A 115,343-nucleotide genomic window follows, 5' to 3' on the forward strand; every position below is an offset into this window, starting at 1 on the left:
GTGAGGAATCTGGCGATGTTCATGCATCCGTTCTGATTCGCCAATTAAAAGCTGCCTATTCAAATATCGAAATTAGTGGAATTGGCGGCAGACACATGCAGGAAGCTGGAGCCCAAATAATTACTGACTTAGCTCGCTTTGGTGTCACTGGACTTACAGCAGTTATCCGCAACCTTAATGTAATCCGCAAGGCTTTTTTGGCAATTAAAAAACATTTAAATCAGCAAAAGCCGGATCTACTCATTTTAGTAGATTATCCGGGTTTTAATTTAAGACTGGCAAAATATGCAAAGCAAAAACTAGGAATTAAGATTCTGTATTACATCAGCCCCCAAATTTGGGCCTGGAAAGCAAATCGCATTCATCTTATCAAAAAATGTATTGACCAAATGGCAGTTATTTTGCCTTTTGAAAAAATTATATATGAGAAAGCTCAAGTTCCAGTGAGTTTTGTTGGTCATCCTTTAGTAGAAAAAATAACATCTGTTGATGATTGCCAATCACAACGCAAAGCGTTGGGCCTTCCTCAGGAGGCAAACATTTTTGCCCTTCTTCCCGGAAGTCGTGTTAACGAAATAAAATATCATATGCCGGTGTTGCGCGACACCGCTCTAATTTTGCAGCAACGTTATCCCAATTTACACTTTGTAATTCCCATTGCAGATACAATTAATCCAGAAAAAATCAAACATTATTTTTCTAACCTAAATTTACCTGTTAGCTTTGTACAAGGCCAAGCAGTACACTGCATGGCCGCCGCAAATTTTGTTATCGTTGCATCAGGAACTGCCTCTCTTGAGTGTGCTCTATTAGAAAAACCGATGTGTATTATTTACAGATCTTCCTTTCTTTCCTATGTGTTGGCAATGAAATTTATCAAAGTCAAATTTTTTGGTCTATGCAATCTTTTAGCGAATAGAATGATTATCCCTGAGTTTTTACAATATGATTGCAATGCTCATGAATTGACCCGTTATATTGATCTTTTTTTCAATGATCCAGAGCAACCTACGAAAATGATTTCCCATTTAAATAGGGTAAAAAACTCATTGTCTTCAGAAAAATCCGATCGCTCATTATTTAATCTTGTGGCCAATGAATTGCTCGAAAAAAATGCATAGTTTTCTCTTAAAAATATAGAATATCAATTATCCTTCATGTACAATTAATTTTGCTTTCATTTTGAATGTTAGCAATTGGAATGTGTGATTTAATTAATAATAAGGAAGTTAAGATGACTGTCATTGAAACACCTGAAGCTACATTAAGCATAACGAAACAAGATCAAGGTCTGCAAGATTTGGTCTATAGTTTAGTTACTCGTTTTCTTGCCGAAAATAAAAGCAAAAACATTGATGATCTTTACGATATGATATTATCTGAAGTTGAGCCTCCATTACTTCAAGCAGTAATGGAAAAACGTCGTGGCAATCAACTGCAAGCTGCTAAGATGCTAGGCATTAGCCGCGGCACAATCAGAAAGAAACTCCAAAGATATTTTGGGACTAAATATTTTCGTTTAACTGACGAATAATAATATTTTAAAACTCAGAAATTATTTAGATTTAACAAAGGCTCGATATTCGAGCCTTTTTTTTACAATAAGCATAAATTGGCTTTTTTAAGGATAAATATGTGATGAAGAAAATAATGTATCTCACACCGTTAATAGGCCTTCTAATCACCTCATGTGTTACTGATAAACCCGATGTAATTGCAGATGACGCAGGCAATTTGCATTACACCACTCCCTATCAAGATGATACACGAGGCCGCAACATATTTCCCATGAAACGAGATGTCCAAGGCAAAAAACTCTTTATTTTTGACCCTAAAGCTGGTGCGTGGGCCGCTTATGACGCCCAAGGGAATAGAGTTATGACAGGTAGTGCTTCTGGTGGAATGGATTATTGCGATGATATTCATGAATCGTGCCGTACTGTTGTCGGAACCTATCATGTATTCAATAAAAAAGGAGCCGACTGTAAATCTAATGAGTACCCTATTGCCCGCGATGGCCATGTAGTAGGAGGCGCCAAAATGCCTTATTGCATGCATTTCCATGATGGGTATGCGATTCATGCTGCATATGAAGTGCCTAAATACAATAGCAGTCATGGCTGTATTCGTGTTTTACCTGGGGCAGCAAAATGGCTCAATGAACATTTCATTGATGTAGGAACAGCTGTATTAGTTCTTCCATATGCATAACACATGACCTATCAATCAATTCTGGAAAAGTAAGACTATCATTTTCCAGAATTTTTTAAAAAATGATACTTATTGACTCTCTAAAACACTTATATAAAATGCCCACTAAATATTTACGGAGGGAATTGGAGTATGTCGCTATCAACATTAAATCTTGAACTTTCAGTTGAACAAATAACAGATAAATACATCGAGAGGTCTAACTACTCTACTTTGCGTAACTCATGTATCTTTTTATCGCCAATTCCTTTTGTAACCAGCGAAATTAAGGTTCTACTATCTCATATTCTTCAGATTGATCAGCAGGAATCAGCTTCTAAATTAACATTAGATGCCTGTAAAAAACAACACCAATACGATTTAGATGAACAAAGACGTGATCATCAAGAGTCGGAGGATGATTCTCTTTTGGCAACTAGCTTAGAGTTTCAATTGCAACTCCTGCGTGAGAAAACAAGATCTAGAGAGGTAGAGATACAAAAGTACCAAGAGAATATTCATCACCTTCAAGTCCGCATAAAAAACATTGATGAACTTATTTTAGCTACTCGGAAGAAAGACGAAGAAACGCATCACCATCACTCCCATCCAGAGACTGTGGATCCTCTTTCAAAAACTGCTCATAGTCATTCTCATCCAGAAACAATCGAGCAACATGATGATAAACCCCATGCTCACCCGGAAGTTGCTTCGCATTTAAAAACAACTCATAACCACCCAAGTACAACACAACATGGACACCCAGAAACAGACTTAGAACAAGAGAAAAATATTCTTACAAAAGAACTAAGCTCGCTCCAAAGAGGCTTGAAGAGCGAACAATCACGTCATGAAGAGCTGATTGAAAGTCTAAATAAAATTAGCAAAAAACTTTTGGATTTAGCCGAAAAAGTAAAACAAAGACAGATACGAGCGAAAGCAAGAACAACAAGAGAAGTAGCACGTTTGGCAGATGATCCTACTTTATTGCAGCTTTCAGAAGAAAACCGTCATTCACTGAAAAAAGCTATTGAGGCAGAGCACAAAAAACTGCATCAAAAACAAGAACAATTGATGCAGCGAGCTATTGAGATAAGCTATCAAACTTATCTTACACGTCTTGAAATTTATTTGCAATCGACAACAAGTCAAAGTTACCAGGAAAATGAAGCGCTAAAGCAAATAATTCAACTCATGCATGAATACCTTTCAAGCAAAGCAGAAGAACAAAAAATAAGATTGGCACGAAATAACGCTTTTCTTGAGAAAGAAAAAATAGTAGCGGATAAGTCTCAAAAAGAAAAAAAAGTGGAACAATTTAAACAATCAAATCCGCAGCTAGCGTCACAAAATGTAAGTTTAGGCAAGGAAAGTGAACAATTAGAAATCGCTATTGCAGAACGTCGTAACTATAGGAATACTCTTCTCAAAATAGGATTACTTTTCTTTTTTTTGACGACTGGAGGGGCCGGCGCAGGAGTAGCTGCTGCAGGAGGTATTTTTGCGGTAACGCCTCTATTTATGGCTCCAGCCGCAGTGCTTGCTGTCCTTACGTTAAGTCTGTTTATTGCTGCATTGATTTACACAGTTAAAAACAGTATGGACAGCAATCAATTAAATAAAAACAAAACAATGATAAAAGATAATCGTGCAAAAATTTCCCAGCAAGATAGTGAAATAATTTCGCTTGAAAATGAAATACTTCCTCAACTAGCAAATGAAATAAGTGAGGCTGAACGTAATCTGAGCGTGCTTGATAAACGCATTGAGAGGTTACAGCAACAGGCTGAATTGAAATTAAACACGGCAAAACAAGTAACGGTGCAATATCCAAGCAGTCAGTTACCATTTATTGGGCAAGCTCAACATACCTCTCAAGCTGCATATCAAGATACAAGTACCCCGTCAGCCCCATATATGGATGAGTTTCTTGAAGGGTGTACGTTTCCCCCCTAATTAAAAATTGTAATGTGGGTGGAGTGAGGCAGAACTGCCATAAATGGCAGCTCTGCTACTTCCCTCTGCCACTATTCTTAAACTGGCAGTATAGTAGCCCGGGTGCAGCTAAATATTAAACTGCAGATGAAACCAATAATTTATTAATTCGATTTACAAAGTCTGCAGGATTATCTAATTGCCCACCCTCAGCTAAAACGGCTTGTTCAAACAGCATAGTGACCCATAATTCAAACAAATCATCATCCTGAATATCATGTAACCGTTTAATTAACTGATGTTCAGGATTTATTTCAAATACAGGTTTGCTTATAGGGACCTGCTGACCAGCAGCCTGCAAAATACGTTGCATTTCTAATCCCATATCTTGCTCATCTGCAACAACACAAGCAGGTGAATCGGTCAGCCTGTTTGTCACCATCACATCTTTAACCCGTGTATCCAAAACCTTCTTAATATGTTTTAGCAAAGGTTCAAGAGTTTTTTCTTGTTCTTTGATTTGCTCAGGTGATTCATCGCCTAACTCTACCTTTCCTTTGGAAATAGACTGCAGTTTCTTTCCTACATATTCACTTAAATAACCAACCAGCCACTCATCAACTTTGTCGCTAAGCAACAATACTTCAATTCCTTTTTTTCTAAAAATTTCTAGGTGAGGACTGTTTTTAGCCGCATTATAACTGGACGCAGTGATGTAATAAATTTTGTCCTGTCCTTCTTTCATACGACTGACGTACTCATCCAAGGTTGCTTCTTGTTTCTCGGAACCAGTTGCCGTTGTTGCAAAACGCAACAACTTGGCAATAGCTTCTTTATTGGTAAAGTCTTCAATTGGCCCTTCTTTTAAAACCAATCCAAACTCATTCCAAAACTTTTGATAGGTTTCCTTATCTTGAGCACTCATTTTTTCAAGCATGGCTAAAACACGTTTTGTACATGCAGAACGGATGCTCTCTACTTGTTTATTGTCTTGTAAAATTTCTCGCGACACATTAAGTGGTAAATCACTCGCATCAACAATACCTTTTACAAAACGCAAATAACGAGGTAAAAACTGAGTTGCATCGTCCATAATAAAAACACGTTTAACATAAAGCTTTAAGCCATGTTTGACTTCATGTTGCCATAAATCAAATGGCGCATGTGCGGGAATATAAAGCAAAGAAATATAATCATGCTTTCCTTCAACATGGTTATGCGACCAAATGAGCGGATCTTGGAAGTCATGAGAAATATGCTTATAAAGCTGTTTGTACTCTTCATCAGAAATATCTGATTTTTGCATTGTCCATAAGGCTGTTGCCTTATTTACCGTTTCATATTCGTTTGATTCTTTATCTCCATCCTGAGAAATTTTCTTCATAACAATTGGCCAGCAAATATGATCTGAATATTTACTGATAATACTACGCAGACGCCAATTGCTGAGAAACTCATCATTCTCATCTTTGATATGTAAGGTGATTTCAGTACCACGAGTTGCTTTATTTTCAGAACCAATGGTAAATTCTCCTTCGCCATTGGATTCCCAAATAATTCCTTCTTCGGGTTTCACTCCCGCTCGTCGGCTTTTAACAGTTACCTTATCGGCAACAATAAATGCTGAGTAAAAGCCCACACCAAATTGTCCGATTAATTGAGAGTCTTTTGCACTTTCCCCAGTTAAATGGCTCATGAATTCTTTGGTGCCCGATTTCGCGATTGTACCTAAATTGTCAACAGCCTCATCCCAACTTAAACCAATACCATTATCTTTAATCGTAATTGTTTTTAACTTCTCATTAACATCAATAGTAATTCTTAAATCAGAATCATTTTCATACAGCGAGCCGTTTGATAAAGCTAAGAATCTTAATTTATCCAAGGCATCAGAAGCATTGGAGATTAACTCGCGTAAAAATATTTCCTTGTTGCTATAAAGTGAATGCACTACCAAATGCAACATTTGCTTTACTTCTGTTTGAAAGCCCATGGTTTGTTGCTTACTTGACATTTACCTAATCTCCTATGACACATTTTCTTAATGATGTATGTCATATAGGGTTTGAATTGATAAATTTCAAGGGGTAAAGAATGAAATTTGCTATTAAATCTCTTTAAAAACTCGCTGCAGAGATAAATGCTATGACTAGTTTTTTAACTATCTGTCATGAACTCTGATCTTGTTACTTTCCTAAGTTCATCTTTTTCTTCTTCTTTGATAGTTTGTGCTTCGTTGGTGCTAAAAAAGCCAAGTCTGTGTATTGTGCCTCGATGGTTTTCTTCCGGACTAAGATCTGTCGTTTCTTCCTCTTCTATTTGTAACTGAGATTGCTGCAGAATAACTGCATGACCATGTTGAAACGATTCACCGTTATCCTTTAGAGAGAGTGTATCCGGTTCTTCTGTGATAGATTCAGGTAAGTTGAATCGTTTTCTTTTTCTTTCCAGTGAAAAATTCTGCATTAGATACAAGCCAGTAGAGGGGGTGGAATTGTCTCTGGGTGGTTCAAAGTATTTTAAAGGAGTCACGACATCAGATGCCATGTCATCATGCTTTTGTTTCTTTGCTTTGGAAAGCGTATTGAGGGCCTCTTGATAAGATTCCTGCCGATTTAGTAATTGATTAATATAATCTTCTGCGTAAGACCAATGTTCTTTTGAAAATGATTTTTTAGCAATCATTTCCAGGTCTTCCCTCGTGAGTTCCGCTATCCGACAAAGTGTTGTAATCAATTCAGTTCTATTGCTAAATAAAAGTTTTGCTACTGGGGCTTTAAGTTTTTTATTCTCATGGTCGATAAGACTTGATAAATAATGCCATGAATCCTCCTGGTCTTCATTAATTTCCTCAGAAATATAGGAAATTAATAAATTTTCCAATCGATCAGCCAAATTAGTGTAGGTATTCTCAAATACCGAAGAATGAAAGCTGCAGCCTGGATCAAGACGTACAGCAATAAATTCATCTCCTATGTTTACAAACCCAAAATTATCATCAGCCCAATCAATTTCCCCTAAAAAATGGCAAGCCACCATGATAGCGGTTAGCTGACGAATTTTTACCGATAAGATAGGTTTCTCGACACTCTCTGGCCAATTAAAAAATATCTCGCCTTTGGAGTCAATTCTAATAACCCGAACCCAATCTTCATAACGCTCTAACTCATTAGAAATGCGGTAGTATTTACCTTTTTCTTTATTTTTGGCTAAATAATAGTCTGGTTGAGGTTCGCCCAAAATAAACTTTAGGAGATTTCCCGAAAAAACTGCTAATTCGGCTGCTAGAAGAGGATCGGATGACCTTTCTAATTGATTATTGGAGGAGTATCTAAATGGCCTCCCTTCATGTTCACAACACAGGAATTCTGTTTTGTTAAAAACCATAGAATTGTGCATGCAGGTAAGCCTCACAGCTGCTTCGGGTGCTTTCGACTTATCCATAGACTCAACAGGAGTCTGACTCGTTTCAAATTTTAAATCCATAGCAAGATTAGATCAATATGTATATGAGCTAAATTATACAACTCTATTCTTAAAGTAATCTTAAGATGAGGTCCGATGTGCACACCAACCAGAAAATATTAGAGATGAATGATTCATCTTATGGGTTTGTTTATTCTTATCATTTAATTCTTTTGCAGTAGAATCGAAAAAAAAGTCTATTTAAGCTACTCGTAATCAAACCCCGGCATCGTTAAGGTCCCGCCGGAATGGATAATTAATACATTACCTTTCAATTGTTCAGTTTTGATGTATTTCCTTGACTCATAAAATAGCTTTGCTGCATAAATGGGATCAGCCAAAATCCCCTCTTCTCGTGCCAAACGTTTTATTTCATTTTTAATGGTTTGATTCACTGAGCCAAAAGCCTTGGCCGTAGTAGGGTAAAAACAAAGAAAATTCTGGGGAATTAGTTCAATCCATTGCTTTAGTTTATTTCGAAACGTTAGCTCATCATCAGCCAATAACAATACATAAACCCGGGCAGAATGACTTAATCGGTTCAAACCTTTAATAAGTCCAGCTGCAGAAAATCCTGTTCCCGAGTCAATAAAAATGTGTTGAAACGTAAATCCCAATGAATGCTCATTTAAAATAATATCATCAGCAAGGGTTAACGCACCGTTCATTGCTTGCGGAACACTTGCTCCTTCTTGTAAAACAAATCCAGGCTCCTTTAATGTCAGCAGGTAATTATTTGCCAATTCATTAACCTTCGACCAATCGTTACGAGCAACCCAGACAATTTCCTGCTCCTTAAGAAATAAACGACTTAATTTATAATTCCCGTGCAGCTCCAATTGCCAAGGCTGTATCAAGAAAGCTGTTACTTTCAGCTTAAATTCGCGCGCTAATTGTAATGCAGCAAGTAAATTGTTGGATTGGGATCCTGCAATAATAATTAAGTGCCGAATTTCTTGCTCAATCAAAAAAGGGAAAAGGCTAGCATATTTACGTAATTTTGAACCACTGATACCACAGCCTAACTCATCATCTCTTTTAACATAACAACTTACTTCTTGATCAGGAAATTGATTTAAACAATGTACACGACTGGATAAATTCCACATAGATTAAATATTTTGTAGCCTGGGTGCAGCGCAGCGGAACCTAGGGAAATAAATTGTATAGATAAACCCGGGTTTCGCTGCGCTGCACCCAGGCTACAAATCATTTTGTCACATTAATGAGCATCTCTTACGAAATCAAGATGGCTATCAGTTGAAGTTGATTCATGAAACTTATAACCCAACTCATTAAATTGCTTCAAGTGTTCTAAATCATCAAATTGATTTTGCATGAGAAATCTGGCCATTGTCCCTCGTGCTTTTTTAGCATGAATACCAATCATCTTTAGCTGATCATTTTTTCTTTCATAAAAATTGATTGTAATAATTGGATAATTCAATCTCTTTTCATCTACAGCTTTAAAATATTCACTTGATGCCAGATTAATCAATACTGGATTTTCCTGCGCTACTAACTGTTGATTTAGCGCATTCGTTATTGTTTCTTGCCAAAAACCATACAAATTCTTCCCTGCAGGATTCTGTAAACGAACGCCCATTTCAAGCCTATAAGGTTGGATATTGTCCAAAGGTTTTAACATACCATAAAGCCCAGACAAAATTCGCAAGTGATTTTGCGAATAGTCAATCGTCTTTTGCTCCCAGCTTGCAGCTTTTAAACCTTGGTAAACATCTCCCTGAAATAAAAGTAGAGCAGGATATGCGTGTGATGATGCTTTATTGTCCAAACAAAAATCTTGATAACGTTTATAATTTAATTCAGCCAAATCCTTGGACAAATCCATTAAAGCAGCTATGTCAGCAACTGATTTAGTTTTCATCAGTTTAACTAGAGTGTTGGTTTTATCAACAAACATAGGATTGGATGTCGTTCCGGGATAGGGCTTGGAACTATTTAATAATTTTTTAGCTGGTGATAATAAAATAAGCATAATCAATCCATAGAAATTTAACGTGCGGTACCTGAAACCATACCAACCCGTGGTCTAAAGACATAAATCGTTATGGGATCACTCGTTTCAATTACATTTCCATCCGCATCGACAATTTGCACGGCCAAAGTATGCGATCCCCTATACATACCTTTTATTTCAAACATTGGAGTTGTTTGCGGTTCCCCAAGCACGCCATTATCATAAATCAATTGTAACTTATCTACCGAGCGCAAATCAGGTTCTACTTCTGCAGTCACCATAACAAAACCTTGATTATTACGAATCGTTGCCCCGGTTTGGGGTTCGGCAATTGCTATTTTAGTGTAGGAATGCTTGAACTTTATCGCATCATCTTGATTTATTTGTTCAGGTTTTTGTGTTGGAGTTTGCGGAGTCGAAGGAGTTGGTGATGAAAAACTTTGTGTCTCGGGAATTATCACAGTTTTCGCTCTCTGGCGCGGAGTATCACTGAAATGAACATTTCCTTGACTATCAGTCCACTTGTAAATTTGCGTCGCATAGGATGCAACGCAAATTACCATTATCAATGGTAGAGAGACAAAAAATTTACTCATCACCATTATTCCTATAGGCTGTAATACAACTCAAACTCATAAGGATGGGTCAAGCTTCTAATCTTACTTATTTCTTCTTCCTTCATGCTAATGTAATTATTAATGAAATCCTGTGTAAATACATCGCCTTGTAATAAGAAATCATGATCCATTTTCAGATTTTCCATAGCTTGCTCCAAAGAAGCACATACTGTAGGTACATCTACAAGTTCTTCTGGTGGTAAATCATAGAGATCTTTATCCATAGCTTGACCTGGATGAATTTTCTTTTGGATACCATCCAGCCCTGCCATCATCATAGCAGCAAATGCCAGATAGGGATTCGCAGTAGGATCAGGGAAACGAACTTCGATACGACGCGCCTTAGGATTATTCACATGAGGAATACGAATTGCAGCAGAGCGGTTTCTTGCAGAATAAGCTAATAGAACCGGAGCTTCAAAACCAGGAACTAAACGTTTATAACTGTTGGTTGATGGGTTAGTAAACGCGTTTAAAGCACGTGCATGCTTAATTATTCCACCTATATAATAAAGTGCCATTTCGGAAAGACCGCCATATTGATCGCCAGAAAACAGGTTCACACCGTCTTTGGCTAATGATTGATGGCAATGCATACCGCTTCCATTATCCCCAACTAAAGGTTTGGGCATAAAAGTAGCTGTTTTACCGTAATTATGCGCAACATTATGAACTACATATTTTAAAACCTGTAATTCATCTGCCTTCTTGGTCAATGTATTAAATCGAGTAGCAATTTCACATTGGTTTGCTGTAGCTACTTCATGATGATGTGCTTCAACAACAGTTCCTAATGATTCAAGGATCAAGCTCATTGCAGAACGCATATCATGAGAAGAGTCTACTGGAGGAACGGGGAAATAACCACCTTTTATCGCTGGGCGATGTCCAATATTACCCCCTTCTAACTCTTTTCCTGAATACCACTGTGCCTCTTCTGAATCAATTTTATAGAAAGCACCGCCAATGGTTGTTTCCCATTGCACGCTATCAAAGACAAAAAACTCAGGCTCGGGGCCAAAATACGCTGTATCTGCAATACCAGTAGATTGCAAGTAAGCTTCAGCGCGTAACGCCAATGATCGGGGACAACGTTCATATCCCATCATGGTTTTTGGATCTACTACATTACATCGAATAAATAGAGTGTTGTCTTGAAAGAACGGGTCAAGTTTCATGGTTTCCAAGTCAGGCATCAAAGCCAAATCAGATTGGTGAATTTTTTGCCAACCCTTAAAAGAAGATCCATCAATCATTTTTCCATTTTCAATAAAATCATTATCCACTGATGAAATTGGAATGGTTATATGTTGCTCTTTACCACGTATGTCCGTAAACCGCAGGTCAACTAATTTGGCGTCAAGTTCCTTAATCGCCTCAAGTACTGTATTTTTGCTCATTATTGCTCTCCAGGATAGTCTGGTTGTATAGTGTACCTTAAGTGACTTATTAAACCCAATAGATTAAACTCTATGTTTTAACATAAACCATAAAAAATATGGGTGCATACCAATATCAGGCGCTGCAAAAAAATGGCAATGCGACCAAAGGGGTACTGGAAGCTGATTCTGAGCGTCATGCTCGCCAACTTTTGCGTGATCAGGGATTAATTCCGACTCAAGTTCGTGTATTGACCCAACAACGTACAGGAAGTCATGCCAAAAGCAAAATTTCTGCAGCAGATCTTGCCCTGTTTACACGTCAATTAGCCACATTGCTTGCTGCCGGGATTCCAGTTGAAGAATCATTACGTGGAGTGAGTGAGCAAACAGAAAAAGACAAAGTCAGAGAGCTCATTATAGGTGTGCGTGCAAAAGTACTTGAAGGTTATGGATTAGCACAGGCCATGGCTCAATTCCCATCCGCATTTCCTGAGTTATATCGTGCTACTGTTGGTTCAGGGGAACAAACTGGCCGCCTTGATGTGGTTTTAGAAAAACTCGCGGATTATACTGAAAACCAGCAGCAAACAAGACAAAAAGTTCAGCAAGCGCTGATTTATCCGCTTATTATGATTATTGTTTCAATCGCAATTATTAGTTTTTTGCTGAGTTTTGTTGTTCCCAAAATTATTGAAGTATTTACCAGCGGGGGACAAACCCTGCCCGAAATGACTCTATTATTAATTAATATAAGTCACTTCGTTAAAGATTATGGCCTTTATACCTTAATCGCACTTATCCTAATAATTTTTGCCTTTAAGAAAAGTTTAAACAATGAAAAGATTAAAACTGCTTGGCATCGTCTGTTATTAAGGCTTCCTATAATTTCGTATTTGGTAAAAACAGTTAATGTTTCGCGTTATATACATACTTTTGGTATACTTTTCGCAGCAGGAGTAAGTGTTCTAGAAACAATGCGTGTTGCAGCAAGTCTAGTAACCAATGTCGTTATGCGGCAAGCTTTTGATACTGCTACAATAAAAGTTAGGGAAGGATGTGGTATTAATGAGGCTTTAAAAGAAACGGGTTATATTAGTCCGATGGCAATTCATTTAATTGGTAGCGGTGAAAAAAGTGGCCAATTGTCAAACATGATGGAACGCGCCGCCGCTCACCTGGATAATGAAGTCAAACGGCTAATTGATACATCATTAACTTTATTGGAACCTATGGTGATCTTGTTGATGGGTGCAATCGTTTTGTTTATTGTCTTAGCTACTTTATTACCTATTTTTTCAATGGAGCAGTTAATTACTTAAAAGGCCAAACGCGTAGCAGGTGATCGCTTCATGTTATCCAATCTAGTTTAAGTCGGAGTAAAAATGAATAGACAAAAAGGATTCTCATTAATTGAAATCATGGTAGTAGTCGTTATATTAGGCATTCTCGCCTCTATTGTTGTACCTAAAATTATGGGGCGTCCTGATGAGGCACGAAAAGTTAAAGCCAAACAAGATGTGCTTGCCATACAAAACGCATTGGATTTATATAAACTAGACAATGGTAATTATCCCACTACAGATCAAGGCTTGATGGCTCTCGTTGAGAAACCTACATCAAATCCGGTACCCGACAATTGGAAACAATATCTTAAGTCACTTCCCACGGATCCATGGGGCAGAGATTACCTTTATTTAAATCCTGGTCAACACGGTGATGTTGATGTATTCACCTACGGTGCTGAAGGACAACCCGGAGGTACAGGTATTAATGCCGAAATTGGTAACTGGGATGAGAAAAAATAATAGGCTTCTTCAGAAACTCGCTACAGAGAGAGAAGCACGAGGAGACATGGAGCACAGAACTGCTTCATACATGCAATATAAAGACTCAAGCACCGAATCGACACAGCAATTCTCCTCTGTAGCTAAAGTTCCCAAGAGGTCTAATCAAGGTTTTACCCTGATTGAAATCTTGATTGTTTTGGTGATTATAGGCATAACCTTTGGTTTTGCCTTACTTGCCTTTGGTGATTTTGGTGAAAGTCGGCGTATTTTATTTTCTGCTGAACAATTAGTTAATACGCTTCGTCTCGCCCAACAGCAAGCTATTTTGGGAACCAATACTCTGGGACTGCGTATTGATAACAATGGATATCAAGTGTTTCAACTGTACAACAACGCTCAATGGAAACCTATTTCCGATAAAGGAGTGTTTAAAATGACTTATTTCCCCCAAGATACACGTATTATTTTGAAAACAAGTAATTCAACTCCAGCGGGAGTCCCTCCTGTTATTATTTTTGCCTCTGGAGATATGACCCCATTTACTTTGAGTTTTGGTAGCAAGCAAGATAACAATTTAGCCTTGCTCATCGGCAAACGCAATGGAGAACTCCAATTTAACGTGGTAAACACTAAATAAATGTGAGGAGACATGAAGCGCAAAACCGCAATGCACATGCCAGTGTGTGAGGATTCAAACTCTGAAGTAGAGTTTCAAAAGAGATCTGATGAGTCGGGATTCACTCTAATCGAGGTTCTATTAGCGCTTTCCATAATAGCAATCGCATTAACTGCTTTGCTAAAAGCGATATCACAAAATGTAGAAACTACCCGACGTATAAAAGAAAAAACAATAAGTCATTGGATTGCCATGCAAGGTGTAGCGATGATTCAGCTCAATTTACTCCAGATTAATCAAAGTCAGGAAACAACCCAAGATACAACCATGTTGAATGAGCACTGGTACTGGAGAGCGAAAGTAAGTACCACGCCACTTAAAAATATCCAAAAAATAGTTATTTCAGTCAGTCCAGAAAAAATAGGGCCTTTTAGAGAGGAACTGCAAGCCTTCAGGTATACTCCATGAAAAAAAATGTAACACCTGAAAAACTTAATGGCTTTACTTTGATTGAAATTCTAATTGCACTTGCCGTATTTGCTATTCTAGCAACAATTACTAGCTCCGTATTATATAATGCATTTACAACACGCACACGAGTTAATGAGCAAAGTGAACGTCTCAACGAATTGCAACTTGCTCTAAGTCTCATACAACAAGATACACGTCAAACTGTAGAGCGCCCTATTCGTAGTAATGAGATGCGCTTATTACCCGCTTTTATAGGACAAACAAATTATGTGGAATTCACCCGGGATGGTAATATAAATCCTGGCAGTATTGAAAAACGCAGTACTCTAAAACGAGTTGCATACGTTTGCCAACAAGGTACTTTAATTCGTAGAACCTGGAATAGTCTCGACATAATCAATCAAAAAAACTATGAAGATAAGCTCTTGCTGAATCGCCTTACTAACTGTCATTTTGGTTATTTAAATCAAAATTTACAAATACTTCCTGAATGGAGAGAACAGGCTATAACCTTAAACCAGCGTAAAGAACCATTCCCCAAAGCCATACAATTTAATATGACTTTGCAGGATCAAGGGGAAATAAATTTACTTTTTATTCTGCCAGGTGCGCTTTATGTTTCTAATTAAAACCATAAAAGGAAGCGCTTTACTTACTGCACTTTTTATTATGACTTTGGTTGCAATTGTAGCCACAGCCATGAGTACCAAAGTGCAATTAGATATATACCGTACAAAACTTATACTCACTCACGATAAGATTTATCTTGCCTCACAGGCAGTTACTTTTTGGGCACTTAGTGAGCTAAACAATACAAAAAATAAATTTGCCAAGGCCGATACCCAAGGAATTGTAAGCATGTTTCCTCATGACATGGAAAATATTTACAGCACCGTTACCTTAAGAGGCGCACTTTATGATCTGCAAGCTCAATACAATGTTAATAACTTGGAAAATAAAAAAGCCATGTTAGGATTTATAAATCTTATGGGGGTAGCCTTACCACAAGTTCCTGAAGCAGAAAGAGTTAAGCTCACTCTTGCAATTAATGATTGGCTCTCTCCTTATGATCTGGCGCGTGGTAAAGACAATTACCTATCTTATTATATGAGCCAAAAACCGCCTTATTATCCGAGCCATCAACTGATGAGCAGCAAATCTGAGTTGCGTCTGGTCAAAGACGTGACTGCGTCTCTTTATTTAGCATTAGAGCCTTTAATTACAACCTTACCAGAGTCTACACCAATTAATATCAATACAGCACCAATAAAAGTCCTCAAGTCACTAAGCAGTTCAATGAAAGAGGCTCAGCTCAATGAATTAATCAAGGAAAGAAAAGAAAATGGAATTAAAGACCTAAATAAAGTTTCTGAAATACTCAAAAAGCTGAATATAGCTAATGACCAAATAACTATAGAGAGTACTTACTTTCTCAGTGTCGCATATGTCACCAGCGAGAATCTTAATTTAATTGTGTACACAGTGTTTAAACGAAGTCGTGATAAAAATCAAAAAATCTCAGTCAATCTTATAAGGCAAAGCTTCAATATTTTCTAATCTGAAAGAATACTGTTATTCATTGTTTTCTGATTGAACATCAGTCTTTTGCAGTATTTCTTTTGATAACTCATCACCTGCTTTAATATCCGCATCTGAGAGTTTATTTTTTAACATTTTAAGTTCTCTGATTGCTTCATCGTTTTGATTCTGAGCTGCAATCTTAAACAATGCATATGCCTTAATCCAATCTTTCTCTACTCCAAGTCCTGCAAGATACATATAACCTAACTTCGCTTGCCCTGCTGGATTTCCTTGTAAAGCAGACTTAGTAAACCAATACACAGCTTGTTCATAATCTTTTCCAATACCCGTTCCTGTAAGTAGTAGCTGGCCTAATTCAGCTTGTGCCTCAGGTAATCCGCTTTGCGCTGCGGCTTGATACCAATAAGCTGCCTTTTGTGGGTTTGCTTCGACTCCATATCCCTTAAGGTAATAATAAGCCAAATAAGCTTGTGCTTTGACATGACCTTGATTCGCTGCTTGAGAAAACCAGTAAAATGCTAATTTGTCATCTTGAGCAATACCCTCTTGTTGCCCTGTATATAATAGACCTAAGCTATACTCTGCTCGAACATCACCCTGATCTGCCGCTTTTTGATACCAATAGAAGGCTTTATTGACATCTTTTTTAGTTCCTTCTCCCATAATATACGCATAAGCGACGTTTACTTGTGCCTTGCTGTATCCTTTTTTTGCAGATTTTTCGAACCATTCAAATGCAGTTTTTTTGTTCGCTTTAACACCGTCACCGGACGCATACATTAAACCAATATTTCTTTCTGCAATTGCATTACCCTGTTTTGCTGATTTCATATACCATTTAAAAGCCTCAGGGAAATTTTGCTTAACCCCTTGCCCTAAATCATACATAAACCCCAGGCTTAGTTGTGCTAAGGCATTATTTTTATCTGCTGCTTTTTGATACCAACTCATTGCTTCGGTATAATTTTTATTTACTCCTTCTCCATATTGAAACATACGACCAAGCAAATACATCGCATCAACATTTCCATCTCTCGCTGATTTCGTTAGATAAGGATAAGCAGTGGTATAATCTCCATTTTCATATGCAGCGAAACCAACAATCTCATCACCTGCAAAAGCAGTATTCACTACCAGCAATGCTGCTAAAATCACCCTGCGCATGCCGACTCCAATTCGATCCTCTTACCTAAAGCGTAGAATAAAGAATCAACAAAGCAAGTGCACCGTCTTGATTAAGAACATGATATTCTTTGCAATATTCAGTATAAAAAACGATATCAAGTGATTCTTACGCTATCTGTTAATCGGAATACTTGCTGGATGTATTACGTTTTTACCGATTTTCTTGACTAGTACTTTATCAATCGACGACGTGAATCGATATAAACACTCAGTGAATTATCCCCCTACTTTTTTCCTGTCTTATTGGGTATTTGTATTTTGGCCTTAGTTCTAGATTGTGTTATTTGGCACTTTAAACTTATATGATTTGGTCTAACAACAGATCCCTGCTGAGCAGAGATCTGCTTTTTCTTTATTTCCCAGCAACCATCATTTTTCCGATTAATACTGAGCCACAGCGTGTTGCAATATTTGGATTAATATCATTACCCACTGCAAGAATGTTTTTAAACATATCTTTTAAATTTCCCGCAATTGTAATCTCATCAACAGGATATTGGATCACACCATCTTCAACCCAATAACCACTGGCACCTCGCGAATAATCACCGGTTACAATATTTACTCCTTGACCCATTAATTCTGTAACTAATAATCCCTTGCCCATAGTTTTTAATAAACTAGTAAGATCACCTGCTGTAGGATCAATTGTTAAATTATGAACTCCATCAGCATTAGCAGTTGTTTTTAATCCCATCCTCCGTGCAGAATAACTACCCAGTACATATTGTTTCACATAACCCTTTTCAACAAGAAGATTTGGACGAGTTGGAACCCCCTCACTATCAAATGGTGAACTTCCCAAGGCACCTAACAAATGAGGCTGTTCATAAATGCGAATAAACTCCGGAAAAACTTGTTGACCTATAGAATCCAACAAAAAAGTATTTTTTCTATAAAGATTTGAACCGCTAATTGCACTAATAAAAGTTGAAAATAAGCCACTAGAAATTCGTGATGAAAAAATAACCGGTGTTGCTTGTGTAGCAATTTGTTGTGCACCTAAACGACTTATAGCACGATCAACAACATTTTTAGCAATTATATGGAGATCTACCAAATCCTGTGGGTTACGAACTGTTGTATAATCGTAATCCCGTTGCATTTCCTCACCATCCTTCGCAATCAAAGAACAACTTAAGCCATGGCGTGTACTGTGAATAAATCCAGATCCCCCATGTGTATTAGCAAATCCATGGTGCGATTCATATGTAGATACATTTACTCCATCTGAGTTAGTAATTCGTTTATCCAGTGATAATGCATAATTCTCACATTTCAAAGCCATCTCTATCGCTTGCTGAGGACTTACCTCCCATGAATGAAATAAATCAAGATCGGGATGATTTGTAGACATTAACTCTTTATCAGCCAAGCCGAAGCATGGATCTTCTGCACTTACTCTTGCTATATCACAGGCAGCTTTAACCATAGCTTCCAAAGCAGCAGGCGAGGTGTCAGTACTGCTTGCACCGCCTTTACGTTGGCCAATATAAACAGTCAAACCAACACCTTTATCTTCACTAAATGCAACCGTTTCAACTTCGCCCATGCGCACATCAACCGAAAACCCCTTATCGTTATTCACTGCCACCATGGCATCGGTCGCACCTTCTTTTTTTGCAAGTTCAAGCACCTCATTCATAAGACGAGTTAAATCTGTTGTTGACTTATGTACTTCACTATTGTTATGTTGCGTTTTAATTTGCATAAGAGATTCCGTGGTATTGAATGATGTACATAAGGATACAATAACATGTCTTCACAAACCAATGATTATCCTGCAAACAAATCATATTTGTTCCGATTATTATGTGTGCTTTGTCTTATATTCGTCTCTCATTATTCCTATGCTGAGGGATATTGGCGAAAATTGAGCCCTGGTATTGAGTATCAAGATCTTGCTGGAGGAATACTTTCACCCTGGGCACATATTTATGTATTTCGTATTGACCTCAATAAAAATAAACTCGCCTTGGTTAATGCAAAAAAATTATCGCTAAAAAATGCCTCTGCGGATCAATTTGCTGAGCACAGTAAAGCACTTTTAAGTATTAATGGAGGTTTTTTTGATCATGAATTTAACCCTCTTGGGCTTAGAATTAATAATAAAAAATTGATTAATCCTTTAAAACGAATTAGCTGGTGGGGAATTTTTTATATAAAAAATAATCAAGCATATATTTCCAGCTTAAAACATTTTAATCACGATAGTGATATTGATTTCGCCATTCAAAGTGGGCCTCGGCTGTTAATTAAACGAAAAATTCCATCTCTTAAGCCAGGGATTGCCGACCGTTCTGCCCTAGGAATCACTGAAGACGGAAAAATAATTATTCTCGTTTCAACTAATGCAGCAATGACGACCAACAAGCTTGCTCAGTTACTCAGATCGCCTCCTCTATCCTGTGTTGATGCAATCAATCTGGACGGAGGCAGCTCAAGTCAACTGTATGCACATATTGGTTCGTTCCTATTAAATGTCCATGGATTTTCTAATGTCAGTGATGCCGTTATCGTGAAAAAAAGAGTAACTCAGTAAAAGGACTACCAAGCCCAAGCTGAACCTTCTCATAAAACAATTGTGAATAAACCCACAACTTATCCACAAAATACTCCCATATTATTCTCTTGACCATCATGCAAAAACACATTATCTTGTTACTAATGACCCAATACGACCCAATATATTGGGTTTTCTGCTATAATCTAAGTAATAGTGAATAAATTTAACTCGACTGTTAATAACAATAAAAACTGCGTGGAGGAAAAATGTCCGCAATTCTTGATCCGGTAAATGATGTACCGCAAACCAGTCAACTGGAATTGACCGCTAATGCCCCTGGTTTATTAAAAACCATTAAGCGCAATGGTAAAGTAGTAAATTATGATGATACGAAAATTAAAGTCGCAATTACTAAAGCATTCATTGCTGATGAGGGCGGTACAGCCTCCACTTCAGATCGTATTCATCAACAGATTGAAGAACTTACCCGTCAAATAACTCAAGTGTTTAAACGCCGTTTACCTAGTGGCGGTGCAGTTCATATTGAAGACATTCAGGATCAAGTAGAGTTAGCGCTTATGCGCAGTGGTCACTACAAGGTTGCTCGTGCTTATGTATTGTATCGAGAAGAACACCGCAAAGCCCGCGAAAATGAACTAAAACAACAAGCCGGTGATAATAAAATCCTGTTAATTACTATGCCTGATGGCGAGTTAAAACCATTAGATACCGAACGCATGAACACGATTGTTCATGAAGCATGCCGTAATTTGGATCATGTTCAAGCAGAACCTGTTATTAAAGATGCGATGCGTAATCTTTACAATCAAGCGAAATTTGAAGACGTACATAAAGCACTAATTATGGCTGCACGTACATTGGTTGAAAAAGAACCGAACTATACTTACGTCAGTGCTCGTTTGTTGTTAGATAGTTTACGTAGGGAAGCATTGAATAAATTAGAAATTCAAGAAGATGCAACCTTTGATGAAATGAGCCAACTCTATCCTGCTTACTTCAAAGTATATGTCGCTCATGGCATCAAACAGGGAATATTGGATGTCAAAATGGCCGATTTTGATTTGGAAAAACTTGGCAAAGCACTATTACCTGAACGTGATATGAAGTTTAGCTATTTGAGCTTACAAACCTTATATGATCGTTACTTCATTCATGAGCATGGTGCACGATATGAGCTGCCACAGGCATTTTTCATGCGTGTTGCCATGGGTCTAGCCTTACGCGAAAAAGATAAAGATGAAAAAGCCATTGAGTTTTATCAATTGCTGTCTTCATTTGATTATATGTCATCAACACCTACTCTGTTTAATTCAGGTACTGTTAGGCCTCAATTATCCAGTTGCTATTTAACCACTGTCCCAGATCATTTGGATGGTATTTACAGTGCGATTAAAGATAACGCACTGCTCTCAAAATACGCTGGAGGTTTAGGTAACGACTGGACTCCAGTGCGTGCTATGGGTTCACACATTAAAGGTACCAATGGAAAGTCACAAGGTGTAGTGCCCTTTTTGAATGTTGCTGACGCCACCGCAGTTGCAGTAAACCAGGGAGGTAAACGTAAAGGGGCTGTGTGTGCTTACCTGGAATGTTGGCATAAAGACGTCGAAGAATTCCTCGAGTTAAGAAAAAATACTGGCGATGATCGACGCCGTACACACGATATGAATACTGCATTATGGATACCTGATTTATTTATGGTTCGTGTACGTGAAAATGGGGATTGGACTTTATTCTCACCTGATGAAGTGCCTGATTTACATGATCAATATGGCAAAGCATTTGCAACGCTCTATCGTGAGTACGAAGAAAAAGCACGACAAGGCCTCATCAGAAACACCAAAACACTCTCTGCGGTCAAACTGTGGCGTAAAATGTTATCTATGCTTTTTGAAACTGGCCACCCTTGGATGACATTTAAAGATCCATGTAATTTGCGTTCACCACAACAACATGCTGGTGTAGTTCATAGCTCTAACTTGTGTACTGAAATTACACTTAACACTTCAGAAGAGGAAATTGCTGTATGTAATCTGGGTAGTGTTAATCTTCCTGCACACATCAAAAAAGGCAAACTGGATACTGAAAAATTAAAACGTACTATTAGAACTGCAATTCGTATGTTGGATAACGTGATTGATATTAACTATTATTCCGTACCTCAAGCGCGTAACTCGAACTTGAAACACAGACCTATTGGTCTAGGCCTCATGGGCTTCCAGGATGCATTATATGAGTTAAAAATTGATTATGCTTCTCAAGAAGCAGTTGAATTTGCTGACTCATCCATGGAATTAATCAGCTATTATGCAATTGAAGCTTCTTGTGATTTGGCTAAAGAACGAGGCAGTTATTCCAGCTATGAAGGTTCTTTGTGGAGTAAAGGCATACTGCCAATTGATTCAATTAATCTGTTACAGCAAGCACGTGATAAATACCTGGAACAAGATCGTTCACAACGCTTGGACTGGGAAAGCTTACGTATCAAAGTCCGTACACAAGGAATGCGTAACTCCAATGTGATGGCAATAGCACCTACCGCGACTATTTCTAACATTTGTGGTGTCGCACAATCTATTGAACCTACGTACCAAAACTTGTATGTCAAATCCAATTTGTCAGGCGAATTTACTGTGATTAATCCCTATTTGGTAGCTGATTTGAAAACATTGAATCTTTGGGATGAAGTAATGGTCAATGATTTGAAATACTTTAATGGTAGCGTTCAACCTATCAGCCGCATTCCTGCTGAATTGAAAAAACGTTATGCAACTTCTTTTGAAATTGACCCAATTTGGTTGGTGGATGCAGCTTCTCGTCGTCAAAAATGGATCGATCAAGCACAATCACTTAATATCTATATGGCTCAGCCATCGGGTAAAAAATTGGATCAACTCTACATGCATGCATGGACACGTGGATTAAAAACCACTTATTACTTACGCAGTTTAGGCGCATCCAATGCTGAAAAATCTACGGTGACTGATGGGGCGCTCAATGCAGTTAAAATAATAGCTGAGGAGCCTAAGGTATGTTCCATACTCGATCCAGACTGCGAAGCGTGCCAATAATCAGGAGAATTTAAATGTCAGAAATCATACAACAACACGATATAATTCATCCTGGTGCAACAGGATATGAGCCTCTTGAAATGGGGGCTGCGCGCATTCACGTTGATGATAAACGCATCATTAACTGCCGTGCTGACTTAAACCAACTGGTTCCCTTTAAATATAAGTGGGCTTGGGACAAGTATTTAACCGCTTGTGCAAACCATTGGATGCCCAATGAAATCAATATGAGTGCTGACGTAGCACTCTGGAAAGATCCTATGGGGCTTACAGAAGCCGAGCGTTTGATTATCAAACGTAATTTAGGATTTTTCTCAACGGCAGATTCATTGGTTGCCAATAATCTAGTACTTGCTGTTTATCGGCATATTACGAATCCTGAATGCAGACAATACTTGTTACGTCAGGCGTTTGAAGAAGCATTGCATACTCATGCTTATCAATACGTCATTGAGAGTTTGGGGCTTGATGAAGCAGAAGTCTTTAATATGTATCGTGAAATCCCGTCTGTAGCAACTAAAGCTGCCTGGGCATTACCTTTTACTCAAAGCCTAGGGGATGAGACATTCCATACAGGTACTGTAGAAAATGATCAGCGTTTATTGCGTGATTTAATTGCCTTCTATGTTATCTTTGAAGGAATCTTTTTCTATGTTGGGTTTACGCAAATTCTCTCTATGGGACGTCGAAATAAAATGGTAGGAACTTCCGAGCAATTCCAATACATTTTACGTGATGAATCCATGCATATGAACTTTGGTATTGATGTCATCAACCAAATTAAAATTGAGAATCCGCATTTGTGGACACCTGAATTTAAAGAAGAAATGATTCAACTCATCCGCCAAGGCGTAGAACTGGAGTATCAATATGCTAAAGATACTATGCCGCAAGGTATTTTGGGAATGAACGCAGAAATGTTTGAAGAGTACCTGCACTTCATAGCTAACCGTCGTTTAAACCAAATCGGCTTGCCAGAGCAGTATCCTGGTGCTGAAAATCCATTCCCGTGGATGAGTGAAATGATGGATTTGAAAAAAGAGAAAAACTTCTTTGAAACTCGTGTCATTGAATATCAAGCTGGTGGCACTCTAAGCTGGGATGATGAATAACTCTCAATTACTACGCCCGCGGCTTGTCCCTGAGAGATCCACACAAAATTTAACTCCAACTCCCTACATACCGCGCTTTATGCGCGGTGTATCCAGAGGATGTTTATTGAGGCACAAAAGGTTCTGATTAGGAGGGACATTGTGCATAAAGCGCGGTACGTAGAATGTTGAGCATATTTCATTTAAAAACAAAAACTTACATTCAAGTTTCGCGTGGATCGCTCAAGGCTTGTCCGTGGGATCCAGTTTTATTGCAAACTCCCTAGATCCCGCGGACAAACTACAGAAAGTAGAAAGAAAAGATAATGAAAAACTAATGCCCCCTGGTTATCCTTAGCCGGTTATTAATCAATTCACTTATCTAAATTATCTTCTTTTTAAATTCATCAATTGTCTTTTTGCTATATTTTCAAACAATCGCATTTCCCAAAAAATATAAATTTTTCAACAAGTAAAAATAAAGATGACATTTTTCTTCCCTATAGTAGAATCTTAAAGCAGTCGAAATTCAGTTTCGACCATTGATATTAATAAATAAAAAATTTATTAATCTGGTACAACACACAGGAGGTGACGTATGACCAAGAAGAAACAGGAAGATGATACCAATTATACTTTTTTACTTAGATGTATGACAGCACTAACTGCTGCTGCAGTAGTCACTGCAGGAGTTATTGCCGCGGTAACGCTAAACTCTGCAGCTGCAGCAGCCACGGCTGCGGTAGCTACGAAAACCCTGCTTGCATCGGCTCTTATTTTTACACCGATACTTCCAATTGCACTCGTTGCTATCGGACTTGTTTTTGTAGTACCTTTTTTATTTGCTTGTAACAATAATACATATACTACTGTAAGAACTACCGCTACTCCTGGTTACAGCAGTTATGGTTTTTACTCTCCCGTTTATACCGCTGATCCTTATTATCATGGACACTATGATACTGGCAGTACAGTATACGTAAATAATGATCACTCACATGGACATCCTAGCTCCCACGGAACAGTACATACTCATGATAACAGTCATATGCATGAACATGGCGGCAGTCATCGACATGGCCACTTTTAATTAAACCACTTCCCCCATTTTTGGGGGAAAAATATCCAGAGATCTTTGATTATACATCCTTATTTTTTATATCAATTCATATCAATGTGATTAAAAACCCTTTCTATATAAATGTGCTATATTTATCAAGTATCTTTAACTTTGAACGAAGATAAAGACTTTATGGAAAAATGAACAAGGAGGATGCACAAATGACAAAAACACTACTCACAGCTGCTTTACTCCTAACAGTCACTACTGCAGCTTTAGCTGATAACGTTATCGTAACAGAAACCAAGTCTTGGAAAAGCGTCCCTATCACTGTAGATACAAGTGCTCATACTTATACTACCGTTGAAGGACCAGTACCTACCGGTGACTTTTATTATACCTATCCTGGCTACCGTTGTTTAAAAGAGAAAAGAGATATTGCTGGCGTCGATGCACTGATATTCCACGCCGGTGTTGGCGGCGGTAGCGAAATCTATTGTTATCCAGAGTAAACTCAAAGATCATGCTGAATAATATTATAACCTGGGTTCCGATTCACAGCCCCCCAGGTTATAAATACCACTCCAATGTACCCAAGATCGTTTTTAATCTAGTTTGACTGAGTCAATTGCATTAATTTCTGTTTCGCAATTTCTCTTGCTTGTTTCCCCGTTAAATAGTCAGGTGTGGCATCATCTTCAATATATTGAGCAAACAAAACAGTACGTGGACCCTTCTCTATCCAGCCTACAAACCATCCAAGTTGCTTGTCCATATTACGCGAACCATCTGCTTTGAATGGATTACCTGATCCTGTTTTTCCATACAGTTTCCAATCCCCTGGCAAGTTTTCAACAAATAGAAGATCATGAGTCATTTGCATGGAAAAATGGCTCACAGGCAGTTTGTTTTGAGTCAGTTTCGATAAAAACTCGACCTGTTCTTGCGGTGAAATCTGCAATGAACCCGAAAGCCAGGCACGAGCTAATCCGTTATTCATACCCTTATCACCGGAAACATCCTGATTTCCATAATTAAGAACCTGAATATAATGCTTAAATTGCTCCATTCCTAATTTTTGGGTAATCAGCTGACTGTACCAAACGCAACTGTGTTGTATCCAGGTGGTTGGATTATGGGGCTGTTTCCAAACGTCTAACCAATCATTATATCCCTCTTTGAAAGACCATTCAGGATGAGTTTTATCAGTGAGTATCCCCTTATCAAACCCCATCAAACTGATTGCAATTTTAAAAGTGGAACAAGGCGAATGACGCTCGGTACATTTCCCTTCTTGTTTTAACATCGCACCGTTCTCTTTAGCAATAAAACAATTATTATTTGCCCAAGCAATAGTATTTGCTGAAAGCGCAGTAATTAAAAAAACAACCCATTTTTTCATTTTATAAAACCATCCCATTGACTTGACTATCCCAAAGCATTTTGAAATAACTTTGTTCATTATTTACTAGCTCATTAAACGTACCCTCTTCAATAATCATCCCACCTTCCATTACTACAATTCGATCCATATGCCGGATGGTTGACAGTCGATGAGCAATAGCAATAACCGTAGCATTGTTTTGCTCCAACATGGCATTAATCGATTGTTGTATTTCTTGCTCAGAAAGCGTATCCAGACTTGAGGTTGCCTCATCAAGAATAACAATCGCTGCATTTTTTAAAAATGCTCGTGCAATGGCAATGCGTTGACGCTGACCTCCTGAAAGTTTCACACCACGCTCACCAACCAGTGTATTATACTTTTCAGGCAATGATTCAATAAACTCATCTATATTCGCCATCGCCGCTGCACGTTTAATTTCCTCCAGTGTTGCATTTTCTTTTGCATAACCAATATTCTCCCCAATAGAGCGATGGAAAAGCATAATGTCTTGGGGAATAAGGGCTATTTGCTGGCGTAAAGAATCCGAAGTAATCTCTAAAATGGGCTTATCGTCAATTAAAATTTGTCCTGCAGTTGGCCTGAAATTTTTTAACAGTAAGGAAACTAATGTCGATTTACCTGCGCCCGAATGCCCAACCAAACCAATTTTCTCACCAGGTTTAATAAGCAGATTAAGATTTTTAAATACAGCAGTACCTGCACTATAAGAAAAAGAGAGCTGCTGGAATTCAATCTTGCCCTTGGTAATCTGATATTCTTGTGCATTGGGTTTATCTACCTCTTCATGAGGCATCGATAAAATACTGAACGATGATTTGAAATCCCCCATTTCTTTTAAAAAAGTACAAAGACTACTCATAAGCGTCCATAAATCAAAAGAAATAGTAATGGCAGTCAGCATCACAAACAGGAAATCCCCTGTAGAAATCTTTCCGTGGGTACGCAGATAAATCATAAATATAAAAACGGCAATCAACATAAACCAGTAAAGTACCGAGCCGATCATATTAAATTTAAAGTCATACCGATAAAGCGCAATTTGACGAGGCACAAAATCATCAGACATTAGCTGATTCACACGACGATGTTCAGCACGTCGTTTAGCAAAATAAAACAGAGAAAAAATATTGGTAATATTATCCGAAAAACTGCCTATGACTTGATGTTTGCTCTCTGCCATATTATTAGAAAGTTGATTCAGTTTGACTGCCATCGGTAACATAATTGCCACAACAAGCACACACCAGGCAAGCATGAAACAAAACACACTGAAATTGACAATCAACAAAACAAAAACAGAAACAACAACCACACAAAAATGTTTTCCTACAATATGATGGATATTAGCAAAAACACTATCATAACCATCTAAAAGGCCTTTTAACTTACTAATCACCGTCCCACTTGGCGTATTTTGAAAATAGTTATAGGAATGATGTTGTACATAGTCGTAAGCAGAGGACAGTAATCTTTGTCGCGCATACGGTTCAGCCTTCCACTCTGCAAAATCACTAATTCGCCAAACAACATCCAACACTATTTGTGCGGTGATAAATAAGGCAATAGGAAACACTAGCTGGTGATATGAAGCAATTGTTTCACTGGAAAACACATCAACCAGTAGTTTAAAAGAATAATTATTGGCAAAAATATAAAATGCAGTGAACACTGGTGCCTGAAGCATTAAGACATACCACCAACGATAAGGCTTAATGACCTGCCACAAAAAATTCCACGCTGAATGAAATGGATATTTTAAATCTGACGCGCTCATCACACTGCTCAAAATAAAAGGTCAACGAAGTATACCACAATGAAGCTGCAAAATGTTTATAATTAGCTCATTTTTCATAAGAATTGAAAAATGAAAACCTTGTATTTACCGCCATGGAAGTTGTTATTTTCCCATGATAACGGTAGACTTACGACGTCAATCAAAGTCCCGGTGGCACAGCTGGATAGCGCAGCCCCCTCCTAAGGGGCAGGTCGGAGGTTCAAATCCTCTCCGGGACGCCAGTGAATTTTCAATTTTCTAAAATATAAAGTACAGTAAATAGGGTCTTTCCCAATTACGGGGGCACTCACCAGTTAACAACACAGCACCCTAACACGGGTTCTATAATTTTCAAAGTTACGAAAGCCATAAGCTCTTCTTTGTATCAACTTCATCTTTCTATGAAACCCTTCTGTAATGCCATTAGACTTCCTAAAACGCCACATACGTACTATCTCTTCTTTCCATTGGCCGAATGTTTTTCCGAGAGCTGCCAAAGCTTTAAATGGACTACTTTTCAGGTCATCAAGCATATTTAAAAACTGCGGAATCATTTTTTTACACCAATCTTTATTCATGGACCTGTGTAGGAGTAAAGAATGAACTTGTTGCTGGAACTGATATATAGCGTTTATAGCTGGATTGTCTTCAAGAAATGCATCACGCTTAATCCTTCTTTGAGGAGTCAATCTATCAGGTCGTGTACGCAGTAAAGCTAATATACCCCGATTACTTTTTACTTCGCTCGATAGCTCGCGGTAAGTCATCATACATTGATGTTGAAGCAAGCGAATGACATGAAATCGATCTGCTACTATTTTTGCATTAGGAAAATGTTTTTTAACAATGGAGCGGTACGTACTACTTAAATCCATACAGACTACTTTGACTCGTTCTTTTCCGACCAAGGAAGCCAGGTAACTGGAAAGGTCTGTTTCACTTCGCCCTTTAACAATATCAAAAATTTTATGCTTTTTGAGGTCACAGAGCGTTGTTGCAAATCCCTGTTTTCGGCTAAAGAAATGTTCATCAATACCAAGCACCACTGGGCATGGTGTATTCATGAGTTCTCTTGCTTGCTCCTGATAATGGCGATGATACCAACGCTCAATGGTGGCTTTTCCTTTATTAAATTGCTGGGCAAGGTCTTTTTGAGAAATACCACGAGTATGATCATGAAACACAGCGGCTTGTAAACGCCATGTCGAACGCTGATGTTTATTAATACCCGGGAATTGTTGATTACCGTATCGTTTGCACATATTGCAATAGAGTTTATACGCTTTAAAACGCAATAAAGTGCGACGATTACCAATTAACTCATGAGCTACCGTGCGTATATATGAGGACTTCTTACGAACCATTTTACTATGGCAATGCGCACAACGAGGTAACCGATGATAAGAAATGTCCAATATAAGTGGTTGATAACCACTCACTTTTTCTATGGTAAAACCAGGTAAATTTAAGATAAGATTATGCTTGGGCACTTTAATCTCCAATTTGATCGCGAAATCAATTAGTTAGTCTAGACTAACTTGATTAAAGTGCCCCTTATTTGGGGTAGAGCCAAATACCCAATAATCAAAAAACACTTGCTTTTCCAAAATAATCAAGATGAGGAACAACAATGGCAGCATCTTCTACTAATGTGATTCAAGCAATTCTGCAAGCTCAGTATACCGATAAGATCGAGCAGGCACTTGCTTGCTTACGCCAAGCGCAACCACCGCTTGATACACCAGAAAATATTACCCTACTGACTCAACAGGCGCCATATGCCGATAAAATCGCCCAAGCGCTTTGGCGCTTAAGCAAAACGCAGCCGCGGCTTGATACGCAAGAAAACTTTATCCTTCTAATTCAACAGGCTCAATATGCCGACAAGCTCGCCGAAGGAGTTGAATGCTTATGCTGGGAGCCACGGCTTGATACGCAAGCTAACTTTATCATCTTAATCCAACAGGCTCAGTACGCCGATAAGATCTCGCGGGCGCTTTTGTACTTAAGCCAAGCGATGCCACGGCTTGATATGCAAGAAAACTTTATCCTACTCAGCCAGCATGCTCCATATGCCGATAAGCTCGCGCCAGTACTTTTGAAATTATGTCAAGCAGTACCACGGCTTGATACACAAGAGAACTTCAATACGTTAGTTCAATATCGGGAGTTTCTACAAGAAATTTTGAATGCCGACATCGTGAATCAACAAGCGTTTGATGAAGTCATACAAAATATTAATACGCTTACCCAAAGTCAAAAAGTAGCTTTTTCCTGTGGCAGTCATTCAAGATTGGGTGCAAACAGTTCTTTGAGACTCTTCTTTAACGAGTCACTTTCAGATCCCCAAAATCTTGCTCCGATGATATTTGAATTTTTACCTAAAGCACATTAAGGATAATCTTTGACTCTTCATGATGTCGCATTGGAATAAACAACTAAGGCAAGGAAGCAATATATTGAATTCACTGCCCAGAAAAATCGCTACCTTTCAGGATAAAAATGATTTCTTTTATTCTAACTTAACTACTTTAGCCATTCGTATTAATTTATTGATCTTAATTTCCAGGGAACTACATTCTGTAACAAGTAAACTAAGCATTAAAGATAATAGATTTTCATCCTTTTGAGGCATTAAATCAGGAGCAGCAACTAAATTGCGCGTATGCTTCAAGTAAGAGAGATTTTCTTTTAACTGTATCATAGCGTTACTTAAAAAAATAAAGTGTTCCCTATCCTTTTCATTGAGTATCACTCCCTTATAAAGAATCAAAGCAATTATTGAGGCATAGTAACGGAAAATATGCCGGAAAGATTGTAAAATATCAGCCGCAACTTGGGTAAATCCAGAGTCTTTGCCGATTTCAACCCGTGTCTCACTAATTAGTGTTTGAAAATGAGGGATAAGCGCTAAGATGTTGGATTCGCACTGAGTTAACCGTTCAGGCAAGTCTGTTGTTGAATCATCTATGTTTGCAAGGTATATAGATAAAGTGGCATATTCGGCTAGAAATTCTTGCATTTCTAAAATGAGCATTTTTGTGGCTCGGCTTGGGAAGAAAAATCGCAGGGTAAAGAAGCCTATTAATATACCAATAATCACATTGGTAGGGCGTATAAACACATACGAAAAGTTATTATAATTAATGAGGCAAATAGCCAGGGTTACACAACCCAAGATTCCAATATAACTTTTTTTGGTTCCTAAAAATAAATAGGTATATAAAAAAATCCCTACCACAAATCCAATAAGATTCATAAGATAATTATTATGGAAAAGAAAAATAATAATAAGGCTATATAATGCACTACTAATCGTCGCAAACGCTCGCATGGAACAACGAGTCAAGGAAGCGCCAATAGTATGTTGTTCAAACAAAATAATGAATAAAGAAATATAGACCCAAGTTGGCTCAACAAGAGTAAAATATGTTGTAATGATAAAACTAATGATCGTACCAATGGCCATACGTGCAGCCATTATTGTTTTTTGGCGTGTCATTTCTATAGGGAAATTATACCTGGATAATGACATAACACGTCGCTCCAATGGGCAGAGGATAATGTTTGGGGTCATAATCAGTGATTTTAATCTGTACAGGAAAACGCTGAGGCAAAAGTATCCAATTATTCGTATCATTGGTTACAGTTTGTAGCTGAGTCTTGGGGTTGGTAATTTGTCGATTAGCAGCCCAAGCACCAGATACCACTGTTCCGTGGTATAATTTTGTGCCAAAGTACATTCGAGGAATAATGTAGACTTTATTGCCGGTCTTTACCATACGTAAATCCAGCTCAGTAAAATTGGCTTGAATATAAAGACTCTCAGTATCAACAAAAGAAAATATAGGTTTATTAATTTCTATGGGTGTTCCCAAAGATAAAAACATATTTTGAATACGGCCGTTACTTTGGGCATAAACAGTAGTTTGTTCTAAATTAACTTTGGCATAACGCATTTTATAAATCAACGCTTTGATTTTGTGTTGTAGGCTCTGAATATTTTTTTCAACCACGCTAATTTGCTGTTTTTGCATGTCCACTTTGGCTAAACTGCCAAGATCTTCATATTGTAAATCTTTGACATTAATTTCAGAAATTGCTCCTGATTTTAAAACCGCTTTATTACGAAAAAAATTTAAGTGAATTCTCTTGTATTCTTGAGTGTATTGTATGAGTAATTGTTTCTCTTTTTGAAGCTGGTATTGTAAGCTTTGAAGATCCGCTTTTGCAGTACGCACCTCCTCAACTAGCCTATTATAAGTGAGCTGATAAGGTTCTTGGAAAACAGTAAATAAAGGCTGTCCCTTACGAACAGATTGTTCATTTTTAACGTATAAATCAGTAACATACCCACTGACGATAGCGGCTACCGGGCGAACATTGGCAACGACAAACGCATTATTAGTAAATGGAATTAAAAAAGAGAAAAAGTAATATAAAATTGCGAACAAGACCAAGAAAAGCAAAACTGTATAAGGTTTTAACTTTCGAAGCTTTTGTGTTACCATTTTTCAATATTAGTCATGTTATTCTTATGGATCCCTTTAATTGCGCAGCCTGGCAACGCTAATTATTTTAGTCATGACAATTGTGCTAGTAGCATGTATGCCAAGCGCAAAAAATTCACGACTCACGCCAATTTATATTCCTAAATATCTGCAAGACTCAAGCAATGATGCATTAAATAGACTTCCTTATCAAGCTTGGTGGCAAGATTTTAAAGACCCCCTTCTCAATCAGCTTGTAGAGCAAGCACTTCTTTACAATAATAATGTTACCGTAGCAAAGCAATCAATTCGTGTTGCACAGGCTGAGCTGCAAACGATTCGCTTAAATTGGCTTCCAGGCTTGAATCTTTTAATGGGGTTCGCCCAAGATCCTGCTTTAGGAAATCCTGGGGTGTTTTATGGCGCTCTTCCCAGCTATTACCAAAATTTCGTTGCGCTTTATTTTCAGCAAAAAAAAGCAGAATTTATCTTGGAGCGTTCCAAAGCATATTACCTTGGTGTTCGTTTGACTGTTATTGGAGAAGTAATAAGTAGTTATTTTTCTCTCCTCGCATGGAATCACCAATTAGCTCTACTAAAGCAAATTGAACAAGATAATAAAAAACTTATAGCCGCGTTAGAAATAGCAAAAAAACAGGGATTAGCAAATAATCTACAATTGTTAACCTTAACTAGCCAATTACAAAGCATTCTAGGGCAGCAAAAGCAAGTACAAAACAATATCATCGCAAGCGAAAATGCACTACGTTATTTAATTAATCAGCCCCCAGGACAAATAAAATCCAATAAATCATTTATTAACATACCAAGTAAAGCCATACCACTAAATAAAATTAATACTCAAGTTATTCTCCGCCGCCCGGATGTCATGGTTGCTGTAACGTCTCTTCTTGCGGCATGTAGTGGAATCAATATTGCAGAAGCACAATTATTCCCAGCCGTAACCCTAGATTATTTTTGGGGACGGGCGAGTTTAAATGGCACTTTTAATAGTCCAACACATTCAGCATCTTATGGCGATATGTATGCAACATTTAACTTATCACCCTCTTTATTTGGCCAAATTATCACTAGTAAAGCTATTTTTAATAGGAGTTTGGCAGAATATAATAATGTCATCCAAAATGCATTGCGTCTGATTGCAAATAGTATTGCTGCCAATCAGAAGTTTATGGCGAAATACCATGAAGATTTTCTCTCTTTAGCCTCATTAAAGAAAAGATATCAATTGCAACAGGAACTTTATCGCAAAGGCCTTATTAGCCATAATGATTTGTTATATAGTAGGATAGATATCAACCAACAAGACTATAGATTAACCATCAGCAAATTAGAACAGTTACTAAGTGTTATCCGTCTTTATGAAGAATTAGCAGCAGGCATACTTTATCAAGAAAGACTCTATAGTAAGTAAAAACTCAAATTATCCTGGCGTCCTCTTGGTTATGAGCAACTGAATCTTTTACACATCTTGTAATCCATACAAAAAAGGAATGCCGATTAGCAGAATCGGCTGCTTATAGCCCACATACATGAAGATTTATATCTTTTGATGAATATATCGTTCTTCGGATAGTCCGATTTATACAGATATTTCGGCTCTACCCCAAATAAGGGGGCACTTTAATCAAGTTAGTCTAGACTAACTAATTGATTTCGCGATCAAATTGGAGATTAAAGTGCCCAAGCATAATCTTATCTTAAATTTACCTGGTTTTACCATAGAAAAAGTGAGTGGTTATCAACCACTTATATTGGACATTTCTTATCATCGGTTACCTCGTTGTGCGCATTGCCATAGTAAAATGGTTCGTAAGAAGTCCTCATATATACGCACGGTAGCTCATGAGTTAATTGGTAATCGTCGCACTTTATTGCGTTTTAAAGCGTATAAACTCTATTGCAATATGTGCAAACGATACGGTAATCAACAATTCCCGGGTATTAATAAACATCAGCGTTCGACATGGCGTTTACAAGCCGCTGTGTTTCATGATCATACTCGTGGTATTTCTCAAAAAGACCTTGCCCAGCAATTTAATAAAGGAAAAGCCACCATTGAGCGTTGGTATCATCGCCATTATCAGGAGCAAGCAAGAGAACTCATGAATACACCATGCCCAGTGGTGCTTGGTATTGATGAACATTTCTTTAGCCGAAAACAGGGATTTGCAACAACGCTCTGTGACCTCAAAAAGCATAAAATTTTTGATATTGTTAAAGGGCGAAGTGAAACAGACCTTTCCAGTTACCTGGCTTCCTTGGTCGGAAAAGAACGAGTCAAAGTAGTCTGTATGGATTTAAGTAGTACGTACCGCTCCATTGTTAAAAAACATTTTCCTAATGCAAAAATAGTAGCAGATCGATTTCATGTCATTCGCTTGCTTCAACATCAATGTATGATGACTTACCGCGAGCTATCGAGCGAAGTAAAAAGTAATCGGGGTATATTAGCTTTACTGCGTACACGACCTGATAGATTGACTCCTCAAAGAAGGATTAAGCGTGATGCATTTCTTGAAGACAATCCAGCTATAAACGCTATATATCAGTTCCAGCAACAAGTTCATTCTTTACTCCTACACAAGTCCATGAATAAAGATTGGTGTAAAAAAATGATTCCGCAGTTTTTAAATATGCTTGATGACCTGAAAAGTAGTCCATTTAAAGCTTTGGCAGCTCTCGGAAAAACATTCTGCCAATGGAAAGAAGAGATAGTACGTATGTGGCGTTTTAGGAAGTCTAATGGCATTACAGAAGGGTTTCATAGAAAGATGAAGTTGATACAAAGAAGAGCTTATGGCTTTCGTAACTTTGAAAATTATAGAACCCGTGTTAGGGTGCTGTGTTGTTAACTGGTGAGTGCCCCCGTAATTGGGAAAGACCCGATATTTCCTAATATTAGACTCTAACTTCTGCTTACAATTTTGTCCTAGCCCCTTCTAAGGGAACAATCCTGCTCAGGACGTCAGAGTTTCTTTATGAATAAATTTGATACTCCCCTCTGGCCCTTCGCCCTATCATTAGTCTTATTCTAAAAGATAAAGAACTAGTGTGTCAAACTGGTTTAGAACAATGTATTGAAGAAGATCAAAAACCAACGACTAACTTAAGCTAAATTAAGTCATTCCAATCTATGCCAAAAGCCTTGAATTTTTTCAAGGCTTTTTTATTTTTGGATCGAACAACAAACGCAGATGCTATCCCTATTTAAAGATTTAAAGAGAATCAACAACATATCCGTACGGCCTTTAGGATTATCTATAAATTTATTTATATCTCTCATAAAAAATTTAATGACTTATTTTAATTTTTCTTTAATGCTCATTTTATAAACTACATGCACAAAATAATTCAGGTTATGGATTTTATTTGAGCATAAATGGAACATCAAGAAAGGATTACAAATTTTATTCAGAGGTATTTAAGATGCAGAGTATGTTAGAAAGATATGGGTTTTCATTTGCTGGCCGTACTGCTTTAAGTAGTGTGCGACTTACTGGAACCGCTTGGGACTCCCACAATATTGCCGCTTTGGAACAATTTAAGCAAAAATATAATATCAAATTGGTTGAGGCAACCGCTCCAACCATATATAGAGGGATCTCAGTGGAGCATTTTCTTGGTTCTTTTGGTTACCCTGGATTAGGAGCAACCGCAATGCGTCCTAGCTTTGCCCGCCTTATGAAAGCTAAAGGATATACATGTTTGGAAGATTTCAGCCCTGCCGAAAAAAAGGAGATTACCGACACGCATGTTAAGGGATACTCCCTCATTAAGGGAAATACAAAATTAGCCCATTCATTTAGCTATTGTCCTAGCGTAGCTCTTGGTTATGGAGTTGATGCCGCAAAAAAATCAAATTTCCCAGGCATTTCACTAATCGGTGCAGCATGCAATGTCTATAACAAATGGGATGTGGAATATGATGAAGCTTTGGATGGTGTACAATTTGGTACTTCTCTATATTCATATCAATACGAGACGATAGTTCCTCATCTATTTGCTCTGAATCATTGTATTGTTGTCAACCAAAAAGCATCCAATATGATTCATCTTGATGAGTTAAGACAAGCAAAACGTTTTGATGCCCCAGAATCATCGATAGTGGAACTCAGCATTATCCCGGAAGAGATAATGAGAAAATATCAGCGATTAGAAATTGATAAAGTAATTGCTTATGATGACTTTGTTTCCTACGTCTTCGAAAGTAAGGATCCCAAGGATATAAAAGCTTTAAAAGCAGCTGAGTTATATGAACAGTATAGAAGTATCTTGAAAGAACAAGCTGCCTTAGTGAGTTTACCCCTTTGCGAGCGAGATTTATGGATTAATATAGCCAGTGAAGTAGCCCCTAAAACTTATAGTTGTATTACAGCACATGAAGAGGGTTTTACTATTGAATTGCCAGCAAAAAGCGGTGGGGTATTTGTGATAACTATCTCTGATATTGAGGCAGCGATCTGTCTTGCTCCATTATTTGAAAAAGATCCAACATTAACATTAGACAAGATAAAAAATGGTGAAGTTCCTTGTGCTTTAAATTATTTAACTGAGTCAGTAATTAGAAAAAATAAGGAACTAGTGTGTCAAACTGGTTTAGAACAATGCATTGAAGAGGATCAAAAGCCAACTGCTAACTTATGCTAAATAACTTAAGTCATTCCAATCTATGCCAAAAGCCTTGAATCTTTTTCAAGGCTTTTTTATTTTTTGAATCGAACAACAAACGCAGATGCTATCCCTATTCTAAAGAAAATCAACAACATATTCGTACGAGCCTTTAGGATTATCTATAAATTTATTTATACCTCTCATAAAAAATTTAATGTCTTATTTTAATTTTTCTTTAATGCTCATTTTATAAACTACATGCACAAAATAATTCAGGTTATGGATTTTATTTGAGCATAAATGGAGCGTCAAGAAAGGATTGCAAATTTTATTCAGAGGTATTTAAGATGCAGAGTATGTTAGAAAGATATGGGTTTTCATTTGCTGGCCGTACTGCTTTAAGTAGTGTGCGACTTACTGGAGCCGCTTTTGACTCCCACAATATTACCGCTTTACAATTATTCAAACAAAAACATAATATCAAATTGGTTGAGGCAACCGCTCCAACCATATATAGAGGGGTCTCAGTGGAGCATTTTCTTGGTTCTTTTGATCGCCCTGGATTAGGGGTAACCGCAATGCGTCCTAGTCTTGCTCGCCTTATGAAAGCTAAAAGATATACATGTTTGGAAGATTTCAGCCCTGCCGAAAAAAAGGAGATTACCGAAGCGCATGTTAAGGGATACTCCCTCACTAAGGGAAATACAAAAGTAGCCCATTCATTTAGCTATTGTCCTAGCGTAGCTCTTGGTTTTGGAATTGATGCCGCAAAAAAATCAAATTTCCCAGGCATTTCACTAATCGGTGCAGCATGCAAAGTCTATGACAAATGGGATGTGGAATATGATTCACTTACTCTAGATGGAGAAGAGCAAGGTACTTCAATATTTTCGTATCAATGCGAGACGATAGTTCCTCATCTTCGTTTCCCTATAAATCATTTTATTCTTGTCAACCAAAAAGCATCCAATATGATTCATCTCGATGATTTAAGACAAGCAAAACGTTTTGATGTCCCTGAACCATCGATAGTGAGGCTCAGCATTATCCCAGCGGAGATAATGAGAAAATATCAACAATTAGAAATTGATAAAGTAATTGCTTATGATGATTTTGTTACCTATGTGCATGAACACAATAATCCAAAGGATCCCAAGGCGATTGAGTTATATGAACAGTATAAAAGTATCTTGAAAGAGCAAGCTGCCTTAGTGAATTTACCCCTTTGTGAACGAGATTTATGGGTTAACATAGCCAGCGAAGTAGCTCCCAAAACGTATAGTTGTATTACAGCACATGAAGAGGGTTTTACTATTGAATTGCCAGCAAAAAGTGGTGGGGTACTTGCAATAACTATCTCTAATATTCAAGCAGTAATCTGTCTTGCTCCACTATTTGAAAAAGATCCTACATTAACATTAGATAAGATAAAAAATGGTGAAGTTCCTTGTGCATTGAATTATTTAACTGAGTCAGTAATTAGAAAAAATAAAGATTTAATTTGTGAAACTGCTTTAGAACAATGTGTTGAGGAAGAGCGAAGAATAATGAACCTAAGTTAAATAGCTTATCATGTTAAAAGCCTTGGACTTTTTTCAAGGTTTTTTACTAATTATATTTGCCAAAATATAGCCACTATGTGTTAAAGTAACTCCTGAACAGGTCTTAATACAATACAAGGATAGGATTTCATGATCACTAAATTAGAAACAGCCTTATCACTAAGAGCTAAAATGTCGCCAAATCTTACAATGACAAAAGCGATTCCCCAAACGATACAAAGGTTTTTTCCTTTTTCACCGATTCAACATCCTTTCGCTCCAATCATGCAAAACGCCTTACCACAAAAGGAACTGAAGACAATGCATATTGAAGGAGAAGAATTAGAATTAATTCATCAGCTTCGTGAATCAAATAAGTTTTATATCCTTGAAGACCATAATACAGTCCTAAAGCAGTTTTTTTCAGAGAAGCAGAAGGAAAACTCTCCACTTGGTCATTTGTATAAAGAGATGGATTATCCTGGATTTTTACATCGCTTAATTACTAAAAAATTTAAAGCAATCTATTCTGATGGTCGATTAGTAGTTCCTCGTGATCATACTGCTGAATTTGCTAAAGCATATCAACGAAAAAAAGAAAAATACAATTCATCCCGTAAATTGTTAGAGGCAATTGGTACTGCTGAGGATGATGTACTTTATAAAGAGTATTTATCCTTGGAAGAAGCTGCTGTCAGCCCTTTGATTGTACCACGAGCATATTTTTTACCTCTTGCCGATGGCAGACGAACAGAATTCTCACCAATACTTCACGGGCTTAATCTACAAGGAGGAAATCTTTTTGATGAATGGGATAATGCCCACCCCTACCCTGTGTCAATAAGCTATCTTGCAGCACCAGAGTTTCGTAATTGTCTCAGCTTACAATATGATGTATTAGCTTGCGTCCGTTTTGATAATTCGAATAGTGAGGCAATCCATTTTGGGGAGCGCCAAGCTTTAGCAGTGCAACAACCTGGATTTGCCTCTGTTCTTTCTTCTATTTATGGTGAGGACAATGCGCTATCAAATAATCCCCAAGCCAAAACAATAGCCTTTGATAATCCTGTATTTGGCAAAGGTGTTTTTTATCCTAATGCTTATAAAAACCGTTTAAAGCATAATCTCCATCAGTTATTACTTCTTGCTGACCTCAGTTTAAGCAAAGAAGGAACGCTTACGATTAAAGGAATGAGTTTGGGTGCATTCGCAATTCAGGAATTATTATATCCAATGGAATGTATTTTTCATGAAGCACTGGAAGAAACGCTGGCCACACTTGATTTACCACAAATTAAAAAAATTAATCTTATAAATTTTCCTTCTACACTTGATAAGTTCAGTGATCCTGGTGATCGCGAGTACGCTTTATTAATAGGTCATAGAACTAAAACTGAAACGATCCAGGTGAATGGAAGAACCATTGAGATTAATACCTGTCTTGGTGCCCCCTTAGCAGTACAACCCGAAGAACATGTTGCCACACACATTTGTGGTGATTCATTGTCTTTTCCAGGAAATGAGGCCCATGTGGGGATCCCTCCTAAAGTCAGCAGTGATGATTCAGTCATGCATTATGCAGGAGCCTGTTTCTCGATGACGAAAGATATCGAATCATCTATGGAGGATGTCCAGAAAAAAATCCGTGTGGTGAGCGGCAACAGAGCTACTTTATTCAACAAGTATAAATCCAGGCTAGGAATTGAAACCCTAGAACCACAAAGCTCATTAACACTTTCAAAAGAGTAAGTATCTTATCGAATAACCCTCTTCCAGAATTAAGTCTTATAGCGAATAGGAGAGGGGCATTTTTAGTTAGCATCAAGCCTGTTATTTGGGGTGAACACCAATAAAATTGGACTAGCCATTTCTTTTCTTTATCCCAGCAACAACGACCTCTTCCTCTTCGTCAGGATTGTTATCATGAGCTTTTGCAATTTTCTTCGCCAGCTTATGGTAAAACATTTTACAAGGTATTTCATCGACACCCCCCTGCTTGTTGACATCAAACCGAACACAATGAGTGTCATCAACTTTTTCGACATAAATTTGGTGCCTATCCATTTCTCCATCTTCCCGAACAACAGGATAAGTAACCAGCATTTGATCATAATCTTTTAACAAAGTTTCTACTTTTTCCTCACTTTCACTTTCACTTGCTTTCACTGCTTTTTTATCATAGGGGATATTATGATCTACAAATACCGCATGCATACCGTCTTTTCCTTTATGGATGAGATCAATTTGGTGTTGTTTTTCTTTTAGTGCTTCTTCATAAATATGTTTGGAGTCACCCTCCCTATAACCACGATCTCGATAACCTAATTGTTCCTCGAAATATAAATTGACCATTGGAGAACAAATACCCTCCTCATCCGGAGACGCACCAACTTTATCAAAGATTTCATCTTGAGTTGTAAACGGTTTTTCAGAGCGAATTCCACTGGATAGGGACGTCACTATTTTTTTCGATGAGTCAGCTGTATCTAATTCAGAAGTATTTTCTGTTTGGCGAGAATGTTCGGGATCCGAACGGCTTGAAACAGCATTTTTCAAAACAGTAAACTGAGTTGCAGCAAAGTTGGCAATGAATGTAACGAATTTAGCGCCTGCCCAAGAATCTACTCGTTCATTATCCCTATTACTGGAATTTGATAAGTTCTCTTTTTCATCATGATTCGTCTCATAAAAGCCCGGTGAATCCTCATACTCCTGAAACTCTTTATCTATTTGGTTGTAATCCGTATCACAATAATCTTCCCAGGAAATACCGGGCTGACTATCAGATTCTAAAGGCAAGACGACCTTACCCATTGAAAGAGAGCCTTGAATATCATCAATAATATTGGGATCTCCAAATGCGTCATCCATCGTCAATCTCTCCTGAAAACTCATGCACTAAAAATCATAATACTAACACAATGTAAAATTTATTATCAATAAAGACCGTTTTTCAACTCGTGAAGGTCATGAAAATGCAAACAAGGAAAATTGAACATAACCAATTCCCCTGCATTAAAGGGTGTTAAGAAACTTAAAGAAGTATTTAAATAAACTTTCTTTAGTACATTATTATCGTTTCGTTGATGAAAACTTAGCCACACATTCACTATTTTCTTCACTGGTAGTTTTTATCTTAAATTTCTGTTCAACTGCCTTTTTAGAATTTTCAATCATTAAATTGTATAAAAAGTTGTTAGATGACTGAGGCATGACAAAGCCCGGTTGCGAAGTGACGCCTCCTGTAAATGTTTCAAAATCAAGAGTGCTCATTTCAGCAACTCCTTTGGCTGTATGAATTAAGCTGCCTGCTTTATCATATTCATCCTCACCTTGCGCAAATTCGTAAGCAATTTCAAATTCAGTTTTTGCATGGGTAACAGCCTCGCTGGGTGGGGGTAGATCAGTTGCATACTCTTTTCTTGTCTGTTGTTTTGCTTCTGCGTGTTTCTTTAATGCTTTGCGCGCCCCAGGTAATAATGGTTTCTGCTTTTTATCAAGAAATACATTCACACTAACCATTTCTTGATTTTCTGTATTTCCTGTCTTTTTATCGAGTTTCTCTCGCTCTTTGCAATAAAATGTATGCTTTTCACATTCTTCACGAGTCGTCATTACAGCCCCAAGAACCGTATCAACTGCTGCTGTTAAAATTTTATTTGTTGATCCCACGTTTTTTTGATGCTCCAGACAGTCCACTTCATCAAAATTCTCATCTGCTACCTGTTTTAAACTCACCTCATCTGATTCAGTACTAGAAACTGTATTTTTTCCACTAAATGGGCTTGTAATCATATCTGCCAGAAAAGTGATAGGGTTTAGTAAAAATTTTGTTCCTCCCCAGAAATCGCTACTCTTTTCAGAACTTTTGTTCGGATTTGATGAAGTTCTTTCTACACTTTCATCAGGTGACTCCTGGTTTTCTTCTGTTTCATTATATTCTGTATCATCAGAGCTCACAGAAGATACTTCGAAACTTTCTTGACTCGTTGAGGGAGTAATGGTGGTGGTAATAGAGGGTTCGCTTATTTCGACCTGTGTTTGACTGGAGCCACTTAAAGATTGATCACTAACACTATTACTAGAATCCTTTTTATCCTCTATGGCATCATCTAGTTCAAACCCCATATCCGGCATATATTTCGACTGCATACATCTACCCTCTAAAAATAATTATATTTATATTTGGAGGCATTATTCTAATCGACCAACATTAAGGCATTATTAATTGGTTTTAATCATTTTAATTATTTTTAAATCATTTTGCTGATATATATGCGATGCTTTGATTTCTAGTTCAATTAATTAGGTATTTAGCAAAGATAGAAACACGCACGGTGATTTAATTACCGGGCACATGGAAAAGAATTAAGGATACTCTGAATCTATGGTGCAACGGTTTTTGTATTATCGTTGTCATGCTTAATTAAGATAAAATCTGACAAGCCTTTAATTAATTTATTGCATTGATCCGCCAAAATCTCATAAAGAGTAAATGCCAATCGAGCTACCCCAATTGGCAAAGTAAGAATTTTTGCACAAAAAAGAAATGCTTCCGCGAAGATATTTTTTATAATGTTTGGTTCAAAATCAGCATCAGCAGAAATTTTTTCCAATCCCAGTCCGTAAAAGAAGTTCCCATACCTTCCGTTTGTAATTTTCTTAATAATTCCAGGAAATTCTTTATCATTAAACTCATAAATACCATCATTACAATCGAAATAGTGATAAAGCCCCTCATCAATTTTTTTTATCGAAAGAGCATGGCCAGCAATAAACCCAAAATATTTTAAGATTACCGCATCACCATTATTTACCAACATTTTTTGTATATCTTTTGCTATTTTATCTTCGTTCCAATCCATATAAACATCAGCAATCCATTCACTTTTTTGGGAAGGTATAAATTGACTCCATTGAGCACATTCAATCGCGTCAGTTAATGGAATCTCTTGTTTCGTCACTTCAGCATTCTTAGGGAGCGTTAATTTTCCTTTAGCCCAAAAGAAGCTGTATCCATAACAAGACCCCAGTGTAGTTTTTGAAGACTGTTTTAAATTGCAAATTTTTCTCATAACAAACTCTTTTTTGCCTTCATATAAATCAATGTGGGCGATTATACCACAATAAGTCTGATAAATGACAAAATATTATTCCATCAAGTATTGTTATGGAGGATTAAGCTGAGCTTATTTGAATATTATTCTATTTATTTCTATATTTTAAGAACTACAGCATAGATAAAGAACGCTATGAATAATCAGAATGAATTGACTCGTGACCAACAACGATTACTTCAAATTTGGGAAAATCATACTCGATATGAATTTGAAGCGAAAAATGTTAACCAAACTATGAAAACAATGATTGAGAATCCCTATGTAAATCATGTGCCTACAATGATGGGAGGATTTGGAAAAAAAGAAGTAGAACAATTTTACAGCAAATCATTTATCCCGAAAATGCCTCAAGATACTGAAACAGTACTTGTATCAAGGACTATAGGAACGAATCAGATTGTTGATGAGCTCATTTTTAAATTTACTCATTCAATTCGCATGGATTGGATGTTAAAAGGCATTGAGCCAACAGGAAAACGAGTTGAAATTCCTCTAGTAGCAGTAGTCGCCTTTCAAGATGGAAAAATTGCTAGTGAACATATTTATTGGGACCAAGCCTCTGTCTTAGTGCAATTAGGATTGATTCACTCTGATAATCTGCCTGTATATGGAATTGAGACAGCGCATAAAGTTATGGAGCTTAAGAATCGAACCAATTGCTGAATGATACTATATACTAAAGAAGTTTATTTCTTTATTAATTTCATAGGATTCTAATATGTTTTACGTTCATTGCTTTTGGCTCTAGGTAAAACATGATAAAGCTTCCTTAATTCGGTAAGCGGGATTTCAGCAACATCCCAAATATTCCATCCCTTAGAATACAAATTAATTTGCATTTGTGAGCCTCGATACCAAGCATCCCAAAACTCATAAGGATCGATCATCACCTGAGCGGAGCCTGCAAGCTCATTGATCTTAATGCCTAAATAAAAAGAATAAATAACGGGAATAACGTGACCGTCAATTGAATTTTTTTGCAGCATTGTTGAAGTAAATACAGAAACCAAAAGTTCGCCATAGGGACTTGTATCGTATTCACTTAAGACATGAAGGGAGTCATGAGGCATAATAAATTGATAATTGGCACCCTCTTCTTCTCCAGGAAATTTGTAATTATTTTTTTTAAATTGCATCCAAATATGGTAACCAAAACTCTCTTTAGGCAAATGGTGAAGACTTTCATAACGTTGCGCGAGTTGCAGATTTTTTTTGTCGCCACGGTAAGGAAAAAGCCAATTATCAATATCTTTTTCATCTTCAAGATCTGGAAAAATATCAAAGCTTTCAAGATTTTTGCGCATAATATCTTTAATCAACCACTGAAAATCTCCTTCCAAAGTTTTCTTTAACTGGCTCAGATAATGCGGGTTAATATGAGCTGCCTTAGCATACTCAAAAACAGTTTTAATTTTCTCACTGTCAATTGTTCTATCCATCAATGCGGTGACTACTAGAAAACGTAATAGATATTCTGCCTTTATTGCATTAGGAAAAACCTGGGTAAAACTTGAAAGCGGAGATTCAAGGAGTTGTGTAAATTGCAGTTCATCTTTGTGTCCAAAAACATGGGCATATACTGCCTTGAGAGAAGATTGTTGTAAGGGTGTTAATGACTGTTTTCCCTGAGCTGTAGCAACATCTTTCATAGCAGATAAAAGATACAAAATTTCTTTAATTTGTAATTTCACAGTCATTCCTCAGCATTTTTTCTTCAAGACTCAGTTTTAGGACGCTCTATATAATAGTGTATCATATCTGTGATCATATAATAATCAATATGGTTATTAAGAGGTAGCATTATATTGATCATTCAGTCTTTAATTTTCTGTAGAGAACTTATTTTCAATAATACATGATGTAAACCTTAGTTATTTCCATTCGTAGTATACTTAATAATAGAAGAGTAAGTAGTTCATTTTTGTCGACAATTTTGTCAGGCAAAATGAGACTGGAATAGAAAATCATGTCCGAACAAATTGTTCTTATATTTTCTTTAATTTTGCTCACAGGCTTTGTATGCCAATGGGTTGCCTCGCACCTCAAATTGCCTGCAATAATTTTTTTACTTCTTAGTGGGATTTTTTTGGGTCCAATAATGCATTGGCTCAGACCCGATGAGCAATTAAGTGGAATACTTTCTCCGTTTGTCTCTTTTTCAGTCGCAGTCATTCTGTTTGAAGGCAGTATGACTTTAAAGTTTTCTAAAATCAGAGGGGTTGGCTCTGTAATCCGCAATTTAATTAGTGTGGGAGCACTTATTACATTTTTATGCGTGGCTGTTACAACTCATCTTTTAATTAGATTTTCATGGGAAATCTCTTTCCTTTTTGCGTCGCTCATGGTAGTGACTGGCCCCACAGTGATTACGCCCATGCTACGAATTTTGCGACCGAATGCAAATATTGCTAATGTTTTACGATGGGAAGGAATTTTAATTGATCCTATTGGCGCTATTCTAGCGGTTTTAGTTTTTGAATTTATTATTTCAAATACATTATCCGATGGCTTTATTTCTGGAGCTTTTATTTTTGGAAAGATAATTTTATGTGGGATCTCTTTAGGTGTTATGGGGGCCCTATCTATCGGAGTAGCATTTAAAAAATACTGGATTCCTCAATACTTGCAAAACTTCGCCGTATTAAGCGCTATCAGTATTATTTTTGCAATCGCTAATTATCTTACTTCCGAATCCGGTTTACTTGCTGTAACCGTGATGGGGCTTACATTAGCCAATATTAAAGGCATTGAATTAGACGATATCTTGAATTTCAAGGAAAGCTTGAGTTTAGTCCTTTTATCTCTCTTATTCATCATATTAGCTGCGCGGGTTGATTTATCCTCATTTATTACTTTAGGGTACCCTGCCCTTTTATTGTTTTTAGTAATACAATTTATAATTCGACCTCTAAATGTTTATTTATCTTCTTTAGGCTCTACATTAACTATGTCGGAACGGCATATGATTGCTTGGATTGCCCCTCGAGGTATTATTGCTGCGGCTATATCTGCTTTATTTGCCATGCGATTAGGCAGCTTAGGTTTTTCTGAAGCATCAATGCTGGTTCCTTTAACATTTTTTATGATCATTGGCACCATTACATTACAGAGTCTTACAGCGAAAAAAATCGCTCTAAAATTGAAGGTCGCTGAACCTGAGCCTCAAGGCTTTCTGATCATTGGCGCGAATAAAGTCGCTCGAGCAATCGCAAAACAGCTCCAGGAAAACAATTTTTACGTATGTCTTGTTGATGAAGATTGGTCTGCTCTTAGCAACGCCAAAATGAAAGGATTGGCAACGATTTGGGGAAACCCAATTTCTCAACATGTTGAAAACAACCTTAATTTACTCAAAATCAAACACCTATTAATTCTTACGCCCTATTTGCAGTTAAATATTCTTGCAGCCAAACATTACCGCTATCTTTTTCCAGAACGAGAAATTTTTGCCATTCAAACAGTACTTCCTCAAGAAGGACAAAGGGAAGAAAAATTTAGTTTTAAACATAGTGGTAGAAACATTTTCAAACAAGATGTTACTTATCAATGCATAGAAAATTTATTAAATCTAGGCTGCAAAATAAAAACTACTTTAATAACAGAACAGTTTTCATATGAGCAGTATCTCAATATACGCAGCTCTCCTTTATTTGCAATTGATCCCAAGGGTTGTATCTATGTTTTTACAAATAAATCCACTTTTACCCCTGCTAACGGATGGAAAATCATAGGAATATCTTAATTTGTTTTTAAAAAACACCTTTTCCTCTATAATCTGTTTCAAAATGCACAATAATGAGTTCCCTAAGATATTAGAGGTGAAAAAAATATGGACATTGGCAATCTGTATGCATTAGACAAAAAAGTAGCTGTAGTTACAGGAGCTGCTGGTGGTTTAGCGCGAGTTATTATTGATATTTTATCTCAAGCAGGTGCTAAGATAGTCATGATCGATACGAATAAGCCAGCAATTGATTTGCTGGCAAAAGATATGGAGCGCCAGGGAAAATCATGCTTAGCCTTGGCTTGCGACGTAACCAATAAATCGCAAATTTTAAAAGCCATCGCTGAAATTGAAACAATTTATGGGACTATAGATATATTAGTAAACTGCGCAGGTATATTAGGTGCTGATAAACCTTTATTCGAAATTGAAGAAGCTGATTGGGATAAAGTACTCAATACAAATCTGAAAGGAACATGGCTAATGTCAACAGAGGTTGCCAGACATATGGTGAAAACTAAAATTAAGGGCAACATTGTGAATATTTCTTCGGCATGCGGGGATCATGCTCAGCTTAATCGTGTCCATTATGGCACTTCAAAAGCTGGTGTTGAACATTTAACTCGTAACATGGCGGCCGAATTATTGGAGTATCAGATTCGCGTAAATTGCCTTGCACCAGGCTGGATGTCAACTGAAATGGTAAGACAAATTCTAGAAGGACCTAAAGGTGAAAAGTGGCGCAAAGCAATTCCAGTAAAACGGGCAGCGGATCCTCAAGAATTAGCTGGGGCTGTATTACTGCTGGCATCAAATGCATCAAGTTATATGACGGGTTCAACACTAAGAGTTGATGGCGGTTATGCTTGTCATGAAATTGTTTTACCTAAGGAGTAACCATGAAGCACAATCTTATTATCATTCCTGGATGGGGTGGAACAGAACTATTATGGAAACATCAAAGCGAGCACCTTGCTGATATCGCTGATATTACTGTCAAATATTTTCCTGATGCTGAAACCATAGAAAAAATGACAGAACAACTCCTTAAAGATGCACCAGAAAAATTTATTATCTGTGGGCATTCTTTGGGAGGCTGGGTAGCACAACTCGCAGCGATAAAAGCACCTCATAGAGTCTCTCATTTGATTATTATGGGAAGTTGGACAGGTGATTTAAATCAAGAGAAGCGCCAATATTTTGAACAGTGGCAGCATGAAATTGAAAATGACCGTCTTGAACATTTACTCAGTGAAGTCAATGCAACCAGTGTTCTTCCCTCTCGCAGCAAGGACAGATCCTTAATGAGCACTCTTGTTGAAGGACAAGCAAAGTTTCCCCGGCAAGGATTTCTGAATCAAACTAAAGCAATGCTAAACAGTCAACCGACGACGTTGCAACTTCATAAAATAGAATGCCCGACATTAATTATTTATGGCCGACAAGATAGTGCTTTTACGTTGGAAACACAACAATCCCTGAAATCTGGCATTCCTTCAGCAAAATTAGCAATTATTGAGGATTGTGGACATATGTGTCATGTTGAGCAACCGCAAGCAGTAACTGCATTATTGAAATTTTGGCTTGAAGACCACCTTAAATAATAACGGGTCAATTACCCTATTCCCATTCAAGCACAGCTTGAACCTTGGCCTGAAGGAGATCCACTTTTTGGAACAATCATGTTCAGTTCCCCAAACCAAGGCCCCCACTATGTTCCCTAATTAAGTTGAGGCTTTTGAGTCACCCAGCCCCCTTGGAAATGAAAAATTTTACAATTATTTTAAAAGAGCTCTCGCAACAAATAGGCAAAATGGTGTAAAATTAACCATATTTTGCTATATAGGGTACTTTCTTTGAAATCGACTGATATTGAAAAAAGCATACACGCATTAGAAGTACGTATGTCTCTGGTTGAAAAGATTAATGGCATCGCGTCACCGACCGCACAAAAACAATCTAAATCAATTAAAAACAAAAAAACTACGGACAAATCAATACCAAAACCTATGTCAGGTAATTGGTTAGGTTTTGTTGCCTCAGTTTGTTTTATTCTGGCTGCGTGCTTCATTGTTAAATTATCAATTGAGTCTGGATGGTTAACTCATGAAAAGCAACTTGGAGTAGCGACATTATTTGGAATGGCTTTATTTACTGCAGGAATTGCAATTTCCAACTCAGATAGAATATATGCCTGCTTTTTACCAGCTGCTGGAGCAATAGTACTTTATTTTACCTGTTACGCCGCATATCAATATTATTTACTGATTTCATTTCAAACAGTCATTGCCATATCGACCATTATTTCAGGAGTTTCCATTTGGTTTTATTTACGGTTTAAACATGATATTTACGCGATTGTTGCTGCATTAGGTGCCTATTTCGCCCCTATTGTTGCAGGTGTTGAAAATAATGCTATTTTTTCTTTGTATTATTTCACTATTTGTTCTTTGAATTTTGCAACACTTGCTATTTGGGTGGAGTCGCGGACCTTAACGATGATTTCAGCTTACTTGGCAATATCAATAACCGCAATAGTGGGACTAAAACTGAATCAAGATGTGTTAATCGCTACGGTACTTGCTATTAATTTTCTTATCTTCTCAATTGGCACTCTATTTTTTACACAATTGACCAAAAAACAGCTCACTGAGAAAGAATCATGGAGTCTTTTCCCAGTATTATTAATTTTCTATGCAATGGAGTATTATTATCTCAGTCGTATTGATCATACCCTGGCTTCATGCGTTTCCTTAGCATCAGCAGCCCTTTTAGTCGGACTCTATTACTCGGCTAAAAGATGGTTTCCTGATCGTCGTTTTAATAGCCGTAATGTACTGCTCACCTTTGTAACACTTGTTTGTTTCCATTCTATTTATCTTGGTCTTTTGCCGTTAAATCTAAGACCATGGCTTTTTGCAGTGATTGTTTTTGCTTACACCATATTCCATGAAAAAATTAAATTAATTCAATGGAGTATCCCATTCTTAATCCCATTTGTGGCGCTCTCTGCTATTTTAGGTATTGAATACCTAAGCATATTAGGCCACTTAGTAAATGGCAGTGGATTGTCTTGGCCCGTAGTAGCTGGGGCTTCTTTTGCCAGCATTTGGTATTTATTAATACAAAATCGCCAGGAATTAACTTATAGAGAGGAGTATTATTATGCTTTACTGGCAGCTGCACATCTTCTTGCGATCATGAGTCTCTATCAACTGACTGCTGAATACAGCACCCTGGCTGTATCTGCTTCCTGGCTTACGTATGTTCTTATCATCCTGCGGGTTTCAACACTGCGCAATGATGTACTTATTGCAAAATCAGTGCTCATTGTTTTGTTTTTTGCTGCAGGAAAAGCGTTACTTTATGATGCATCATCAAGTCCAACAATTATTCGAACGTTATCGCTTATCCTTACTGGGGTTGTTTTATATGCTTCAGGACTTGTTATTAGAAAAAAGACAAATTGGAGAAGTACGCTAATTGAGAGTAATTCTAAAAGTATCGAAATAGATTAATAAATTGATTATAACCTTTCAATTCAAAACAAATGCAGTTAATCATCATGGATGAGCAAACAGTCCCTATTCTGATATCAAACATGTTGCTTTTTATAGGTAACTGTCTGTAATATAAAAAATCATGATTGTCATTTTTTGTCATTTCTTCATTTTAATTTTTAGTGTCAATTAAAAATAGAGAATAAATACATGCGTATCGATTTTAGCTTATTAAGACTTTTGCATCTTATTGATTATCAAAAGCCAAAAGGCGAACAGTGCCCTCTTGAATTGTTTCGACGAAGAATTAACCCAATCGAGCTTTCAACATGCATGCGTCACCTCTATCTGTTCTCTGCTGGTCAGGTAGAAATGCATAATGATCAATATGATGAGATCCTTTTAAATTTGAAAAAACCTCGCATACATCAGAAATTACCTCAATTAGAGAATATTGAAGGAAGTAAGGTATATCGTTTTCTTTTATTTTGGGTTATTGGAGGATTAAACAAGAAAAAACCTTTTAATGACGAACGTATTTTAGGTGATCTGAGAAGAATTTGCAGAAATTATGAACATTCAACATCACCTGCTAAAAAAGAAGCCTGGCAACAAAATCAAGCGGTTATGCAAGCATTACTCACTGATGCAAAGCATTTATTAAAATTAACAAAAAATATTGAATTACCTTTAAAAAAAAAGAAAAAGCTTCTAAAAACAGCTTGTGATCATTGTACCTGGGTCAGAGAGCAAGGCTTTTTTGAGATAACCCCATACATCGATTACTCTTCTTTTCTTGATAAAAAAGAAATGGCAGTTCACCTCCACGGAGTACTCGAAATAGTACGTAAAAAGCTCAATACTGAACTGGGTAAAATTGCTGCAAATAGAGTCCCTATTTCCTTTTTATTTTCAAAATCTGCCAATCATTTGCAAAATAAGTTGTGGCAGATTGATAAATTACAAACGCTTTTAATGGATGAAGAGCCTTTCTTAGGACATACCACTGAAGGAATGAAGATGCATCTAGGAAGCTAAGAACAACAATTTTTATTGTATAACAACACTGTGTTGGGATAGTTTTTTTTCATTCAACTTAAGTCGACTTAAAGTAATTAAACTGAAAAAACCAATCAAGCACAGTAAACGCATAAAAGAACTTACCTCTTTAATACCAATGACGCTTGTAATAAAACTAAATAAAGCGGAGCAGTTGAATTGGCAAAATAGGGTTAAAGCTAATGCCAATGCCATTTGTTTCGGGAAAGGACGTACAACTGCAGAAGTTGCACTCGCCACAATAAACCCTGTACCGAAATAATAGACCACCATCGGGATAATAAAAATAAGGTAAATCGTGTTAGAAAGCAGACTAAACAGCCACATTAAAACTGCGGAAAAAGCAAAGAAATAAACGCCAAACGCGGTGAGTTGTCTACTTGAGTAATACTTAACCAAGACACCGCAGCATGCTGTTCCTAATAAATGCATAATTGCCATAACTGTTTTAGCAAGACCATACTGGGTAGAAGTCCATTGAGCACCTTTAATCAAAATAAATGATGCAGAAGTATTAAAAGCAGATTCACCAGCCATCATTAATGCTGAAATCAATAAATAACCAACAAAAATAGGATGTCGAAAAACTGTAGTTATTATTTCTCTAAAACTCAAACTCAACGAATGATTAGTTTTTGTTTCCTGTATCCCGATGCTCAAAGGAAATAGAAGCAGCGCATAGAATGCAATAATTATAGAGGCAATCTGCCAATTCCAATGACTATTAATTAAGCCGCCCAAAAAAGGTAAAAAGCATATAAAAAGACCTCCAAGAGTAAAAAACCAAGCAAAGTACTGGGTTGCATGTTGTTCATCATGAATATCGTTAATCATTGCCCTCCCCATAAGCAAGGTTGCTCCTACGGCCATTCCCTGAAAAAAACGACACAATAATAAAGCTTCAATAGAAGGGCTCAATGCAGCTAGAAAATTAGAGAGTAAATACAATAATAAACCCCAAATAAATATAGGTTTTCTGCCATAACGTTCAGAAAGAACTCCCCACAAGATCATACTTAATGCCTTTCCCAGTAAAAAAAGGCTAATGGTTAATTGAGCTATGTTCGGTTTCACTGAAAAAGAATGAGCTAATTTAGGCAAGGCCGGAGTAATAAAATGAATATCTAAATTCCCAAAAAACCAGGTAAATAATATGAGTAGAAGTGCCCTATTGGTCATGATGTTCTATCAGAATACGTGTTGGAAATCTGAGGCACTGGATCTGGATTGATAAAAAATCCATGAAACCCCGCCACAAAAAGAGCAAATAAACCATAGAAGCTTGCGAGAATCACAAACAATGCTGAATAAGACAGCCAATTCATTAGCATGCCTCCGAGTAATAGGCCAATGAGATTTCCCAATTTGGCAAAAGAATTTGCTAACCCAAGTGCATAACCAGGTAAAGAATAACGATCACTTAAAAGAGCACACAATGCAGGTAATAAAGCAGCTAAAACTACTCCCCATAGGATACGGAAACAGGCAAAAAGAAAGAGATTGCTTGTACTTGCTTGGCATAGCATAAGAATTAAACCGAGTATACTGTAACGTACTAAATAACCATGTACTAAAGAAATGTCAGAGCGGCATTGATCAAACTGACGTCCACACCATTCAGAACTCGCTAACATGCCCGCCGCAGGAAGAGAATAAAGCAGACCGATAAGAACTAAATTATGAGAGAAAGAATCGTTGATAAACAAAGACAATCCCGGATCAGGCAAAAATTTAATGACTTGAGTCAAAGTAATCAAAAAGCATAGAAAGTAAATTGGCTTCGAATCAACACGCAATCTATTGCGCTTTTGATCCAGATTTTTATTCGCTTTTTTTTGTACAGCCGGCAGATAATAGTACATAATAAGCGTTATAGCTAGGCAAATAACCGTAGCTATGCCATATAATCCTTGGTAATTGGTAGCGGCTAAAATTATTCCCCCTATGAAACCAGCTAGAGTTGTAGCAATTGCCTTTGCCGATTGTAAACGCGCTAATTGTCTACTTTTATGATGCCACTCACAAAGGCTTAAAGAATAAGTTTGCATGGATACAATAAAGCCAGCAAAAGCTCCCTGAAAAACACGAATGGTTAAAATCCAAAAGAGAGAAGGTGCAAACATCATAGCCAGTTGGGTAAATACCAATGCCCAGGATGCCCGCATTAACATAGATTTATAACCATAACGATCAGCCGCAATCCCCCAAATTGGAGCCATGATGATGTTGGCAAGCATAGGCAATATGAAACCAAGCATGCTGTAAAATACCGCATCCTGTAATGATCCTTCATTTTGAGAAGCAATGAGCAAAGACAAGAAAGGATTTGTCATTTCTAAAGCCAAGATCATAAAAAATTGACTTGTTAAGATGAGCGGCTGAAGTGATTTAGGCATAATTTCTGCTCAGTGGATTTCGAATCATGGAAAATAAATCTTGGTTTTGATTTTCATGAAGTCGCATAGCCAGCAAACATTTTTGTTGCCAAGGTTCAACAAGCAATTTCTTTCGATGCCAATGATAAATTTGCGGTTCAGTTTTAGTTCTAAGCTCCTCTAAAATGTGATCGAGAATTTGCCTTACCTTTTGCCAAAGAATAGGTTTAGATAGCTTATAATCGACACTCAAACAATCAATCCCATAAGCCAAATTACTCAGCAAATTACCATGTATAAATTTATCGCTCAGTTCACTTAGCCCAGTACAGGTTATGGTCGAATCTGGATGTAGTGTGGGTTTAATTACTTTCTCATAAAGCGAATGGCTGCAAATTTTAATACCTCCGAGATCTCGTATTACAAGGCCCGAAGGACGATTTGCTTGAAAAATAATTAACGTATTTTGTTGGTGTGCTTCCAATGCAATCCCATAACATAATAATAGATGCAACTGACTTGTTAAAACGCAGCGGCAATACTCAGTAAAGTAACGTACCGGATTGCTTTGGCTTAGTTCAATGAGTTCGCTCAATAAAGATCGTTGACTGATTGGTGACTGTTTAAAGAGAGACGCCACAGGAACAAGTTTTTGATTTAATCTTATCCATTGCAAAGGGTTTTCACGAACTATGAGTGCCAAATGTTTCTTTTCATTATCAGGAATGGACGGATGTAACGTATTGATACCTGCTAAATCACGCGCCAAAAATAATTGCCCTCTATAATAATGATTTTGCGCAAGTAATTCATTGAGCCATTGTGACAAGATAGAAGAGTTACTTACTGATGCGGGAGAAACCGTACGTAAAGACGAGGTGGTATGTACGCCTACAGCCAATTTAAGATGCGGGCCATGTTTTGCAAGTGGCATCATTGTACGAAATGACATCGAGGGTTTTGTTTGTTGAAATACTGGATTGACGATAAATTGCTGTCCATCAAATAATGGTTTTGTGAGTGTTTGTAATTTATTAGCCCACTGCCAAGGATGAATAGGTAGCGGATAATAATCTTCTGGTTTTAACTTTTTAAATCGTAGCGATTCACTCCACAAAGTGTACTCTTTGGGAAAGTGATTACTAAATAACCAATGATAAACAGATTTTGACGTTGAGGTAAATGCTAGAGAATGATGAATTGCAGCCCAGCAAATAGTGACTTCTGAATTGAATTCAGGAGAATATTGCACAACCTCTCTACGGTTAAAGCCTATTTTGGCACGAAAATTAGGATGAGATGGATGCCCCATGCAACCCCATTGTTCTAAGAAATTAAGTACTTGCTGCTGATCAAATTGCTCGATTAGCCAAGACCATAAATTCGAGTAACCTTTTGCCTGTTGTCTAATTTTTTTATGCCATTGATATTGATATGCAAGAGCTAGAGCCTGATTCGCAATGCTTTCATTTAATTCTTCATTTAACGAGTGCCAATTTTTAAAGCGAATTTTTCGATTTTTTGAATAAATCTTCAAGAGCTCAAGATAAGTAGCAATGGATTGGCTCGTTACTTTTTTATCAATTAACCCTTCTGAAAAAGCTGCCCTTTTTAACCGATTAAAACACTGCTGATAAGAGGTAAAAAGAAAACGCTCCATTTGTTTGGATGAAACAGGAAAATCAGTATCCAATAATAATGAACGTAATTGAACGTTTAACTCATTAACGTGAGAACTCGATAAAATCATACACACCACCCTCTTTATTGTCTTATAGCTTAAGTTGTTATTCATAGAGACAATGTTCTGATTGTCTACACCCAAATCATGCAGTCCAATAAAAATGAGAATCATTATCATTTGCAATATAAACGATAATAATTCTCATTTGCAATAATTAACAAAAAATTTTTATTAAAAAATGCTTCTCTGTAGGAATTTAAAAATTCAATATGAGCTGCAAAGCAAACGTATTTACTTTCGCAGAAGACCCCAAAATAGCCTTGTCTAAGCCCGAAGCCTCATCCTTGGAACTGTACTCATAATCTTTGAAGTATTGAAATTGCGCAGTAAGATAGCGTTTGGGATATGCAGCAAGACCTATACCAAGTCGCTGCTTGGGTATTCTTAATGCTAAAGCTTCGGAAGAATGTTCGTAGAATCCAATCAGTTTCATGGGAGTTTTTTTTATTATTAATTCATAACTGCTTTGAAGGCTAAAAGCTTGGGGTTTAGCCCCCTTTTGATTATAGCTCAGTTCCGAAGGTTGGAATGAATGAACTGCGGTAACATACGTTAAATTGGCGCCCACTTTTTTATAGTTTAAATTTGCATAAGCAGCAAAACCGGGGACTTTGCTGTGGATAGTTCTCTCCAAAAAACCACCAAACCCTTTATTGTATTGAAAAAGCTGGCTATCAGCTAAAGAGTATAAGTAGCTGCCGCCAATATCATAATTTTTTTTATGAGCACCAACATTTAAATTATAATAAGGGAGAGAAGAGGAACTGATGCGTGAATAAGGAGAAAATAAAGACACATTCATATAACAATCCGTATCGTATCCTATTACTGCAGTTAATTCATTAGTTTGACCTAAAGCCTTGGTCAAAGGTTTGTAAATAAGATCACTTTTATAATTGCCAAAAGCCACCCACTTTCTCCCACCCTCAAGATACCAATGTGAATTGGGATTTTTAATCTCATGATAAAGTTGGTCAAAATAAAATTGCGGGTTTATAGGAGTAGGCAATGTATTGTAAATTAGCAATCCCTTTGTTTTATTCCAATCGTTAATCTGCAATTCAGAACCTAATTTCACATTGGATAATTGCTGATTAAGCAAATACCTTTCTCCTTGTACTGCTGAATTGGTCGCATTAAAAAATATATGCCCCTCATAGGAGAATCGTTTCGGACGCCATTCCAGTACGGCAGGTTCTGCAAAAATATTAAGTGGCATCAGAAAAATTGCAGTAAGAGTTGCAATTATTTTAATCATAGTTAATAAAGATTATTAAAAACGATATATATCCTAATTGATAATGATTATCATTATCAATTAGGACGGATAAAAATAAATCTATTCTTGCTTGCTCTTGCAGTAAAAAAATATACAAATGGAGATTCGGAATATCCTCCAGAAATATGTGAATCAAATGGCTCAACCGGAAAAACAATTAAAAGCACAGTATTTCTAGTTTCCCTAAAGATTTAGCAAAGATTTTTTTTGCTACAAAAGAATGCCATAATAGCTCCGCTCAGTTTTATAAAGCAATTTTGAGGTTCTAACTTCATGTTGTAAGAAAAATATGGAACTGATAAACCCAAACAAATTTTAATAAAACAGGATGTTTATAATGAAAAAATTCTTTTGTTCTATTGGCTTAAGTTTCAGTCTTTTTTCCAGTGTGTTTGCAAGCAGTACACTTGATTTATTAAACTCAGAGATTGCAAATATTCTCGCTCCATTTCAAGATCAAGCCACTGTTGCACATCTAAAATTTGATGCAGTAGAAATCAATAACGAACGTGCGGCCAAAGTCGCTTTTAATGGGCTTTATCGCAAAATCGGCTCAAAAAATAGTTTCGAAATAAAAGTCGACAATCTCAGTTATGATTATGGTGATGGTACATCTCCGACTACTGTCCTAAAAGGCTCTCTTGGCCTGGATCTTACAAAGTTTTTGACTCGTGAAGAAAGCAATGAAATGATTCCCAGTGCCATTGAGCTTTTAGAAGCAACTGTGAAAAGCTATACTGAAGAATATGGTGATGCAATTTTTATCAAAGGAGTCGTTACTTCAACCACCAAAGATATTGATGGCAATTACACTGGTTTAACCGCCTTGATCACAACAAAAATTGATCTCAATAAACTTCCTGAAGATCTATCACGTGAAGAGGTTATGGCTACTGATGCTTTTTTCTCAATTACGTTAAATCTAAAAACGGGAATTGCTATAGATGCCTTTATGATCAGCAATCCAGAGTATTGGGGATTCCAGGAAAACCAACTGGGTTTGAAAGAACTGCTTGAACATCTTCTTGCCCGTGATAAAGAAGCAATACAAATTATTGTAAATGTATTTGCGAATATGGATTATATGGCTTCGAATATAGTAGAAGTAGATAATTCATCCTCTTGGAATCTCTTCTTAAAGAATAATCCTCTAAAAAAACTATTGTTCATTTCATTAAAATAGTACAGTAACCTAAGAACCTTACGTACTGCACGTAAAGTGTGGTACGTAAGGTTCTATACTATTTGTTGTTGAATTCCGCTAATAATTGCAAGGTCTTTTCTTTAGATATCTGTCCAACAGAGCTTAAATGAGTAAGCTGCTTTCCTTGTTGATCATAAAATAGCATCGTAGGGATACCATAGATATGGAACGCTTGACGAATCTTGGCTACTGCATCTGTTTTTTCGCTGATATCAACCCGAAGATTTACTGAGCCCTGCATGGCATCAATGACTGCAGCTTGGTTAAAGACATGCTTATCCATAGCCTGACAATCACTACACCATCCAGCAAAAAATTCGATAAAAACACGTTGATTGCTTGCCCTTGCTTCTGCTAATTTGGCATTAACTTCTTCAAGAGAATGTACCATTAGGAATGGAGCATGTTTCACTGAGTGAAGCACAGGTGCAGGTGAAAATGCGTGATAGGCTAAAGCCCCTGCCCCCATTATGGAAAAAAGAGCCACACCTTGAAGCAATCGTCCACCTAGGCGATGCTCCTGACGAAATGCACCAAAAACCCATGCAGCGATAAGCAAGACTGCAACCCACAGCAAATCAATCCAAAATGGTGGCGCAACACGGCTTAATAACCAAGCAGCCATAGCAAACATCATGATGGCAAAGATTTGTTTAATACGAATCATCCAAGCTCCAGAACTTGGTAAAAAACGACCGTATCCTGCTCCTACAATCAATAAAGGCAACCCCATTCCTAAAGCTAAAACAAAAAGCAATAGGCCACCTTGAGCAACATGTTTGCTCTGAGCAATATACGTTAGGATGCCAATCAAAGGTGCTGTGACACAGGGAGACACGACTAAGGTAGATAAAGCTCCCATCAAAGTTGCAGATACAATACCATGTTGACGTGATTTTGGAGCAAATCGTGTCAAAATTGGCAATTGTAATTCAAAAACCCCCAGTAACCATAAGGCCATGATGGTAAATAAGATACTGAAACCACCAATAATCATCGGCTGTTGCATTAAAGTTTGTACTGTTGAACCAAACCATGCTGCCAACATTCCTGCTACAGCATATGTGACTGCCATACCCATTACATAGCCTAAAGATAATTTAAAGGCATGACGCCCTGTATTAGCTCCTTGCCCTGTAATAATACTGGATAAGATCGGGACCATAGGTAAAACACAAGGGGTAAACGCCAATAAAACCCCAAGGCCAAAGAAGCCAGCCAAATAAAAAATTGGACTATGATTTTGAATAAACATCATTGCATCAGCCGGATTAGCACTGCTAAAACCTGAGGCAAAAACAGAAAATGAGATAAATGCCATCAACAATGACAAAATTAGTTTTTTCATTTTGATTCCTCTTAATAATTATTCGAATTTAAATAAAAAAGAAATCAAATAGGAGGACGATAAATTTCATCTAGGGGAGAAGTATATTTTGAGAAAAGAAGTAAGAAACCGAGTAAACCAATAAAACTTCGTACTATCCATTGTGATTCGAGGTTAAATTCATCTTGAAGCCAATATGAAGCTGAAAAGCAGCTGCTGTTCATAGTTTGCTGCACAGAACAAGGAGTTAGCGCAAAAGAAAGAGCAGCAGGTCCAGTCGTACTTTGTTTGGGGCACGTTGGCACCTTGAGTGGCGCAAGAAAGAGGGCACTCATAAGTAACAACAGAATTAGCGAACGATATTTGCTCATTTAATCAACTTAACATAAAAAGTACAAAGAAATCAATGCAGCTATATATTATCTCTGCCATCCCTGCGAAAGCAGGGATGAATTTACAATATACATCCTAAGCTCTAATAGGATATTTTATTTTTCCAACCTAACAAAAATGCTCTACATCATATGGCAAGATAACGGAAAATTAACTTAATTGAGTATAGTAATACTCAGCGCCTCAATTTGATTTCTGAATTATTTTGATGGATGGCTCCCTGCCTACGCAGGGATGACTGTAGACAACAGAATACGTATTTTCCTATTTAAATTTTATGAGGCTCTCGCGGACTTTATAGACGGTATTCAAGAAATGAGGGGTTTCTTTTTTAAAGCAAGAACTCTAGTACCGCACATAAAAGCACAGTACATAGGATAAAAAAATTTGTGAGAATATAGCGTGAATACTTAACTAGAACAAACCGCTTGCAATTCATCTGATCCTAAATTAATAAGATTAATTTGGGTGCCTGATTCTGCACTCACAGATACACTGCTGTTATTTTTAACGTTGATTAGAGTTCCTTGGCCAGTAGATAGTTTTTTTCCATTTACCGTACCACTGTTCTTGATCACATTAATTTTAATTTTGCTCTTATTTTGATTTGTACTTTGAACAACACACGTAGCATTTAACGTCCATAGCGAATTATTTGCGAGCATCTTCGACTCATTGGGATTAAGTTTAATTGTTTTCGCATTTGCGTGGGAACAGAATAATCCAATGATCATAAAAAGAGACAAAGTTAAAATTTTATTCACGTGTGCATCCTTAATGACATTAATAAAAAAAGAGAAAATATTGAACTTATGGATCATATTTTATACTTTCAATATTAAGGTTTTATTAAGGCATAGTATCTGGTCTCTTAACTTCAAGCCTCTAATAGTTGCCATTTTAAAGAATGTTGCTCACCATAGGATTGAATGTACTTTTTTGAAGGGAAATATGGTACAAACAAAATATTCATTTTGGCCAGATGCAGCTAATGAAGAGTATTATGTAGTTAAACTAAAAAAGGAACCGCGATGCATGCAGTACATCACCATAATTCCAACTCTATTTATCAAGTTTTTGGATACCAATTTAGTCAGGTGCTCCTCTGATTCTATAGTTAAAATCATTTAGAAAACCTAAAAATGAATCAATTGGCTTTAGATTTCTGATACTAAAAATTTAAATTTACTTATTTTTCAATTGATTGCTACAAATAAATTTGCACATCCCAATTGATCAATATATAATCATATTGATGTATTTCGAGTCACAGCGTTGTAACATTGTTATAAGGAGATCTAAATGAAGATCAAATCAGCAGCTGGATTAATACTCGCAACCTTCCTGATTGCAGCAGTTGGACCAATCCATGCAGCATGTCACAAATATCAACCGGGATGGCACATGGTTTCCAAAAAATGTGACATCAAACCTGCCGATAACTGGCAAGAATATAAAAGCGGGGTTTATACTCAACCCATAACTGGAAAAAGTCTATTATAAGTAGAGTGCTCCAGTATAAATTCACTTTATAAGAAGTCAATGGGGTCTTACAAAGCCAGATTCCATTGATTTTTTAAGACAAATCAAAACCTAATTGGTTCATCTTACTTTTTTAAACAATAAGCGGCTGGCTTATAATCTTGGCACATGTAATGCAGAATCATGTAGTTTATCCATTTCTTTTTGGAGTAAAGACTCCTTATCAGAATAAACCCCAGCTGTTAAAAGAAAAGGATTGGGGGCAAATTGCAATGGTTCGATTGCTACAAATTTTTGTTGGGAAGAGTTTATTGTTTCTAACAGTCTTAGTTTTAAGGGCTGAGGCAATACCTTGTCTGGAATCGAATCGATACTTTCGATTAACTTAGAGATTTGCGCTTTCAATATCGGTATGCTGGTTTCATTATTTGTTTTGAATATAATATCCAAAATTTCTTTTAATTGCTTGGGGAAATTTACCGATTTATCTCCTATTTTTACAACAAGCACATCAGTATAATCACCAAAAAGTCCATATTTTTTTGTTAGCTTCCATTTATTGCCTTTGAGTTGGTCAAAAACCTCTGAAAATTTACTTTGCATGATCTTAATATTTGTATCATAGGAGTCGAAGAGTTTTTTTAACGGACCACGTCTCTGCCCTTCTTGCATTAAAGTACAACTGAGCCTTTTTTCGTAGGGATTTGCATTATGAGCCAATAAAAACTGGCATCGCTCCGCATTTCCTTGGTGAATTGCCACCCACAAAGGATATTGAGGTACACCATTAATATTGTCGATTTGAGTATTCACAAGTTGAGGGAATTTTTCCAAAATCGCTGCTGCTACCTCATAGTTCCTTTCATACAATGATTTGATAAATATTTTTTTGCACCATTCTTCATTAACCTTTTTTAATGCAAATAATTCTTTAAATAAGGCGTTATTTTTCCGTTGATAACACAAATCAAGATCATCAGTGTGAGCAAGAAAAAGCGGATCTTCTTTCAATTTTTTAATACACTTTCCATATACATCTTGGTTGTTATGTACTAATCCTAATACATACATTGGGTTTAAAGCTGCAGGCTTTAAATCATCTAGGGCAATTGAGCTGATTAACTGATTAAAAGCAGCTTCATCCTTTTCAAAAAAAATGAAGGGATCTGTTTGGCTTCGTGGACTTTTGAGTAATAAAGCATTTTTATCAAGAATTTGTGCACTAATTTCTTGACACAGATCGATTTTTTTATGATGTAAAGCAATCAAGTAGTATTCGATTAATTGTTCTTGCGCTAATGCTAACTTTTTAATATCGACTTTTTTCGCAATGAGCTCAAATAATTCAGGTTGTTGAGTCAGCACTTTCCAAGGAGATAAGGCAACCAGAGCGCCTGTTTGAAATAGTACATTGGGATCAGGTGCAACAACTTGCAACACTGAATTTATAATTTCTACATTACCCTGTTTGAGTGCCAATAAATAGATACTATGAAGTGTATCTTGAGTTTGTTCCGTATAATTGATACCCGCTAATGCTTGAATAAACGGAACCGTTCGTCCATCATCAAATCTGACTATCTCACAAAGTTCCACAAATCGATTTTTTGACGCGCCCCCTTCATGCTGGAGCATTGCGGCAAAAGTAATATTTTCTTGACACCGCTTAATCATGCTTTGGTTATTATTTTTTAGCGCTAAGATATATGCTTCATACCAGTGCCCCTCTTTTATGAGTATGGGATAAATTTTTTCACTTAACTTTCCCCCTGCTTGATATAATCGATGGATAGGACGCTCACCTAATTTGTCCTTGGCGAGTAGCAAAGCAGGATCACGTGATGCAATGTCAACAAAAAGTTCTGGTTGATGAAGAGTAAGGTAATGCAAGCAGTTTCGTCCTGATTCATCGGTTAATGATAAATTAACCTTTCTGGCTAATAACATGCGTATCACTTCAACACTATTATTTTGCGCCGCGATATTTAATAAAGGCGTAGGAGTTTTGTATAATGTACCTGCATAAATTAATTCCGTAGGACTTGCTAAATCAGGTTGCTCTTTGTGAAATTTATCATAGTATTCTAAAAGCAGATTAAAAGTATAACCTTGGTCTAAACGTGCAGCATAAGCAAGTGCATAGTCAAATGCCTTTTTCTCAAAACGATGTCCTTTTTCAAGAAGAAAATTAATTACTTGCTTGTCGCCGTTGGAAAATGCATTAACCAGTACGTTTTGATCTACATATTCTTTTTTATAATAACGACTGACAAATTCAAGCTGCCCATAGGATACAGCGCTTTTAAATGCTTGTTTTTTACACGCGTCAAGTTTCACAGCTCCTAGCGTTCGCTCCAGATATTCTACTAATTTTGTATCACCGTTTTGTACTGCATAGGCTAATGCATCAAGTTTTGTAAAATTATCCTGCTGATCCAGTGTGTCTTTTCTTTTTTCATAAATGGAAGTTACTAATTCAGTAGTAGACGGATAAATAGTTGGCAATACTTCAGCATTTGGATCACGTAATCGCGAATACACGTGCATACGTATCCCTGTATATGTTCCTTGAAACTTTGCTTCATCAAAATGCAAAGCACTGTAAATTGCTTCGTCAAACATTTTACTTACAGCCGATTTAAGTGCCGCTGTATTTTCTTCTGCTGTTTCTTTCTGAGGTATTTCAATGATCCAGGACTCTCCATAAGCAGGATCAATCACTTCAATTTGATTACCAACACGTGTTATCGATATAGAATGTTTATTACAACTTAGAGTAAACCCTAGGCCTTGTTGTTTGCTCGGATCGAGTGTTAAATAGGTTACAAGAGTTTCCTTGAGTTCTTCAACGGTAATAATACCTGCAAATTGCTGATGATAAGTTAGAGGAAATGGCTCTCCTTCCCGTTCAAATAAAGCTTCCAAAGCCCCTTCCATACGATCCTGTTGCGTCCCGGCTTCAACACGTAACGTTCGATGCAACCAGAGAGTATTTTGAATAAAGGTCTCATATGCCTGATGAACTTCGGGGCTAATATTTTCTGCAAGAGGGTCAGAATCATAAATGAGTTTTAATATCTTTTCATATTCTTTATATTTTCCTGTTAATGTGCTATACAAACGCCAAATTCCTAACCCTAAGCAAACGCCTTCGTTAGTAACCTCCTTGTTAAAACTTGCAGTATCGCCCCTAAAACGTCCCTGCCATTTGCTTGCTTTTTCTATCAATACCTCTTGTGGAAGTGATGGCATATTGATACCGTGATTTAATAAGCCTATTGTTAATATATAGCACAACTACACACTCATTCACTTAGGAGAACTTATCTAAATCTTAACACGATGGCTAAGCTTGATTCTGACATTGAGGTGAGTTTTTATCTGCATCTTTCTCATAAAAAAGCAATTTAGGGCTGAATTTGATGGAATCATAAGTCATCGTATTTAGCTTGAAACTTCTTGGGTAAGTCGAGAATTAATGAATTAATTTTAGGAGGCAAGCCATTCAAATCAAGTGATTGTTCAAAAAATTGCTTCGCAATCTCGTCACTTGGAGTTTCTAAAAAGAAGAAATCATAAACAATTTCTTTAGAATCAACTAATAAATAGAGCCATTTTTTCTTTATCTTATGCTCTATTTTTTTCATAGTTAATTGATTTTTAACTACTAGTTTCTTAGGAGTTAATTTCTCCAGTTGGTTTTTACGATAATAATCAGAAACTCTGTATAAATCAAAGCCAGCAAGTTCTAACCCTCTCTCATCTGAAAGTTCTAAAAGATTTGAATAACTTAAAGAAAGTCCTCTCCAAAACATAACGGTAGGTAGGGCATATTTTATAACATCCTTATTTTTTAAATACCACAAGACATTAGGAATTAAAAGTACAAGATCAGACAAATGCCAGCATCGAAACAAAGGAATCATATTTAATTACCATAAAAATACTTATTCAAATAATAGCAAATCAGCCTTTGAACAGAAGTCGATTTTTAATACGACCATAGAATCACATAAAAGAAAAGATTAATATGAGCACTTAAAAATCTATTTTACTTAGAGGGAATTTATGAAAGACCTAATAGAAGCTATGGTATCTAACTCGGATGAATTTATTCGCTTAATTTCTGAGAAGTTAGATATCTTTTCCCCAAAAGATGCTGCTTATTTGGATTCTATTGACCCTTTAAAATTACATGATTTATTCGAATATGGCGGTTTAACCTCTTTTGCCGGTCATTCTTTAGGACCTGTATTTAAACCTGCTTTAAAAGAAATCGATCGAATTAATAAGTTACAGGCAACTCAGCTGCATGAAGGACATTTTTCAGAAACTCGCAAACAAAGCGGTAACTGGTTTGATTGCGATATTGAAGAAGATGCAATTAAAGCAATGCAGGCAATACTCGGTTTTTCAGAGTCATGTGAATTCCTCTATACCCAGGAAGGTTTATCTTCTAATCTAGGTCGATTGATTGATACTTTTTACCGTCCGACCCTAACTGATTGGCAATCAGGAAAAACACAAATCTGTCATTTAGGAAAAGAGTTTTTTTCCGATCAGGCGGTTATTGAATCCATTTTAAAAAGAGGGATTCAAACCGCTAAAAATTTTGGTGTTTTTACCGACCATAAACTTACTCCAAATCCTACATCCCTTACCCTAAAAATTTATCCTGATGAAAAAGGACTTTATAACGAAGAGGAGATTATTACATTTATCAAAATGCACGCAGATAAAATCCAGATTTTACATTTATCTGATCTGGTATTTAGCACAGGGCAACGTCTTGATATAAATCGTATCTTAACCGAATTAAAGGATGTAATTGCGACACATCAAATTATCGTTGGTCTCGATTTAGCTCACACGGTAGGCAATAGAATTTTAAATCTGCACATGTTACCTGTGACCTATGCTGTGGGCTGTAGTTATAAACATATTTGTGGTTCAGCAGGCAGTGGTTTTGGTATTTATGTTAATAAGAATACAGATTTGGAAAAATACCCCCCAATTCAAGGGTGGAAAGCAGCAGCTTCAGAGAAAGTCTTCGGATTAATCGATGATTTTGATGCCAAAATTATGATGCAAAAAGGTGCCTGGGCCTTTAGATGCAGCAATCCCTCCCCTATTGCACTTGCTCCAGTAAAAGTCTATATGAAAACAATGAGTCAGATTGGTTGGGATAAATTAATTGCTAAATCAGAATGCCTCACTCGTTATATGCATGCGCTCCTGCAACAGTTTTTGGGTGATAAAATTGAATGGATTACTCCTGACGATTCTAAGCGACGAGGCGCTATGCTGGTTTTTCGTGTTAAAGGAATTAGCGATGTCAGGCAAATAGAAACACTGTTAAAACAATCCAGTGAATTAGGACAATTTGAAATCGATGTACGCCCTCCTAACAATATTCGTGTTACTGCACATTATGGGTATACGCAATTTACTGATATTCATAAAATGGTTTCTCGACTCACGCAAGTTGTTAATCTATTATTGGAACAAAAAAAGATGGAGAGTTTCAGTTCAAGCACAGTGAAACAACTGGGAAAGGATAGATTTTTTGATAATCAGCCCTGCTTGGGAAATGCGACACCTACAAGCCCTCAAGTGCACACTGAGAATGGAAGTCTTGCCCCTTAGCCTCAAAACACCGATTGGTTCTGTCTTGCTTTAAAAATTCAAATACGAACTGGTGTTTTACATATACCATAGGCATAACTTCATTGTTTTTCTTATTTTTTTAATATGTATACGTTATGCTTGCTACTTTCTCTATTAATGGCCCTTACCTCATGTCTAAAAAAAATTTCTCTGTTTATAATGAGCAATGTCCATCACATAATGTGTTAGAAAAAATTGGTGATAAATGGTCAATTTTAATCATTAATATATTATTAAATAAAACGTTTCGCTTCGGGGAACTAAAACGTGAAATTGGAGGAATTTCTCCAAAAATGCTCACCCAAACATTAATGAAATTAGAACGTTTCGGCTTTATAGCAAGGTGCTCTTTTCCAATATTACCCATGAAAGTTGAATATTCATTAACTCCATTAGGAAAAGAGTTAGGTAGTATTCTTAATTCACTAACAACATGGACCGAGAAAAATATGAATAGGATAATGCTTGCTGAAAGTAAATTTGTAGAAACACGAAATTTATAATTATTGTCCAAACCATTTCATCAATGTATTTTCACCCAAATTATCATATATATAGGATAAATATAAGGTTAATTCGTGTTCATAGCATTCATCTAAGTGATTGTCATTCATGTCTACAATGGGCTCATGATGAAAGAACAGCCCGCCAAGGTAATTACTACAAAATTCATGATAATCTCTCGTGAATAAAAGAAATGTATGCCACATGCTGTCAATATCACGCATTTCCGGATGGATAGTACAAGTAAAGTTGAGTAATTCATTCTCTGGATTATTTTTCTTATCTGACTTGTGTTTTAAACAGAGCCAAATAAATTTCATTAACTCCCTTAAAGCATCTTCCGCGTGCATTATCGCATGAGGATAATCCTTATTGTATCGAGAAATAATTTTATTATTTTTATAATGTATTAATTCATTAAGATTAGGACAGTACATAATTTAGACCTGATAAGTTTTATTCAATGCATCATATTTATATTCAATATGATGCATGCTGTTTAATTATCCAATGCAGGTACCGGGCCCACACCAGCCCTTACTTTTCTTTAATACTTTTTCGCGAACAATTTTTTTGATAATTTTTTCTTTCATAATGATTCTCCTTTTTGGTTCCAAATCCATTATCGAGAATATAAAAGCACTATTTAGCAGTCAATTAGTTACCAATTGGTAACTAGCTATGGGACATAATATGGATAATAAAAATTGGGTTAATTATTATAAAATTACAAAGCAAAAAACTCTTCCTAGAAAAACTTTAATGAAAGCAATTGAATTGTTTCATTGTAGAAATAAATTAAACCTTCCAAAATTTGCGATTGATCTTGGATGCGGATCCGGTTCAGACTCTCTTGAACTGTTAAAGCATGACTGGTCAGTTTTAGCGATTGATTCTCAAGCTGAATCAATATCCATTTTATTATCTTCCTGCCCCCCATCATTAAAAAATAAGCTAAAGACAGAAGTCACTTCATTTGAGTCTTTAACTTCTCTTCCGATTCCCCAGTTAATTAACGCAAGTTATAGTCTCCCCTTTTTAAAACCGGAGTTTTTTTATAAATTTTGGAAATTGATTTTAAAAACACTACATCCAGGCGGACTATTTGCCGGAACCTTTTTTGGAATAAATGATGATTGGAGTAAAAATAAAAGACCCGATATGACATTTTTAAGTTACAAAGAATTACACCAGTTATTTCTTCCGTTTAAACTCGAATTATTTGAGGAAGAAGAAAGTGATGAAATAGATGCATTAGGTCACTCCATGAAACATTGGCATAAATACTTTGTTGTAGCTGAAAAATGTTAGCTTATACCGTCCGTATTACACTACGTTAATACTGACTCTTGATCACATCTCGCCTACGCCCCCGGCTTGTCCGCAGAGTCCAGTGTTTTAACGCAGATCTTCTGGATCCCGCGGACAAGCCGCGGGACGTCGGAGTAGAGCTGGACTGTTTTTTCAGCGATGTGTAGAAGATTCAGGTTAATACGGACGAACCCATATTATGCTCGCTGAGCTTGATCGACATTTACTGCAATATCAGCCGCATCATCAGCAATAAATTGGGTTTCTTTACATAATTTGACATATTCTTTATGTGTAATTAATGCATAAAAAAGAGCTGACACAAGCAGAATATAGTAAATGTTTTGATAAAAATAAATTAACCACAAATAAGTTAGAAAAGGCGTTGATAATACTAATAATGTGGTTACTTTCATTCGACGTGCGATTTGTATTGATCCGTAAATTACCATCAAAATTGAAATGGACAAATTCATCTTCAGGAAATCGTTGGCAGGCAATGTGCTCATCATGACCCCAAGGATGCAAAAAACGATTAGCCCAAATAATTTGGTACTTGGCTTAATCGCTCCCATACTAATTGGAGCTGCCATATATCCAATTAAATGATACCCGGTCACAATCACCATTAATGAGGCCCAACTATCGGAGTTCCAGAGAAATACTGCAGTAAGCGTAAAATTAATGAGCAAAGAGCGGCGACACAAATTATATTCAGGATGTAATTTACCAATGGTTTTCTTTGGCATTTGGCCTTCTTTAGCCATAGCGTAAAACATTCGTGAAGCACCACCTAAATAAGAATATCCTGTACCTGATGGGCTAACGATACTATCAGCAATTAAGATCATTGCTAAGAAATTTACTCCAAGCAGCATTGCCAAATTAATTAAAGGCGAATGAAAATTAAGGCTACTCCAACCACTTGCCAACATACTATGGGGCACAGAGCCCATAAAGGATAATTGCAACAGCATGTAAACCAACATCACAATTACAATTGAAAGAATGATTGATAAAGGAATATTTCGTTTTGGATTTTCAATCTCGCTGGCAAAGGCTACTGCTAATTGAAATCCATTATAAGAATAGATTAGCCCAGCAGAAATGATTGCAGTAATTGCAGAGCCAATTCCGTATTGAGAATTTGTATCTAAGGTAAAATTGCTGGTGTCAAAACGCATAATCAAAAAAATAACAATAGTAAAAATCGGGCTAAGAATTTTTATTACTGTCACCGTATTATTAATTTTGGCCAATAACTTAATACCAAAATAATTAATAAATAAATAAATAACCAAGATACTCAATGCAAATAATTTACCGTAAACCGTCAGGACATTGTCCGCGATTAAAACATCACTTTTAATTGCAGCAGCCAAATATTGTGTTGTCGCTTGAGCTTCAGTACCAATCGTTACCATTAATCCAAACCAATTGGCAAAAGCAAAAGGCATACCAAAAGTGCTATTGTGTGACAACGCACTGGACCGAGCAGTTGCCCCACGCACTGGGTAGATTGATGCGACTTGCGCGAGACATAGTCCCACCGCCATTACCAATAATGCTGCCAGAACCCATGCAAGAAATGAGTAATTTCCCGCAATTTTAGCGTTTAACTGAGCACTAAAGAGCCATCCGGAACCTACCATAGCAGTAGCAGATAGTGCTGTTGCACTAAATAATGAAATTTTGGCATGCTTAGATCTTGAACCCATGATAAATTTACCTTAAAAAGATACGCATTTTACAATAATGTGAAAATAAAATATAAATTTTGCATATTTTTCAGTCACCGTCAATAGGTCCAAATACAAAATCCATCTAAAAAGAGAACGAGAAAAATTTGATCCTCAAAACAGAAAGAAACATACACTTTTATAAAGCAACTAACTTATTGTTTTTATTATTTTTACTTCTTTTCAAATGGCAATTGCTTGTTTCTAAATGATTCATCATCAATTAAACTAATATTTGTAATAGAAAATGGATTTATAGGTTCAATTAGGAAGAAAAATGAAAACGACACGATTAGAAGCATTTAGTGATGGTGTGCTCGCAATCATTATTACAATTATGGTATTGGAGATTAAAATTCCACATGGAGATACCTTCGCCAGCCTTATCCCCCTTGGCCCCATTTTTTTGAGTTATCTATTAAGTTTTATTTATATTGGCATTTATTGGAATAACCATCACCATTTATTTACCGCTGCTGAAAGTATTTCGGGTAAGGTGCTTTGGGCCAATCTAAATCTTTTATTTTGGATTTCTTTATTCCCTTTTGCAACGGGATGGATGGGAGAAAATCACTTTACTGCTACCCCGACTTCATTTTATGGAATAGTGCTTTTAATGGCCGCTATTTCTTATTCCATACTCGTGCATACTCTTATTTTACATGAAGGAAAAGAGTCATTAGTATCAAAAGCTATTGGAAACGACTTTAAAGGAAATATCTCTATTGTCTTATATGCTTTGGCAATCCCCCTTGCTTATGTTTATACGTGGATTGCTCAAATACTTTATGTAATTGTTGCAATAATCTGGTTTATTCCAGATAAACGAATCGAAAATAAGATAAAGTGACAACTCCCTAAGCACCTAGGTGAAACAAATATAAAAATGATTTCTTTTTCTTTGCTCTATCGATTGCGATTGAAATTGCCCTGCCTTCCTCATATCCTTCTTTAAGAAGTGAATTTGCTATTTCAATGGCTTTTTCACGAGTAGATGAGCCCAAATTTTTCATCGCATCCGGATAGTTTGATTTACTCCATGGCATAATAACCTCCTGTAAATATAAGTTAATGAGAAAAAATCCAGTGCATAAAAGCACTGGATTTTCTTAGGGGAGTACTTTCTTATTCTGCAGGTTTTGTTTGTAATTCACAGGTGATTTTTGTGCAGTCACGGCAATTTTTTAAGGCAAAATCAAATGCAGTAGCTCCATTGGCCGCATTTTTAGCCATTGTCTGATCAGCCTGCTCATCAGGTGAACCAGAAGTTGGACTACTCGCATTGGTAGTACATATCCACATACCTGTATTCGCTGCTGGAGTAGTACTTGAAGCTGCTGGCTGAGTAGTCTGATTTGCTGGAGTAGACGCAGCATTATCAGCCATTACGTGACTTGATATCACAAACATACTGCTTAAAACGATAATTTTCATTGTTCCTTTCATGATTTTCTCCTTGTTTAGATAAGCTCTTTAGAACAAATAAATCATAGACATCTTTTTAATGAGGTCTTGCCTCTTGTGATGCTTTTTAATATTTTCTTTCTTGCATGTTGCTGAGCTTTGGTGGTTTTATCTTTATCGCTGAGCCATTTTTGGGTTAACCAGCTCCCACTTTCCGTTTTCCCAGCAATCCGTTCATGACTGCTGTCGCTAATATCATGGGTACAAAACTTTTTGAATTGTGTTTTCGGACGCAATTCCATATGATAATAATCTCCCTCCCTTTTTGAGCTCGGTTTGGCTCGTTCTTTAGAATCCTTCGTAGCCATAAGCACCTCCTTGTTTCGCCTAATATAAAAATATAACACATAATGTATTAATTATAGCCTTCTTTTAACATCGCAATATAAGGTTTTCCTTTGGTTTTATCATGTAAATTGTAATAAAAACCCCATTTTTCCTTATTTTGCCAAGAGCAAAAAAGGAGTAATGGAATTAACGGGAAGTATATCCACCATCTACTATCAAATCACTTCCGGTTACAAATTTTGATTCCTCAGAAGCAAGATAAAGAACTGCATATGCTACATCCAGCGGTTCGCCTACCACGCCCTCCTCCAGTAATCATTGCTACCTTTCCCTTTAAGCGACTCATAGCTAACTCCATTTCGGTTCTGAGTAGAATAAGCATTGCCCATGTCATTTTTAGTCAAGTTAAATGACGTTTACGCACTCACTTTCCTTGAGGATGGGAGCTTTTATTCTGAGAGAAACTTGAATTTAAATTTATGCTATCTATACTCAAAACACACTCATCATAAGTCTAGGGAAAATTCTCCTAAGGAGGATGTATGTTGGGTTGGGCACTTATTTTCTTTATCATTGCGATTATTGCAGCAGCTTTAGGTTTCGGAGGAATTGCTGGAGCCGCAGCGAGTATTGCACAGATACTGTTTTTTATATTCTTGGTTCTATTTATTATTTTTATTATTCTTGGGCGCAGAGGTCCTCCACCACCCGTTTAGATATTCGGAAAAAATTGCTTCTAAAAAATTAAAGAGCAATGAATGGATGATTAACAAGAATATCTTGATAGAAAAGTAACAGGGATGCTCTATTCACAATAGGCTACTCTCTGAAGAATGACTATTTAGGGAGAAATAGATGTGGCTTTCCTATCTCGAGAAAATTAATTCAAGTATGGATATTTCTTTTGTCCTGATAAGAACCTTTATAATTTATATTTACGCTATTTTTTTAATCCGAATAGGTAACAAGCGATTTCATTTTGATACGACCATCGATTTCGTTCTGATCATCATTATTGGGGCAGTGTTAAGTAGAGCAATAAATGGGCCTTCGACGTTGATACAAGCAATGACAGGAAGCGCTTTGCTTATTTTTTTACATTGGTTATTTGCTAAGTTTTCTTTTAAATATCATCAATTTGGTAAATTAATAAAAGGCAGACCAACAATTCTAATTAAAGAGGGAAAAATCATTTGGGAGGCGTTGGAAGAAAATCAGATATCTAAAGATGATTTACTAGAAATCATAAGAGATAAATTAAAAACTAATAATTTAGATCAAATAAAAAAAGCCTACCTGGAACGAACAGGAAAGATAAGTTTTATTATAAAAAACAAGAAAATATAATCATATTCATAAAAACCGCATAAATTGGATGCATAAAGAATGTTTAATGTATGCACGCTCGTAAGAGTGAAGGTATTGTATAGAAACAACATTGCAACGACTTATCTAAGATAAAAGCTTTCTTGATGTGGGCTCGAATTGTCGTGACTTCAAAGAAGAGCTGATAATCGCTAATTAAAATCAACAATAAAAGGCTCAGCAGTGTTGGTCATAGGGTTATATTGAAAACGATGGGTATAATTTAAATTTTTACCATACACGTGCAACGAAATTGCTACTGAGTCAGCGATATTAACCACGCTATGAATGTCATCGGGATTAAAAGTGATGACATCCCCAGGAAAACAAATAATGGGTTTATTTTGTTTTTTGATATCTGCATATCCAGGTTGGGAGCCATCATCCCTACGAAGCCAAAAAAAATTTTTTTCTACACCAGTAACACAACCTACTACCCCCCAGGTTTTATGATCGTGTGGCGTAATTTCTCGTCCAGGCTCCCAAGCAACTAAATTAACTGCCAAGGAATGATCTGGCTCTTCAAAAATTAACCAAGAAGTAAATCCGTTCACTGGATCCACAGCATAAAAATGCTCCTCAAGCCAATCTGTTTTTTTAACCCACTTTCTTAAAATTAATGAAACTTTTTTCATATTGTCATGATTATCATGTTCTAGAATATTTAATTGCCTCAGCTCCTGGATCAAAGGCAATAATCCTGAAGGCGTGTAAAAATCCATATAAGAACTCACAATTGATAAGATTCTTCAATTAGCATAGCGCATACGACCCATAATGCGAGTCGCTCGCTTTTTTGCAGCTGGATAAATCCTAATTCCAAGGTTGCTGAATGGCCGATGCACGAAGGGACGCCTGGAATCCGAAAAGAAGCATTATGAACACATTCCTTATTTTTGCCATCAAATGCCTCTCCCCCCAGGTAATTTGCATTATTTAATTGTTTTTTATAATAACAAGATGGATAATTAATAGCGTATTGATCTTAATATGCACATAATGAATACAGACCTATACTTGAATATATACCATTTTAAAAAGCACCTATGACGTATCCACGCAAAAAACATGTCATTCTGTCAGAAGAAATGGATGATTTAAAAAGAAGAATAAACGAAAGGAAGAAAGAGCAGAAGTCATTGATTGAAATTGCCCATAAAAAAGGGAAGTTATCCCAACGCCTACTTGAAGGTACACAAAAAATACTGGGTCTGATAGGCGCTATTTTTACGTCCAGCAAAGAACTCCCCGTCATTGGCTTTGTATTTCAAATGCTTTCTGCTATTCCCAATGCGATAACCACTCTAACGGACAAAAAAAGTTCTATAGGGAGTAAAATTTTCGCCATAGGTATTCTTTTAACTGCAACAGCTTTAGGTATAACCGCCTTTGTTCTAGGAGGAATAGTTGCTGCGGGAATTGGATTAGCTTTTGCTTCTCTCACTACTCTTATAGAAGGAATATCATTAATAGGCGCACTTGTTAATAAATATCAAACGAGTAAAGCTTATAAAGAAAAAAAAGAGTTTATTGATTTGCTGAAAAAGCAAGATATTGCTTTATTAACAAATGATAAGTATCGCGAGCAATTAGCAATTCGAGCTTTAGAATTAGAACATCTACTTGAAAAATCAACCGCTCAATCATTCATAGATGAGTTGGAATTTATCAAAACGATCTCCAGTAATATTGCTTCTTCTGATTTCCCTGATGACAGTCCCGTATCTAAACTTTCAAAATTATATAATGATCGTAAAGATTTGATATCTTATTTGGGGATAATCACACAATTAATTGATCAAAAAGACAAGGAGGATACTTCAACTCTGATTAAGCTAGTAAGCGAGCTTCAACATCAAATTGCTGAAATTGATGAAGATATTGAAAACATAACTGGACCACTGCATCACTTGCAACGGAATAATCTCTTAGCCAATGAAGCCATCGCAAAATCCTATGCAAATTTTGCTTTAGGTGGAGCTGGTGTAATTTTGTCAACGATTGGTTTAATGATTCTTCTAAGTACAATAGCCGCACCACCTATTATGGGGCCCATTTTACTCGGCTTTGGTATTGGACTGGCAATATTTGGCGTGGTTAAGTGGGGAATTGAACTTTATGCGACTAGAGAAGATGAGAAAACCATGCTAGAACGTGCAAATGAGAATGAAGAAATAATACTGGAGGAGGCATTAAAATGCAGTTACTCAAACGCAATGCGTCCCATACTCGATTCGAAAGGAACAACTCCCGAGGAGCCTAAAAACTCTAAAAATAAAACCGGTGACTTAGCAATAACCTCAGAACCATCCAATATAGAATCTACACCCCCTCTAAATTCTTCAGACGTCTCCCAAAAATCAGGAGAATTCCAAATCTAATGGCCTGCTCCAAAGAAGATGGAAAAATAGCTATCGCCCCTTAGTTTTTTATAATCTTCTAAAAAAACTTCAAAATCTTAATATTTTTTAAAAAAACACACAAAGAAAAGTCTTTTGGCCTTAATAAATACTTAATAATTTGTTAACAATCTATATGTATAATTCAAGTCCTTTTAGTTCAAATTAAACCCAAGGTGCAGAATGTTCCAAAAGCAAGAATCAATAAAAGGTTTCACACTTAAATATACGGGAGTAAAATTTAAAGACGAAGATGGTTCTGTTCATGGAATGGAGGCATTGCGAAAAAATTTTTCCGAAATGGGTGCCTTAGCCATTCGACTCCAATTAAGTTTAGCCCAGTTTTCTGCTTTGATTGAACCAGTATGTGAAGAGAACTATGAAGAAAATTCTGTGGAACATACTGCCGAAGGAAAAAATCAACCTGATGTGTTTGGTCTTTCCAAGGGAGGATCAACAGTATTACAAGATACGAAATTATTAGAAAAATCAAGTCATTATAGTATTGGGAAAGGGAAAATATTAAATGAACGTAACCAAGCACTTAAATATCCCAATACAGAAGATCTTCGTGGTGGCGAAGCAATTTGGGATACCATTCATTTTTCGGTTTGGCAAACAGGGATCAGTCTCAGTAGTAAGCTGTCAAAACAGGGATTTTTATATCTTTGCCACCCCAAAGGAATTGATTCACAGCAATATCAACTTATTACCCAAGAATTAGAGAATGGCGAATACGACATTATTACCGAACATGACAAAAAAATTGTTAAAACACATTCAGGAATAGTAATAGAAACATCGGGCATCCCATCGAATACCAAAATCGATCTTGATCCTGAGCATACTCAAACGTATCAAGACAATGGTTTTGTAATTAATGTAAATGCTCAGCCTGCACCCATGGGTTGGATTATTAAAGAAAGTAATAAAAAATTAATCAAACCAGAATACGCGGAAGATATAATTCGAGTAATACGAATATCAAAAAGTGGCTTTCGCCGCTTGCCTGAGGCCCAGGGAAAATTATTAATGCTTGGTTTAATGAAAGGTAATGAACATATTCTGCATACACAAAACCGTTCATTCAATGCGATGGATATTCTTCTTGAAATTTTAGAAAAGGAATATGGCTTCGATCCGTCGCAATTAATGGATTCTACTGTCATAAAAAATGTATATAAACAAATGCAAACCAATGCAAAGGAAAAAGATATCGTAGAAGATCTATTAACATTGAATCTTGCATTTGAAATGATCCAACCTTTAAAGGCAACCTTAGCACAAAGTGTAAGGCATCCTTTATTAAAACATTTGGCTAACTCCTACACAACAAATCAAAACACGCTTAAAGCAATTATCTATGCTTTTGATTTGCAGAAAAAAGATGATAGTCCTGCTCTCTATTTAGATGAGACGCCAATTTCAACAGATGAAGGATTAATTGATGTTCGAATTAATGGGCAATTGGCTGATCCTGATTTAACACACCCTAAAAATGCAGCTGCATTATTATCCATTGCAGTTCTTGTTTCAGAGCAAATGATCATAGAACAATTGCTGCGAGATGCGGTTCATTACGGAGAAGAACATCCTAATACACGAGCACTCAAAACGATATTAAATGATGACGATCTGTTTTTAAAACTGAAAGAAGATGCTTCTCATTTACCCAGTAATGAAAACGGGCCAATTTTAGGATTGCAATTTGCTTACTGCGAAGAAATTGTTGCCCAAATCAGGGAAAAACTCGGTACTAACCATCTCATTGAGGTCATCCGTCAATTAGACAATATAGAGAATGATGAGACTCTGGATGTAAATTCGAATTTAATCATTGCATTAAAGACATTATTTAATATTGGTGAAACCCTCCAGCAACTTGAAGGAACTTCAGGCATCAAAGCAAACTCCAGAGGAATTAATGGAGGATTAAGTTTAGTAATCCAAAAACTTGCCCCTTTGCTATATACTCAACTTTCCGGTACAACTCCCTCTGTACCCATATCGCAAACAAAATCCAAGATAGAAAAAGCAAGTAGTGAACTGGAAGTAATGGATGCCTGTCCTTTCCTTAGTGGTAAGTTAGGAAGCAAATCTGTTGAAAACTCACATATGCAAAAAAATCATGAGGTAAAGAAAGAACAAACTGCGGGCTCATGGTGTAGTTTCTTTACGAAAGTAGTAGTAACAACAGGAGTGGCTGCTGCAAGTATTTATCTTGGAAGCCAAATGATGTAAAGAAATATAGCCCATATTTGCATAGCGAAATATGGGCTTTTCCTCATATATTTCTAAATCCATCTCACTTCAATTCCGAAAAGTCATATTTCTCATTTTTTTTAATTCAAACCTATAATAAAAAGAAATTAATATTATAGGGACGACTCTTATGAAAATTCCTCATGGATTACTGCTGTTCTTTTCATTAATTTATCAAAGTGCTTATGCTGAAAAACCACTTTCCCCACCAAGCGGACAACCACCTCAATGCGAGCAAGCTTATGAAAGTTCTGGACAGATTAAAACCATAAATAATGTTTTTAACACTTTATCAAGTACCTGTCATTCTGCTGGCGGGATGAAATTAATGCATAAAATCTTAATATCAGAATATTCAAATGAACCCACGGGGGTTTTGTTTACCTGTACAGGGGAAGACTTAAATTATGTTGTTTTTTCTTGTCTCTTTTCAACAAATGTTGGAAGCTTATAAATAATAAAAATACTTTCTAAATAAGAAAATGATTTGCTTTATAATCTCCAATCAATTTCTATTTATTTCAGTGAAATGATTATCCAGAGATAAGATATAATCGTATCTACATTATTTAAGATTAAAAAGGAAAAATCACCATGGGCTCAGGCGCCCTTATTATTCTATCAGCAATTATTCATGCTGCCTGGAATTCCTTCGCCAAGAAGACATCAGAACCTTATTTTGAAATATTAGGGATAATGAGTTTTGCAACTGTTTTTTCCTTACTTTTTATTCCCTTTTTTAATACCCCTTTGTTTCCCACTGTAAACTCATTTCTATGGTCATTAATTTCTGGATTATTTGAAGCTGGTTATGTGATCACACTCGCCATTAGCTTAACGCAATCATCCCTCGGTAAGGCCTACATTGTTATGCGTGGAATCGCCATGATCATGGTTTGGTTTATTTCTATAGAGTTTTTAGGCGAGCAAATTAATTTATTCAATATATTAGGAATATTTGCGGTCTTTTCGGGGCTAGCATTGACTGGAAAAACCTTTGATCCTGGACATTCAAGACAAATATTCTTTCCTTTTATATGTGGGCTCTGTATTGCAGGATATCACCTATGCTATGGACGTTCTTTAGCCCATGGCGCTAATCCAGCAGCTTTATTTGCAGCAGCCATGTGGATTGCCCTACCTGGCATATTTTTGTTAATGAATAAAAAACGACGTCAAATACTTTGTAAGAAAATCAAAACTGGTTGGAAAGGCATGTCATTTGGTGGTGCTTTAAGTGCATTATCTTTTTTATTGTTTTTATTGGGATTACGTTATTCAGAAGCAGGCCTGGCAATTACCTTACGGAATACATCCGTAGTATTCGCACAAATATTCGCCTATTGGATTGGAGAAAAAATTTCTTCTCTACAATGGTTGGGAGCACTACTCGTCACTTTAGGAGCATGCTTGTTGTATTCTTATTAAAAACACTAAAAAAGCACATTGAATAAAATACACCATCACGTTAATTTCAAAAGTTTACAAGGGTTTGACAGACTATAAACAGACTTATCCACAGAAAATGTGAATAACTTAAAGAGGGTATTGTGTTTTTAAAAAGAAAAGTAGATAAGTGCGGAAAGGCTTTCTTATAAGCGATCGACATTGGCTTCACATGAAGTTGAAATAAATATCCACAGACATTTGGATATTTAAAAAAGGAATTAGACGTAGTTATTTTAACAAATAAAGAATAAAAAAACAGTCTTGACTTACATAAATCTTCTTTTTATTTCGATTTTAATGGTTAAATATCACCAAAAATAACTCACCAAAAATAACCATTAATACAGAGAACATCCTAGACACAATTGTAAAGGATTTGGATCGACGCCCAATAGGTGTTGTGATAAAATTATATACACTTTTTGGCTTTTAGACGTCTTACATACGTATTTATGCATGTCCTCCTTAACAACAACCAGTATTTATATTTATTGTGTATTTTTTTTAATAAGTGCCTTGATTGAATCGATCTCATTTAATGCACTCGACCTATTGGAACAGGAAATTGTAGCGAATCGAAAGAAACTTCCTTTTATGACTGATTTAAACAGTGCTATCAAAGTATTTTTCTTTTCGTTCCTCGTTATCTGTATGACACCTTGGCAAATGCGATATAAAACCTATTTATACAGTAATACCCAAGAACTGATGTTTCTCTATCATGTGTTTATGGTTTTTTTTATTGTCGCACTTGTACCTATAATCAAACAATTACAAAGCGACATTAGCAATAGTTTACCTAAATGGTATCTTAAAAATATATTAGTGGGAGACTATATCCATCTTTGGGGTATCTTGCTTGCCTGTTATGCATCAATTCCTAATTTCTAAATGCTATTTCCCACCCTCACGTCACCATCCCAGCCCATGTATTTTTACTTAAGCGAAGGAGAGAATATCTCCAACTCTTGATCTTTTGGGGCAGGCGCTTCAGGAAAAAAATTAAGACCTATTTGATAAGTATTATTTTCCGAGTATGACGATGAGTCGCCACGTAGCAACAATTGCTTGCGAGGTCTAATTTTTAGCAGTCCTGTTCCGCCGTTTCTTTGTAATGGTGTTTCATAATTAAAGTGGAGTTCGAGATGCTCCTCTGCGGTAAGTTCGAATTTATATGGTGCAAGCATACGAAATAAAGCCATTATTTCTGTCATTGCAATTCGTAGGCCAGGACAACGTCGTGCACCTGTTTTAAATGTTAAAAGAGCTCCTTCTTTCTCCATTGCTCCAGGCGAATAAGATACTGGAGTTTCAGCAAATAAATGAGCATTATAAAAGTCGCCAGTACTTTTTTTGGGTCCCCACCGCTCAGGAAAAATATCGTTAGCACCCATTATTTTTTTGCCAAAAATTCTTTGCCCTTCGCTAGAAAGCACGATATCTGGAAAATGTTTTGCATGTGTATGTACTCCTTGCATGGGAATAAATACAAGAGCTCCTGGAGGTAAGTGGAGTGCGGTTCCATCCACATCAAGATTGATTGTTTCGTGAATAATTTCCGGCACAATAGGCGCTGGCGGCAGTAATCGTAAAGCTTCCAATAGAACAGCTTCAGTATAGGACATGCCCTTCTCTATATGAGCATTCCAGGGAGAATGTAATTCAAAAGACTCGTTTGCTGAGATTTTTTGCTGGATTTCCTGTTTTATTATGGTGTAAATGCGTTTGTCTTGGAGCGCGATTCTTAAGGCAGTAATTAAAGCAGTAGCTGTAGCATCAAAACCCAACAATGGAATAAATAGGCTTTCATTCACGACATCCCTTATTAGAGTAGACAGCGGTGTCGTGTCCAAGTTATCTATCGAATACTTTATTAATAGCTCGCATTGGACTGCTGTTAATTGTTTTGTTGACTTTATCCCCAATTGTTCCAATTGACTTTTTGCATCCGGATTCATTAACACTCGTACTCTAAGTAAATAATTAAGCCAACTCTGCTCTGTCATTAATTGTTTTGTCATTTCATCTGATGAAAAAATAATCTGACAACCAAGATTAAATATTCTATTTCTTAAAAGCAGAAGATTGTTTTTCTCGTTATTCTTAATAGGATCCAGGCTAAAAAGGCAGTTGATTAATTCTTTTGTTAAACTTTCTTGATAAAGTTTTTCAAAAGGTTTAATAATTGTTTGTCCAAAATATGTTGTTAGCAGCACTCTTCGGGAAAGTTTATCCATTACTTCACTGAGGGGCTTTCCACGCTCCCCTTGCTCTACTTCATATTCTTTGAAAAAATCTGCGACCATACTCGCTACATGAGGTCTATTTAATTCATTACGCGACAGAATTGATTGACGAATCATAGAATGAGTTTCTGAACCCAAAATAGAAGACATTAAATTATCAGGGCCGAGTATCAGTGCCAGACGTTCAAAAAATCGTCTTTGCCCAAATTTCTTTTCATTCTCTCTTGCATAGAGTTGCTGAATCGCTGATTTGTTTGTTAACACAAATACAGAGGTTAAATCAGGTAACCTAAAATAGGCAATACCAGAGCCTTTTCCATTGAGTGAACGAGAACCAAGTTCCGCGATAAACGTCATAAAACGGGTTTGTAATTGTGCTTTTGCAGAAGGGATCGTGCTTAAAAAAGCAACATCCTTTATTAAGGAAAGATAGCTGGTTGCTGAAGGATAAGTGATTTTTCCCATTCCCGCCTGTTGGTATAATTGATAAATTCGCACAATTAAACCAACGCCTAAAATAAAAAGAATATAAATAAGCATGCCTCTTCCTTTCAGAATTTACAGTGAACCTTTGCTTGAGAAACTTTCGAGCTTTTCTATTATATAGGACTCCTGGATGTTCACTCTGCGTGCACCCAGGAGGTATGGATTTGAAAAAAAGAAATGAATATTAATTCATGTCAAACTACGAGAGGAACAATTTTATAAGGAACCAGCTCACAGTATTTTTTCCAATCATGGCCATACTTGGCAGAACATCGCTTATCGTCACGAAATGCTCTGTCAAATAACAAGACTGTTAAAAAGCAAAGGTAAAAATACGGTGCGAAATTATCAAATAAAGCAGGTACAGACCAAAAAAACGTGCCTGCAAGCTCTGGAATATAGTGGAAATGCCTGGCGATTCCCCACCACCCCGACGCAAGTAATATGGTTTGTTTTTTATCTCCTTCTGTAGTTTCATAACGAGCCAACACCGTGACAGGTTTTTTGCCCCAGATTTTACATTCGCCTTGAGTTGCTCGTGCAACAAGTCTTTGTTTGTCGGCAAGATAATTAATAATAATGCTCGCAAAACCTAAGCCTAAAATGAGGGCCGCCCATACAAAAGACAAATGAATCGGATGGAGCACAAGATACATACTGGGCGAAGTATAAACGCAAGGAACCCATACCATGCACCCCCAGCAAATGTAAAAACCAGCACGATCATGCATGATGTCCAGAGAGCGTAAATAGCCCTTTTCCCACATATAAAATTTACTCAAATAGACAAATTGCAAGAAAACGGAAATGAACATTGAGTTGGATAAACCACCCAACTCTGCTTGTTTGGCACAATAAGAAATAAGAAACAGCCCCCAGCTCATCATGCCAAAACGGCATGTAATAAATTTTTTAATACTCCATCCCAGAACTTGAGGATAGAGTTCTGTTCCCCAATAGTAATCAAATAATATATTCTTGGTTATTCCCGAATCGGTCGTTGAAGGAAAAAAACGTCCTTTGAGATACAAAAATATGCAGAAGATAAGGCTCAACAAATTCAATGCCCCAAAAAGAGCCCCCAGATTGTCATAAAGAATAGAAGCTGAGAATAAATTGAAACCAAACGATGCAACACAAAAGGTTGACATCGTCACAATAAATGCCAAAACACCATTATCTTTATAAACTGGAACATTTCCTTTAGGAGTAATAGGTCCATTAAATGGTTTTCCTGGCAGAATACGCATTAAAGCCAGTTCAAATACAACAAAAATTAAAATAATTTTCCAAGCAATAGAAGATCCCCAAAAGTAAGGCTTCCATACTGTAACTATTGTTTGCAAAAAACCGTTTTGGGTCATTAAATCCCATAGAGCAGATAAAGAGCCTTGAAGTTGGGTATTGGTATACCACATTAACATTACAAAAATAGGGCATGAAAGAATAAGAAATAAGGGGCCTAGGGTATTCCTAATTTTGACATTCATAAATGCTTCCTTACATTTTAAAGACTGAAGAGGATCATAATACAGGAATTTTTATCATTTAGTATCCTTTTAATTAGTTGACAAAATGAAAAGTAAAAACAAGAAATGATGCCGATTATCTCTAATAAAATAGGCTTCTTCAGAAATTCGCTACAGAGTACGTATTTGCTTTAGTGACTACTTTAATATTTAATTTATTGTATGCACTGCTAAAAAGTGAATATCATGTCCCAATACCATATCGAACGTATGACACAGGAAGAGGTTTCAATTGCTGTAGAATGGGCACGAAAGGAAGGTTGGAATCCAGGGTTAAATGATGCAGAATGTTTTTATCATACTGATCCGCAAGGTTTCTTCGCTGGTAAATTAAATGGCCAAATTATTGCTGTCGGTTCTGCCGTAGTTTATGACCAGCATTTTGCTTTTTGTGGATTTTATATAGTAGATAAAAAATATCGAGCCCAAGGCTATGGAATGCAATTAACGCGTGCTCGTCTGTTGTATGTTGGTGATCGCAATGCAGGAATTGACGGGGTACTTGATATGGTCGATCACTATGCTCATATTGGTTATCAGTTTGCACACAGTAACGCGCGCTATGCTTTAGAACATACTCGATTGACTCCAAAACCTGATCCTAATTTAGTTGAATTAAAAACTATTCCTTTTGAACAATTAACTCAATATGATCGCCACTATTTTCCTGCAGCAAGGCCGAAATTTCTCTCAGAATGGATAAAACAAAATACTGCTTTGGCTCTTGGTTATGTGCAGGAAAAACAATTAAAAGGTTATGGGGTAATCAGGAAATGTTTCGAAGGATATAAAATAGGCCCCTTATTCGCGGATACCCCTTTTATTGCTGAAAAACTGTTTGAGCAGTTGGTCGAATATGCTCAAGGCGAAACAGTTTACTTAGATATTCCTGAGAATAATCCTTTAGCTGTTAACCTAATAAACAAATATAAAATGTCTAAAGTATTTGCAACTGCACGAATGTATTTAAAAGGAGAACCTAAACTATCTATTGAAGGCATTTATGGGATTACTACCTTTGAACTAGGATAAACATGCGTGACTTAGTGGGTTATGGCCCAGAAGAAAAAAAATTCTTTTGGCCCAATAAAGCAAAAATTGCGATTAGTTTTGTGATTAACTATGAAGAAGGATCAGAATTAAGCCCTCTTAATGGTGATTCACAAGCAGAAACCAGGGGTACAGATTTTCCTTTTATACATAAAGCCAAAGGACAACGAAATCTGAGTATGGAATCATTTTATGAATATGGGAGCCGCGTTGGCATATGGCGACTGCTGCGCTTATTTGACCATTATAAAATACCGCTTACATTTTTTGTTACTGGACAAGCATTGATACTCAATCCTTTATTTGCCGATTACCTGACACACCAGAGCCATGAAGTAGCAGGACATGGATGGCGCTGGATAAATTACACCAACATTCCGCGGAGAGTTGAAAAGAAACATATTCTTTTATGTATTGAAACTCTGGAAAAACTAATCGGACATAAACCCAGAGGATGGTACACGGGGCGACGCAGTGAAAACACTCGGGAATTGTTGCTTGAAATTGGCGGCTTTCTCTATGATTCAGACAGCTATGCGGATGAATTGCCTTATTATAGTGAGAACCATCTAATAATTCCCTACTCTCTTGACTGCAATGATTTCAGATTTACGACTACACCCGGTTTTGCCGACACTAAAGCATTTTATGAGCAATTAATGAATACGTTTCATTATCTTTATCAAGAAAAACACCTCGCAATAATGACTATAGGTTTGCATCCACGTCTGAGTGGAAAGCCCGATCGTTGCCTTATGTTAAAACAGTTTTTAGAATATATAATGCAGTATCAGGATATTTGGATAGCAAGACGAATTGATATCGCTCAATTTTGGTTGGAAAAATCGCCCCCTGAATAACTAACTCATATTCTTGTTTTGTAGGTACAACTCAAAATTTAGATGCATTTACCCTGTCTACGTGTAACGACTTGTTCGCAGCATCCAGAAGATGGTTATATTATTGGGGGTTTTCTCAGGCTATATGCGAGGAACCCAGTTCTGCTCTGGCCCCGCGAACAAGCCGCGGGACGGCAAGTAGGTAAAAAAGAACTGTTTTTATCGCATATTTATCCCTATTGAGATTCTTAGGACATGAATAAATGTCTACGTTCCGCGCTTTATGTGTGGAATCCAGTCCTAGCCTACATATACAATCGTCTGGATGCCGTGCATAAAGCCTGAGAGATAGACAAAAAAATTTGGTTTAAGGCATTGAAATATAGGAATAATGGTATTGAAAGTGCATGACGGATTATGATCCAATAGAGTTCCACAACAATAAAAGATCGACGTCATGCACCTGATGCAATTATTACACAAAACATTAGCAAAAGAATTACCTTTTATTCATAAATCACGCTTACACAATTTAATCATGGCTTCATCGACGTTAATTAAGGTAAATAAATTAACGCTGACATCGCTTGGCCGTCATTTGCCTCATACTAAAGTTAAGACTCGCAGCAATATAAAAAGGATAGACCGCTTATTAGGGAATACGCGATTACAAAAAGAAGCGATTGAATTTTATAGGACAATGAGTCATTATCTACTAGCAGCACAAAGACGCCCCTGGATTCATGTTGATTGGAGCTGTATATGTTCGCAGACTAAACTCTATTTATTGAGAGCCTCCTTGTCGATGCAAGGACGCTCGATTGTGATTTACGAAGAATGTCATCCACAGAAAAAACAAAATAACCATCAAACTCATAAAGAATTTTTAAATAATCTAAAAGCTATTTTACCGAGCTCTGTACAACCTATTATTGTTACCGATGCGGGATTTAGAGCGCCTTGGTTTTCCTATGTTCGAGCGCTTGATTGGGATTTTTTAGGCCGATTACGCCATAAGAATGCGATATATTTAGAGGCTACAGCAACTTGGCAATTAAGTCATATCTATTATGAACAAGCCACAGCCAAACCTAACTACTTGGGGCAGGGCCTTCTTACAGAGAAAGAACAAATCCCTGCTCACTTTATACTCTATAAAGGCCTCTCTAAAGGTCGTCATAGAGTGAATACAAGAAAGGTAGGCGTGATGCAATGAGTAAACGATATGCTAGAGCTCATCGTGAGCCTTGGTTATTGGTCACTTCATTGACCTCAACAAACACCGCTGAATACGCTGTGAATATTTATCGGCAACGCATGCAAATAGAAGAAAATTTTCGTGATACAAAATGTACTCGTTATGGGTTTGGATTGAAAGAAAGTCTTTCTCGTTCTCCTCAAAGAATGAGCATATTACTGCTTATTGCTGCTATCTCTACTTTTGCTTGTTGGCTTGCTGGCATTTTTACCAAGCGTAAAGGATATGCATCTTCCTTTCAGGCTCACTCTTCAAAATTCACCAACATTTTATCCCTGGTCTATTTAGGGCGCGAAGCTCTCAAAAAAGGAATCTCTCTCAAAGTAAAACAGTTTCAAAATTTATTACCTCTACTCTCTGAGCTAAATGCCACAACACAGACCCCCACTACAGTCTTTCTTTGAATTTTGTGGGGATCGTACAGGCATAAAGCGCAGTACGTAGGCAAAACAGCCGTTGTCTGGTCAAAATTTAGCGTTTACCCTCTCTACGTGCCCCGTAAACAAGTCACACCACGTAGGAGGAATTCATTAATCAACGTACCTCTAAAAATTAAATGAAATTAAAAACAGATAATCCCTGAATCAGTACAAAACTTTGCTGTGCAACTTCTAAATTATACAACTCCTGCTTGAATTCAGTTGCAGCAGCTAATGGGTCAACTTCTTGTAACCTCTTTAAAATAATTTTGCTTTGTTCAATTAAATCTGAGTTTGCTGTTTCAGCATGTTCTAACTGATTTAAGCGAGCTCCCAGGTTGGCACGAGCATCCAAAATAGTGGTTAAAGCACTATCTATTTGGGCCAATATTTGATTATTAACAGTAGTTGCTGCTGCTTTTTCTGCAGCACTTGAATAAGGTTGATTCAAATTATTAATCATATTCTGAATCGTTGCAAAAACCGATTCATTTTGAGAAGGAGTAATTGAAAAGGCATCACCAGGATTTGGCATTCCTGAAACTTTCATTTCCATACCATTAAAACTAACACTCATCCCCTCTTCGTATAAAGGAGCATCATCGGGTAATCCTGTAGGAGGAATTACATTCCCGCTTACTGCGCCACTGACCATAACGACCAACTGTCCCTGTGAATTTAATGCAAAACTCATGGTATAATTATCAGGCACATAGGCTGATGGAGTAGTTACCGAACCCGTATCTAATGATGCAGTTCCAGTATTTGGGGTATTTGTTTGTTTGATGGTAAAACTGCCATTTCCATTGGGTATTCGCATAAAAAGAGCATCACCCGGATCATTAACAGCCATTTGCAAACTACTTGCAACGAGCTGAAAACGCTGTGTACTGTCCCCATTGTATACATATTGCCCCAAGGAGTTAATTGAAAAAGGTACTGTGGAAGTTTGCCCGCCACTAAACATATAATCACCATTAATATCTTTTGTATTGGCAAAATCAAGCAACTCATTCAAAATGATATTCGCCTCGATTGCTAATGCCTTACGATCCTGTTCAGACAATGTTGCATTCCCAGCTTTAACCTGAATTTCCCGCAAGCGCTGCATACTGGTGGTGCAGTCATTTAAAATGGACTCCTCCATACTCAGCGCACTATCAGCACTTTCACGATTTTTTTGAAGAAGCTCTGTGGTACTTATACGCTGATTCATTAGTTCTATCTGCGCAAAAGCGATAGGATCATCAGATGAATAACGTACCTTTAAAAAATTTTCGTTTAGTTGTTCTTGCAGTTTCGCTACTCGCTCTTGCTTGAGTAATAAACTGCTCAAACTGTTCTGATAAATTTGATTTGTTGAAATACGCATTTATCACCTCATTATTTGAAAAAGTATTTCCATCATTTGATTGGCTATTTCCATTAGCTTTCCTGCAGCTTCATATGCTTGCTTGAATTGTAATAAATTTTCCGCTTCCTCATCGAGGTTAACTCCACTGATACTTTCCTGATAATCCACAGATTGTTTATATAAAACCTGAAATGCATCACTGCGATTTTTGGCTTCGTTAGTTAGGCTGCCTGAATCAGACAGTAAATCAGAATAAACGTCAAAAAGCGTTTCTGTACCGCTAGAAAAAATATCTTGTTGTTGAATTCCAGCTAGAAGCAACCCATTGCGATTATCACCATATCCCCCTTGGTTGTACTGGGCTGTAAACTGATCGCCTGTATTTGGGGCGCCAGATAAAGTAATAGAATAAGAAGGATTGATATTATCCGGAATCTGAATCACATTGTCTGTATTAGGAACAAACGTAATTGGGCCAGTTGTAATACCATCAGTGACGTTAATCAAATTGAATTGAGTTGGGGAAATAAAATCAATAGTATATTGTTTTGTAACCTCAGTAGTATTTAAAACAGGCCCCAAATCAATTTTTCCTTGCCCTGTATTGTTTAGAGAAGCACTGGTTTGCACCGGTGATGCAAGTGCCAATTGACGCGGATCGCTCATCAATAGGGCAAAATTCGAAGCTGCTCCACGTGTAGGCATAATTGTAAAAGAATCATTATTTGCCAAATTAGCTATGTTATCTACAGTAATCGTCATCCCATCAACTACAATTTGTCCTGCAGGAGGAGCTGGTGGATTGCTACTCCAATTTAAAGTTACCGCAGAACCATCAGAGTCACGAATAAGTGTTACCTGATTTGCCCCTGCATTGGTAACAACTAATTGGTAATCCGTTATTTTGGTTTGTGAAATATCAGAAATATTTACAGACAATACTCCAGACCCTGTATTTGTTGCTGCTTCAATCGAGCGATTCAATTGCAACGCTTGGCTGTTATAATCAGTAAAAATATTCTGTCCTAATTGATTGTTCAAATCCATACCCAAACAATTTTGAGCATTGAATGTTTGTGCTAAACCAATCGCCATTTGGCCTATTATTTGACTGGTTTTAGATAAAATATTTCTTTCATAATCGAGTAAACCGCCTAATGTTCCGCTTGCTAGTTGATTAGTAATATCTGTTTGTCCTGCACCTGTATCCAATGAAATATGAGTCCCTTGTGCTGTTAATTGATCATAACTCACAGATAAAGCACGTTGCGTTGCTCCAATCACCAACATTTGACCACTGCCAATTCCCACATTTACCATCCCATTACCTTGTTCCACAACAGTTAAATCGGAGTATTCAGACAGTTGCTTGAGTAATTCATCCCGTTGATCCAGCAATTCAGGGGAATTAGGGGAGTTCATTATTTGTCCGTTCACAGCAGCAAGATCTGATGTTAATTGATTAATTTTATTTGCTATTTCCTTTATCTGTGCTGTGGAGTTTTCTTGATATTGATCGAGATTTTGCTGTAAGAATAAAAATTGACTCGCTAATAATTGACTTTGACTCATAACCACATTTCGCGACGCAACATTGTCTGGTGCATTATTGAGTTGGCCTAACGAATCAAAAAAAGATTGCAAAGACGAGGAAAGGCTGCTGCCATCCTGAGAAAGCAACTTATTAATTTGTAAGGCTTGCTGGTAAAAAGTATCGTATTGAGATTTAATGCTTAGAGTGCTTCTCACTTGAGCATTAGCAAATTGATCCACGTTACGGGAAACATTATTAACTGCTACTCCGGTACCAATAAAAGAGCCCGCAAACTTTCGTGATGGAGTGGCAGTAAATTGAATACTTTGTCTTGAATAACCCCGAGTTTTGATATTTGCAATATTATTTCCAGTAACACTCAATGCATTTTGAAAAGCATTCATTCCCGAATAAGCAATACTTAGTATTGACATAGTTACTCACTCCCTGACCTAATATTCAAATGTCCATCAAACTTGCTCTAATAATTCACAACGTTGAATTGCCTGGTTTAATTCTTCACCATGATAAATTGATAGAATTTTTGTACCATACTCAGGATCAGTGGCATATCCTGCTTTATGTAACTCATTGACATAAAGCTCTGGGTTTCCAGTACTGGCTAAAGCATTTTGATATCGCTCACTGCCTTTGATTAAAGAAATATAATCATTAAAGCTATGTTCAATTGATGAATACTTTCTGAACGATGCATTGACTTTAATTGGAGTATCGGCAATATATTCAGTTGTTTTTACATCTACAGAGTCAAGCCTATTATTACTACCTGACTTGATATTGAACAAATTATTGCTACTGCTCCCATCAATATCCTTAGTGACAAATTTTCCCCATCCTGTTTCCAATGCAGCCTGCGCCATTAAAATTTTAGGATCCAAACCAATAAGTGACGCAGCTTGTTTGGCCTGAGGCCAAATTAATTTGACGAACTCATCAATTGTGGTAGTTGCTGGTATATCCTGTTTTGCTGCTTTAACTGGAATAGCAGGCAAAGAAGAAGGAATCTCCGCCTTAGCAGGTGTACTCTTTTCTGGTTGATCTGCAGTAGGCAGATTACGCTCCATTTGTTTTACAAGCATGTCAGCCAATCCAATACTCTTGGAATTTGCAATAGTACTGGCATATTGAGCATCTAACATATCCTGAAAAGTTTCCCGATCTTTACCTCTAAAAGGGCTAGACTCATCAAGAAAGTGTTGCCCCATACGCATACTTTTCAACATAGATTGCAAAAATATTCCTTCAAATTGCTTCGCAGCATCAGGCAGCGCTTCTTTTGCATTATTTTGAGCTTGAACTTTTAGTTCATTTAATGCATTAAAATCACTCGTTGCAATTCCATGTACGCTCATATTAATCCTTTATCTTAATCGATGATACTCAAAATACACACCTATATTACAATTAGTGTGGCATTTAATGCACCCGCTTGTTGTAATGCTTCAAGAATAGCAATCACATCAGCTGGAGTTGCGCCAACCGCATTAATACCTCGAACAATATCTTTTAATGTCACACCACGCGGCAAGACAAAAGCATGATTATTTTTTTGGTCAATCGACACTTGTGACTGCTGTGTTGAAACGGTTCGTCCATTTGCAAAGGCATTAGGTTGGCTTATCACCGGAGTCTCAGTCACACTAACCACTAAATTGCCATGCGATACCGCAGCAGATTTAACAATGACATTCGAGGAAATAACTACTGTTCCAGTACGAGCGTTAATAATAATTTTAGCCATTGCCTCGGCGGGTTTAAATTCTATATTTTCCAACACTGAAACATAATCCACACGTTGTGCCATTTTTTTAGGTGCAGTAACAACAACGGAAGCGGCATCCAATGCTCTGGCGGTTCCTGGCCCCATCATTTCATTAATGGCATCACTCATGCGCTTCGCGGTTGTAAAATCAGGGGTATGTAAGTTAAAGGTCAAATCTTTCGTAAAATAAAAAGGATTAGGTATGTCTGCCTCAATGGTTGCACCGTTCGGAATCCGTCCTCCACTAGGAACATTTACCGTAACGCTTGTACCATCACTTCCCGCAGCACTTACACCAGATACAATCACATTTCCCTGTGCTATTGCATAAACTCGTCCGTCCGCTCCTTTTAATGGAGTCATTAACAAAGTGCCGCCTAATAAACTTTTTGAGTCGCCAATCGACGAAATATTGACATCCATGGCCTGACCCTTTTTCATAAAAGAAGATAAACTCGCTGTCACCATAACCGCAGCCATATTTTTTGAATTAAGCTTGGTTCCTGGTTGTATGTTAACACCTAACTGAGTGAGCATGTTTGCAAAAGTATCTTCGGTATATCGAGTTCCGTTTTTATCTCCAGTACCATTTAAACCAACAACCAAACCATAACCAACCAACTGGTTCGTGCGAACACCAGCCAAAGTAGCAATGTCTTTAATGCGTTCGGCATAAACATGATTTGATATCAAGTTTATTGCAAACATCCATGTAATTATCAGCAATCGCCGCATTACAATTCCTTAATTAAGCATTCTTATAATACAAATCCCTTTCTAATGATAAAACGCAGCAATAGTCAGGTAGATACTCCATTTTAAATCATATTTACCTTTATTTAGATACAGGTTAGGTTATGTTGGGAATAATGGTCCCCACATAATTCGCGCTAGCCATCCCTGAGCATTCGTGTTATTCACTTGTCCTGTGCCGCCATAGGCAATACGAGCATTAGCCAGACGATCCGAAGTGATGGAATTATCAGCCCGAACATCCTGAGGACGAATAATACCGGATACGCGTACATATTCTTCCCCCTGGTCGATTTTAACCCATTTTTCACCCTGAACTACCATGTTTCCATTGGCCAACACTTGAGCCACAGTAACGGAAATGCTTCCCGCTAACTTATTATTCTGTACTGCCTGTGCAGAACCATTGAACTGTCGCTGATTGTTCAAGTCAAAATCCATACTGTAACCGCTACCAAAGGATATTGGCCGTCCCAAAAAGAGTTTGTTTTTGACTACGTTTGTGTCTGTTTTCATCTGTTGTAGTGTTGCATTTTTTGATGCATTGGTACTTTCAACCAAAAATACGGTAATGATATCACCTGCGTGCCTAGCTCTTGGTGTTTCAAAAAGAGGCAATGCCGTTTCAGCGCTATAAATAGCTCCAGACTCTTTCCTCAACTCCTTTGGATCAGGCGTTGTAGGATATGTAGGTGCAAACTCAGGATCCTTTCCACGCTGGGGAGGATTTAAAAGTTCGCACCCACTCATAAGCATGACAACTGAGCTTATAACAAGCAAATTAAATAATTTCATTAATGAAATCTTCTTAAACAGTTTGATTCAAGTATTGCAACATGTTATCCACTGTCTGGATGCTCTTTGCGGTAATTTCATAGCTTCTTTGTGCTTGAATCATATTGACTAACTCTTCAACCACATTCACATTCGATGCTTCCAAAGAGCCTTGCAACAAAGTCCCTACACCTGAATTTCCTGGATTATTCAATGTGGCAGCACCACTCGACGCAGTTTCTATAAAAAGGTTTTGTCCTATAGGTTGAAGCCCTGTCGGGTTCGTGAAATTAGCGAGTTGGATGGTTCCGAGTACAGTTGGCGTATTGCTTCCAACCACAGTAGCACTCACTACTCCATCAGTACTAATTGTTACTCCTAAAGTTTGAGTAGGAATATTTATTGCAGGTTGCAATGGATACCCATTAATATCAACAAGCTGGCCTGTATTATCTACTGTAAAAGTACCATCACGCGTATAAGCTTGGGTACCATCAGGCATTAAAATCGTAAAAAATCCTTGCCCCTGGATCATTAAATCATAAGGATTGCGTGTATTTTGTACACTTCCCTGTTCAAATATTTTTTCTGTAGCAGCTAAATGGACACCTGCACCTGAATTTATTCCCGTTGGAATTAAAGAGTTCTCTGAAGATTGGGCCCCAGCCTGGCTTGAATTCTGATAAAGTAAATCCTGAAAGATTGCTCTATCTTTTTTAAATCCAGTTGTATTAACGTTTGCTAAATTATTAGCAATCGTAGCGATATTTTTTTCTTGTGCTTCCAAGCCTGATTTACTTACCCATAATGCTGGTTCCATGGAGATCCCCCCGCAATTATTCTTATTCTTCAATTAAATTGGTTATCATTCTTGCAATACTTGTGCCAGTTTTTGGAAATTGTCTTCGATAGTAGATATCAGCTTCATATGTGCATCATATTCACGTCCTGAGGTGATCATTTCGACCATCTGATCAATAGCATTCACATTAGAACCTTCGATGGCCCCGCTTCTAACCTTAACGCTCCCATCAGCAGCAGCCGGAGTACCCCCATTCTTTAATTGGAATAAACCTTCTGAATTTTTAACAATATTATTTTTATCCAACGTAACTAACTTAATTCTATCCAATATGGCCGCGCTTTTAGGATCACCACCCAGTGGAACCACTGTAATTGTGCCATCGGCTCCTATGTTGACTGATTGGGCAGGGGGAATCGAAATTGGGCCGCCATTACCCAAAACCGGATGCCCAGAACCGGTTGTTAATAAGCCATTAATATCCAAACGTAAGTTTCCAGCTTTAGTATAAGCCTCTTTGCCTTGACTATTGCTTACTGCAAACCATCCATTACCCTCAATTGCTAGATCGAGATTACGCCCTGTTGTCATAATCTCGCCAGGGCTCAAATCAACTGCACTCGGGTTTTGTATCGAAAAGGATGGCCCTTTGCCGGATCCATCTGTATTTGCATACATAGTTTGTGCTTGATACATATCCGCTTTAAAACCTGGAGTACTCACATTCGCCAAATTATTGGCGATTATCTCCTGACGTTTAAAGCCAATCTGTCCTCCACTAGCAGCATTATACAAGATAGGATCCATAAGTTACCTCCTAACGCATATTAATAATTGTTTGGGTGATTGCATCACCAGCACGAATTGACTGAGCATTGGCTTGAAAGTCGCGTTGCGCACTAATCAAATCAACTAATTCACTGGTTAAATCAACATTAGATTGCTCCAACATACCTGATTTAATGGCACCAAACCCTCCGGAAGCAGCAGTACCAATTAAAGGTTGTCCTGAAGCAGAAGTTTCAGCCCAACAAACATTTCCCATATTTTGTAGGCCTGTAGGATCAGCAAAATTAGCTAATTGAATTTGTCCCATAGCCATAGACTGGCCATTGGTATAAATTCCCAAAATAAGTCCGCTATCATCAATACTCAGGCTGGCCAGACTTCCTGTTGTATAACCATTTGAGGAAGTAGATTGAACGCCAAAGGGGCTACCAAACTGTGTGCTGTTTGATAAATCAATATTTAAGTTTAAAGGATTAGCACCATTGTTCAAATTAAGTGACAGCGGAATTAGATTATTACCTATAGCAGCCCCTCCTGGACTAGCAACCCCGACAAAGGATCCATCCGAATTAAAATTCACTTCGAACAGATTCGTTGTATTATCTGTTCCAACATTCGCAGGAACATTTTGGTTATCAATTTGAAAAGCAACATACCATTGATTCTCTGTGCCTGGAGGAGTTGACGCATTAGGTTGCCCTGCTGCTGCAGCAGAATCTGCTTTGATAAAATACATGCTAAGCACATGCGAATTTCCTAGGCTATCGTAAATAGTTAATGATGTTGGATTATTATAAGAGCTGCTAAGTGGCGCAGCTCCACCTGTCCAATCGATGGCAGGAGGAGTACTTTGTGAATTCAAATTGACGCCAGTCGTCACTGTGGTACTTGCCTGCGGACTTATATTTTCTGTATTTATCTGTAATTTTCCGGAGGTTCCTGTAATATTTCCATTGCCATCAGAAAGGAGTCCCGTAAGATATTGCCCATTCGCATTGGTAATATAATTTTGGTTATCCAAATTAAACTGGCCCGCGCGTGTATACACCGCCCCGCCATCTGAATTATTTAAAATAAAAAAACCAGAACCATTCACTGCAAGATCCAGGCTGTTTGTACTACTGGATAAATTTCCAGATGCGAATGATTGCTGAACTTGAGTCAGCATCACCCCACTACCTATAGAAGTACTGCCTGCGCCAAAGCTGCCGTAACCACCAAAAGCATAAATATCACCAAAATTGGCACGAGAGCCCTTAAACCCTACAGTCGAAGAGTTCGCAATATTATTACCTATAACATCCAAATTACTTGTTGCTGCTTGAAGTCCACTTAGTGCTGCGTCAAAAATCATTTTAGCCTCCTGCTTTTAAACTGATATTTGTCTTACCTGATCCAATGATATTGGTCCAATCCCTGCTACATTCAATTTTAAGCCTTCTCCATTTTGACCAAGGCTTACACTATCAACATTGGCAGAGGTCATTGTTTTTAATGATACTTCTTTCCCTCCATAAACAGCATGCACCTCAATTTTATATTTACCCTCTTTCATGCGATTATTGTCACCGCCGGTACCATCCCAACTAAATTGAAAAAATCCGGGAGCAGGCTGGCCTAATGGAATCGTTTTTATTAGCTCACCAGATTCTGAATAAATTGATGCACTTAAATTACTTAGACCTGGTGGAATATCAACTGCTGCTTTTGCATCACCCTCAGTACCCAGTTGAAGGGTCTGGCTATTAACCAGAACCTTACGACCCACTAAAGCCGAAGCTTGCAGAGCCTGATTTGATTGCAGAGAAGTTGCCATTTGTTGTAACGATTCTTGCATTTTGGTAACCCCATCATTAGTACTAAACTGTGCTAATTGCGATAAAAACTCACCGTTTACTTGCGGTTGCATCGGATCCTGATTTTGGATTTGAGCAACCATTAAACGTAGAAAGTCCTGTTGTCCCAAACTGTTCTTCGTCGTAGGGTCAATTTGATTATTAAATGATGGGTTAGACGCGTTAGTTCCATTAACTGAATTTGTCGACATTCACTGTTCTCCCTTATTCACCCAACTTTAAAGTCCGTAACAATAGTTGTTTTGTTGTATTAAGCAATTCAACATCCATTTGATATGATCTAGAAGCAGAAATCACGTTTGCCATTTGTTCAACATAGTTCACATTCGGTGTATAAACAAACCCATCCTTATCTGCTAAAGGGTTATCAGGTGCATAACGCTTTCGAGGCTCTAAGGTACTCTCATAAGTTCCTTTAAGCTGAACCCCTCCTGATGCTTGCTCCCCCATCCATTGGTTTGCCTGTGCCTGCACTGCTTTGAATATCGGATACTTTGCTTTGTACGTCTCATCAGCACTCCCTGACTCTACATTAGCATTACTCATGTTCTCGGCGCTAGTGGTCAAACGCGCTGTTTCAGCGGTCAATGCTGAGCCCGCAATATTAAAAATTGCACTTAATGTCATTCTTATTCTCCTTTTAGCGCCAGCATCATGGATTTGATTTTACCATCAAGAAAACTCAGGCTGGCTTGGTAGTTAAGGGAATTGCGTGCAAATTCTGTGGTTTCCAAATCTTTATCCACTGTGTTTCCGTCTAAAGACATTTGCGACGTCACTCGATATTTCAAATTCGCAGAAAAATCAGCGTTTGTATTAATATGATTAGGCGACGTAACCTCCATTTTTTGTGCACCACCAGCCATACTTGCCGCTAAAAATTCGTTGAAATCGATATCTTGAGCTTTATAATTGGGTGTGTTGACATTGGCTAAGTTGTTCGCTAATTGTGATGCCCTTTGATCACGAGCTACTAAAGCTTTAGCATGTATTCCAAAATATGAATCCAGATCTAACGCCATATTTCCCCCCTTAAAGTATGTACAACAAGAAAAGCAAACATTGTGCCAATTTCGAATAAGTGAGAAAATAAGCGGGTTATAAATTGGGGAGCTCAACCACATGTCAAAAAATCATACTCTTCCAGAAAACGCGATTGAACAAGTAAAAACCTACCTCTTAGAATTACAAAATAAAATTTGTTCGAGACTTGAACTACTTGATGACCAAGCTCAATTTATTGAAGATGCCTGGAAACGTCCTGCGGGTGGCGGCGGAATTACTCGTGTTTTAACGCAAGGTTCAGTTTTTGCAAAAGCAGGTGTCAATTTTTCTCATGTATCTGGAGCTCATCTTCCTGCTTCAGCAAGCGCACACCGCCCCGAATTAGCAGGCAGAAATTTTAATGCACTCGGTGTATCGTTAGTCATTCATCCTGATAATCCCTATGTACCTACCTCGCATGCTAATGTTCGCTTTTTTCTTGCGGAAAAAGATGGGGCTGAACCAGTTTGGTGGTTTGGTGGAGGATTTGACTTAACGCCCTATTATGGATTTGAAGAAGATTGCACTCATTGGCATCAAACCGCCCTGCGTGCCTGCCAACCTTTTGGCCAAGAGATCTACCCTAAATTCAAACAATGGTGTGATGATTATTTTTTTATCAAGCATCGCAATGAGGCACGTGGAATTGGTGGCTTATTTTTTGACGATTATAATGAAATAAGTTTTGATCACAGTTTCGCTCTGATGCAAAGCATAGGCGACCACTATATTGAAGCTTATGCTCCAATAGTATTGCGTCGCAAGTCACATCCTTTTGGGGAAAGAGAAAAAGCATTTCAACATTATCGAAGAGGACGCTATGTAGAATTCAATCTGGTATATGATCGTGGAACCTTATTTGGCTTACAATCAAATGGCAGAACAGAATCAATTTTAATGTCCTTACCACCTGAAGTCACCTGGGAATACAATTGGCAACCTGATGCACATAGTGCAGAAGCAAAACTTTATACCGATTTTCTTCCACCACGCGATTGGTTAGCGTAACTTTATGTGGACATTGTAGCCTGGGTGAAGCGCAGCGGAACCCGGGAATGCAGTATTATTGCCGCTCCCCAGTTCCGCTGCGCTTCACGGAAACTACACCCTACTCTATTATTTTTCTGGCAAAACCACCTTCTTTAAATTGATCTTGGCCAGCAATGCAACAACAGCGTTTAATAAACTCAAAATTAAAAAAATTTTCGGGATTGCAGCACTAAAGTGTAATAAGCCAATAACCATAAATGTCCCTATAACCATGAATAGGGCGTTATAAATATTATTGGTCGCAATAATCCTGGCTCTAGAGTGAGGGGGACTGGCAATCTGTAAATAGGTATACAACGGAACTACAAATAAACCTGAGCTAAAAGCTAACATAAATAAATCAAAAGCAATACGCCAATGGGTAAACTGTGTAAAAAAGGTATTTAAAGTAAGTAGTGAACCTTGCTCTGTCAAAGGGGTAGCCCAATATAAATCCATGGTAAAGCAGGAAAAAGCAAACATAGCCCAAGGAACCATAGGCAAACTAATCCGCCCTTGAAAAATAAAATTCACTATCACTGAACCGCATGCAATTCCTACGGAAAACAAGGCAAGAAATAATGCAAAAACCGTATTATTTGCTCCTAAAACATAGTTGGTATAATCAGGTAGTTTTGTCAGGACTACTGTTCCTAACAACCAAAACCAAGATAAAATCAAAATAGATAAAAAAATACCGAAATGTTCGGTAACTTGCGTCAACATCTTATATGTCACTCGCCAAATCTGAATATCAACTTTTATCTTTTCGGAGATAGAAGGGGCTCTTGGGATAAATAGACTTGAAGTTAAACCAGCAAGAGCAATAATCACTGTTAAAAAAACCGCCAAATAAGGCTTGGGATTGTTCATTCCAATGGATAAAGAACCCATGGTAGTTCCTAGCAAAATAGCGATAAAAGTACTCCCATCGATCAAACCTGTTGCACCAAGTAAATCTTTTTTAGGTAAATGATCAGGTAAAATGGCATATTTTATTGGTCCAAAAAAAGTTGAATGCACTCCTAAACCCGTTAAAGTAAGCATCATCAGAAAAATATTGCCCCAATATAGGGCAAAACTACCAATAATCATTAAAAATAATTCTAATATTTTAATCAGTCGGGTCATTAATGCTTTATCGTATTTATCTGCTAATTGTCCAGCAGTCGCTGAAAGGAGAAAAAAGGGCATTATAAACAAAGCACCTGCTATCGCTTGGTAGAATTCAGATTGAGCTTGGTCATGTGTTAAGTGGTAACTAATCAAGGTGAGCATCGCTAATTTGAATGCATTATCGTTGAAAGCACCAAAAAATTGAGTAAGAAAAAAAGGCAAAAATCTACGTTCTTTTAAAAGGCAAAAAGCACCTGTGCCCATTGGCAAGACTCCATTGATTAATATAACCGTTCGCATGTATTCACTAAAAGATGAATACTACACTGAACGGCTATATAATTCTGCACTTGCTATCAATAAAAAACGTGTAAGTCTGATTGATTGGATTTTAATGTTGGAGGAAGAATATGATTATGCTTTAAAATCAATCCTGCAAGTTTATCATGAGCCACTGCCTCACGTACGAGTTGAGACAAGCCCGTTTCTGAAATTTTATTATCTGATAAATCGACGTATTTTAAATTTTTATTTGATTTTAATGCTTGTGCAATAAGCTCGGCGCCACCATCGCCTATTTTATTACTTCTAAGATTAAGATGGGTCAAGGATTTTGATTCAGTGATCATGGCGGCAATTTCTTTGGCACATTTTTCATCCAAATTATTATAGGATATATCTAAAATTTTTAATGTTGAATGCTTCGCCACAAAATGATGCAATGCCTTCATTCCGTCTAAACCAAAATCATTACAGCTTAATACCAACTCGTTTAGTTCAGTATTCGCTTCTATTGCTTCTAACAAATGCTGCACTCCGGCATCACGCAACCAATTTAATGATAAATCCAAAACCTTCAATTTTTTCTTTTGTAAAAAAGAGAAAAAATCAGAAGGAATTTTTTCCCCTATCCAATTATCTACCAATTTGATTTTATTCAATTTTTTTCTGGGTAAAGATTCAAATAAATAAGTAACTTGCTCGGTATCAATATGATTTGAGTAAAATGAAATTTCATTAACTTTTGATGATAATTTAAGGATATCATGTAATGCGTGATAATCTTTGTCATCCAAACTCGAATGATCAACCCTAATTCTTTTTATTGATTTACATTGCTTTGCACCCTTTGATTGTAAATATTTCTTAAGGTGGGGAAGCGCCAAGTGGTGTTGTAACTGAAAAAGTTCTATTTCTTCTAACTTTCCATGCTCATGTTTCAGTCGAATTGTCATAGTGCACCCTCTGTAAATTGAATCACTATTTAAGTGTAGATGATATTTTTCTTTTGGATGTAATGACTTATAAGATTTTCTTTAAAAAGAAAAGGGGTTATTTATGTCCAAGTCAGAGAAAATTCTCTTATAAAATTTTATTCCTACCTGTTGTGCTTTATACCGGAGGACTCCAATTTTTCACGCTACATATCGATAAACCATCCCTTCTGCCACGCTTTATGCCTGAGTGAGCTCCATATTCTGTCATCCATGCGCAGGCAGGGAGCCATTTGCAATGTACATCCTAAGCCTTAATAGGATATTCCATCCCTCAAAAAGCAATAGAAAATTAACTTAATTAAAGGAAACAATCCTCAGTAGATTCATTTGAGTTATGAACTATAACTATTTTGATAGATAGATCCCTGCCTGCGCAGGGATGACCGGACGTTTCCACTGACTGAAATTTTATAAATTTATGGGGCTCACCTAGGCATAAAGCGCGGTAAGTGGGAAGGTGAAAAATCTTGACCCCATCAGGCATGGGTACAGTACACCATAGTCAGTAAGCGTTTTAAAAATTTGAGACTCATCTCTCTGTTTCATCTCTCTGTTCGAAATAATTAGATTTGCGTTACTAAGCGAGTCAGCACATTTCCTGGTCCTACTTCTATAAAAACTGTTTCCCCTTTATTTTTTAAATAACGAATCGTTTCTGTCCACCGCACAGGATGAGAAATTTGCTTTACTAAATTTTCCTTAATCATGTTGTCGCTATAAAGCTCTGCAGTCACATTGGCAATTACCTTAGCCTTAAGTGGGGAGAATTCAAAGGGAGCCATAAATTTTGCAAACTCATTAGCAGCTGCTTGCATATAACGGGAATGAAATGCACCACTGACTTTTAAGGGGACGCACATCAGCGCTTCATTGGCAAGTAACTCATTCGCTTTGGCAATATCTGCAGCGAGCCCAGAAAGAACAATTTGTTTCGGTGAATTAAAATTGGCAAAATCTATAGAATCCAACCCATTGGCTCTCAGTAAAAATTTAATACGTTCTTCAGGTAAATTAATTACTGCCAGCATCCCCCCCCCACTTGCTTGAGCCATCAACTCACCACGCTTTTGCACAAGCTTTAACCCTGTAACAAAATCAAAAGCACCTGCTGCAAATAAAGCAGCATACTCTCCTAAACTATGTCCTATGAGATATTGCGGTGGAGGTTCTTCTGCCGCTCTTGCTAAAAAAGAAAGTGTTTCAATAACGTATAATGCAGGTTGCGTATACTCGGTATTACTCAATTGCTGTTTTGGATCATCTAAGCATAATTCTTTAATGGAATATCCTAAAATCTCATCAGCTTGTTTTATCTCCTCAGGGAAACGCGAAAATAATTCAATTCCCATTCCTTTTATCTGAGATCCTTGTCCAGGAAACATATAGATAGTCATAAGATACTCCTTTTCTGATGCGATCATACTAAATACCACTCATGATAAATAGAACCATGAATAATGTCATCTAATAAATTAAATGCAGGGTATCATGATGAATCCAACTATTTCTAAAATCCTAATATTTCGCCAAAGAATTGACAGGTTAATTATTAAAAAAAGTTTATGGCAAGTAAATGGTGCCTTCTAAATAAAGATGACTCATTCCATAAAGAAAAACTCGTCCTTCTTTTACCTCACATTGCAATTTGCCCTGACGGGTTCCTCCTTGTATCGCATCAATGCGTGATTTACCTAATTGTTCACACCAGTATGGTGCAATCACACAATGAGCCGAACCAGTTACTGGATCCTCTGGAACATTGCACCCTGGATAAAAACATCGTGAATAAACATCAGTATTTTTACCGGGAGCAGTCAAGATCAGGCCTCTATATTCCAACCGTGCTACAGCATCTAAATCTGGATCTGCTGTACGCACATCGTTTTCATCCTCATAAACAAACATTAAATCAAACTGACTTTTAAAGACTTTCAGAGGTTTTTTCAAATTTAATTGTTGCAACTCGGGTGATAATTCAATTGGGTGATAAGATAACTCTGGAAAATCCATCATTAAACCATTCTCATTTTTGTAAACAATAAGCGCCCCGCTTTTGGAGTTAAATTTTATTTTTTTATCCTTAAATCCTAATTTTTCAAAAATAACATACGCACTCGCAAGCGTTGCATGACCACATAAAGCCACCTCTTCATTTGGGGTGAACCATCTTATATAAAATCCATCTCCTTCAGGAACAAAAAAAGCGGTTTCAGATAAATTGTTTTCAGTAGCAATATATTGCATTTCTTTATCAGTTAACCAATGTTCTAAAGGGCAGACTGCTGCAGGATTACCTTCAAAAAGAGCAGATGCAAATGCATCTACCTGATACATAGATAAGTTCTTCATACCCCACCTCTTAAAGTAAAAATAAATAAACAAGAAGAAGATATATGAAGATATTTTAGAAGAATTCAAGAGGCTTTAATACGTTTTTCTTTTGGAATATTTTAGACAAAAAAGAACATTGATTAATTGTTACATCCCTATGATTTAAAATTTCTCGAGCTCAGTAAAGAGCTTACGGAAACAAATCTAGATTGCAACCATAACCAAAAGTCCATTGCATGAAAAGTAACCCGGGTTATGGCAAAACCTCGCCCAGGCTAAACTTAACACGCAGCGATAGCTGAGAATATATTGATTCGTTACCTTACTTATTCAGTAATAATTGTAACGTCTTGTGCTTTTAGTCCTTTAGGCCCTTTATCAAGCACAAAGGATACTGGATCATTCTCGTGAAGGGTTTTAAATCCAACACCTTGGATATCTTTATAATGAACAAAAATATCATCACCATTTTCATTAATGATAAATCCAAATCCTTTTTTCTCATTGAACCACTTTACATGGCCCGTTTCTCTTTGCGACATTAGCTATCCCCTTTGTCTTAAGCTTTACTATCCAACTATTACAGATGTTTATTTTCAGCACAAAAATCTTTACTATTAAAGCGCTGAGTAATTATAAACATACACTTATGCAAGAAATAATTCCTTACATATAGATTAGCATAGCAGTTTTTTATTGATTGTTAAGGATTTTTTAAAAAAATCGATATCTTTATAATTTTTTTTTCTATTGGAAATACATAATGAATCAGATGAAATCAGCTTTTATAAAATTAGCACTTGATTGCCAAGTTTTAAAATTTGGTGAGTTTACTTTAAAATCTGGCCGCACCAGCCCCTATTTTTTTAACGCAGGATTATTTTATCAAGGCAATGCTTTACGGCAATTGGGCCAATTTTATGCCAAAACATTACTTGAGCACCATGCCGAATTCGACCACTTATTTGGCCCAGCTTATAAAGGGTTGCCTCTTGCTACAGCAACAGCTATTGCCTTGGCTGAATTAGGACAAGAAACCACTGTTACTTTTAATCGTAAAGAAGTAAAAAATCATGGCGAAGGAGGCCAATTAATTGGTGCACCCTTAACCGGAAAAACAATTGTCATTGATGATGTGATTACTGCAGGCACCGCTTTTAGGGAGTCGCAGATTTTAATTAAGGAAAATGGTGGTCAATTGACCGGAGTTATTATCGCTCTAGATCGCTGTGAGCAAGGATTAACTCAGGAATCAGCATTGGCTGAAATTAAAGCGCAAGGCATTAATGTATATTCAATTATTACTTTATTTGATTTAATCGATTACTTAAAAAGTACAAATCAAAACGAGCAAGTAAAAAAACTTGAAGCATACCAAGCAGTGTATGGTTGTTAATTCCATATAAAAAAGCTGGCCCCCAGCCGCAGGCAGGGGCGCCATCTATCAAATAGTCCCAACTAAAATTATTTGATTCAATCAAGTTAAATTTTCACAGTGTAAATGGCTCCCTGCCTGCGCAGGGATGACAACTTTTTAGACATTACTGTAGGTTGTAGAAACGTATTTTCCTATTTAAATTTTTGGGAGTCTCTCAGAGACAAACTTAAAGTAGTTTCTTGTCAAATAATAAACTCTCATAACCCTTCTACCTACCCGTTTTATGCGGAATATCCAGAACAATGTTTTAATGTACTGCAGAGCTCTTTTTAAAAAGCAAGATCTCTGGATACGCGCATAAAGCACCCTACCTAGTTTTATTCACTTTTATTGTTCACACATTTTATTGACAGCATTAAAAATAGTCAGTATTATTGAGTTAATGTTATATTACGCTAATACATTAATATGAAAACACATACCACAGTAAAACATTCTGCTCTGCCTGATTTAATGCATGCCATTAGTTTGCTTGAGAATAAAGAAGAAGCATTGCAATTTTTTATCGATTTATGCACCCCAGCAGAACTCGAAGCGATGGCAGATCGTTGGCAAGTTGTTCCTTTATTGCGGCAAGGTATCCCCTATCGCACCATTCATGAACAAACAGGGGTCAGCGTGACCACAATAACTCGTGTAGCACGTTGTTTAAGTTTTGGTACAGGCGGTTATGAGCTAATCGCAAAGAGATTGGAGTTGTCGTGAAAAATCGTTTACGTTTGGCCTTACAAAAGAAGGGACGCCTATCTGAAGAATCTTTAAGACTTTTGCAGCAATGTGGTTTGAAATTTCGCATTAAACCGAATAGCTTACTTACTCATGTTGATAACTTTCCTATTGATTTACTTTTTGTCCGCGATGATGACATACCTACCTTAGTATTCGATGGCTTATGCGATGGTGGAATCGTTGGTGAAAATGTCTTGCTGGAAGCCTCTCTTGCCAATCCACAAAAATTATACAAAACAACAGCAGCATTAGGCACTTGCACTTGTCGTTTATCCATAGCCATTCCTGAGGCCACAGATTATCAAGGGCCAGGAAGCTTGGATGGCAAACGAATTGCGACCAGTTATCCTAATTTGCTAAACCAATATTTACGTGACAAAAAAATATGCGCAGAAAGTCTTATATTATCCGGCTCAATTGAAGTTGCCCCACGAATGGGTATGGCGGATGCAATTTGTGACCTCGTTTCAAGTGGTCAAACTTTGGAAGACAACAAACTCTATGAAGTTGATACTGTGCTTTTCAGTCAAGCTGTATTAATCCAAAGCGATCAGAGCTTTTCATACATGTTTCAGGACTTATTTGCCATGCTTGCACGAAGAATTCAGTCAGTACAACAAGCGCAGGAAAGAAAATACATTGTTTTTCATGCTCCGAAATCAGCTCTTGATGCAATTGCAGAAAAATTGCCTGGAGCTGAGTCACCTACAATTCTCCCTTTACCCGGCAATATGAATAAAGTAGCGGTGCATGTTGTCTCCAGTGAGCGTGTGTTTTGGAACACTTTAGAAACCATTCAAACCCTAGGAGCCAGCTCTATATTGGTTTTACCTATAGAAAAAATGTTGGAGTAGTATGATGTTATCGATTAAAAATTGGCAATCCCTCTCCCAAGCTGAAAAAAAAATTTGCCTGACGCGTCCCATGCAAACATCTTCAGTAAAAAGCAAGGTACAAGAGATCATCAAACAGGTACGAACTATCGGAGATCAAGCATTATTTACATTTACAGAGCAATTTGATGGGGCTCGTTTGAACAATCTGCAAATCCCTAAACAAAGAATTGAAAAGGCATGCATTAGTAAACAGTCTCTTGCTGCCATTACTGCAGCAGTCAAAACCATAACGACCTATCACCAAGCTCTTTTACCAGAAAATAAAAATATAGGTACAGCCAATGGCGTAACTATTCACAGCACCTACAGACCCATTCAACGAGTTGGTTTGTATGTACCAGGCGGCAATAAGACTCCCCTTATTTCTTCATTATTAATGCAAGCCATCCCTGCCCGTGTCGCTGGATGTCCTATAAAAATATTTTGTACTCCTCCTGATGCATCAGGTTCAATTAACGAACATTTATTAGTTGCAGCAAGATTATGCGGCATTGACACCATTTATGCACTTGGAGGAGCGCAAGCAATCGCAGCTATGGCTTATGGAACTGAAACAGTTACTAAGGTAGACAAAATTTTTGGACCAGGCAACAGTTATGTTACTGAAGCCAAAAACCTCGTTGCCTCAGATCCTTATGGCGCAGCAATTGATATGCCCGCTGGACCGTCCGAAGTCATGATCATTGCTGATAATCATGCAAATCCAGCATTTATCGCTGCAGATTTACTGGCGCAGGCGGAGCATGGGGCTGACTCTCAAGTCATTCTGGTTTGCGATTCACTGCACATCGCAGAACAAGTAAACCAACAACTGTATGCACAATTTAATACTCTATCAAGAACACAAATAATCAAACAATCACTGGCAAACAGCTTGATTATTGTATGCGCTGAGAAAAAAGAGCAACTACATATGATTAACTCCTATGCTCCTGAGCATTTGATTATAAACCGCGAAGACGCAGACTCTTGGATTGATGAGATACACGCCGTAGGTACCGTATTTCTTGGTTCCTGGGCAGCTGAAACACTTGGTGATTATGTAACTGGATCAAACCATGTTCTGCCAACCCATGGTTTTGCCAAAAATCATAGCGGCCTTAGTACGCTCGATTTTCTTACTCACTTTAATGTTCAATCAATTAGCAAAGAAGGAATTAAAGCTTTAGGGCCTGCAGCAATTACTTTGGCTCAAATTGAAGGATTGGATGCTCATGCACAAGCTGTAGCAATTAGGTTGAACTCACTGGAGCTTTAAATGTCAGTACTTAATTTAATACGCCCTGAATTATTAGACAATCAACCTTACAGTGTTGGTAGTGTACCCATGAGACATCGATTACATGCGAACGAACTTCCTTGGTCTGCATTAAGTACGAATATCAGTTTAAATTTTTATCCAGAAAAATATCTGCAGGACCAACTGCAAGAACAATTGGCGAAATACTATCAAGTTGAAGCGAAGCAAATTGTACTCACTCGTGGATCTGATGATGGAATTGATTTAATCACACGTTTATTTCTCAGTGCAGGGCAAGACGCATGCATGCAATTTCCACCTACTTTTTCTATGTATTCTTTCTATATCTATTTACAACACGCACAACTTATTGAATGTCCTTTAGATGCTCAAAATAATTTCCAACTTTCTCTACACGACATTCGTAATGCTTGGCAAAACAACTGTAAGCTCATTTTTTTGTGTAACCCCAATAATCCTACAGGGAACTTAATCGATCTCAACTTTATTGCAACACTTTGTAATGAATATAAAAATCGTTCTGTTATCGTTGTTGATGAAGCTTATATCGAATTTGCTCAAACCCAAAGTGCAACATGTCTCATTTCTCAATTCGATAATTTAATTGTTTTACGTACTCTGTCCAAAGCCTATGGCTTAGCCAACCTTCGTTTAGGAATTATTTTAGCTCAAGCACATGTAATTCAGGCCTTGAATAAAATTATGCCACCTTTTCCTCTTTCCAGCGTAGTGATTGATTTAGCACTACGTGCATTAGAAAAAAATGAATGGTTTTTACAGGCAATCAATACAATTAAAAAATCTCGAGCAAGGTTAATAAAGAAATTGCAATTATGCCCTGTTATCAAAAAAGTCTATTCGACTGAAACAAACTTCATTCTTGTGAAAACCAAATATACGGTTGAATTGGTTTCTTGGCTTGCTGACCAAGGCATAGTCATCAAAAGTTTTTCACCTAACTCGTCATTGCATGATCATTTACGAATTACCGTAGGTGATGAGGCACAAAATCAACTTTTGCTACGTGCTTTATCGTCTTTTCAAAATAATGTTTCAGGATATTAAAAATGCAAAAAATCTTATTTATTGACCGTGACGGAACCTTAATTGAAGAACCTTTTGATTTTCAAGTAGATTCTTTAGATAAAATTAAGCTCACACCTCATGTTATTCCCGCCCTACTGCAATTGCAAAAGGAGGGCTTTCGCTTTGTTATGGTAAGCAATCAAAACGGTATAGGTACCTCTGCTTTTCCTGAAGATGATTTTATGATTTGTCATGAATTTATCCTAGATATTTTCTCATCACAAGGAATATTTTTTGATGAGATTTTTATTTGTCCCCACATGCCCGAAGACAATTGTTTGTGCCGAAAACCTAGCACGGGCTTGGTGGATCAATTCCTCAAAGAAAGAGCACTCAATAATTCATGTACCTGGGTCATTGGGGATAGAGAAACTGACCGACAATTTGCTGATAATCTGGGGATCAAATTTTTGCCTGTCTCCAAAGAGCATGGATGGGAGCAAATTACCCAAACAATACTGAACCAAAAACGAACGGCAATAGTCCAAAGAAAGACAAAAGAGACAGACATAAAGTTAACTCTGATTTTGGATACTGACCAGAGCAGTTCCATAAACACACCATTGCCATTTTTTAACCATATGCTGGAGCAAGTAGCTAAACATGGCGGATTCAATCTTGAATTATATGCCACCGGTGATATAGAAGTTGATGATCATCATTTAATTGAAGATACCGCAATCGCTTTGGGTGAAGGGCTAAAAAAGGCACTGGGCGATAAATGGGGGATTAACCGCTATGGCTTTACTTTACCTATGGATGAATCTTTAGCATCGATAGCCATAGATATTAGTGGTAGAGGTTTTTGCAATTTTAAAGGTCAATTTACTCGAGAGTTTGTTGGAGGTCTGGCAACCGAAATGGTACCCCATTTCTTTAATTCCTTCGCCTCCTCCCTTGGCGCAACCATTCATATTGAAGTAAAAGGCCAAAATCATCATCACATGATTGAAGCCTGCTTCAAATCGTTAGGACGGGCGCTAGGCCAAGCCTGTATGAAAACAAACACTATTCTACCATCAACCAAGGGGGTATTATGATTGCCATCATTGATGTTAGCGGCACCAATTTAACCTCTTTAGTTAATGCATTAAAAAGACTGGGTTTTAATTATCAATTAACACACGATGCAAAAGAAATTAAAAAAGCAAGCCATGTGATTATACCAGGAGTAGGTACTGCAGCTTATGGTATGAATGCGCTGCGCCAATATGAGTTGATCGATGTCATTACTTCGCTAGAACAACCCCTGTTGGGTATTTGTCTTGGCATGCAACTATTGCTTGAACATAGCGAAGAAGGTGATGTTCGTTGTCTTGGTATGCTTCCTGGAAAAGCCCAGCGTTTACGCCAGCAAGAAGGTTATCCAGTGCCTCACATGGGCTGGAACCAATTGCAGTGGTGCACAGAAACGTTCTTGCAACAAGGATTAAGGGAGCACGATTATGTTTATTTTGTTCATAGTTATGCACTAGGTGAAAGCCAGTATGCTTTAGCCCATTGTGAATACAATGAACCATTCACAGCAATAATTCAAAAAAATAACATTTGGGGTATGCAATTTCATCCGGAAAAATCTGCTGAAACCGGAATGACTTTGTTAAACAATTTTTGTAACCATTAGAATTCTTCGGCAATTCTACTATAAAGGGGAATTGCCAAAGAAGTTGTTAACTGACTTAAAATATGGAGGCTCCTATGATCCTTATCCCTGCAATTGACATTCAAGCAGGTCGTTGTGTACGTTTACGACAGGGACAATTTGATCATGTCACTCAATTCGATACCCCGCCAGTAGAACGTGCTGCTTATTTTGCCGAATTGGGGGCAAAGCGTCTGCATGTTGTTGATTTGGATGGGGCGCAAACAGGAGCGATGCAACAGTTGCCTTTAATTTGTGCCATGCAAAATACAGGAATTATCGTACAAGCAGGTGGAGGAATTCGCTCTTTAGAACAAGCCCTATTATGCTCTTCAGCTGGAATATCCAATCTGGTTTTAGGAAGTATTGCCATTACCAATCCCAAACTGACCGCACTCATTATTAAGGAAATCAGTCCACAACACATTATCCTGGCTTTAGATATTCGCATGAAAAATAGAATCCCCATCTCTGCCATTCATGGTTGGCAAACAACGACAAATAATAATTTGTGGGATGTTACGTCTTATTATCTGCAATTAGGAGTTAAACAAGTACTTTGTACTGATATTGCCTGTGATGGAATGATGCAAGGACCAAATTTTGAGCTTTATAAAGAAGCAACAGAACGTTTTCCTCAAATTGAATGGCAAGCTTCAGGAGGTATTCGTAATACAGAGGATATTAATCGATTGGATGCCTTGGGAGTTACTGCAGCGATTTTGGGATTAACCCTTTACCAAGGTACTTTTGACCTGAAAGCAATGTTATCGTAGTTTACGTAGCCTGGGTGCAGCGCAGCGAAACCCAGGTTTTTGTTAGATGAGATCCCCGGGTTTCGCTGCGCTGCACCCAGGCTACATTATTGAGTATAAGTTATGTTAACCAAACGCATTATTCCATGTCTTGATGTACGCGATAATCAAGTAGTCAAAGGCATTAAATTTCGTAATCATCGTGTTGTTGGCGACATTCTCGAACTTGCTGCTGATTATTCTGCAGCGGGTGCAGATGAGTTAGTATTTTATGATATTACTGCAAGTTCTGAACAACGCTCAGTTTGTCCAGACTGGGTCCATCAAGTTGCAGAAACAATTAATATTCCTTTTACTGTAGCAGGTGGAATTCGCTCACTTAATCAGGCAAAATCGGTACTAAACTCTGGAGCCGATAAAATATCCATTAATAGCCCGGCATTAGAAAACCCTGACTTGATTAATGAACTAAGTCGGAGTTTTGGGAGCCAATGTGTTGTAATAGGAATTGATAGTCAATGGATAGATAATGATTATTATGTCTATCAATACACCGGAGATGAAAAAAAAATCCTTAACTCCAGACGCAAAACAAGAGAATGGATCAGAGAAGTACAAGACAGAGGTGCAGGAGAAATTGTACTAAACTGTATGCAATCAGACGGTGTACGCAGAGGATATGACTTATATCAATTAAAACAGGTACGGCCTTTATGTCAGGTACCATTAATTGCATCAGGAGGCGCCGGATCACTGGATGACTTTACTAAAGTATTTCTTAAGTCTCGAGTAGATGGAGCGTTAGCTGCCAGCATTTTTCATGACAAAATTTTGACGATACACGAAATTAAATTAGCGCTTAAAAAACAAAAAATTGAGGTACGATTATGATTCATATGGAAATTAATTCTTTAGATTGGAAAAAAATGAATGGTTTATTACCAGCCATCATCCAAAATGCTGAAAATGGTAATGTTCTTATGTTAGGTTATATGAACCAAGAGGCATTGATTGCCACATTGACTACTGGTCAATTGAATCTCTACAGCCGCAGTCGAAAGCGTTTATGGCGTAAAGGAGAAAGTTCTGGTAACAGCATGTCCGTACAACATATCAGTGTGGATTGCGATAGTGACAGCCTTTTAATTCAGGTTTTGCCTAAAGGGCCTGCTTGCCATTTAGGATACACGAGTTGCTTTCAACCTCAGCATCATACAAATCTTGGTTTTATTCATGAATTGATTGAACTGATTAATGAACGTGCAAACTCAAAAAATGAAAACAGTTATACCGCACAATTATTCGAATCTGGACTCTCTCGATGTGCTCAAAAAGTAGGTGAAGAAGCCATTGAAACAGTAATTGCTGCAGTGAATAATAACCGCGAAGAACTAGTTAATGAATGTGCGGACTTGGTTTTCCATTTGTTTGTTTTATTAAAAGCATGTGAACTGAGTTTTTATGATGTATTGCAATGCTTGCAAGACAGAGATAGAGCAGTTCATACCTAAACGGAGTCGTTAGCTATTGCCTGGTCAGGTACAGCTGAATCTTCTACACATATATATCTGAAAAGCCAGTCCAGCTCTATCCCAACGTCCCGCCCCCACGACTTGTTCGCGGGATTGTCCGTGGGATCCAGGAGATCTGCCCTAAAAACACTGGATCCCGTGGACAAGCCTCGGGGCGTAGGCACAGATGTGCTCAAAAAACAGTGAGCTGCACCCAGGCTACATTGAAATCTATTATACAACAGCCAACAAAATCGCAGTAAGATAATTTCCTTCTGGGAAAGCAGCTAAGGTAGGATGACAGCTTGCTGGACCATACACACCTAAAATACGTGCTTGTTTCCCCACTGCTCCAGCTTGAAGACCAACCAAAGAACAAAACTCTTGAGATGAAAGCGCTGAAGAACAATTACACGTCATTAATAAGGAACCAGATTTCATGTACTTAAATACCTCTCGATGTAAAAACCGATAATAGTTTTTAGCTCGCTCAACATGTTGCTTTGATGGAACTAATTTAGGAGGATCGAGAACAACAAGATCATAACTCCCTGCTTTTGTTAAATATTCACGCGCATCAGCCTCGATAAATTCAATTTGAGTCATACCATTTAATGCTGCATTCTTTTTCGCTTGCGTTATAGCTTGAGCAGAGCTATCCACCGCAGTTACCTTTAAGGCCCCAGCTTTCGCAGCATGTAATGCAAAACCACCACTATAACAATAAAGATCTAATACACTCTTTCCTTTGGATAACTGGGCAATACGTTGGTGATTCTCGCGTTGGTCAAGAAACAAACCTGTTTTCTGTGCCTGGGCAAATTCAACCTCATAAATAACCCCAGCCTCCAGAACCTGAGTACTATAATATTTCCCTTGTGTGCTCATTTGTTTCCAGCCATCTTGGCTCAAGGGCTTACCTTGTGGCATCCATATAATTTGATCTTCAGGAAACAAATTTTGTAATATTTGAATGATAATTTCTCGATTGAGCTCCACCCAATAAGCAGAACTTGCAACAATACACGTTTGATTAAATCGATCAATCGTTAAACCAGAAAGACCATCTGCTTCACTATTAAATAACCGATAAGCAGTAGTTTCCTCATTAGGCAGATTTAAACATTCCCTGACTTGTTTGGCCTGGCTTAATCGATGTGTTATCAGGGCATGCAAATTACGGATATCAAGGGATTCATTCGCAAGAGCTAAGACCCTGACTCTATAAAGAGAATGTTCATTATAAACACCGACACCAATAAGCTCTTCGTCCGCATTATAAATATCAATCAAATGCCCTGTAACTAATTTTCCATGAGTTTTTGCAATAGCC

The 115,343-nt window shown here is 37.2% G+C and carries 107 protein-coding genes and 1 tRNA gene (2 of these 108 only partly in view); 56 read left to right on the plus strand and 52 right to left on the minus strand.

Features of this window, described 5'->3' with window-relative positions:
- From lpxB to DY223_RS09325, 4 genes are all read left to right on the plus strand, one after another.
- On the plus strand, positions 1–1,121 hold the 3' portion of the coding sequence (gene lpxB, locus DY223_RS09310; protein ID WP_235810531.1) for a lipid-A-disaccharide synthase. Its footprint begins 181 nt before the window's first position; the window shows 1,121 of its 1,302 coding nt (coding positions 182–1,302); the start codon falls outside the window, past its left edge; it ends in the stop codon at positions 1,119–1,121.
- A 113-nt stretch (positions 1,122–1,234) separates the two neighbouring features.
- Positions 1,235–1,534, plus strand: a complete 300-nt coding sequence (locus tag DY223_RS09315) for a helix-turn-helix domain-containing protein (RefSeq protein WP_058459743.1) — start codon at positions 1,235–1,237, stop codon at positions 1,532–1,534.
- 104 nt (positions 1,535–1,638) lie between these two features.
- Entirely contained in the window at positions 1,639–2,211 is a 573-nt protein-coding gene (locus DY223_RS09320) for a L,D-transpeptidase (RefSeq protein ID WP_058459742.1), read from the plus strand.
- 132 nt (positions 2,212–2,343) lie between these two features.
- Positions 2,344–4,146 carry a hypothetical protein gene (locus tag DY223_RS09325; RefSeq protein ID WP_058459741.1) on the plus strand — a complete coding sequence of 601 codons (1,803 nt, stop codon included), beginning with the start codon at positions 2,344–2,346 and terminating at the stop codon, positions 4,144–4,146.
- Positions 4,147–4,261: 115 nt separating this feature from the next.
- Here the strand turns inward: DY223_RS09325 and htpG are convergent, their stop codons facing one another.
- The 6 genes from htpG to glnA form a co-directional block, all read right to left on the minus strand.
- Positions 4,262–6,139 (minus strand): molecular chaperone HtpG, encoded by a 1,878-nt coding sequence (gene htpG / locus DY223_RS09330; RefSeq protein ID WP_058459740.1) that lies wholly within the window; start codon positions 6,137–6,139, stop codon positions 4,262–4,264.
- A gap of 143 nt (positions 6,140–6,282) precedes the next feature.
- Positions 6,283–7,611 carry a hypothetical protein gene (locus DY223_RS09335; protein ID WP_058459739.1) on the minus strand — a complete coding sequence of 443 codons (1,329 nt, stop codon included), beginning with the start codon at positions 7,609–7,611 and terminating at the stop codon, positions 6,283–6,285.
- Positions 7,612–7,796: 185 nt separating this feature from the next.
- Positions 7,797–8,699 carry a pyridoxal-phosphate dependent enzyme gene (locus DY223_RS09340; RefSeq protein WP_058459738.1) on the minus strand — a complete coding sequence of 301 codons (903 nt, stop codon included), beginning with the start codon at positions 8,697–8,699 and terminating at the stop codon, positions 7,797–7,799.
- 113 nt (positions 8,700–8,812) lie between these two features.
- Positions 8,813–9,589 (minus strand): peroxide stress protein YaaA, encoded by a 777-nt coding sequence (yaaA, locus tag DY223_RS09345; RefSeq protein ID WP_058459737.1) that lies wholly within the window; start codon positions 9,587–9,589, stop codon positions 8,813–8,815.
- Positions 9,590–9,606: 17 nt separating this feature from the next.
- On the minus strand, positions 9,607–10,167 hold the full coding sequence (locus DY223_RS09350; protein ID WP_058459736.1) for a DUF4124 domain-containing protein: 561 nt from the start codon (positions 10,165–10,167) through the stop codon (positions 9,607–9,609).
- Positions 10,168–10,178: 11 nt separating this feature from the next.
- A complete protein-coding gene (gene glnA, locus DY223_RS09355; RefSeq protein WP_058459735.1) occupies positions 10,179–11,588 on the minus strand; it encodes a type I glutamate--ammonia ligase in 1,410 nt (469 codons plus the stop codon).
- A gap of 98 nt (positions 11,589–11,686) precedes the next feature.
- On the opposite strand from glnA, the gene lspF reads away from it, so the two are divergent.
- The 6 genes from lspF to gspK all read left to right on the plus strand — a co-directional run bounded on the left by lspF (position 11,687) and on the right by gspK (position 16,001).
- Positions 11,687–12,889, plus strand: coding sequence for a GspF family T2SS innner membrane protein variant LspF (gene lspF / locus DY223_RS09360; RefSeq protein WP_058459734.1), 1,203 nt, complete (start codon positions 11,687–11,689; stop codon positions 12,887–12,889).
- 63 nt (positions 12,890–12,952) lie between these two features.
- Positions 12,953–13,375, plus strand: coding sequence for a GspG family T2SS major pseudopilin variant LspG (lspG, locus tag DY223_RS09365; protein WP_058459733.1), 423 nt, complete (start codon positions 12,953–12,955; stop codon positions 13,373–13,375).
- Positions 13,362–13,994 (plus strand): type II secretion system minor pseudopilin GspH, encoded by a 633-nt coding sequence (gene gspH / locus DY223_RS09370; RefSeq protein WP_174223904.1) that lies wholly within the window; start codon positions 13,362–13,364, stop codon positions 13,992–13,994. The genes lspG and gspH overlap by 14 nt, the downstream gene beginning before the upstream one ends.
- A 36-nt stretch (positions 13,995–14,030) precedes the next feature.
- A complete protein-coding gene (gene gspI / locus DY223_RS09375) occupies positions 14,031–14,441 on the plus strand; it encodes a type II secretion system minor pseudopilin GspI (RefSeq protein WP_058459982.1) in 411 nt (136 codons plus the stop codon).
- A complete protein-coding gene (gene lspJ / locus DY223_RS09380) occupies positions 14,438–15,073 on the plus strand; it encodes a GspJ family T2SS minor pseudopilin variant LspJ (RefSeq protein ID WP_058459732.1) in 636 nt (211 codons plus the stop codon). Before gspI ends, lspJ begins: the two co-directional genes overlap by 4 nt.
- A complete protein-coding gene (gspK, locus tag DY223_RS09385) occupies positions 15,060–16,001 on the plus strand; it encodes a type II secretion system minor pseudopilin GspK (protein WP_058459731.1) in 942 nt (313 codons plus the stop codon). The genes lspJ and gspK overlap by 14 nt, the downstream gene beginning before the upstream one ends.
- Positions 16,002–16,016: 15 nt before the next feature.
- On the opposite strand, the gene DY223_RS09390 is transcribed toward gspK, so the two are convergent.
- Positions 16,017–17,150 carry a tetratricopeptide repeat protein gene (locus DY223_RS09390; RefSeq protein WP_058459730.1) on the minus strand — a complete coding sequence of 378 codons (1,134 nt, stop codon included), beginning with the start codon at positions 17,148–17,150 and terminating at the stop codon, positions 16,017–16,019.
- A 373-nt stretch (positions 17,151–17,523) separates the two neighbouring features.
- Positions 17,524–18,882, minus strand: a complete 1,359-nt coding sequence (gene pmbA / locus DY223_RS09395) for a metalloprotease PmbA (RefSeq protein ID WP_058459729.1) — start codon at positions 18,880–18,882, stop codon at positions 17,524–17,526.
- Between the two features lie 45 nt (positions 18,883–18,927).
- Here pmbA and DY223_RS09400 point away from each other — a divergent pair, with 45 nt between their 5' ends.
- From DY223_RS09400 to DY223_RS09420, 5 genes are all read left to right on the plus strand, one after another.
- Positions 18,928–19,713 carry a phosphodiester glycosidase family protein gene (locus DY223_RS09400; protein WP_058459728.1) on the plus strand — a complete coding sequence of 262 codons (786 nt, stop codon included), beginning with the start codon at positions 18,928–18,930 and terminating at the stop codon, positions 19,711–19,713.
- Positions 19,714–19,943: 230 nt separating this feature from the next.
- Complete coding sequence (locus tag DY223_RS09405; RefSeq protein ID WP_058459727.1) at positions 19,944–22,769, plus strand: ribonucleoside-diphosphate reductase subunit alpha; 2,826 nt, start codon at positions 19,944–19,946, stop codon at positions 22,767–22,769.
- A 14-nt stretch (positions 22,770–22,783) separates the two neighbouring features.
- On the plus strand, positions 22,784–23,881 hold the full coding sequence (locus tag DY223_RS09410) for a ribonucleotide-diphosphate reductase subunit beta (RefSeq protein ID WP_058459726.1): 1,098 nt from the start codon (positions 22,784–22,786) through the stop codon (positions 23,879–23,881).
- A gap of 577 nt (positions 23,882–24,458) precedes the next feature.
- Positions 24,459–24,950: an urease accessory protein UreE gene (locus DY223_RS09415; protein WP_058459725.1), complete on the plus strand. Its 492-nt coding sequence runs from the start codon at positions 24,459–24,461 to the stop codon at positions 24,948–24,950.
- A gap of 170 nt (positions 24,951–25,120) precedes the next feature.
- A complete protein-coding gene (locus DY223_RS09420) occupies positions 25,121–25,432 on the plus strand; it encodes a hypothetical protein (protein WP_058459724.1) in 312 nt (103 codons plus the stop codon).
- 98 nt (positions 25,433–25,530) lie between these two features.
- On the opposite strand, the gene blaOXA is transcribed toward DY223_RS09420, so the two are convergent.
- Both blaOXA and DY223_RS09430 read right to left on the minus strand, forming a co-directional pair.
- Positions 25,531–26,322 (minus strand): class D beta-lactamase, encoded by a 792-nt coding sequence (blaOXA, locus tag DY223_RS09425; protein ID WP_058459981.1) that lies wholly within the window; start codon positions 26,320–26,322, stop codon positions 25,531–25,533.
- Position 26,323: 1 nt separating this feature from the next.
- Positions 26,324–28,054 (minus strand): ABC transporter ATP-binding protein, encoded by a 1,731-nt coding sequence (locus tag DY223_RS09430; protein ID WP_235810530.1) that lies wholly within the window; start codon positions 28,052–28,054, stop codon positions 26,324–26,326.
- A gap of 213 nt (positions 28,055–28,267) precedes the next feature.
- Here DY223_RS09430 and DY223_RS09435 point away from each other — a divergent pair.
- Positions 28,268–28,344 (plus strand) — tRNA-Arg (locus DY223_RS09435).
- 72 nt (positions 28,345–28,416) lie between these two features.
- Here DY223_RS09435 and DY223_RS09440 read toward each other — a convergent pair.
- The gene (locus DY223_RS09440) at positions 28,417–29,592 is read right to left on the minus strand and encodes an ISL3 family transposase (RefSeq protein ID WP_115684307.1); all 1,176 of its coding nucleotides are present in this window, start codon (positions 29,590–29,592) and stop codon (positions 28,417–28,419) included.
- A 140-nt stretch (positions 29,593–29,732) separates the two neighbouring features.
- Here DY223_RS09440 and DY223_RS09445 point away from each other — a divergent pair, with 140 nt between their 5' ends.
- Positions 29,733–30,497 (plus strand): hypothetical protein, encoded by a 765-nt coding sequence (locus DY223_RS09445; RefSeq protein WP_058460018.1) that lies wholly within the window; start codon positions 29,733–29,735, stop codon positions 30,495–30,497.
- Between the two features lie 117 nt (positions 30,498–30,614).
- On the opposite strand, the gene DY223_RS09450 is transcribed toward DY223_RS09445, so the two are convergent.
- Both DY223_RS09450 and DY223_RS09455 read right to left on the minus strand, forming a co-directional pair.
- Positions 30,615–31,637 carry an FUSC family protein gene (locus tag DY223_RS09450; RefSeq protein WP_174223905.1) on the minus strand — a complete coding sequence of 341 codons (1,023 nt, stop codon included), beginning with the start codon at positions 31,635–31,637 and terminating at the stop codon, positions 30,615–30,617.
- Positions 31,618–32,613 carry an HlyD family secretion protein gene (locus tag DY223_RS09455; RefSeq protein ID WP_058460017.1) on the minus strand — a complete coding sequence of 332 codons (996 nt, stop codon included), beginning with the start codon at positions 32,611–32,613 and terminating at the stop codon, positions 31,618–31,620. The genes DY223_RS09450 and DY223_RS09455 overlap by 20 nt, the downstream gene beginning before the upstream one ends.
- Positions 32,614–32,710: 97 nt before the next feature.
- Here DY223_RS09455 and DY223_RS09460 point away from each other — a divergent pair, with 97 nt between their 5' ends.
- From DY223_RS09460 to DY223_RS09480, 5 genes are all read left to right on the plus strand, one after another.
- Positions 32,711–34,027 carry a TolC family protein gene (locus DY223_RS09460; RefSeq protein ID WP_058460019.1) on the plus strand — a complete coding sequence of 439 codons (1,317 nt, stop codon included), beginning with the start codon at positions 32,711–32,713 and terminating at the stop codon, positions 34,025–34,027.
- A 265-nt stretch (positions 34,028–34,292) separates the two neighbouring features.
- The gene (locus DY223_RS09465; RefSeq protein WP_115684308.1) at positions 34,293–35,468 is read left to right on the plus strand and encodes an ISL3 family transposase; all 1,176 of its coding nucleotides are present in this window, start codon (positions 34,293–34,295) and stop codon (positions 35,466–35,468) included.
- A 574-nt stretch (positions 35,469–36,042) separates the two neighbouring features.
- Complete coding sequence (locus DY223_RS09470) at positions 36,043–37,263, plus strand: hypothetical protein (RefSeq protein ID WP_058458521.1); 1,221 nt, start codon at positions 36,043–36,045, stop codon at positions 37,261–37,263.
- Positions 37,264–37,574: 311 nt separating this feature from the next.
- The gene (locus DY223_RS09475) at positions 37,575–38,789 is read left to right on the plus strand and encodes a hypothetical protein (protein WP_058458522.1); all 1,215 of its coding nucleotides are present in this window, start codon (positions 37,575–37,577) and stop codon (positions 38,787–38,789) included.
- 129 nt (positions 38,790–38,918) lie between these two features.
- Positions 38,919–40,517 carry a hypothetical protein gene (locus tag DY223_RS09480; RefSeq protein ID WP_058458523.1) on the plus strand — a complete coding sequence of 533 codons (1,599 nt, stop codon included), beginning with the start codon at positions 38,919–38,921 and terminating at the stop codon, positions 40,515–40,517.
- A 111-nt stretch (positions 40,518–40,628) separates the two neighbouring features.
- Here the strand turns inward: DY223_RS09480 and DY223_RS09485 are convergent, their stop codons facing one another.
- From DY223_RS09485 to DY223_RS09495, 3 genes are all read right to left on the minus strand, one after another.
- On the minus strand, positions 40,629–41,639 hold the full coding sequence (locus tag DY223_RS09485) for a hypothetical protein (protein WP_058458524.1): 1,011 nt from the start codon (positions 41,637–41,639) through the stop codon (positions 40,629–40,631).
- Between the two features lie 201 nt (positions 41,640–41,840).
- Positions 41,841–42,920 carry a hypothetical protein gene (locus DY223_RS09490; RefSeq protein WP_058458525.1) on the minus strand — a complete coding sequence of 360 codons (1,080 nt, stop codon included), beginning with the start codon at positions 42,918–42,920 and terminating at the stop codon, positions 41,841–41,843.
- 233 nt (positions 42,921–43,153) lie between these two features.
- On the minus strand, positions 43,154–43,843 hold the full coding sequence (locus DY223_RS09495; RefSeq protein WP_058458526.1) for a hypothetical protein: 690 nt from the start codon (positions 43,841–43,843) through the stop codon (positions 43,154–43,156).
- A gap of 177 nt (positions 43,844–44,020) precedes the next feature.
- Between DY223_RS09495 and DY223_RS09500 the strand changes: the two genes are divergently transcribed.
- Positions 44,021–44,551: an ester cyclase gene (locus tag DY223_RS09500; RefSeq protein WP_058458527.1), complete on the plus strand. Its 531-nt coding sequence runs from the start codon at positions 44,021–44,023 to the stop codon at positions 44,549–44,551.
- A gap of 50 nt (positions 44,552–44,601) precedes the next feature.
- On the opposite strand, the gene DY223_RS09505 is transcribed toward DY223_RS09500, so the two are convergent.
- Complete coding sequence (locus tag DY223_RS09505) at positions 44,602–45,579, minus strand: hypothetical protein (RefSeq protein WP_058458528.1); 978 nt, start codon at positions 45,577–45,579, stop codon at positions 44,602–44,604.
- A 275-nt stretch (positions 45,580–45,854) separates the two neighbouring features.
- On the opposite strand from DY223_RS09505, the gene DY223_RS09510 reads away from it, so the two are divergent.
- The 5 genes from DY223_RS09510 to DY223_RS09530 all read left to right on the plus strand — a co-directional run bounded on the left by DY223_RS09510 (position 45,855) and on the right by DY223_RS09530 (position 52,150).
- Positions 45,855–47,630, plus strand: coding sequence for a cation:proton antiporter (locus DY223_RS09510; RefSeq protein ID WP_058458529.1), 1,776 nt, complete (start codon positions 45,855–45,857; stop codon positions 47,628–47,630).
- Positions 47,631–47,717: 87 nt separating this feature from the next.
- The gene (locus DY223_RS09515; protein ID WP_058458530.1) at positions 47,718–48,509 is read left to right on the plus strand and encodes an SDR family NAD(P)-dependent oxidoreductase; all 792 of its coding nucleotides are present in this window, start codon (positions 47,718–47,720) and stop codon (positions 48,507–48,509) included.
- Between the two features lie 2 nt (positions 48,510–48,511).
- A complete protein-coding gene (locus DY223_RS09520; RefSeq protein WP_058458531.1) occupies positions 48,512–49,216 on the plus strand; it encodes an alpha/beta fold hydrolase in 705 nt (234 codons plus the stop codon).
- A 252-nt stretch (positions 49,217–49,468) separates the two neighbouring features.
- Positions 49,469–51,130 (plus strand): DUF2339 domain-containing protein, encoded by a 1,662-nt coding sequence (locus DY223_RS09525; protein WP_058458532.1) that lies wholly within the window; start codon positions 49,469–49,471, stop codon positions 51,128–51,130.
- A 192-nt stretch (positions 51,131–51,322) separates the two neighbouring features.
- The gene (locus DY223_RS09530) at positions 51,323–52,150 is read left to right on the plus strand and encodes a hypothetical protein (protein WP_058458533.1); all 828 of its coding nucleotides are present in this window, start codon (positions 51,323–51,325) and stop codon (positions 52,148–52,150) included.
- A 12-nt stretch (positions 52,151–52,162) separates the two neighbouring features.
- On the opposite strand, the gene DY223_RS09535 is transcribed toward DY223_RS09530, so the two are convergent.
- The 4 genes from DY223_RS09535 to DY223_RS09550 form a co-directional block, all read right to left on the minus strand.
- On the minus strand, positions 52,163–53,350 hold the full coding sequence (locus DY223_RS09535; protein ID WP_058458534.1) for an MFS transporter: 1,188 nt from the start codon (positions 53,348–53,350) through the stop codon (positions 52,163–52,165).
- Positions 53,347–54,567 (minus strand): MFS transporter, encoded by a 1,221-nt coding sequence (locus tag DY223_RS09540; protein WP_058458535.1) that lies wholly within the window; start codon positions 54,565–54,567, stop codon positions 53,347–53,349. Before DY223_RS09540 ends, DY223_RS09535 begins: the two co-directional genes overlap by 4 nt.
- Positions 54,560–56,296 (minus strand): IucA/IucC family protein, encoded by a 1,737-nt coding sequence (locus DY223_RS09545; RefSeq protein ID WP_058458536.1) that lies wholly within the window; start codon positions 56,294–56,296, stop codon positions 54,560–54,562. The genes DY223_RS09540 and DY223_RS09545 overlap by 8 nt, the downstream gene beginning before the upstream one ends.
- Positions 56,297–56,486: 190 nt before the next feature.
- The gene (locus tag DY223_RS09550; RefSeq protein ID WP_162264052.1) at positions 56,487–57,509 is read right to left on the minus strand and encodes an LbtU family siderophore porin; all 1,023 of its coding nucleotides are present in this window, start codon (positions 57,507–57,509) and stop codon (positions 56,487–56,489) included.
- Positions 57,510–57,906: 397 nt separating this feature from the next.
- Between DY223_RS09550 and DY223_RS09555 the strand changes: the two genes are divergently transcribed.
- Entirely contained in the window at positions 57,907–58,752 is an 846-nt protein-coding gene (locus DY223_RS09555) for a hypothetical protein (RefSeq protein ID WP_058458538.1), read from the plus strand.
- A 58-nt stretch (positions 58,753–58,810) separates the two neighbouring features.
- Here DY223_RS09555 and dsbD read toward each other — a convergent pair whose 3' ends face one another.
- The 3 genes from dsbD to DY223_RS09570 form a co-directional block, all read right to left on the minus strand.
- Positions 58,811–60,121: a protein-disulfide reductase DsbD gene (gene dsbD / locus DY223_RS09560; protein WP_058458539.1), complete on the minus strand. Its 1,311-nt coding sequence runs from the start codon at positions 60,119–60,121 to the stop codon at positions 58,811–58,813.
- Positions 60,122–60,165: 44 nt separating this feature from the next.
- Positions 60,166–60,471 (minus strand): hypothetical protein, encoded by a 306-nt coding sequence (locus DY223_RS09565; RefSeq protein ID WP_058458540.1) that lies wholly within the window; start codon positions 60,469–60,471, stop codon positions 60,166–60,168.
- Between the two features lie 432 nt (positions 60,472–60,903).
- Positions 60,904–61,257: a hypothetical protein gene (locus DY223_RS09570; RefSeq protein WP_058458541.1), complete on the minus strand. Its 354-nt coding sequence runs from the start codon at positions 61,255–61,257 to the stop codon at positions 60,904–60,906.
- A gap of 538 nt (positions 61,258–61,795) precedes the next feature.
- On the opposite strand from DY223_RS09570, the gene DY223_RS09580 reads away from it, so the two are divergent.
- Complete coding sequence (locus DY223_RS09580; RefSeq protein ID WP_058458543.1) at positions 61,796–61,996, plus strand: hypothetical protein; 201 nt, start codon at positions 61,796–61,798, stop codon at positions 61,994–61,996.
- A 132-nt stretch (positions 61,997–62,128) separates the two neighbouring features.
- On the opposite strand, the gene DY223_RS09585 is transcribed toward DY223_RS09580, so the two are convergent.
- A complete protein-coding gene (locus DY223_RS09585) occupies positions 62,129–65,227 on the minus strand; it encodes a transient-receptor-potential channel family protein (RefSeq protein ID WP_058458544.1) in 3,099 nt (1,032 codons plus the stop codon).
- A gap of 176 nt (positions 65,228–65,403) precedes the next feature.
- On the minus strand, positions 65,404–65,901 hold the full coding sequence (locus DY223_RS09590) for a hypothetical protein (RefSeq protein WP_058458545.1): 498 nt from the start codon (positions 65,899–65,901) through the stop codon (positions 65,404–65,406).
- A 142-nt stretch (positions 65,902–66,043) separates the two neighbouring features.
- Between DY223_RS09590 and DY223_RS09595 the strand changes: the two genes are divergently transcribed.
- Together DY223_RS09595 and DY223_RS09600 are read left to right on the plus strand one after the other, a co-directional pair.
- Complete coding sequence (locus DY223_RS09595) at positions 66,044–67,621, plus strand: kynureninase/PvdN C-terminal domain-containing protein (protein WP_058458546.1); 1,578 nt, start codon at positions 66,044–66,046, stop codon at positions 67,619–67,621.
- 152 nt (positions 67,622–67,773) lie between these two features.
- Complete coding sequence (locus DY223_RS09600) at positions 67,774–68,145, plus strand: winged helix-turn-helix transcriptional regulator (protein WP_058458565.1); 372 nt, start codon at positions 67,774–67,776, stop codon at positions 68,143–68,145.
- Here the strand turns inward: DY223_RS09600 and DY223_RS09605 are convergent, their stop codons facing one another.
- Positions 68,146–68,583, minus strand: a complete 438-nt coding sequence (locus tag DY223_RS09605; protein ID WP_058458547.1) for a glycine-rich domain-containing protein — start codon at positions 68,581–68,583, stop codon at positions 68,146–68,148.
- Between the two features lie 256 nt (positions 68,584–68,839).
- On the opposite strand from DY223_RS09605, the gene DY223_RS09610 reads away from it, so the two are divergent.
- The gene (locus DY223_RS09610) at positions 68,840–69,457 is read left to right on the plus strand and encodes a class I SAM-dependent methyltransferase (RefSeq protein ID WP_058458548.1); all 618 of its coding nucleotides are present in this window, start codon (positions 68,840–68,842) and stop codon (positions 69,455–69,457) included.
- Positions 69,458–69,654: 197 nt separating this feature from the next.
- On the opposite strand, the gene DY223_RS09615 is transcribed toward DY223_RS09610, so the two are convergent.
- Positions 69,655–71,175, minus strand: a complete 1,521-nt coding sequence (locus DY223_RS09615) for an APC family permease (protein ID WP_058458549.1) — start codon at positions 71,173–71,175, stop codon at positions 69,655–69,657.
- Positions 71,176–71,473: 298 nt separating this feature from the next.
- Between DY223_RS09615 and DY223_RS09620 the strand changes: the two genes are divergently transcribed.
- A complete protein-coding gene (locus tag DY223_RS09620; protein WP_058458550.1) occupies positions 71,474–72,046 on the plus strand; it encodes a TMEM175 family protein in 573 nt (190 codons plus the stop codon).
- A 7-nt stretch (positions 72,047–72,053) separates the two neighbouring features.
- Here the strand turns inward: DY223_RS09620 and DY223_RS09625 are convergent, their stop codons facing one another.
- From DY223_RS09625 to DY223_RS09640, 4 genes are all read right to left on the minus strand, one after another.
- On the minus strand, positions 72,054–72,242 hold the full coding sequence (locus DY223_RS09625; RefSeq protein WP_058458551.1) for a DUF2188 domain-containing protein: 189 nt from the start codon (positions 72,240–72,242) through the stop codon (positions 72,054–72,056).
- Positions 72,243–72,321: 79 nt separating this feature from the next.
- Positions 72,322–72,642, minus strand: a complete 321-nt coding sequence (locus DY223_RS09630) for a hypothetical protein (RefSeq protein ID WP_058458552.1) — start codon at positions 72,640–72,642, stop codon at positions 72,322–72,324.
- A gap of 41 nt (positions 72,643–72,683) precedes the next feature.
- Positions 72,684–72,968 (minus strand): hypothetical protein, encoded by a 285-nt coding sequence (locus DY223_RS09635; RefSeq protein ID WP_058458553.1) that lies wholly within the window; start codon positions 72,966–72,968, stop codon positions 72,684–72,686.
- A gap of 166 nt (positions 72,969–73,134) precedes the next feature.
- The gene (locus DY223_RS09640; protein ID WP_235810473.1) at positions 73,135–73,248 is read right to left on the minus strand and encodes an SDR family oxidoreductase; all 114 of its coding nucleotides are present in this window, start codon (positions 73,246–73,248) and stop codon (positions 73,135–73,137) included.
- Positions 73,249–73,490: 242 nt separating this feature from the next.
- Here DY223_RS09640 and DY223_RS09645 point away from each other — a divergent pair, with 242 nt between their 5' ends.
- Positions 73,491–73,664 (plus strand): DUF1328 family protein, encoded by a 174-nt coding sequence (locus DY223_RS09645; protein ID WP_064502502.1) that lies wholly within the window; start codon positions 73,491–73,493, stop codon positions 73,662–73,664.
- A 139-nt stretch (positions 73,665–73,803) separates the two neighbouring features.
- The gene (locus DY223_RS09650; protein WP_058458554.1) at positions 73,804–74,295 is read left to right on the plus strand and encodes a DUF421 domain-containing protein; all 492 of its coding nucleotides are present in this window, start codon (positions 73,804–73,806) and stop codon (positions 74,293–74,295) included.
- A 170-nt stretch (positions 74,296–74,465) separates the two neighbouring features.
- Here the strand turns inward: DY223_RS09650 and DY223_RS09655 are convergent, their stop codons facing one another.
- On the minus strand, positions 74,466–75,035 hold the full coding sequence (locus tag DY223_RS09655) for a cysteine dioxygenase family protein (RefSeq protein WP_058458555.1): 570 nt from the start codon (positions 75,033–75,035) through the stop codon (positions 74,466–74,468).
- A gap of 366 nt (positions 75,036–75,401) precedes the next feature.
- On the opposite strand from DY223_RS09655, the gene DY223_RS09660 reads away from it, so the two are divergent.
- The 5 genes from DY223_RS09660 to DY223_RS09680 all read left to right on the plus strand — a co-directional run bounded on the left by DY223_RS09660 (position 75,402) and on the right by DY223_RS09680 (position 81,314).
- Positions 75,402–76,694 (plus strand): T4SS effector SidA family protein, encoded by a 1,293-nt coding sequence (locus tag DY223_RS09660; protein WP_131744485.1) that lies wholly within the window; start codon positions 75,402–75,404, stop codon positions 76,692–76,694.
- Between the two features lie 201 nt (positions 76,695–76,895).
- Positions 76,896–78,953 carry a Dot/Icm T4SS effector Ceg17 gene (ceg17, locus tag DY223_RS09665; protein ID WP_058458557.1) on the plus strand — a complete coding sequence of 686 codons (2,058 nt, stop codon included), beginning with the start codon at positions 76,896–76,898 and terminating at the stop codon, positions 78,951–78,953.
- Between the two features lie 151 nt (positions 78,954–79,104).
- Positions 79,105–79,428, plus strand: a complete 324-nt coding sequence (locus tag DY223_RS09670) for a hypothetical protein (RefSeq protein ID WP_058458558.1) — start codon at positions 79,105–79,107, stop codon at positions 79,426–79,428.
- Between the two features lie 140 nt (positions 79,429–79,568).
- The gene (locus DY223_RS09675) at positions 79,569–80,402 is read left to right on the plus strand and encodes an EamA family transporter (protein ID WP_058458559.1); all 834 of its coding nucleotides are present in this window, start codon (positions 79,569–79,571) and stop codon (positions 80,400–80,402) included.
- A gap of 477 nt (positions 80,403–80,879) precedes the next feature.
- The gene (locus tag DY223_RS09680; protein WP_058458560.1) at positions 80,880–81,314 is read left to right on the plus strand and encodes a hypothetical protein; all 435 of its coding nucleotides are present in this window, start codon (positions 80,880–80,882) and stop codon (positions 81,312–81,314) included.
- Positions 81,315–81,358: 44 nt separating this feature from the next.
- On the opposite strand, the gene DY223_RS09685 is transcribed toward DY223_RS09680, so the two are convergent.
- Together DY223_RS09685 and DY223_RS09690 are read right to left on the minus strand one after the other, a co-directional pair.
- Positions 81,359–83,209 carry a cytochrome P450 gene (locus DY223_RS09685; RefSeq protein ID WP_058458561.1) on the minus strand — a complete coding sequence of 617 codons (1,851 nt, stop codon included), beginning with the start codon at positions 83,207–83,209 and terminating at the stop codon, positions 81,359–81,361.
- Between the two features lie 140 nt (positions 83,210–83,349).
- Positions 83,350–84,645 carry a phosphatidylethanolamine N-methyltransferase family domain-containing protein gene (locus tag DY223_RS09690; RefSeq protein WP_058458562.1) on the minus strand — a complete coding sequence of 432 codons (1,296 nt, stop codon included), beginning with the start codon at positions 84,643–84,645 and terminating at the stop codon, positions 83,350–83,352.
- Between the two features lie 225 nt (positions 84,646–84,870).
- Here DY223_RS09690 and DY223_RS09695 point away from each other — a divergent pair, with 225 nt between their 5' ends.
- From DY223_RS09695 to DY223_RS09710, 4 genes are all read left to right on the plus strand, one after another.
- Positions 84,871–85,716, plus strand: coding sequence for a GNAT family N-acetyltransferase (locus DY223_RS09695; RefSeq protein WP_058458563.1), 846 nt, complete (start codon positions 84,871–84,873; stop codon positions 85,714–85,716).
- 2 nt (positions 85,717–85,718) lie between these two features.
- Complete coding sequence (locus DY223_RS09700; protein WP_058458564.1) at positions 85,719–86,594, plus strand: polysaccharide deacetylase family protein; 876 nt, start codon at positions 85,719–85,721, stop codon at positions 86,592–86,594.
- Positions 86,595–87,039: 445 nt separating this feature from the next.
- On the plus strand, positions 87,040–87,789 hold the full coding sequence (locus DY223_RS09705; protein ID WP_160116276.1) for an IS4 family transposase: 750 nt from the start codon (positions 87,040–87,042) through the stop codon (positions 87,787–87,789).
- A complete protein-coding gene (locus tag DY223_RS09710) occupies positions 87,786–88,235 on the plus strand; it encodes a hypothetical protein (RefSeq protein WP_058460248.1) in 450 nt (149 codons plus the stop codon). The genes DY223_RS09705 and DY223_RS09710 overlap by 4 nt, the downstream gene beginning before the upstream one ends.
- Before the next feature lie 148 nt (positions 88,236–88,383).
- On the opposite strand, the gene flgL is transcribed toward DY223_RS09710, so the two are convergent.
- The 11 genes from flgL to flgB all read right to left on the minus strand — a co-directional run bounded on the left by flgL (position 88,384) and on the right by flgB (position 98,917).
- Positions 88,384–89,622, minus strand: a complete 1,239-nt coding sequence (flgL, locus tag DY223_RS09715) for a flagellar hook-associated protein FlgL (RefSeq protein WP_058458818.1) — start codon at positions 89,620–89,622, stop codon at positions 88,384–88,386.
- 3 nt (positions 89,623–89,625) lie between these two features.
- A complete protein-coding gene (gene flgK, locus DY223_RS09720; protein WP_058458819.1) occupies positions 89,626–91,572 on the minus strand; it encodes a flagellar hook-associated protein FlgK in 1,947 nt (648 codons plus the stop codon).
- A 36-nt stretch (positions 91,573–91,608) separates the two neighbouring features.
- Positions 91,609–92,511, minus strand: a complete 903-nt coding sequence (gene flgJ / locus DY223_RS09725) for a flagellar assembly peptidoglycan hydrolase FlgJ (protein WP_058458820.1) — start codon at positions 92,509–92,511, stop codon at positions 91,609–91,611.
- 41 nt (positions 92,512–92,552) lie between these two features.
- Positions 92,553–93,656 (minus strand): flagellar basal body P-ring protein FlgI, encoded by a 1,104-nt coding sequence (locus tag DY223_RS09730; protein WP_058458821.1) that lies wholly within the window; start codon positions 93,654–93,656, stop codon positions 92,553–92,555.
- Between the two features lie 120 nt (positions 93,657–93,776).
- Complete coding sequence (locus DY223_RS09735; protein WP_058458822.1) at positions 93,777–94,469, minus strand: flagellar basal body L-ring protein FlgH; 693 nt, start codon at positions 94,467–94,469, stop codon at positions 93,777–93,779.
- Positions 94,470–94,482: 13 nt separating this feature from the next.
- Entirely contained in the window at positions 94,483–95,268 is a 786-nt protein-coding gene (gene flgG / locus DY223_RS09740) for a flagellar basal-body rod protein FlgG (RefSeq protein ID WP_058458823.1), read from the minus strand.
- A 45-nt stretch (positions 95,269–95,313) separates the two neighbouring features.
- Positions 95,314–96,057 carry a flagellar basal-body rod protein FlgF gene (flgF, locus tag DY223_RS09745; RefSeq protein WP_058458824.1) on the minus strand — a complete coding sequence of 248 codons (744 nt, stop codon included), beginning with the start codon at positions 96,055–96,057 and terminating at the stop codon, positions 95,314–95,316.
- A gap of 10 nt (positions 96,058–96,067) precedes the next feature.
- Positions 96,068–97,393, minus strand: a complete 1,326-nt coding sequence (flgE, locus tag DY223_RS09750) for a flagellar hook protein FlgE (RefSeq protein ID WP_058458825.1) — start codon at positions 97,391–97,393, stop codon at positions 96,068–96,070.
- 15 nt (positions 97,394–97,408) lie between these two features.
- Positions 97,409–98,086, minus strand: a complete 678-nt coding sequence (locus tag DY223_RS09755; RefSeq protein ID WP_058458826.1) for a flagellar hook assembly protein FlgD — start codon at positions 98,084–98,086, stop codon at positions 97,409–97,411.
- Positions 98,087–98,099: 13 nt separating this feature from the next.
- Positions 98,100–98,522: a flagellar basal body rod protein FlgC gene (gene flgC, locus DY223_RS09760; RefSeq protein ID WP_058458827.1), complete on the minus strand. Its 423-nt coding sequence runs from the start codon at positions 98,520–98,522 to the stop codon at positions 98,100–98,102.
- Between the two features lie 2 nt (positions 98,523–98,524).
- The gene (flgB, locus tag DY223_RS09765) at positions 98,525–98,917 is read right to left on the minus strand and encodes a flagellar basal body rod protein FlgB (RefSeq protein ID WP_058458828.1); all 393 of its coding nucleotides are present in this window, start codon (positions 98,915–98,917) and stop codon (positions 98,525–98,527) included.
- A 100-nt stretch (positions 98,918–99,017) separates the two neighbouring features.
- On the opposite strand from flgB, the gene hemF reads away from it, so the two are divergent.
- Positions 99,018–99,947 (plus strand): oxygen-dependent coproporphyrinogen oxidase, encoded by a 930-nt coding sequence (gene hemF, locus DY223_RS09770; protein ID WP_058458829.1) that lies wholly within the window; start codon positions 99,018–99,020, stop codon positions 99,945–99,947.
- Between the two features lie 108 nt (positions 99,948–100,055).
- On the opposite strand, the gene DY223_RS09775 is transcribed toward hemF, so the two are convergent.
- The 5 genes from DY223_RS09775 to DY223_RS09795 form a co-directional block, all read right to left on the minus strand.
- A complete protein-coding gene (locus tag DY223_RS09775; RefSeq protein WP_058458830.1) occupies positions 100,056–101,348 on the minus strand; it encodes an MFS transporter in 1,293 nt (430 codons plus the stop codon).
- 92 nt (positions 101,349–101,440) lie between these two features.
- Positions 101,441–102,319, minus strand: a complete 879-nt coding sequence (locus DY223_RS09780) for a leucine-rich repeat domain-containing protein (protein ID WP_058458831.1) — start codon at positions 102,317–102,319, stop codon at positions 101,441–101,443.
- A gap of 605 nt (positions 102,320–102,924) precedes the next feature.
- A complete protein-coding gene (gene fabD, locus DY223_RS09785; RefSeq protein ID WP_058458832.1) occupies positions 102,925–103,755 on the minus strand; it encodes an ACP S-malonyltransferase in 831 nt (276 codons plus the stop codon).
- 166 nt (positions 103,756–103,921) lie between these two features.
- Positions 103,922–104,710: a PhzF family phenazine biosynthesis protein gene (locus DY223_RS09790; protein WP_058458833.1), complete on the minus strand. Its 789-nt coding sequence runs from the start codon at positions 104,708–104,710 to the stop codon at positions 103,922–103,924.
- 308 nt (positions 104,711–105,018) lie between these two features.
- On the minus strand, positions 105,019–105,234 hold the full coding sequence (locus tag DY223_RS09795; RefSeq protein ID WP_003631957.1) for a cold-shock protein: 216 nt from the start codon (positions 105,232–105,234) through the stop codon (positions 105,019–105,021).
- A 221-nt stretch (positions 105,235–105,455) separates the two neighbouring features.
- Here DY223_RS09795 and pyrE point away from each other — a divergent pair, with 221 nt between their 5' ends.
- From pyrE to hisIE, 10 genes are all read left to right on the plus strand, one after another.
- Complete coding sequence (gene pyrE / locus DY223_RS09800; protein ID WP_058458834.1) at positions 105,456–106,088, plus strand: orotate phosphoribosyltransferase; 633 nt, start codon at positions 105,456–105,458, stop codon at positions 106,086–106,088.
- Between the two features lie 450 nt (positions 106,089–106,538).
- Entirely contained in the window at positions 106,539–106,835 is a 297-nt protein-coding gene (locus DY223_RS09805; protein WP_058458835.1) for a YerC/YecD family TrpR-related protein, read from the plus strand.
- Positions 106,832–107,713: an ATP phosphoribosyltransferase gene (gene hisG / locus DY223_RS09810; RefSeq protein WP_058458836.1), complete on the plus strand. Its 882-nt coding sequence runs from the start codon at positions 106,832–106,834 to the stop codon at positions 107,711–107,713. Before DY223_RS09805 ends, hisG begins: the two co-directional genes overlap by 4 nt.
- A 4-nt stretch (positions 107,714–107,717) precedes the next feature.
- The gene (gene hisD, locus DY223_RS09815; protein WP_058458901.1) at positions 107,718–109,013 is read left to right on the plus strand and encodes a histidinol dehydrogenase; all 1,296 of its coding nucleotides are present in this window, start codon (positions 107,718–107,720) and stop codon (positions 109,011–109,013) included.
- Entirely contained in the window at positions 109,014–110,081 is a 1,068-nt protein-coding gene (gene hisC, locus DY223_RS09820; protein WP_058458837.1) for a histidinol-phosphate transaminase, read from the plus strand.
- Between the two features lie 2 nt (positions 110,082–110,083).
- Positions 110,084–111,142, plus strand: a complete 1,059-nt coding sequence (hisB, locus tag DY223_RS09825; protein WP_058458838.1) for a bifunctional histidinol-phosphatase/imidazoleglycerol-phosphate dehydratase HisB — start codon at positions 110,084–110,086, stop codon at positions 111,140–111,142.
- Positions 111,139–111,726, plus strand: coding sequence for an imidazole glycerol phosphate synthase subunit HisH (gene hisH / locus DY223_RS09830; protein ID WP_058458839.1), 588 nt, complete (start codon positions 111,139–111,141; stop codon positions 111,724–111,726). Before hisB ends, hisH begins: the two co-directional genes overlap by 4 nt.
- Before the next feature lie 74 nt (positions 111,727–111,800).
- Positions 111,801–112,520, plus strand: a complete 720-nt coding sequence (locus tag DY223_RS09835; RefSeq protein WP_058458840.1) for a 1-(5-phosphoribosyl)-5-[(5-phosphoribosylamino)methylideneamino] imidazole-4-carboxamide isomerase — start codon at positions 111,801–111,803, stop codon at positions 112,518–112,520.
- Between the two features lie 102 nt (positions 112,521–112,622).
- A complete protein-coding gene (gene hisF, locus DY223_RS09840; protein ID WP_058458841.1) occupies positions 112,623–113,390 on the plus strand; it encodes an imidazole glycerol phosphate synthase subunit HisF in 768 nt (255 codons plus the stop codon).
- Entirely contained in the window at positions 113,387–114,010 is a 624-nt protein-coding gene (gene hisIE / locus DY223_RS09845) for a bifunctional phosphoribosyl-AMP cyclohydrolase/phosphoribosyl-ATP diphosphatase HisIE (protein ID WP_058458842.1), read from the plus strand. Before hisF ends, hisIE begins: the two co-directional genes overlap by 4 nt.
- 234 nt (positions 114,011–114,244) lie before the next feature.
- On the opposite strand, the gene DY223_RS09855 is transcribed toward hisIE, so the two are convergent.
- Positions 114,245–115,343, minus strand: partial view of a class I SAM-dependent rRNA methyltransferase gene (locus tag DY223_RS09855; RefSeq protein WP_058458844.1) — the 3' portion only. The gene runs 74 nt beyond the window's last position; 1,099 of the gene's 1,173 nt are visible here — the last part of the coding sequence; its start codon lies beyond the right edge, outside the window — the gene reads right to left on this strand; it ends in the stop codon at positions 114,245–114,247.

The sequence above is a fragment of the Legionella bozemanae genome, assembly GCF_900450575.1.
In the GTDB taxonomy this organism is placed as follows: domain Bacteria; phylum Pseudomonadota; class Gammaproteobacteria; order Legionellales; family Legionellaceae; genus Legionella; species Legionella bozemanae.

Bases quoted from the DNA above. Each gene is read 5' to 3' on its own strand.
- DY223_RS09390 (WP_058459730.1), bottom strand. From the start codon at position 17,150: ATGCGCAGGGTGATTTTAGCAGCATTGCTGGTAGTGAATACTGCTTTT.
- DY223_RS09400 (WP_058459728.1), top strand. From the start codon at position 18,928: ATGTCTTCACAAACCAATGATTATCCTGCAAACAAATCATATTTGTTC.
- lspJ (WP_058459732.1), top strand. From the start codon at position 14,438: ATGAAAAAAAATGTAACACCTGAAAAACTTAATGGCTTTACTTTGATT.
- DY223_RS09510 (WP_058458529.1), top strand. From the start codon at position 45,855: ATGTCCGAACAAATTGTTCTTATATTTTCTTTAATTTTGCTCACAGGC.
- DY223_RS09630 (WP_058458552.1), bottom strand. From the start codon at position 72,642: ATGAAAGGAACAATGAAAATTATCGTTTTAAGCAGTATGTTTGTGATA.
- DY223_RS09535 (WP_058458534.1), bottom strand. From the start codon at position 53,350: ATGACCAATAGGGCACTTCTACTCATATTATTTACCTGGTTTTTTGGG.
- DY223_RS09445 (WP_058460018.1), top strand. From the start codon at position 29,733: ATGGCAGCATCTTCTACTAATGTGATTCAAGCAATTCTGCAAGCTCAG.
- flgG (WP_058458823.1), bottom strand. From the start codon at position 95,268: ATGGAACCAGCATTATGGGTAAGTAAATCAGGCTTGGAAGCACAAGAA.
- DY223_RS09735 (WP_058458822.1), bottom strand. From the start codon at position 94,469: ATGAAATTATTTAATTTGCTTGTTATAAGCTCAGTTGTCATGCTTATG.
- DY223_RS09615 (WP_058458549.1), bottom strand. From the start codon at position 71,175: ATGGGTTCAAGATCTAAGCATGCCAAAATTTCATTATTTAGTGCAACA.
- DY223_RS09455 (WP_058460017.1), bottom strand. From the start codon at position 32,613: ATGGTAACACAAAAGCTTCGAAAGTTAAAACCTTATACAGTTTTGCTT.
- gspI (WP_058459982.1), top strand. From the start codon at position 14,031: ATGCCAGTGTGTGAGGATTCAAACTCTGAAGTAGAGTTTCAAAAGAGA.
- DY223_RS09620 (WP_058458550.1), top strand. From the start codon at position 71,474: ATGAAAACGACACGATTAGAAGCATTTAGTGATGGTGTGCTCGCAATC.
- DY223_RS09545 (WP_058458536.1), bottom strand. From the start codon at position 56,296: ATGATTTTATCGAGTTCTCACGTTAATGAGTTAAACGTTCAATTACGT.
- DY223_RS09625 (WP_058458551.1), bottom strand. From the start codon at position 72,242: ATGCCATGGAGTAAATCAAACTATCCGGATGCGATGAAAAATTTGGGC.
- DY223_RS09685 (WP_058458561.1), bottom strand. From the start codon at position 83,209: ATGCTTATTTATATTCTTTTTATTTTAGGCGTTGGTTTAATTGTGCGA.
- DY223_RS09775 (WP_058458830.1), bottom strand. From the start codon at position 101,348: ATGGGCACAGGTGCTTTTTGCCTTTTAAAAGAACGTAGATTTTTGCCT.
- flgB (WP_058458828.1), bottom strand. From the start codon at position 98,917: ATGGCGTTAGATCTGGATTCATATTTTGGAATACATGCTAAAGCTTTA.
- gspH (WP_174223904.1), top strand. From the start codon at position 13,362: ATGAGAAAAAATAATAGGCTTCTTCAGAAACTCGCTACAGAGAGAGAA.
- htpG (WP_058459740.1), bottom strand. From the start codon at position 6,139: ATGTCAAGTAAGCAACAAACCATGGGCTTTCAAACAGAAGTAAAGCAA.
- DY223_RS09500 (WP_058458527.1), top strand. From the start codon at position 44,021: ATGAATAATCAGAATGAATTGACTCGTGACCAACAACGATTACTTCAA.
- DY223_RS09660 (WP_131744485.1), top strand. From the start codon at position 75,402: ATGGATGATTTAAAAAGAAGAATAAACGAAAGGAAGAAAGAGCAGAAG.
- DY223_RS09515 (WP_058458530.1), top strand. From the start codon at position 47,718: ATGGACATTGGCAATCTGTATGCATTAGACAAAAAAGTAGCTGTAGTT.
- DY223_RS09710 (WP_058460248.1), top strand. From the start codon at position 87,786: ATGAGTAAACGATATGCTAGAGCTCATCGTGAGCCTTGGTTATTGGTC.
- gspK (WP_058459731.1), top strand. From the start codon at position 15,060: ATGTTTCTAATTAAAACCATAAAAGGAAGCGCTTTACTTACTGCACTT.
- DY223_RS09555 (WP_058458538.1), top strand. From the start codon at position 57,907: ATGAAAAAATTCTTTTGTTCTATTGGCTTAAGTTTCAGTCTTTTTTCC.
- DY223_RS09460 (WP_058460019.1), top strand. From the start codon at position 32,711: ATGCCAAGCGCAAAAAATTCACGACTCACGCCAATTTATATTCCTAAA.
- pmbA (WP_058459729.1), bottom strand. From the start codon at position 18,882: ATGCAAATTAAAACGCAACATAACAATAGTGAAGTACATAAGTCAACA.
- DY223_RS09480 (WP_058458523.1), top strand. From the start codon at position 38,919: ATGATCACTAAATTAGAAACAGCCTTATCACTAAGAGCTAAAATGTCG.
- hemF (WP_058458829.1), top strand. From the start codon at position 99,018: ATGTCAAAAAATCATACTCTTCCAGAAAACGCGATTGAACAAGTAAAA.
- DY223_RS09340 (WP_058459738.1), bottom strand. From the start codon at position 8,699: ATGTGGAATTTATCCAGTCGTGTACATTGTTTAAATCAATTTCCTGAT.
- DY223_RS09315 (WP_058459743.1), top strand. From the start codon at position 1,235: ATGACTGTCATTGAAACACCTGAAGCTACATTAAGCATAACGAAACAA.
- hisB (WP_058458838.1), top strand. From the start codon at position 110,084: ATGCAAAAAATCTTATTTATTGACCGTGACGGAACCTTAATTGAAGAA.
- DY223_RS09700 (WP_058458564.1), top strand. From the start codon at position 85,719: ATGCGTGACTTAGTGGGTTATGGCCCAGAAGAAAAAAAATTCTTTTGG.
- DY223_RS09650 (WP_058458554.1), top strand. From the start codon at position 73,804: ATGTGGCTTTCCTATCTCGAGAAAATTAATTCAAGTATGGATATTTCT.
- DY223_RS09705 (WP_160116276.1), top strand. From the start codon at position 87,040: ATGCAATTATTACACAAAACATTAGCAAAAGAATTACCTTTTATTCAT.
- DY223_RS09585 (WP_058458544.1), bottom strand. From the start codon at position 65,227: ATGCCATCACTTCCACAAGAGGTATTGATAGAAAAAGCAAGCAAATGG.
- DY223_RS09635 (WP_058458553.1), bottom strand. From the start codon at position 72,968: ATGGCTACGAAGGATTCTAAAGAACGAGCCAAACCGAGCTCAAAAAGG.
- hisIE (WP_058458842.1), top strand. From the start codon at position 113,387: ATGATTCATATGGAAATTAATTCTTTAGATTGGAAAAAAATGAATGGT.
- DY223_RS09645 (WP_064502502.1), top strand. From the start codon at position 73,491: ATGTTGGGTTGGGCACTTATTTTCTTTATCATTGCGATTATTGCAGCA.
- DY223_RS09530 (WP_058458533.1), top strand. From the start codon at position 51,323: ATGCGTATCGATTTTAGCTTATTAAGACTTTTGCATCTTATTGATTAT.
- DY223_RS09610 (WP_058458548.1), top strand. From the start codon at position 68,840: ATGGATAATAAAAATTGGGTTAATTATTATAAAATTACAAAGCAAAAA.
- flgE (WP_058458825.1), bottom strand. From the start codon at position 97,393: ATGATTTTTGACGCAGCACTAAGTGGACTTCAAGCAGCAACAAGTAAT.
- DY223_RS09655 (WP_058458555.1), bottom strand. From the start codon at position 75,035: ATGGATTTTTACACGCCTTCAGGATTATTGCCTTTGATCCAGGAGCTG.
- flgJ (WP_058458820.1), bottom strand. From the start codon at position 92,511: ATGAGCGTACATGGAATTGCAACGAGTGATTTTAATGCATTAAATGAA.
- hisH (WP_058458839.1), top strand. From the start codon at position 111,139: ATGATTGCCATCATTGATGTTAGCGGCACCAATTTAACCTCTTTAGTT.
- DY223_RS09540 (WP_058458535.1), bottom strand. From the start codon at position 54,567: ATGCCTAAATCACTTCAGCCGCTCATCTTAACAAGTCAATTTTTTATG.
- DY223_RS09335 (WP_058459739.1), bottom strand. From the start codon at position 7,611: ATGGATTTAAAATTTGAAACGAGTCAGACTCCTGTTGAGTCTATGGAT.
- DY223_RS09485 (WP_058458524.1), bottom strand. From the start codon at position 41,639: ATGGATGACGCATTTGGAGATCCCAATATTATTGATGATATTCAAGGC.
- DY223_RS09595 (WP_058458546.1), top strand. From the start codon at position 66,044: ATGAAAGACCTAATAGAAGCTATGGTATCTAACTCGGATGAATTTATT.
- DY223_RS09590 (WP_058458545.1), bottom strand. From the start codon at position 65,901: ATGATTCCTTTGTTTCGATGCTGGCATTTGTCTGATCTTGTACTTTTA.
- glnA (WP_058459735.1), bottom strand. From the start codon at position 11,588: ATGAGCAAAAATACAGTACTTGAGGCGATTAAGGAACTTGACGCCAAA.
- DY223_RS09450 (WP_174223905.1), bottom strand. From the start codon at position 31,637: ATGTCATTATCCAGGTATAATTTCCCTATAGAAATGACACGCCAAAAA.
- DY223_RS09580 (WP_058458543.1), top strand. From the start codon at position 61,796: ATGAAGATCAAATCAGCAGCTGGATTAATACTCGCAACCTTCCTGATT.
- lspG (WP_058459733.1), top strand. From the start codon at position 12,953: ATGAATAGACAAAAAGGATTCTCATTAATTGAAATCATGGTAGTAGTC.
- flgF (WP_058458824.1), bottom strand. From the start codon at position 96,057: ATGGATCCTATCTTGTATAATGCTGCTAGTGGAGGACAGATTGGCTTT.
- DY223_RS09415 (WP_058459725.1), top strand. From the start codon at position 24,459: ATGACCAAGAAGAAACAGGAAGATGATACCAATTATACTTTTTTACTT.
- DY223_RS09520 (WP_058458531.1), top strand. From the start codon at position 48,512: ATGAAGCACAATCTTATTATCATTCCTGGATGGGGTGGAACAGAACTA.
- DY223_RS09695 (WP_058458563.1), top strand. From the start codon at position 84,871: ATGTCCCAATACCATATCGAACGTATGACACAGGAAGAGGTTTCAATT.
- DY223_RS09670 (WP_058458558.1), top strand. From the start codon at position 79,105: ATGAAAATTCCTCATGGATTACTGCTGTTCTTTTCATTAATTTATCAA.
- DY223_RS09675 (WP_058458559.1), top strand. From the start codon at position 79,569: ATGGGCTCAGGCGCCCTTATTATTCTATCAGCAATTATTCATGCTGCC.
- lspF (WP_058459734.1), top strand. From the start codon at position 11,687: ATGGGTGCATACCAATATCAGGCGCTGCAAAAAAATGGCAATGCGACC.
- DY223_RS09605 (WP_058458547.1), bottom strand. From the start codon at position 68,583: ATGTACTGTCCTAATCTTAATGAATTAATACATTATAAAAATAATAAA.
- blaOXA (WP_058459981.1), bottom strand. From the start codon at position 26,322: ATGAAAAAATGGGTTGTTTTTTTAATTACTGCGCTTTCAGCAAATACT.
- DY223_RS09680 (WP_058458560.1), top strand. From the start codon at position 80,880: ATGTCCTCCTTAACAACAACCAGTATTTATATTTATTGTGTATTTTTT.
- DY223_RS09805 (WP_058458835.1), top strand. From the start codon at position 106,539: ATGAAAACACATACCACAGTAAAACATTCTGCTCTGCCTGATTTAATG.
- flgL (WP_058458818.1), bottom strand. From the start codon at position 89,622: ATGCGTATTTCAACAAATCAAATTTATCAGAACAGTTTGAGCAGTTTA.
- DY223_RS09755 (WP_058458826.1), bottom strand. From the start codon at position 98,086: ATGTCGACAAATTCAGTTAATGGAACTAACGCGTCTAACCCATCATTT.
- DY223_RS09730 (WP_058458821.1), bottom strand. From the start codon at position 93,656: ATGCGGCGATTGCTGATAATTACATGGATGTTTGCAATAAACTTGATA.
- hisD (WP_058458901.1), top strand. From the start codon at position 107,718: ATGTTATCGATTAAAAATTGGCAATCCCTCTCCCAAGCTGAAAAAAAA.
- DY223_RS09325 (WP_058459741.1), top strand. From the start codon at position 2,344: ATGTCGCTATCAACATTAAATCTTGAACTTTCAGTTGAACAAATAACA.
- DY223_RS09495 (WP_058458526.1), bottom strand. From the start codon at position 43,843: ATGAGAAAAATTTGCAATTTAAAACAGTCTTCAAAAACTACACTGGGG.
- DY223_RS09795 (WP_003631957.1), bottom strand. From the start codon at position 105,234: ATGTCGCAAAGAGAAACGGGCCATGTAAAGTGGTTCAATGAGAAAAAA.
- DY223_RS09410 (WP_058459726.1), top strand. From the start codon at position 22,784: ATGTCAGAAATCATACAACAACACGATATAATTCATCCTGGTGCAACA.
- ceg17 (WP_058458557.1), top strand. From the start codon at position 76,896: ATGTTCCAAAAGCAAGAATCAATAAAAGGTTTCACACTTAAATATACG.
- DY223_RS09470 (WP_058458521.1), top strand. From the start codon at position 36,043: ATGCAGAGTATGTTAGAAAGATATGGGTTTTCATTTGCTGGCCGTACT.
- hisC (WP_058458837.1), top strand. From the start codon at position 109,014: ATGTCAGTACTTAATTTAATACGCCCTGAATTATTAGACAATCAACCT.
- dsbD (WP_058458539.1), bottom strand. From the start codon at position 60,121: ATGAAAAAACTAATTTTGTCATTGTTGATGGCATTTATCTCATTTTCT.
- yaaA (WP_058459737.1), bottom strand. From the start codon at position 9,589: ATGCTTATTTTATTATCACCAGCTAAAAAATTATTAAATAGTTCCAAG.
- DY223_RS09420 (WP_058459724.1), top strand. From the start codon at position 25,121: ATGAACAAGGAGGATGCACAAATGACAAAAACACTACTCACAGCTGCT.
- DY223_RS09600 (WP_058458565.1), top strand. From the start codon at position 67,774: ATGTCTAAAAAAAATTTCTCTGTTTATAATGAGCAATGTCCATCACAT.
- DY223_RS09565 (WP_058458540.1), bottom strand. From the start codon at position 60,471: ATGAGCAAATATCGTTCGCTAATTCTGTTGTTACTTATGAGTGCCCTC.
- fabD (WP_058458832.1), bottom strand. From the start codon at position 103,755: ATGACTATCTATATGTTTCCTGGACAAGGATCTCAGATAAAAGGAATG.
- DY223_RS09835 (WP_058458840.1), top strand. From the start codon at position 111,801: ATGATCCTTATCCCTGCAATTGACATTCAAGCAGGTCGTTGTGTACGT.
- flgK (WP_058458819.1), bottom strand. From the start codon at position 91,572: ATGTCAATACTAAGTATTGCTTATTCGGGAATGAATGCTTTTCAAAAT.
- hisF (WP_058458841.1), top strand. From the start codon at position 112,623: ATGTTAACCAAACGCATTATTCCATGTCTTGATGTACGCGATAATCAA.
- DY223_RS09550 (WP_162264052.1), bottom strand. From the start codon at position 57,509: ATGCCACTTAATATTTTTGCAGAACCTGCCGTACTGGAATGGCGTCCG.
- DY223_RS09475 (WP_058458522.1), top strand. From the start codon at position 37,575: ATGCAGAGTATGTTAGAAAGATATGGGTTTTCATTTGCTGGCCGTACT.
- flgC (WP_058458827.1), bottom strand. From the start codon at position 98,522: ATGACATTAAGTGCAATTTTTAATATTGCGGGCTCAGCATTGACCGCT.
- DY223_RS09790 (WP_058458833.1), bottom strand. From the start codon at position 104,710: ATGAAGAACTTATCTATGTATCAGGTAGATGCATTTGCATCTGCTCTT.
- DY223_RS09405 (WP_058459727.1), top strand. From the start codon at position 19,944: ATGTCCGCAATTCTTGATCCGGTAAATGATGTACCGCAAACCAGTCAA.
- DY223_RS09320 (WP_058459742.1), top strand. From the start codon at position 1,639: ATGAAGAAAATAATGTATCTCACACCGTTAATAGGCCTTCTAATCACC.
- DY223_RS09490 (WP_058458525.1), bottom strand. From the start codon at position 42,920: ATGCAGTCGAAATATATGCCGGATATGGGGTTTGAACTAGATGATGCC.
- DY223_RS09780 (WP_058458831.1), bottom strand. From the start codon at position 102,319: ATGACAATTCGACTGAAACATGAGCATGGAAAGTTAGAAGAAATAGAA.
- pyrE (WP_058458834.1), top strand. From the start codon at position 105,456: ATGAATCAGATGAAATCAGCTTTTATAAAATTAGCACTTGATTGCCAA.
- DY223_RS09690 (WP_058458562.1), bottom strand. From the start codon at position 84,645: ATGAATGTCAAAATTAGGAATACCCTAGGCCCCTTATTTCTTATTCTT.
- DY223_RS09350 (WP_058459736.1), bottom strand. From the start codon at position 10,167: ATGAGTAAATTTTTTGTCTCTCTACCATTGATAATGGTAATTTGCGTT.